The following is a 112,449-nucleotide window of genomic DNA, read 5'->3' as shown; positions in this document are numbered from 1 at the left end:
ATTTGATGACCGTTTTTACATCGATATCCAGCCTTCTGGCCACCTGGGCTTTTTTTAGCCCCATGTCTTTTAATTGATGAATCTCGGCGTACATTTTCCACCTCGTCAATTTTTATTCCACCCCCTGTCAACCAGTAATTATACCTGCTGGCTGAGAGGAGATGGTAAAAATCATCCGTTTTTATTGACCGAAATTCATCCGTTTTATTATACCGCTTACAACAAGTGGATCTTACTTTTGGGAGCAGCGTTCTACCTAGCAGTAGGCGTTTTTCTTTCTGTTTCCGGCTGGAACAGGTTTGCGATGCCCTTGCTTTTGGCCGGCATTGCAGTCCATGCTGTTCTGCTGAGTTACGGCTATCTTGTCACCGGCGGGCTGTGTCCGGTCTGTATGGGATTCGCGGCAGTTACGTGCCTGCTTCTGGCGGGAAGTCTCTGGCTGGAAAGGCGGCGTCGGCTCAGCGTTTCGGCGGCGGCAATCGCGATGACCATCCTGGTATTGGCCGGAATGACCGCATTGAATCCCGCTGTATTGAACGAACCCCGCCAACCGGTTTCGGCCGACCCACCCGCTTACGCGGCGGTACAGGAAACTGTACCAGCATCCGAACTGGTGCATTTTAACGAAAAGCCTGTCCAGGTAGCCGCTAAAACCTATGTTGATCGGAACGAAGAAAGGACCATGCGAGCAAAAGATCTCAAACCGGGAAATAATGAGCACGCGCATGCGCAAATTTCAGGCACCTCAAATGGGCAGACAAGATCGGTAGGGAAGTCAGCAGAAGCGAAGCCAATCACCCTGACCGTCCAGGATGTTCACGGGAATCCAGTTGTCCTGGACATCACCCAACGCCCGGCCCTGTTATTTGCGCCCCGGTGCCCGGAATGTCACAAGGTGCTGGCCTGGCTGTCACGCCGGAAGGAATTGCCCTACCTGGTGGGTACGTGGTATTTGCCCGGTAAACAGGACGAAATAGCAACCGTACTGGCTCAAGAAGGGTTGCCCGGCGCGGAGTATTTCGTCATGCCGGACCCGCCGGTAAATGCCGTGCCTGCGTTGATCTTCAACGATGGCGGGCAGGTAAAAACGGTGAGCGGGGATGTCAAAGTGGAAAATTTGCTCAGGGAGCTGATGCAGCCTTGAAAAAAGTTCTCTTAGCCGTAGAGCAAAACCTGGCAGAAGAAATCCTGGCGAACATCCAAAAGATCGAACCTTTCAACGACGGCAGGGAATGGAAATTCGAGACCTGCCCAAACGCGGAGCAACTGCTCAAAGAACCAGTACCGGACGTGCTCGTGCTTTCCAGGAATCTCCCCGGCATAGAATCATTCAAACTACTGGAAAAGGTGAAAAAGAGGTTTAATAAAGCGCGCATCGTCCTGCTCGTCGGGAATGTCAACGAACGTTCCCGGGCGTACATGAAGAAAGCTGAAAGCCTGGGCCTGCGTAACTTCGTCAAAGGTGAACTGCCCGGCGAACGCCCGTATATATTCACCATTGCGCTCCAAAAAGATTACGAGGAAGTGGCCGGTATGGAACCGACAGATATGGCGAGCAAGCAAGGGGATCCATACCGGTCGGAAGACGCCGGGATGCCCGTTCCAGGTGATGGACAGAAGAAGATCATAATAGCGCTCACCTGCGGTGGCGCGTGGCAATCGGGAAAAATCAGCTTAATCAAATGCAGGAACCTGGCTGAAATAAAGAAGAGAGCTAAAACGGCGGATATGATTCTCGTGTCTTCCCGGGCGAAGGACGCGGAACGGTTCGTGAAGGCCCTGCGTGCGGCGGGGGTGGTTGTTCCCGTGGTGGCGGTCGGACCTTACCGGATGGAGTTAATTAACGCCGGGGCTACGGGGTGTGTGGAAGAAGTGGACGATGCGCTTAAATTTCTCTGACATCCTCTTGTCAACTACCCCCTACTGAAGTAGGGGGCATGCGGTGAAGAGCCGTATGAGCCGGTGTTGCCTTCGGGTGACAATCCGGCGGTGTTGACACGCTCCCGATGAAGCCTGGGAGGCGCGGATGACCTACAAGGATGGTGTTAGTCCCAGCCGGTTCGCGGTTTCCGCGCCCGTGCTTCCGAACGCAGTCTATATACAGCTGGAAGCTGTCCGTTTCCGGGTGGAGGTGCACGGGGCAGGCGGTATTACCGCCGGTAACCTGCCGTGAGGCAGAGTAATCCCTATGATAGGGGTATTTTACCATGATGGTTCTGGTTCAGAACAAGGACGGTACACTATTATCGTCCTGCCATCCGGCCCGGGCCAGGATACTGCTCAAGAAGGGCATGGCGAAGGTAGTTGCCACGTATCCTTTCACGATCAAGTTAACGTACCGGGTGAAAAATCCCGTTTTTCTTCCCACCAGGGTCATACTGGACGATGGGAAGACCTGCGGCCTGGGTGTGGTGCAGGAGAACAGGACTCACAACCTGGTTCTCTGCAAGGCCGAGATGAAGACCCGCGGGGAGGAGATCAGCGACAATTTGAAGGACCGCAGGACCTGCCGTGCGCAGAGGCGCAACCGCCGCAACAAAAAGCGCGGCCGCGAGGATGAAATCAAGATCCGGTACCGCAAGAAGAAGCAGGAGTACCCGGCCAGCATCAGGGCCGACGTGGAAGCCAAAATCAACGCAGTAAAGCGTCTGATGAAGATGTACCCGGTGACCGAAATTGTTCTGGAGCCGGTCAAGCTGGACATTGTCAAAGTAATCAATCCAACCGTCAAAGGCAAGGACTATCAGCGGGGCCTGTCCTATGGTATCGAGGCGGACTCCCGGAACCGGAAGCGTCGCCTGGCAATACTCAAGAGGGACGGATACCGGTGCCTTTACTGCGGTTCTCCTGTGACAGGAGAAAACGCCCACGTTCACCACTTTGTGCAACGCAAGCACGGCGGCAGCAAGCGGTACGACATCCAGGGAACATTATGCGAGAAATGCCACACTTCGGTAATCACCGGCGAGCTGGCTTTGGCTTTCGACCTGGAGAAGTACCCAAGTGTGAGGGCCGCAGGTCGGGCTATGCACGGGCGCTATCTTTTGGAGAGGGAACTCAAGAAGCTGGGCGTTCCCGTGGCCATCAGATACGGTTACGAGACGAAGGAACTCCGGGAAAGGTTCGGCCTTCCTAAATCCCACGGGGATGACGCTGTGGTATTAGGGTGTAACCCGGAGAAGAAGTTAGTTGACCGTTCGACTGTCTATAAGATTAAGCTACACGCCCGGCATGGTGGGAGGAAGCTTTTCGACGCCAATCCTGGCGTAGCGGCTTACCGAGGTCAGGCTGACCGGCAACCGCACGTGGACCGGTCGCACATGGCAGTGGACGACCACGATCACGAGACCAACAGGAGGAACCGCAGTTACCGGCGGCACGTGCGGAACAAGTACTACAAGAAGCTGAAAGCGGAAGGCAAATTCAACTACGAATTACTTCCCGGTAAAACGCGCCTCAACGAAATTTTCACTGTGAACCGGGCCATTCTTCTGACCGAATCCGGTCCTGTTCTGGTAAAGAACCAGCGCATCAGGAAATGGAGGTACCCATACCCCTGGCCGGAGCGGGGCAGGGTAATTGAACGCTACGACCTGGTGAAGACGCAAAAAGGCGACATAGGGATCGTCACCTCACTCATGAGCGACTGCACCGTGAGGGTCGATTTCGTCAGGAAGCGCGAAGGCTACAAGACGAACTTCAGTTTTTATAAACCCGAAATGCTGACGATTATTCAGAAAGGTAGCAGTCAGACGTGGGTAATACAATAATTTCCGCCTTTCATCCCCCGATTGAAATCGGGGGAATTCCCGGCGGAGATCTTAAAAGGCCTGTAAAATGGGCTTTTTGAGCAACGAAAAAAAGGGGTGGTTGTCTTTGAAAATTTACACCGACAGACCGGAAATGCTGCCTCCGGGCCACATACCGGTCGACAGCCCGGCGGAAGCCGATGTGGTGGTGGCCTTCGCACCGGAACTGTTGCGGAACGGCCTAACGGTCCGCGACAAGCCGGTATTGTTGGTGGCCAAGAGAACGCCATTGTCGCTGGCAGGAATGGATATGGAAGTCAAGCTTTCTAACCTGTCAGACTTGTCAGACGTTTTATCAGACAGTTTTCAATCAAGCAGAACGACATCGGGACCAGCTGTTTCAAACAGGCAGGAACCAGCCGTTATCAAAGAATTCGTCCGGGCGACGGGGGAAATTCCGGCAGAAGAACCCGTTATCCCGGAACCGAACCGGATAACCCCCCGGCAATTTCACAACGAGCCGGAGGAAGTTATCCCGGATCGCGTTAAAAAACGGGAAGCCTTTGCCGGCCCGGCCAGAGTTGCGACATTCTGTGCACCCCCGGAAAAAATCGAAAACCTGTACGTTTCGTATTCTCCCGGCACCAACGTAGGCAAGACGTTCGTGGCGTCGAACATGGCCGCCTGGCTGGCGGATCAGGGGATATCAACGGTCCTGGTCGATATGGACTCGGTGAACTCCGGAACGTGGGAAATGCTGCACATGAGGGAAATGTTCGGCCCTCCGAAGCGGACCATAGCCGACTGGGACGGTACGGAGGAAGACATATGGGTTATGGCGGAAGAACATGCCCACCCGGGCGTGAAAAACCTGCATATTTTGATTCGCGGCGACACCCGGGACCCGGAAAAGCTGACGGCGGCACTGTACGCGCTGTCGAAAAGGTACCAGGTAGTGGTAGACACGTCTAACGACATAGAACTACTGCACATCGCGTCGGCGCTTTCCCATGCCGAAAAGGTGTTTTTCATCGGCACGCTGACACTGAAAGTGCAGTCGAGGTTTTCGCAGATGTACAGCAACGCCCGGCGGCTGGCGGCAGGCAGCCGCCTTATTTTGGCTGTCAACCGGGTGGGATTAAATGACAATGAAAAAAATCTGAAACCGGTTGACCTGGCCCGTCAATTCGGGTTCAGGGATTACCACGTCGTGCACGAAGACCGGAAAGCCCGGCTTTTGGCCGAAAAGAAAAAGACACTGCCGCTGTTCGTGAACTCGAAGGTATCCGCCGAATTGAAATCCATGTTCGCTAAAGAATTCGGCTTCGCCGGAGCGCAGGAAAAAAGCAAATCCGGGCTGTTCAGCCTGTTCAAAAGGAGAGGTGCTTAATGTACATTTTCAGCACACTGGGCAATAAAGAGATCGAAAGCCGCATTCTGTCCGCGCTGCCCGACGGCATTGAATTCGTCGACGAACTGACGGAGGATTGCGAGGCGGCGTTCCTGGCCGCCCGTTCCTTATCCGCCGGGGCGGGCGTGAAAAACGTGCGGGAGTGGTTGGACAAAGTCGTTGAAAAGGGTATTCCTTGCTTGCTCATAGCCCGTGACGAGGCGTTGATTGATCTTGCAAAAGAAAGGGGTATTCCCGAAGAAAACATAATCAACGGGGCCAGGATCAGCATCAGAGAGATCGTGCAAAAATTGCGGGACGTGGTTTGCGCGGACGATTACGAAATTATTTTTGACGACGATGATTATTCGATTGACCTTAATGAAGCGTCCGACGAAGGACGGGTACAGGAACGGTTGGAACCGCAACGGCGGGAATACGGGTTTTACGAAAACGAGTCTCACGAAGGAGAAGGACGGGAAAGTAGTTGGCCCGGCGGTTTTGCGTACATCGAACCGGTTTCCGTCGAACAAGTTTTGCCCAGCGACATTAATGAAACTGGAAGAGCCGGGGGGAAGGGTTACGTTCCCGTGCCCGGCGCGAACACTCCGGATACCGCCGGTCTTGTGTCGCCGGTCGCTTTCGTCGGTGTGAAAGGCGGCGTGGGCACATCCACCGTTGCGGCGATGGCTTGCGATACGCTGGACGGCGGCCTGCATCTGGAAATCGCGGGTGCGGGCAGGCTTCCCTCAGCTTATTGCTACTATGGTCGCGACCCGGAATCCACGCGCGAAAACTACGTTTTCTGGGACCTGTCAAAAGGACGTCCGCCGCTCGGAGATCACCGGGTGGTCATTCTGGACATATCATCCTCCGTGCCGGTGGAAGCCGCCGACGTGCTGATTGACGCCGTCGGTTGTCTGGTATTGGTCACCGACCGCTCGGAAATAGCCTTCGAATTGACCGGGAGAATGCTCCGGGCGGGATTTAAACCGGACATCCTGGTAGTCAACGCCGCCATATCCGGTGTGGGCAACGGCATGGAAGTATACCTGGGCGAATACGAAGATTTGCTGCAGGGCGTGCAGGTTCTGGAGCTTTCCGGCGGTCTGGACGAAGAAAAAGCCATCGCCCGGGCGCAAAGAAACGGCGAGTCTCCCTGCGGCGGCGGCAGGAGCGTGTCGCTGGACACTTTCGCCGGGGAATTGACCAGCGCCATAAGAGGCGTACTGGGGATTTAAGGGGATGATCGTATGATAATCCTTTGTGGAAACAGGGAATTCACCGCCGCGGCCCGCGCCGCCTTCGAGGGCGCGGGCGTGCCCGTGGCCGGTATAGCCGCGACGGTGAACGACCTGATCACTTTGTTGGAGAGCACCGGAGCGGCCGGCGTGTTGATGCCGGGTACCGCCGAATGGACGGAGAACGCGGCTCGCCTGGTTTCGGTCAGAAAAAACGCGCACTTTTTCGTCAGCGGACGGGTAAGGAAAAGCGTGTGGGACGACCTCACGGAAGCAGGGGTGGTGATCTTGTCACCGGACCTGCAGAAAGCGGCCCGGGACGTGGGAATGGCCCTGGAGCGGATCTCCCCCACCGGCTTCCGCTACGCGGAGGGCGGGGACAAGCTGACCGTGGTGCATAACCGGGTGGACATACTCACCAAAGCGGTGCCCGTCGTTTTCAGTTTCAAGGGCGGCGTAGGCAAAACCACCACCGTGGCGAACCTGGCCGCCGCCACGGGAATCTGGGCGCGGAAAACGGAAGAGGAAACCGGTCAGGAATTGCGCGTCGCCGTGATCGACAATAATTCCATCGGCAACATCAAGTACAAGTTCGGCTTCCAACCGCTGGACCCGGGCAAAGTCCCACGCAGCCTGGCCGGGTTTGCGCATTTGCACCCGAACTCTTCCCTCGGGGCGGTGCTGGAGGCCATGAATTATCACGAACCGACCAACGTCTATTTCGTGGTGTCTCCGGAAACGGCATACGAAAAGGTCCGGTACAATGCGGATATTTTCAAGTTGTGCCTCGACCTTTTGCAGCGGCATTTCCATTTCGTGTTTATCGATATGGGCATAGATCTGGAAGATGAAACGGCGGTGATAGCCGTCAGCGCGGCCACGGACATTTTAGTAATCACCGACCGCGACCAGTCCACCGTCGGGCTTTTAAAGGACCGGCGCGGCGAAATGGGCCAGGTGTTCGGCGGTTTCGACCGGGTGCAACTGGTGATCAACAACCATAAAAAGGAAAACGCCGACATCGGCACAAGCGCCATTCTCCGCGAACTCAACCTGCCGTTGGCAGCGGAACTGCCGTACTGCCACCTGGCGCAGAAAGCGGTCAGGAAGGGCATGCCGGCGGTGGCGCTCGACCCGCAGGACAAATATTCCGTCGCCATATCTAACCTGGCTCAGACGCTCATCAACGTGACCGGAGGCGGGGGACTCCCGGCATTTCGTCCCGGTGGGCTGTCCGGTTTTCTCGCCCGGTTGTTCAGGAAAAACTAAGTATTTCGTAAAAGGGCGTTCTCTTTGCGGGAACGCTTTTTTTGTGGGCAAAATGCGCTTGCAAAACACGGGCGGAAAGGGGGTGAGCATGGATCCATGCGAGCGGTTTGGCTGTGAATACGATTCAAAAGGAGTGTTGCCGAAATGTTTTGTGAATTGACAAGAAGCTTAAAGAAGAGTTTGCGGAACCAGAAAGGTTTCACCCTGGTGGAGCTGATCGTAGTAGTGATCATCCTGGCCATCCTGGCGGCGATCATGGTACCTAAGCTCCTGCCCTACACCCAGCAGGCCAGGGTGAGCCGGGCGCTGGGCGATATGGCGACGATGAAAACAATCATCGAAGCCTATGCTGCCGAATACGGGCAGGGATACTACCCGGCTGCCGGAGGCAGCCAAAGCGATCCTACCAAGCCTGGGGCGAGTATTGCCAATGTGCTTCAGGCCGCCGGCGTACAGTGGGGCAGCTTATCTGATCCGTGGGGCAACGCATATCAGTATACCGCATATACAAGTGGCAGTAACATCGTAGGCTGGAGCATTACCTCGGCCGGCCCGGATAAAGCTCAAAATACTTCAGACGACATATATGTTTCCGATATATATTCGCCGCAACAGGGTTCAGTACCGAGTCCACTGACCGGTTCCGGGGGAACAGGGGGAACCCCTGTACCTTCTAAGTAGCCCTATTGACAAACAAAAAAGGGAGATGATTTAGAGCGCATGGTAAAACGGTTAAAAAGAGTTTTGCGGAACCAGAAAGGTTTCACCCTGGTAGAGCTGATCGTAGTAGTGATCATCCTGGCCATTCTGGCGGCGATCATGGTGCCCAAGCTCCTGCCCTATACCCAGCAGGCCAGGGTGAGCCAAACGGAAGGCAATCTGGCCACCATGAAATCAATTATCGAAGCGTATTGCGTATCGAACGGCCAGGGGCATTATCCGATCGCTGGTAACCCAACCAATGCCGGTGCTGGTGCTCCGTCCAACCCGACATCCATAACCCAACTCGGCCCCGGGGCGGACATCGCGATGGTGCTCCAGACCGGGGGCGTGCAGTGGAAACCGGGCGGCGGCATAACCGACCCGTGGGGGATGCCTTATGTCTACACAACCTACTGGGACAGTGCCAACAATGTTATCGGCTACAGTATAGTTTCAGCCGGGCCGAATAAAACACCCGGGGATACGGATGATGTTTTCATGTCCAGCAACTATTCCCCGCAACAAGGAAAAGTGCCAACTAATGTTGCTGACGGTACGGCCGGTGCGACGGAAAATTCCAATTAACCGACTGTTAAGGCCCTTCCCAAATGGAGGGCCTTAATTTTTTTAAGATCCCCGCCGGGAATTCCTTCGATTTCAAAGGAAGGTGTTGTCCATTGCTTTATACCGTTACCGGGTATATCGACTCTGAGACGCGGGAAATCACCGTAGAGGCACATAGTAAAATCGAGGCCGTTATTCAGGTTAAGCAAAAATTCGGCGAGGACCGGATTACGGTCCTGCGTGTCAGGCCGGCGACCAATGCCGCGTTATCTGGATTCCTGCCGTTCCGATCGAAAGTCGGCAGCCGCGAATTGGAATTCTTCTGCCGCCAGATGCACGCGCTTCTGGCCGCCGGGGTAACCATATTGGAAGCCCTCAACGCCATTGCGGAACAAACGGATAAGAAAAATTTTAAAAGCGCCCTTTTGGACATAGTGAACGATGTTCGCGACGGCTTATCGCTGTCCAGCGCGTTTCAGAAACACCCCGGCATTTTTCCGCCGGTGTTCTGTAACATGGTGGCGGCGGCCGAAGAGACGGGCGCTCTGGACGACGCGATGAACGACCTGGCCGAACACTTCGCTGGGGAAGCGCGATTCTGGGGACGCATACGCCAGGCGGCGGCATACCCGGCGATAGTGGCGGGCCTGTCGGTGCTGGAAGTGCTGGTGCTCTTCACCTTTGTTGTGCCCAAATTTGCCGACCTTTTGACCAGCGTCAACGTTCCCCTGCCCGCAAGTACCCGTTTTCTGCTTTTTCTGTCGGCACGGTTTAACCTCATTCTGCCGGCGGCAATCGCTTGTTCCTTTATTGCTGTATTTATCTTCAGGAAAATGTGGCTGGACGAAAAGATCAGGTACTATATGGAACAAGTTTTCGCGCGCATACCGGTAATTGGCCGGCTGATGACCCGCGCCGCCGCCGCCCGCGTCTGCCGCACTTTGGGCCTGATGATCCGTGTTGGCGTGCCGGTTACCCAGGCGCTTGCCGTTACCGCCAGAGTATCGGGGTTCACGTCTTTTAAAAGGGAAATCCTGGCGGCCCAGGATGGCGTCAGGGAAGGCCAGCGTCTTTGCGATGCGTTGAAAAAGTCCAGGTGGCTGCCGCCAATAAGCCTAAAGATGATTGCTGTAGGCGAAAGTTCCGGGAGGCTGGACGAAATGCTCAGCCACGCCGCCGACCTATTTGAAGTGGAAGTGGAAATGATGATGCAGAAGATACCCACTATAGCCGAAGCATCTTTGATCATTATTGTCGGCGGCATAGTCCTGTTCATTTTGATTGCCGTATACACGCCAATATTTTCTATTTATAAAACGATTCACTGAAAGGAGCGGTTTTTGATATGGCCGTTTACAAACAGATGGCCCGGCTGGGCGAATTGCTGGTCAAAAAGGGACTGGTTAAAAGAGAAGACATCGCGAAAGCGCTGGAAGAGCAGAAGAAAACCGGCGAAAAATTGGGCGCCGTCCTGGTGAAGAACGGCGTCATTTCGGCCGACGACCTGGCGGCGGCGCTGGCTGCGCAGTTCAATATCGGCAAATGCCGTCCCGGTTTTTGGAACGACCCGCCGGCCGTAGACGTGCCGGTGGAAATAATCAAAAAGCACCGGGTTTTTCCTGTTCGGGTGGAGGGCAACAGGGTATACTTGGCCATGTCCGACCCGTTTAATATCGCCGTTACCGATGAGGTGCGTTTTGTTTTAAACAAGGAAGCCGTGCCCGAAATAGCGCCGGCGGAAGACATCGAGCGGGCGATCCATAAGTGGTACGGCGATGAAATCTTCAATGACGGTACCGCTGATGATGAAGTTGCGGAAGAAATCGACGACGCCGAAGGGCCGGCCGCCCGGGCGGTGCAGGAATTAATCGATCGGGCGCTTCTGGACGATGCCACCGACATACACATTGAACCGCGCAAGAACAATTGTTCCGTCAGGTACAGGATCGACGGCATTCTGCACGACGTGACGGTGATTCCTAAAAGCATGTACCCGCAGGTGGTGACCAGGATAAAGGTGATGGCCGGGTTGGATATAGCGGAAAGGAGGCTCCCGCAGGACGGTCAGATAAGGCTAAAAACGCCTCGCGAGGTGGAATTGAGAGTGGCGACCCTGGCGACCATTTACGGCGAAAAGATCACGCTACGCATACTCGACAAAACGAAAGTCGTGCCGAAGCTGGAAAACCTGGGCTACGGCGGGCGGAACCTGGCGCTTTTTAAAAAAATGCTACACGCCCCCGGCAGGGGCGGCATGATCATTATGACCGGTCCCACCGGCAGCGGCAAAACCACCACACTTTACGCCGCCATTATGGAAATTTACAGCCGGGACATAAACATAGTCACTGTGGAGGACCCGCCGGAATACGAAATAGACGGCATTTCCCAGACGCCCATCAACCGCAAGGCGGGACTGGACTTTGCGCCAGTTCTGCGGGCTATTTTGCGGCACGACCCGGACGTGATCATGCTTGGAGAAATCCGGGACGAGGAAACGGCACAACTAGCCATCAGGGCGGCGATGACCGGCCACCTGGTGCTTTCCACGCTGCATACCAACGACGCGGCTTCCGCTCCGGCGCGATTGATTGAAATGGGAGTAAAGCCTTACCTTGTGGCTTCGACGCTGCGCTGCGTGATCGCGCAGCGACTGATAAGGGTGAATTGTCCGAAATGTTCCGTCCCGTATGCTTTGCCGGCGGACCACCCGGCACTGGACATTCTGGCGGGCGCGAAAACGATTGTGCGCGGCAAAGGCTGCCTGCGGTGCAACAAAGGATACAAGGGCCGGACGGCGGTGATGGAATTGATGCCCGTAACGCAACAGGTTCGGAAGTTGATATGCGATAACGCCCCGGTAGACATGATTCGCAAGGTAGCTGTAAGAGAAGGCATGGTCCCGCTTCTGGAAGACGTGAAAGCGAAGGTTCTCGCGGGAGTGACCACCCCGGAGGAGATGATGCGCATTGTGGCGCTTGCGGAAGATTGACGATCGCGGGTATACGCTGATCACAGTGATCGCTGCCATGTTTATTTTCGGCGCCGCTTCTTTTTTATTGAGCGCCGTGATGGCCCGCTCGATCCAGGCCGCTCGTGCCGCCGACGCCGGGGCTGTAGCCGGTTATCTGGCCTTTCAGGAAGAACAATTGATTATGGGCCTGCCGTTTAATAACGTGGTTTCGCAACCGCCCGCGCCGGTGGATGCGGTCAAGTATCCCGGTTTTACCCGTGCCGTGGACGTATCCACCCAATCCGGTGGTTACGTGAAGAAAATAACTGTTACAGTGACTTACCCGGTTCCTGGTTCGCTAAGCCGGAATAAGAAATTAACTTTTTACCGGGCAGTTGACCAGCCGGCCAATTAAAAAGGCGGGTGTGCGTAATCGTGAATCAAAAAGGCATGACCTTGATAGAAGTCATAATTGCGATGTTTATAGGCACGATCATCGTAATCGGCGGGTTCGAGATTTTCCGGTACGCCGGGATGGCGTACAGAGAAAGCGCCTCCAGTTATCAAAATTACAGCGCGTTGCAAAACGCCGCATCTTGGATTATCCGGGACGCGAGGGAACAAAACGCGCAGAACATTGCCGTCAACAACGGCGGGCAATCAGTGACTGTCGGCAATGACGTATTTTCTTTTGCCGGAAACAACCTGGTCAAAACCACCGGCGGCGCGTCAACCGTGATAGCGCAAAACGTGACCGGAAACTTCAACGTCCAGCCGGGCGTCAACAATTCGATCATCCTGACCGTAAACATAGGCACGGTTGACGGGCGGAAAAACCTGCAGGCAAACGTGACGGTTTACCCGCTGGTGGCAGGGCCTTAAAAGGGGGTTGGTTTTGGGTTGCAAAACGAAAAGGGCCAGGCGTTGCTCATCGTGACTGTGATATTGATGTGCGTAACAACGATAAGCATGGCAGCGGCAGGTCTCGCCGCCCAGTCGGCTGCAAACGAGTTGCGCGCCTGGCGGTTCATCCAGGCCCGGTGCGCAGCTGACAGCGGCATGGAACTGGCGAAGGAAAAACTGGTTACATATCCCATGTGGAGGAACGGGGCAGACATTGAAGGTCCGCTGGACCCGAGCGAACCGGGCGTGGTGATCAAGACCGTCACTGTCACGCAGCTTGGTTCCACACCTAATCCGGACGGTTCAACCACGGAAACTGTAAAAGTGGATGTTATAGGGGCCTGTGGAAATGTAACCAGGGAAGTACAGGCAACGTTCAGCATTGTATATTACCCGCAGCATTGGCAATAGCAGGGAAAGGGGGGTGCTGGGTGAAAGTAAAAAGTTGCGCCGGAATAGATTATGAGCTGAACGATTTTGTAATCATTGAATTGCGCGGCGGCGAGCCGGAAATCGTCTTCCAGGAAAGACTGGCTTTCATGGATACGGTTAAAAGGGTAGCCGACCGGTTCAAAATGCCGAGGAATCTTCTTCCCGTAACCGCTTTACCGGGCCGGGAAACAATGCTCAAATCGCTTCGGTTGCCGGAAAAACTCCGGGAAAAAGATATTCCGGAAAGCGTTCAGTGGCAATTCAAAGATATTGAGGAAGACATGTCCGTACGACATTGCGTAACCGGGAGAAACGTTTTCGGGAGCTGGCTGGTGATTGCGGCGGCGGTCCCGCAAAAACAAGTCAGCATCTTGGCGAACAAAGTATTTCGGTTTGGGTTGAATGAAAAGCCGGTAATAGATTTGCGGGTGCTGGCGCTGTGGCGGGGAGCGAAACATTTTCGCCCGGGAAATACGGATACGGCAATAATTGTGTTGGAAGAAACGCCTTTTGGGGCGCGAATCGTCGCCGGGAGAGACTGCCTTGAATTTGCCCGGGAAATAGCCGGAGACAATATAGAATTCGAAATCAGGCGCACCATTACCCATTACAAGCAGGAGTTCACCGATAAGGCGGATATCCTGGTCGTAGGTGATGACTTGCCCGAAAACGCGGCCGCCGTCGGGATGGCCCTGTACCCGTTTACAAAGCCGGGCGTGGACTTTTCTCCCGGCGGCAAAAGGAAGATCACTTTGAGCAAGACGCCGGTTTTGCCGGCGAAAAAGAATATGTTGATAACCGCCGGCGCGGCGCTGGTTTGGCTTGGTCTCGTTACCGGACCGTGGGCGGCCGGCAACTGGTGGTCCGTGCGGGCAACAACCATGGAAAAGGAGATGATCGGCCTTCGTCCGGCGCTGGCGCAATCCGACGCTATTACGAATCAGACGCAAACTATACAGCAATGGAACGCCGTACTGGAATCTTTCACGCCGCTCCCCACGACCTTTGAATTGGACGATTTGCGTTACGCCATACCCAAAGAGTGCTGGCTCACCGCTTTAGAAACGATGGGACAACAGGTTCAAGCGCAGGCCGCGCCGGTTCAGCAAGGGCAGTCCGCGCAGCAATCGCCGCCCGGGCAAAATAATACGCAGCAAAATGCCGCTACATTGCCGCCCGCCCCGGCAGGTTTCAAAATCGAGGGATACTCCACCAGCGTGAGCGCAATCGCGGCCTTTCGGGATAATTTGAGCAAGTTGCCCTGGGCAACAAATCCGAAAATTGTGACTGTAGTTACTGATAATAATTTGGACGCATACAAGTTTACCTTAAGCGTTGGCGTGAAAGGGGGAACCGTTTTAAGTGCAGTTAACCAGGATACAGGTAATCCAGTTAACTAATGCATTGAAAAATCTCCTGGAAGACCGGACAAAGCTGTATAAAGCAATCGGTGCAGCGATTCTATTAATTTTGACCGTTTATTTCGCTGTGCCCGGCATCCGCGCGGCGGAAGACGCATATCGAAAATACTTGACCGCCAAAACAAGTTACGCCGCTCAAAGAGCCAAAGCAGATGACATTCCGATGCAAAAAGCGGCATTGAAGGATGCTCAGGACAGGTTTAGGCGTTTATCCAGCAAGTTTGCTCTTAATATGGATACCGGCCAAACATTAAACACAATAGCGGATTGCTGTAAGAGAAACGGCGTGGAGCTAAATTCCGTTCAGCCTGGCAACCCGGTGGAAAAGGTTTACCAGGGGCATCTGATGGCCGTGCCGGTCAAGCTGGAAGTTACGGGAGCCTTTCCGAATGTGATTAAAGCGATGAACGACATCGAAAATGCCAGCAATCCTGCAGAGTTGCGGGAAGTTAAGATTTCAGCGGCCAAAGAAGGAGTTTCCGGCGATGTCACTGCCGATTTGACTGTCGTATTTTACTCGTTGAGCAAACCAGAAATAACGCAATATGTGACTGCGCCTTCAGGCAATTACAACCCGTTTTTCGCTCTGAAGCAGCCACCGCAAAATATTCAACCGGCACAAGGTTCCGTCCAGCAAAGCCAGCCGGGCGCGGGACAGCAGTTGCCCCTTGTGAATCAGGTGTTGCCGGACAGCAATACGCAGGCGCAACCCGTTCCGCGGCAAACGGCAACACAACCGCCCGGTTCGGGGCAAACAGTCGCGCAAACGTCTGCTTCGGGACAACAAACAACAAAAGAGTAATGATGATAACAACCAGCTTTGGGCTGGTTTTTTTGTGCGACAAGATCTTGCAGGAGCTCCGGTAAATCTATCAACTTCTAATATCTTCTATTAGAATTGACAGTGTTTATCGCCCGAGAAACCTGGTTTATTTGCCAGCATGTTAAATTTTAGTAGAAGTTGATAGAAAAATGAAAGGAGGGGTGCCCCTTGAAAATCTATACCGATAAGCCGGAAATGCTGCCTGCAGGCCATTTTCCGGTGAACGAACCATACAGAGCGGACGTAATACTGGCTTTTTCGCCCGGTTTTTTAAGGGAAGTGGATCTTTACGGCAAGCCCGTTCTCCTGGCGGCGAAAAGAGCGCCGCTGTCATTGGTGAACTCGGGACTTGACGTGAAAATTGTGAACCCGGCCGATCTATCCGATGTTTTGACCTGTTGGGCCATCAGGAAATCCGTGAGAAAGGAGAAGGGGAAAAAGGTTAAAACAAACAGGTTCAGGTCTAATGTTCTTCGGAAGAAGCGAGCATGCGCCCTATTGGCCGCATCTTTTACGGCCGGATTGGTGCCTGGGGTATCAGTTGCCGCTAACAAACCGGTTTCGCTCCAACCGGAGCCAAAGCCGGCGGTGGTCAAAAACGGCAACGCGCACGCTTCTGCATTCGTCCCGGACAAGAACGAGAAACCGGTCTGGCCCACGGCTCAGGAAAAAGTAATCGGTCAATACGGATTTGACAGCGAGTGTAATTACCACGCCGCCGCAACGCTGGCAGCAAGTGCCGGTGAACCGGTCAAAGCGGTTTTCGGAGGCGTAGTCGTGGCGGTTTACGGCGATTCCGTCACCGTGGACAGCAACGGCGTGGAATTGACCTACGGCAATTTAACACCGACGGTCGCTTTGAACACTACGGTTCACGGCGGCGGTACCCTGGCCTTAGCAAGAAGCGACATTACGCTGGCCGCTAAGAAAGGCGGCATGCTCTTTGACCCGGTGGCTTCTTTCTGGCCGGATCTCTCGCGGTTCGCCGCGCAGAAAAAAGAGCAGGAAGAAGTGGCAGTGCAGATGAAGGCCGTCAAAGAAAATGCGGCGCAAAAACGGGCGAAACACATGAAAATCGGAATGCGCCCGCCTGACGGTATGGAGCAAATCTTTAAGAACGCCGCCCGGGTATACGGCGTGGACGTTGACCTGCTTAAAGCCGTTGCCATTGAGGAATCCGGCTTTGACCCAACGTGTACATCCTCGAAGGGGGCGATGGGCGTCATGCAGTTACTGCCCGGCACGGCGGCTGACCAGGGCGTTACCGCTCCCTATGACGTTGCACAAAACATATACGGCGGGGCGCGGTACTTGAAGGAACAGTTGCTGAGGTTCAACGGCGACCTGGCGTGTGCCCTGGCGGCTTATAACGCCGGGCCGGAAGCCGTCGTCAAATATAAAGGCGTGCCGCCGTATGCGGAAAATTACGTCCGGGTGGTCATCGCCCAATACAATGCGCTAAAGGGGGAATCACGGTGAGGAATTACGATTTGACGGACATCAAAAACGTAAATCCAGACCCGCAGGATGCGCCTAGAAGGCGTGTTACCGCGGCGGTGCACGATTACCGGGGGAAAAGTGATCTGGACATGCTCCTGACTTTTGCCGTGAACATCGGGGCTTCCGACGTTCACCTTACCGCCGGCGTCCCTCCGGTGGTGCGACTGAACGGCAGGTTGTGGAAATTGACCGTGCTGGCGCAAAGCGGGCCGCCGGACGTTCGCGCTGAGGCGGATCGGCTTTTTCAAGCGAACCCATCCCTTAAAGAGCCGCTGTTCCCGGAAAGGATAGCCAGTCTGTGTCAGCCTTTATTGAAAGGGAAACATCATGAAAGTGATAAGAAAAGCATTGACATGGCTTACGCCATATCGGGTGTATCGCGTTTCCGCGTCAACCTGTTCAAACAGCGCGGCGCGTGGGCGGCGGCGTGCCGCGTACTGTCTGTCACCGTCAAGGACATACGTGATCTCTTCCCGTACTCCCGGAAGGTTATAGACCGGCTGGCCGCTTTCGCGGCCATGCCCAGGGGACTCGTACTGGTCACCGGCCCGACCGGTTCCGGGAAATCAACCACCTTGGCTGCGATGATCAACTACGTCAACCAGACAACCGAACGTCACATTATCACCCTGGAGGACCCGATTGAATACATGCACCCGCACGGAAAGTCTATCGTCAATCAGCGAGAACTTGGCAGCGACGTGGACAGCTTTGCCGAAGGGTTGAGAGCAGCGCTCCGTGAGGACCCGGACATCATCATGGTCGGCGAGATGCGCGACCTGGAAACCATATCCACGGCGATGACGGCGGCGGAGACCGGGCACCTGGTGCTGTCCACCCTGCACACGAACACGGCGGCGGAAACCGTGGCGCGGATCATCGACGTGTTTCCTCCGCACCAGCAGCAGCAGATTCGGGTGCAGTTGGCATCTGTGTTGAAAGGCGTGATTTCGCAGCAGTTGCTGCCGCGTGCCGACGGCAAAGGTCGGGTGTGCGCGGTGGAAATCATGGCGGTCAACAGCGCCATACGGTCACTGATCCAGGAAAACAAGATTGTCCAGATACCGGCCAAGATACAGACCGGTGCTGCCGATGGTATGGTTCTGATGGACCAGTTTCTGGCCAGTCTTGTTTCAATGGAATTGATTACTGAAAAGGAGGCGATGGCGAAAGCGGTTGACGTGAATCTTTTACGGCAATACTTCGGCGGCCAAGCCTGAGCCGGGCGATGACCAACTGAGGGGCAGACCTACGCCACGGTGAAGGTGTGCTACAACCAGCCGAGCATAGTACCGGGTGTGGGGGCGCTTCTCGGAAGGCACATGTTGGGGAATACGATTCCGGTGTCAAGCGTCAGCATATTCAAAATTGAACAGTAGTGAAAAGAATTAATCGATCGTCTCTATTAAAAATTTAAAAATGGAGGTGAGTGCGGTTACAGGGTTTGGTAACCGCAAACATTAATGTATAATATAGCACGTAAAATAAAAAATATAGTGCTTATTCTGGCTGTTATGGGTTCCACTTTTTTCTCAGCGATTAATCTGCCAGTAGCTTACGCCGATTATTACCAGGCATATACGGGAAGTGGAGCGACCTATCTTTCAATTAACTTTACCGGTCAAGGTTATAGTGTTACTGCTCGCTATAGCCCTAACCCTTATAATAACCCAATTTATGTGCCGGGTAATATGGGAGCTGGGTTGGTGAAAGTAAAACTACACGTAACGAATAGTCAACATAACACTTACTGGAGTAGTTATACCACTGCCACCATACCAGTATATGGCATAGATAATAATGGAAACCAAATATTATGTACAAATTTAAATTTTAATCCTAATACCGCTCCAAATTCAGATATAGATTTTGGTGAGTTTTTTTTGGGTCAAAACTATCGTGGATTCAAACTAGGCCAGCCGTCAGCTTCAACAAACGGAGACTATAATACTGGTTACGCTCATATTGAAGGTGATTTAGCTTTTGAATTTAACGCTATAATTTTCGCCTCGACCGAATCACAATTTACCACTCTATCTAATAATGCAAGTGCAGCTGCAACCAATGCAGCGAATGCTTACAACGCTGCAAACAGCGCCAAAACCAGCGCAGATGCAGCCAAAACCAGCGCAGACACTGCGGCGAGCCGGGTGTGGGACTCCGCCGAAGGCAAGTCCGCCGCTACGCTGGCGAAAGAAGCCAGAGATAAGGCCAATGAAGCTCTAACTGCCGTAAACAACATGCAAACCATCATAACAAACATTAATAATACAATTGCCACCGATAACGTGTCGCCTTCGGTTGAAGTGAAAACCCTTTCAGGGGCTACGGCGACAAGCGGTAGTTCCATACGCCTGGTTATAGCCGCGAGCGATAACAAAAGTGCAAGCCTGAATTATAATGTCAACGGTGGAACATATTCCCCTCTTCCTGCCGATGGTAAGGTTAGCGTACCATTAACGAGTCCCGGCCCGAATACAATTGTAATTGGAGTCAAAGACGAGGCCGGGAATGTTGCAACAAAGGCAATTACCATCTGGAAACTTTAATGGTTTCGCCCCGGGGTAAAACCGGGGCTTCTTTTTTTGCGAAGGGAGTGGTTTCATGAAACGGGGCATTGCAATCGGTGTTATCTGCTTGTTATTTCCTCTGGCCCTATCCGGGTGCGGCGGCAAAGCGCCGCCAACCGACACGGAAGAAGTGGTCAAAAACTACATCGCGGCTGCAAGCTCACAAAACTGGCAGCAGGCGGCGGGGTATCTCACCGGCGAGGCATTGGCCGCCGAGGGACAGAACGCTAAACACGTAAATGACAAACCGGTAACAGTTACTGATGAAAAGCTAAACACTATCTCACAGGCCGAAAACTTTGCCCTGGTGGACGCGGACATCACCGAAATGCCCGGGCACGACCGCCGGAATTATCGCTTTTACCTGGAACGAAAAGCTGGAAAGTGGCTTATCTACAAGATGGAAATGGCCGGTCCCAGTTTGCCGGCCCGGCTAAAAGAAGGCGAAATCCCGGACGCCCTGTCAGAGACACTAAGAGCTTACGTGACATCAGCCGTGCAGGGGGACTGGGCCAAAGCCAGGCAGTACCTCACCGGGCATGCCCTTATCCAGGTCCAGCGGCAGGACGTTAAAAACGTCAGGCTCCGGGGTAGCATATCCGGCTTCCAGTTGACCCCTGTGGGCACGGGAGACGGATATTTTCTCGTCCGGGGCAGTTATACCGTGGTGTATCCCAACCAAAAGCCCCTGAAGGTAGACGTAATGTTCACCGCCGCCGATGCCGCCGGGGTATGGAAAATAGTCCAGGTGGACCGGATTTAGGGAGTGAGAGGCAATGCTCAAAAAGACCGGGTTACTCATTTTTCTGGCCGCGCTGGTCCTGGCCCTTTATCACCCGCACCCGGCCGGCGCCGGCCAGGTGATCCTGGACGACAAGTTCCAGAACACCGACTACGTTGACACGGGTAAAACCACGGCCTATGTGGACACCGCCGGCGGCTACGTCTGCCTGCCGCAACAGCCCATGCCCGACGCCATAGCCATGAAACAGTTCGGCTACGAATACGCCATAGCCACAGCCGGCGGGATTAACGTCTACAGCTACGATGACGCCACGGGCAAGATGGCCCTGAACCCGGCCCTGTCCGTGCCATCCGTTACCAACGCCATCGGTGTGGCCGTAAGGCAGGATACACCGGACATCTGGGCGCTGACCAGTAATTCGCTGACCCTGTATAAATTCAACGGCTCCCAGATGGCCACGAATCCCAACCTGCAGGTGACCGGCCTGAATAACGTGCTCTCGGTCAGCTCATGGTCCAACGCTGACAAAGCGGCCGTGCTCTCCAAATCGGGCACGGTTACCGTTTATGATGCCTCCGGGGGAAGCCTGGCTCCAAGCGTAACTTTCAGCACCGGTCTGACCAACCCGGTAGCCGTGTCCGTGATGCCAGGCACACCGGACATGGTGGTTGCGACCGCAAACGCTTTTTACTATTACGTCTACAACGACGCCACGGGCAATTACGTGCAGGACAGCACCAGGACGGTGACCGGCCTCACCGGGACCTTATCAGTGAGCGGCCAGCAGACCGGGACGGCGGTGCTGAATAACTCCGGGGTTAATTATTACCTGCAAAATGACGCAGGCGGGTATAAAAGCGTAGCCGCATTGTCCGCTTCGCCTATCTCCAGCCCGGTGGCCCTTTCCATTAAGCTGGGGAGTTACGATTACGCCGTGCTTACTCGATCCGGCGTAAAATACTACACGTATGATGACGCCGCGGGAATGGTTGTGGAAAACCCGGCTTTGGAAGTTTCCGGATTGAATCTGGTTTCTTTGGGCTATTTACATCCCAAGGATTATTATTCAGTAGTTGTTAATACCGAAAGCAATTACGACAATGTGTTGCTGACGGTAAATCAAACTTTGCCACCCGGTACTTCTGTAGATTGGTATATTAGTTCTGATGGCGGATTAAACTGGGCTGCTGTGACACCTGGTAGTTGGGCCACAATTGAGTCCGGAAATCAGTTTGTTGTGCATGCAGTATTGGATACCAGTGATTCCAACGTTACTCCTAAAATCTTTGAAGTTAAGCTGGAAGTTAAGGCACTTACTGGCATAACATTATCGCCAACATCTCTTAGCGTAATTGGCGTGAACAAATTCATAGGTTCTCTGGCAGTAACGGCCAATTATTCCGACGGGAGCACGCAAGATGTGACCAATTTGGTGGCCTGGAATGTTGCGCAATATCCCACCCTTGTTCAAAGTGGAGCGGTAGTGGCTTACGTGAGCGGACCGGGGCAGGTATTCAGCGGGCCGTATGTCGGCACGGCCATAATCACGGCGGTTTATTCCATATCAAACGGTCAGAGTTTTACTTCAAATCCTTGTACCGTTACGGTGAATCCGGATATACCGCCATCCGGTATATCGAATTTTGTTCAAAACTATCGAAGGGAAGTGTGAGGTAGGGCTGATGGAATCGGACGGCGCTGTTCTGCAAAAACTCGCTTCCTGGGCGTTCTCTGAAAACCCGAAGATGCGCTGGCACGCGGTGCGCCACCCGGGGTGTCCGGGGGATCTGGCGCTCTTTTTGGTGAACGACCCCGACCCCCAGGTACGGCTGGGAGCGCTGTGCCGGCTGGTTCTATGCGGGGAAGTGGACCGCAGGACGGCCGGGAGGATGGCGGGGCGGGGCGTGCAGTTCGATGCATTGCTGGGGTTGTTCGGGCCGGTAGGCAGGTAGTTTTCTGCGGGCCGGGCACCTTTTTCGGGGGTGTTCGGCTTTTTATTTTGAAGCCACATCGAAAAGGGGGAGAACAGACATGCGCAAAGCCGTAGCGTTGCTGGTGCTGGCCGCCTTTACGGTGGTGGCCCTGGCGGTGCCGGCGTTTGCCGGGCCAATTGGCATCCAGCCGCCCAGGCTTCCGAAGAAGCCGGGATTTGTGGTGCCAAAGCCACCGGAGCCTCCGACTGAGCCGCCGGTCGTGATCGTGTCGTGGCTTAAGCCGACCCCCAAGCAGGTACCGAAAGACCCGGTGGTCAGGTCGGTGGGCAGTAAATCCTCTCCGTAATGGTCACGGCGGTAAAAGTCTTCATGGTGTTTCTGTTTCTGGAGTAACGGCCGCATGTGAGACAATAGGATGTTGCTGATAATTATGGGTAATAATGGAATAGCAATAACTACCTTTACATAGAATTTTCAAGCGTTTATAATATGGAGGGATAAACATGGAAATACTCTTACTTTCACTTTTGGGGTTATTTATATTTATATGTTATTTCTTGTCAATTTATAACGCTAATCGTAAAGATTTACAAAGGTTAAAAAAAAGAACTTATATAGATAAAATATTGAAACGCAGATAGTATGGTGTAGTATGGTGGTTCCAATGTCAGAAATAGTTTCTATAATTTTACTGCTTCTGTTGCTTGGGTTCTATGTATATATTATTTCTATTGCCATTAGAAGGGATATGGTAAGAATAGTACATAGAACCTTTTTTAAAGCGGTTAATAGTATCTTTTCCACCCTTGCAAATGAAGATGAGTATATAAAACAAATTAGCATGAATTACAAAAAATTATCAGAAAAGAATCCAAACTTATCCAATGAAACAAAAAGTTTCATTGATTTGTTGGAAGAAATGGTTTTCCAAATAGATACATTAGATTCTAAGAAATTTAAGAAAATATATAAAATAGAACCAAGTAATGATATTAGAACCAAAGCTTTAAAAATTATTGATGATGCGCGAGAAAAAAATCCATTTGTATCTCTTTCAAGTAAAGAAGCCAATTTATTAATAAGTTTGAGGAATGCTATCGAGTCTAATAACATAGATTTGGGAAGGTTAATGTTAAAACAGTTGGCTGATGAACTCGAAATATTAGAATCTAATATCAAACAGCGGTTGACCTGGCCGCTACTAACGAGATGCAGATGCTGATGAACTCGAAATATTAGAATCTAATATCAAACTGCAAGATAAAAGGAATCGTTATACAAATATAATGGCGATCGTTGGAATGGTTTTAACTATTGTGTTTGGTATCATCTCTTTAATTAAATAGAAACAGGACTCATTTTGTTCTTTACTATTTTAAGGATGGCCATAATTGTGCCGTTACTACTGCCGAAGGAGCCAGTGAGCAGGCCGGTGGGCAGGTAGTTTACCAAAGGCCGGGTATCCTTTTCTGGGGGTGCCCGGTTTTTGTTTTTTTGAGTCTGCACTGAAAGGGGGAAATGAACAGAGTGAAAAATGTTATGTTTTTCGGGGGAACGGACAGTGGCATGAGACTACATGCCTCCGGGTAATGTGCTCCAGAATGGATAACAGTGAAAGGATTGTAGTACCGGAAAATGCCAGCGAGTTGTCGTTAGCAAATGAACCAGATCGGGCTATTGTCGGTGAAATTCGCGGGGAAGTAGAATATGAAAAGTTATTTAAAAAGAGAAAGGGGTTACTCACATGAAGAAAAAGCATTTCATTTTCGTCATTTTAGCAATTATGTTGTTGGCGGTTAGCTGCAACCAGACTAATCAAGCAGCCGATCAAATGACTATTGAACAAATGGCCCTGCAGAATTTTAAGCCACTATTAGAATTAAATCCGGTTGTAGCGGATAATTTTGTAGACAAGGAGAAGGTGCAAGCAGCTATTAATGCAAAACAAAAATATTATCGTGATAATGGTATTTCCAATGTAGCAGTGAGCAATGTTTCGGTGGTTAAATCGAACATACAGGGCAACGAGGGGATTGTTGATTTAAAGTACGACATAGCTTATATGAAAAATGGCAAAAATTTTTCCTTAAAAGATAAAGCATTTACACTTAATTTCGTTAAACGAAGTAATAAGTGGTTAATGGAAGACTTCTTGGAATAAGTTGTTTGTGCGTTTAATCTTAATTTCAATTCGGGTATTTGATAAATCTGGAGGTGCTTTAAAAAACGACCAAATATCACCCCCTATCTTTTCTTGTGCAGTTTCTTTGGGTCCGAGAACTAGTGACGGGAAAGTTTTGGAATAAAGAACTTTTCCCCTAGAATTAACAAATTCAATTTCTGGCACGAACGAATGTATTTTTGAATCATTATTTGTAATATCAACTATAATTGAATTCAGGGGAAAGGCAATGGACTTGATTCTCCTGGTTCTACTTGCACCGATATGAAGCTTTGAATTTTACTTGAAACATAATAATTTATTGCAGCATATAGTCCGTAGACAACAAGAAAAATTGCAACAATAATAGCAACGAATTTAACCGTATAGTTATTGATATCCAGCTCCATAAACAATTCCACCCTTTCGCGTAAATGCTCAATTAAAGATAATTTGATGCATAATTTGTTAATCCTTCTTTGTATGACGTTAAAATTTGCGACAAACCATGTCTTTTCTCGACATACCCAGACACCGCACCTGGTTCTTCTTTAAGTGAGCTGGAGTGAGAATTGATGGCCAGCACCCGGTTATCGGCTCCCAGCTGGTGGAGCGGTTCAACGAGGAACTGGGTCTCGGCGAAGAATTGCCCCTGGTAGTGGAGGCCGTGCGGCACCACCACGAGCGGTGGGACGGCACGGGATACCTGGACGGGTTGAAAGGGGAAGAGATACCCTTTCTGGCCAGGGTGCTGGCGGTGGCGGACGCCTACGACGCCGTGACGGCCTGGCGGCCCTATAAGGGCGCGATTCCAGAGGAAGAATCCCTGCGGGAAATAGCTCGATGCGCCGGGAGCCAGTTCGACCATGAGCTTGCGATGACTTTTGTTGTTGTGGTCGGTGGCTGGAAGCTTGGGTTAACAAAAAATTAACATTTCTTTTGTGAGCATCACCCAGGAAAAACGGGTCGATTTTCGTATAAAAACACAAAAACTGTAAAGGAGAGTGGTAGATTTGCGCAAGCTGTTGTCTCTTGTTGTTGTGGTCACCCTGTTCCTCTTCCCGCTGGCCGCTTTCGCCGACCAGGGGACTCCTCCGGACAACGCGGCGGGGACGTCCACTTTATCTGACCAGAGTGTATCCGGAAGCGTTTATGAAGATAATCAGATCGATGAAGATGATCAAATCGATGAAGATGATCAGATCGATGAAGATGATCAGAGTGTATCCGGATCTGTTTATGGGGAAGATCAGATTACAAAGCTCAAAGAGGAGTTTACTCAAGCCGTCCAGAACAACAAGTGGGGCGAGGCCGCGCGTATTCTGCAGAAGCTCCGCGGGCTGGAAAAGAAAGATAAGGTACAGACCGAACTCAACCAGCTGAAAGAGCAACTGATCGCCCAGGTGAACCAGGGCGACTACGAGGCAGCACTGCAAACAATGAAAAAGATTCTCAAAATAGAGCACAAAGGGTGGGCCTACAAGCAGCTGGGCCAGCTTTACAGAACCCTGGGCAGGGATGACCATCCCCGCGTTTTCGCCAACGGGGCGGAGGTTCAATCGGATGTTGCTCCAATAATTAAAGACGGCCGCACTTTGATCCCGCTGCGGGCGGTGGCCAACGCTCTGGGCATCGGCAACGAAGCGATCTCCTGGAACCAGCAGGATAACTCGGTCACGATCAACAACGATAACACGGTCATCAACCTGCCGGTAAACAGCCCGACAGTGACAGTCAACGGGAAGGCGCAGAAAATAGACGTTCCCGCCGTGATGCACGGCAACCGGGTGATGGTCCCTCTGAGGTTCATCAGCCAGGTCTTCGGCAAACCCGTCCAGTGGTACCCGGATGGGCGGATAGCGGCCATCGGGGCGCAATAGTGCGCAGCAAACGGCCAGGTAGTGGCAATAGACTAACGGTTCGATTAGCTACAAAAAAAGAAACAGAGCCGGGTGTACCTTTCCGGGGTGCCCGGCTTTTTATTTTTGTGACAAATTACTGGCTAAGAAAGGTGGTTTTGCAAGTGCGCGCGCTCATCCTTCGCCGCCCGGGCCTGCCCGGGTGGCTGTCCGAGATGTTGAGGTATCAGGGGCCAAACAGGCTGGCCATCCAAATGCTGGCCTGGCACGAGACGCTATATTACCACGCCATCGCCACGGCGGTGTACGCTGAAGCGGTAGGCCGGGCGCTGGGGTATACAGGGGAAGAATTGGAGCAATTGACTCAGGCTGCTTTCTTCCACGACTGCGGTAAAATCACGTGGCCTTCGGCACTGGTAAGTAAAGCCCGTTTGAACAACGACGACCGTAAGCTGGTTAACGCCCACCCCATAGCGGGAGAGTATTACCTGCGGGAGTACTGGCCTGACGTGCCGGACACTGTATGCCGGATAGTCCGGGAACACCATGAACGTGCTGATGGAGACGGGTATCCGAACGGCCTGAAAGATGGGCAAATACACCCGCTGTCTGTCATCGTCGCGGCGGTGGAAGTATTCACGGCGTTGACGGAGCACCGGCCCTACCGGGACCGGAGCTTCACCCGGGCGGAGGCCCTGGCGGAACTGGAGAGGCAGGGTTTCCCGGGGAAGGTGGTCCGGGTGCTGGCCGGCATAAAGGAAATGGCGGTAGGGAGGGTGGTGGGAAAATAGTTAACACTAGTGTTTTGAACGGTTCTTAGTCCCGGTCCTATGACAATTATAAAAATAAAAAAACAGACCCCAGGAAGAAGGAACCCACGCCAAAGACGCTGCCGCCACTGAGGCGACCTTCTATTAACCCCGCGCTAGTCTGTTTACTAGTATTATATCATAATGCGCTGCATTGTAAACGCCTAATATTGTCGAAATTTCCCGATTATACAAGTTCTTTTAGCCAAGGATATCTTTCCTGGAGAATTCGACTGTCTCCTGAATATGGAAATAATTTTAAACCATAGCTGAATAAGTTCCCATTTCTAATATATAGAAAATCTTTCAGCTCCATTATATAGGATGTTTCGATGTTTCCATAATCATCAGGTTCCAGAGCAGCGTATACGGAACTTACCAAACTGTCAGCAATCTGAAGGTTTTTACTTTGACTTTTATTTAGAACCTGCAAAGACATTATCATGTCCTTTCTTATTTGACACATAGGATCTTTCAATAACTGTTGAACATAATTATTTAAGTGGTCATAAGATGTATTACTTCGGTTTTCAAATATAAGGCGAACTTTTCTTTTATAGTCATCTGCCAACCAAGTTACTCTTTCAAGTAAATACCGAGTAATGTAGTTATACAAAAACTGTTTCTCGTTTTTTAAAACCCCGTTCTTAATCAAATCCGGTTTATAAACACCAGTTATTATCAGTCTAAAGTGCCCCTTTTCCTTTATTTCTTGAATCGCAACCTTCTTCTTTCTATGGCTTAATTTGCAGAAGTGTAATGGCTTTAATTTATTTCCATATTTGATCCTATCCTTAATTTTATTTATAACAGAAGCCATTTCGCGATCAAATTCTGCCGGTACTACAAGAGCTCCGATTACAAACCAACGGCTGCTCAGCCACTTATCAGCAATAACTTTAAAACCTTCGTCGCCAGCCTCGTCAATATAAACATTAAATGCTTTTCCCATAATCCCCCTCCTATTTTTAAAGTTTAGCATCAAGATTGTTTAATGGCTACAATTTTTTTTCGACAAAGTTTTTAAGGGTAATCGGAAAACGATGGTATTCTGGCTTTTCAGGGTCTTGCACTGGCGCCGGGGAAGGTACAACCTGTTGGAATCTTCGAGTTCTCGTGCAGGAAAGCCCTGTCGATCCGACACCGTTCGACAGGTTTTTTTCTTGACGCATTTCCCTGAAAGTGGTTTCATTGAATTTGGTGCAAATTGGCGTAAGGAGGAAATTATTGTTGGAACTCGGCAAGGTGATTCTGCGGCTGGAGAAGGCCAGGAGGGAACTGCTGAATACCGACCCCGGCGACAAAGAAAAGCTCCTGGCAGTCAGCCGGAAGATGGACAGGTTGATCGTAGAGTATTACCGGGCGAAGCACGGCCCTGAAACAACGAGGCCGGCAGCAGGAAGATAATTATTTCCATTCCAAAGCAGGAACCCGCTCCGGAAAGTAGAAAAAATCAGGTAAATACCTTTGGTGCGGGGGTGTTGTAAGATGCGCAAAACAGCCGTTCTAAGAACGGTGCAGAGGGTTTCCCTTCGTTTTGATTAAGCCTAAGGAAGGTCGTTTTGTTTTTTGCGGGTATTTTGCGTGTACAGGAAAGTGACCGTATGAGAAAAATACAAATTGATCTGCCCGGTTCCGGTCTGGTCCTGGAAGCTTTCCTGGACCTGCCGGCTGTTCCTGGTCCCTTTCCCGGAGTAGTGCTATGTCACCCCCATCCCCTCTACGGTGGCAATATGAATAACAACGTCATCCTCGCCGTTAGCCAGGCTTTGACCAGTAATGGAATAGCCAGCCTGCGTTTCAACTTTCGCGGTGTGGGGCAGCCAGGGTTGCTTTGCTAACGGAATCGGGGAACAGGAAGAAGCGCAGGCGGCCCTTTTATTGCTCGTAAACCAGGAAGAAATCGACCCGTCCCGGATCGGCATCATGGGTTATTCCTTAGGGGGAATGGTGGCCCTGGCAGTTGGTAACATCAATGATGTAGTTCGGGCCATCGCGGCCGTTTCCCCGGTTATCCCTGCCAACGTGCTCAAGGAATGCACCAAACCAAAGTTGATTGTTACTGGGGCGGAAGATAATATAATTCCCCCTTCCTCGGTCTTAAAGGAAACTGCTGGTATGGCCGAACCAAAGATTGTTGAGCTGATTCCCGGGGTTGATCACTTCTGGTGGGGATACGAGGCTAAGGTTGGGGAGATGGTGGCTGACTTTTTCACCCGGGTATTAGCAAATAGTCGATAAAGGGTAGTACTACTTTTTTTGAAATCTGCTTTTGTTTCTTCATTCAGGCAAATGCGTAATTGTCAGCACTGTCATTTCCCGAATCCATGCTAATACTATGATACGATAAAAATGAATACTGATGATAGGCAAACATTAGAAATTAATTCGCACGAGGAATCAAAAACTGTAGATGAGATCATAAAAGAAAAGAGTATTGCTACCTTCTATTCAGTATACTTGCGTCATCGAACCCCTGTGGTCATGGGGAGGTTAGATAGCGTATGTTGCCACCTGGGATTAGGCAAGGTGAGCAGCCTCCGTACCATCGACTGGATGAGTACCTCTTTCAAGATATGTGCTGTGACCTTTTTCAAAAAGAGCCGGAAATCAAAGCATGTAGTCCATATGGGACTCGAGGACAGAAGCAAAAAGGTATAGATCTGCTTGCCATCCGCCGTGATGGGAGTATCGAGGTGGGTCAATGCAAGAAATACGAACGGTTTTCTGCGAAGGACATTGTGGAAGTTTCGGATGAGTTCTTTAGCTATTGGGATCACTGGAAAACTGAGGACGTGAAGAGGTTTATTCTATTTGTATCTTGTCCGTTAGACAGGGTGGAGCAAGTAGATGAAATCTTGTGCCAAAGAGAGCGTTTCAAAGAATTTGGTATCGAGTACGAAGTTTGGCATAGCCGAGTCCTAACTACGAAGTTGGCGCTTCATCCAGACATCGTATGCAGGTATTTTCCTCCTGCGGAATATTGGGTGTCTTATATCTGTGGTCCTACTGCTGTGCCGTTAGTTACTCAGAGTCGGGCATCCGTAGTCATTTCTGAGATTCTCTCGAACCAGCTAACGCAATTATCGGACCGTTTGGCCAGTGAAATTCAATCTCAACTCGAACGGATGAGAGCATTGTGGCGACAAGGTAGGCGTACTGAGGCCCTGCAATGGGTAAGAGATGTCAAAGAAGACACCCATGTTTGGGTGGCACTTCCTGCGGATTTGTGGGCGCGGTTGTTACGTTTCGAAGCCAGCATAGAACTGGAGCAAAGGGCTGACCTCTCCCATGTGAAACAACTAGCGCTGGAAGCAGATGCCCTGTGTGCTTCTATTGAAGGATTGAGGCTAAAAGCTTTAATAACCTATAGAGAGAAAGGCACTGCGGCGGCGGTCCAAACCTTAAAAGGGCAAGAAGATGTGGACACTTTGAATTTAATGGCGGCTCTTCTCCTGGAGATGAACGAGTATGATAAGTGCTCCCAGGTTATAGAGCACATCATGAGTCGGTTTGTCCCAAATGCAGAAACCTACCGAATGCGATCCCTTTTGAACCTCTGTCTTGGAAACCTCGCCCAGGCCAGGTTGGACGCCCAAGAGGCTCTTAACAGGGAGCCATACTGGCGCTCTATTCAGATGGCGGCGGCCATGGTTTACTATTACAGCGCGATGTCTGCTTCGGCGATGCCGCGTGGTATCCTATTGTGGCCTGAACCTGTAGCTTGGCAGCTTATTCGTCGCGACAACGAGAGCCTACAATATCTCGAGAGTGCCTCCCAGCTTTTTGCCTCACTTTTGGGAGCTGCGGAATTGGATGTGGAAGAGCGGCGCCGCCTCCAGGCCTGGAGGTTAGCCTCACTGGCAAACCATCCCCGGCTTCAGAAGGAGACGCAGGATTACTGCCGGTCCGTGCTAGAAGATGACCCATCTAATGCCTACGTTGTCGCTTGGGCCATTAACCGCAATATGGCAGTTGATTTGACAGCTAGTTTGACAGCGTTTGAGGACCTCATTAGGGAAGGACGGGCCAGTCTCCTTCACATTATCATCGTTGTGAGCTTTTACCTTTCAAATGGTATGGGGTCGAAGGCCTTGGAGTTGCTTGGTACCACCAGAAGTATCTTCGAGCAGAATGATGCGGAAGACCTTTGGGTCATTTGGAAGTGCCGTTCTTTGGTTGTTGACGGTAATCTAGATGAAGCATTAAAAATGGTGGATTTACTGAAGGGTCCCCACTACGCACGCATTGCCAATATTACTGCTCTTCGAGCGCGGGCATCGGAAAAAGGTGACTGGCAGTCACTTATTGATTACCTTGAGCGTTGTTTTTCTGTTACCGGGGACGGTGTTTTTCTGCTGGATTGTTGCGAGATAAAGGCCCACCTGGGAGATTGGACCTACGTGGCGGATCGCTCAGCCAAGTTGGTTAACCATGTTAGCACTGCAGACACCGTTGAACTGGCAGCCCAAGCCATGTTCAAAGCCGGCCGCTACGCGGAATGTCTCACCCTACTTGATGGGTTCAAGCATTATTTCACAGATTCAAAATTACCGACCAATTTGAGACGGATTAGGGTGGAATGTCAGCGGCTGCTCGGTATTTTACCTCGTGCAGTAAGCGAAGCAGAGGAGTTAGCGTGGAGCGATCCCGCTATTCCTAACCTCCTCGCCCTGGCTCAGGTTTACTTTACTTTAGGTGATTTGAAGGGTGTCGCATTAGTAGCTCGGCAGATCGAGTCGCGCTCCGATTCCGCTCCGGAACACTGCTTGCGCTTAGCGCGTCTCGTTCAGTGGGACGATCAAAATTTGGCCGTGTCATTTTGGAGAAAGGCAGCCAACTCTCCCTGTCTTCCGGATGAGCTGGTTGGGGAAACTGTTGCTTTGGGGTATCAACTGGGTTTGGATGCAGAGATGGGTCATCTTGTCAAAAGAATGGTTGCCCTTGGGGAACAGGCTAAGGGAGGTGTCCAGAAGAAGTCGATCGAGGACTTGGTGGCCTTTATTGACCAGCAACGGGAGAACCTGAGCAGAGTGAATGATTTGTACCGAAACGGAAAGATTCCAGTTCATCTAGCGGCAGAAGCACTTAACATACCCCTGGTCAGAATATATCATATAATGTTACGCGAGAATGAACAGCGTCTTTGCGCTTATGAATGTCAGCCGTTGTTCTGTCACCATGGGGGTAGAACCATCGGCTTGGAAACCGACAACCCAATGCCTCAATGGCGTCTGCATATGGATGTTACCGCCGTCCTTCTTGCGGTTCACCTTGAAGTCCTAGAGAAAGTTGAAGATGTATTTAGACCGATTAAAATTCCTGCCTCGCTCGTTCCATCACTTGTTGCCATGAGAGATAAAGTCACGCCGCATCAGCCCTCTCGCGCTGCGGCCTACCGCCGTATCCTTGACCTCATTCGTGAATCTAAGATAAGAACCATTGACCCTCCTAAGATATCTGAAGCCGACTCGATTTTGGTTCAAGAGTTAGGCTCTGAATGGGTAGCCTTGTGGGAATATGCTCGAAAAAATGATGGCTATTTAGTGGACTTCCTTCCGCTTAGAAAACGAGACCTTTCTGGGCATCCAACGGCGCTACCCGAAGATGCAGGGATGACATTGATTAATTGTAGAGCAGTGGTGGAGTCGCTCAGGCAGTTCGGGCCGCTTTCTGAAGATGAGTATTTCAGGGCGTTAGACGCCCTTGGAACGGAGGGGCTTGGTGCGGATGTCAAGGTCGTGCCCGCTCAACATAAAACGTTGGTCCTAGATATCGCAATTCCCGAGACCTTAGCAGAAGCTGGATTGATTGAACTAGTTTGCGACCGCTTTGACGTTGTCATTAAAGAAGAAGAAGCGAGGCGCATTGAGGCTGCCTTACAAGAATATGAGACGGTGCAGGAGGTATCGAATTGGTTGGGAGGCATTATCGGGAGAATAAATCGTGGACTTAGAAACGGGGTGTACGAAGTCATTCCGACTGTTGGACCTGAAGAACCCAGAGATAAGGAGATTCAAATGACGTTAGAGCTAGACAGTCTCTATTCATTACTTCGGTTTGAGCCCCAACCAGGGGATGTCATTTGGGCGGATGACCGGGCCTTGACCAGCTACCGGCACCGCGACGGCGGAGTACCAATTATCGGAATTATAGAAGTGTTAGATGCCCTGCTCGGTGCAGGCAGGCTTGATAAGAAGGAATACTTTGGTTTGCTCACAAGGCTGCGTGCGGCTAATGTGCGCTTTATACCCTTGCGTGCCTCTGAAATTTTGCATCATTTGATGCAAGCTCAGGTCCAGGATGGAAAGGTAGTGGAGACTCGGCAACTCGCCATTCTTCGGCGCTACGTAGCTAATTGTCTGGCGAATGGGGCTGCGCTACAACGCCCAGTCGGAGGCCCGGCCAACCCCGGAGAAATCCCGTTTGTCTTGAACCTTGGCCGGGAAGTCACAGATGCGATAATATCACTATGGGAAACGGCCGATGCTGACCTCGAAGCATACCAAGCGCGGGCAGACTGGATTATGGAATCCCTCTATCTAGATTATTTGGCTCGTGCCTCACTAATTGGACTAACCCTCCCGAACGAAGATATATACATAGCAGCCTTGGGAATAGCTGACTTGTTGTTGGCAGGTTTATCTTTGGGGGCTAGAGATAGGAGTGAGCGATATAGTGCCCGCCGCCAGTATTTCGCGTGGTTGGAAACTCGTGTACTCCGAAGCCGCTTTACAGCCGAGCCGCGTCTTATAGCGGCAGTTGCGGAAGTGCTCAAGAAAATGCTTAACCGTTTAGACGAGCCGCTGGACGACGATATGGAATTCGCCCGGAAATATGTCGTTCAACGCTTTTACGAGGACCTTCCGGAGCTTCTGAGGGAGGAGTTGAATCGTGACCAGGAGTTTATTGCCAGCATAGGAATTAGAGTTTTCCCGGTAGTGGAAATCGGCCGGGTGAAATTCGAAATTAACGAATTCGTTCGAGCCGTAAGTGAAGCGATCAATGGCCGCCCTGGCACTGCCAAAACACTAGACCCATCCGAGGCAGAGGTGGTATTTGAGCCGGATACCGATAGTCCATTCTCCTGTATTGTTATTCATCCTCGGAACCGTCAACCGGTTCCGGTCAGGGATGAGATATTCGAGCTGCTAAGTGAAAACCCGGCAGAAAGAGAGGCAGTACTTCGACGAAACCGCCAATGGTTTGACTGTTCATTTGAGGAATTTAACAAAGTGGTGGCAGAAATCGCCACATTGCGAGCCCCTCAACGGCGGCTCGAGGAAGCAGAGAGGTGGCGGAAGACTTCTATTAGTGTTTACTATCAACGCCTGCAGGAGACTTTGTTTAAGCGTCGGGGGTTAGCCAGAAGTGACTTAAATCTGCCCCCTGCAGACCGGTTCTGCTGGTATTTCAGACTTCCTCCGAATACCGGGAACGGTGAAGAGTTTCAAAAGTCGTTGTACCAGGCTGCCGAGGAGTTGCTTAAAGAGAGTGAACTGATCAATGCGCTTGAAAGGTTCTGCGCTTTGCCGGTGCCTTTGCCCTTGACTCTCGTAGAGAAGGTCCAGCGTCTCGACCCCTCGGAACGCCATCAACTTGTGAAAACACTCCTGAAGTCGACCGGCTCGCCTTTGTCGAGGATACATTTGCTGAGGATTCTATCAGTTTGTAGTGAGAAGCGGTATTTACGGCTGGCACGCCGCATTATGGTTCGTATGTTGGGAGACACTGGCGCAGCTGAGTTCAACGCCTTCCAGGCTGTTTTGGACTGGGTCGAAGCCGAAACCAGTGCGTGGTCGGCTGGTGGTCTGTCCAACCATATCCGGTTAGCTATGGTTTGGGCACATGCACATTTCCTATATATCGTGGTTGTCGGTGCAGGAGCACCTACCTCATGGGTTACCGAAGTATTCAGGAACTTGTCCGGCACTTCATCTCTCGAATTATTCCGTCGTGAGCCGAGTTACTGGTTTGACGTCAGTCACCCGCGTCAAGTGAACCGCACATCGTTCCTCCTTTCCGGTTTTGCTTACGCCCTTGGAGATTTGGCTGACCGCCTAATGAGTTCTCAAATTCGAGAGCGCTTAGTTGCTATGGCTTGTGTTCTCACCGAAGAGGTACAATTGCCGTCACCTTTCATGTTGCGAGATTCAACTCGGTGTCGGGATGCTCTAGGTTCTTTCCTAGGTGGCGACAGGGGGCAGACACTGAGATTCCTGCTTGGTCAGGAGAAGGCTGAGTTGTTGTCGAGTAAATCAATTCGCTCCACCCTAAACCTCGCTTTGAAAACCCTTGGTGCTGAACCAACGAGCACTGTTGCGTGGGCGATAGTCCTCAATATACTTAAGTGGGGTGCGCTTTATGAGGATGTGGTCCCCCGTCTGGTGGAACTTTTTAAGGGTACCGATTACACTGACCTTTATAAACGTGATGCAAAGTGCGGTCTTATTGCCTTGCGAGCAGCTACATTTCAGATGGTCTCAATTCGGAACGAGGAGTTGAGAACCCACCTAATTCAACAGATCCGAGAAGTAGCCGCATGGTGCAGCAAGTCCAAGAGGCAAGCACCGAAAGCACCGAAGATTGCTGACGCTGTGTCAACTCGTGAGGTTGGACTCAGCCTTTTGGAGTGTGCTTTAAACGTGTGTCTCGGACAGGAAACAGATGAGCAGGTCATCACTTCTTTTGTGGAAGTAACGTCAATGATAATGCACGCATGGCCGCTGTTGCGCAGGGAGTATAAGGACATTCTAGAATTGCTCTGTCAACGGTTGCCAGTGTCGGCCTGTAAGCCCATTTGGAGGTTGATTAACCTGGCTCGCACTTTCTAGCGTAGAGTTTCGGTAAATTGGTTAACTTTGTGGTAATGATGAACCGAGGCCTGTAAGCTAGAAAGAGGCTGAACAAGCTGGAGGAAGCAATGAGGTTATGTGCGGTGCCATATAAGGCAATCGGGTTCCTCGCTAGATCGTGTGGGCGTACAAATGTACCCAAACTAAAAAAGGAAATAATATTAGGAATTGGCATGGTATTTATGGCATAAACTGTCATTCATTAGTTTTTGCAGGAAGAGCTTCTTGCCATAACGAATCTTGACTTAAAATCCTTATTGGGAGGCTCTTCCGATGATGATGGTGATGGATTATAGATCTCTATTCGCTGCCGCCTTAGGTTTAACACCCCCCTGGCAGGTACTTGACTCTCAAGCCCCCTAACTGTATTGGACAGTTTGACTTAAATCTGTTACATTATGCAGTAGGGGGCTTGAGAGCCAGGGACGTATACGACAGAGAAGTGGTTTTGAAAACGCTCCTGGAGTTGGCCGAGCAGGTCGGTTACCGCCTGCGCAGGAAAGGGCTTAAAGGCCGGACGGTCACGGTAAAGATACACTTCAGCGATTTCAGCACCATCACTAGGTCCCGGACGTTACCGGATTACGTGGACGGCGATGGGACTATATACCGGGTAGCCTGGGAATTGTTCCTGGCCAACTGCGGCCGGCCGCCGTGGAGGTTGGTTGGGATACAAGTGTCAAACCTGGCTGACGGGGCATGTGAACAGCTGTCTCTGTTTACGGAACCGGACAGGGACGGGCGGGTGTGCCGCGTGGTGGATGAGTTGCGGGAGAAGTACGGCAGGGATGTGTTGAAGAGGGCGACGTTAATTGAACGGAAATAGAATATCTCCATCTCCGAGCGCGGATAATGGCCGCGCTTTTTTTGTGTCCAAAATTAACTGCTGGAGGTGCAACCAAAAATGCGGGATGTACCGGAAATCCTTACAGTAACGGAAGTAGCCGAGTGGCTGAAGCTCAGGAGATCGACCGCGTACAAAATGGTGCGAGCGGGAATAATTCCGTGTTTCAAGATCGGGCGGCAGGTACGGGTGATGCGTGACGACGTGTTAAAAATCATCAGACAACAAACTATCTCAAAGGAAAATCAGCCTGGCGGGGAGAATATTATCACGTCCGCCCGGCCCGGGAGGGACGCTCGATGATCAAACGCAAGGACAACGGCAAATTCCAGGTGGTGGTGCATTTAGGCTTTGACAGTCAGGGACGGCGGATACAAAAGACCGTCACCGTCAACACGAAAGAAGAAGCCAAAAAAGTGGAGGCCCGCCTGAAACTGGAAGCTGAAAAAATAATCGCGGAAGCTGAAGCCAAACGAGCGGCGAAAAAGGCGAAAACTATCAAAAAACCGGACGAAATGACTGTTGGCGATTTCGTCCAACAGTGGTACGAAGCCACGGAAGAAAATATAAGACCCAATACCCGAAAATATTATAAGCTCCTGATCAGTTACTTCAAGAACACCGGGATAATGGAAATCCCTCTGACCAACATCACGCCACCGCTCGTACAGAAGTCCGTTATGCAACTGCCTCTTCACCTAAAGAGTTCCGTTAGGAAAAGTGCATGTGAACTGCTCCGACGTATTTTCAACCAAGCGGTGGAATGGGACATGCTGGTAAAAAATCCTTTTCGGGGCGTCAAGTTGCCCAAAGTAGAGCGAGAAGAAGCGAAGTTCTGGACAGAAAAGGAAGCCGCTACATTTTTGATGTCTATAAAGGGTAATAGATATTACGTTTTCTTCGCTCTAGCTTTGGCGACAGGACTTCGAATCGGTGAGTTGATGGGTTTACAGTGGGCTGACGTAGATTTTACAAAGGGGTGTCTAAATGTTAATAAAACTTGCGAACAAATAAATAAAGGAGGCGTACCGCAATTTGGTCCGACAAAGACACCGAGTTCAATGCGGACAGTTTACATCGACCCGAACACGGTAAACCTGCTTAAAGAACACAGGAAGGCGCAGCTTGAAGCCAGGTTAAAGGCGAAGGAATGGCATGACTTTGATCTGGTATTCTGCAACAATAATGGCGGCGCGAAAAGTTACAGCAGATATCGGGAATTCATGAAAAATACGTGTAAAAGAATCGGAGTAACAGAAATTCCACCACATGGTATACGGCACACCCACGCTACGATTCTTTTGACACATGGAGTACCGATGGAGGTCATCGCGGACAGGTTAGGCCATTCACGCGGGAATTCTGCAGGAGCGTTTTCTATGACAGCATTTTCCATGACAGCCAGGTATGCTCATGTCACGAATAAAAGCAGAAAGGAAGCCGCGTTGGTTTACGCCAGAGCAATGAAAGAAGCTTTATTGGACTGTTCTAGAAAAGATGTACAGGATAGACGATAAAAGCCCATGTAAGCGTTTCATGATGCTTACATAAAATTACCGATAGAAATTCAGCAAAATCAAGGGTTATAACTGTTTCTGCTTATTATGTTAAAAAATAAGGTGATTACTATTGACTCTCCTAAGCAATATTAAAAAAGAAATAACTGCCCGGGGGCCATTGACCTTTGCCACATTCATGGAAATGGCCCTGTATCATCCGGAATATGGTTACTATAACAGTGAAAGGGAAAAAATTGGACCCCGGGGTGATTTTTATACCAGTTCCGACGTCCACCCCCTTTTTGGTACCATGCTGGCCAGGCAGTGCGCCCAGATGTGGGAGTTGCTGGATTACCCGTCAAACTGGTCACTGGTGGAATACGGGGCGGGAAAGGGCCTGCTGGCCCGGGATGTTTTGGCGGCGTTGCGGGACAACCACCCCGCGGCCTGGGCAGGAGCAAGGTATCATATTATTGAAATCAGCCCCGCCATGATCCGGCGCCAGGGGGAAGTCCTGCAGGAAAGGGGCCTGCCGGCCGAAAAAATCCACTGGGCCGGCCGCCTTTCTGATATTGGGGGGGCGGGAGGTATTACGGGAGTGATCCTGGCCAACGAGGTGGTGGATGCCTTTCCCGTTCACCTGGTAAAACAGACCCCGGCGGGCTTAAAGGAGATTTATGTTAACTGGCATGGCAACGGCCCGGTGGAAGAGGAAGGGAACCCCTCCACACCCCTTTTGGCCCGGTACTTTAAGGACCTGAATGTCTCCCTGGCTCCCGGGCAAAGGGCGGAGGTCAATCTGGCCGCGCGGCAGTGGTTGCGGGAACTGGCCGCGGGCCTGTCCCGGGGGTTTGTATTGATTATTGACTATGGCGGGGAATCCCCGGAGCTGTACCATCCCTCCCGGGTTGATGGAACGCTGCGCTGTTTCCGCCGGCACCAGCTGGGTGGCAACCCCCTGATCCATGTGGGGGAACAGGACATAACCGCGTCGGTTAATTTTTCCGCCCTCATGCATTGGGCGCGGGAAGCGGGCCTGCAGGTGGCCGGGTATGCCACCCAGATGGATTTTTTACTGAACCTGGGCATAATGGAAGCCATACCCCGGCCGGCCACCGCCTTCGCCTACGACGAAAGGACCATGCGCGCAACCATGGCCGTGAAAAAGCTAATTCTCCCGGAAGGAATGGGTAGTGTTTTCAAGGTACTCGCCCTGTACAAGGGCCTGCCGCAGACGTCCCTGATCGGGTTTAAAAAATTAAGGGAAGACGAAAAAGAACAGGAAAGGGCGGGGAGCGATCATAAACAGGCAGATTACCCATACCGCCGGTGAGGGAAAGCACCGGGTGCAACTGCAGGCCACCTTTACGGAAGAAGGGATTATCCTAACCATTCTGGGTGGAGAAAAACCCCACATAGGGGCCATGGTGCTGGCCGAACCCCGCCCCAGCCTGGCCGATCCGGCCCTGACCAGCTGCACCACTACTGTTGTACCCAGGCTGGGACACAAGGATGACGAAATAGCCAGGCCCCTGGCTGAAGAACTGGCCCGGCGCAGCGGCCAGCCGGTGGTGGCGGTGGCCGGATTGCACGTGGAAAAGGCGCAGAAGGAAGACATAGATCTGCTGGTGAAACACGCCCGGGAAGCCATGGCGGAGCTGCTGCGTAATAGCTTAATAAAACTGCTGCCATAAGCCGGATGCCGCATCGCATTGTTCGAAGGGAACTACCGGCATTGCTGTTTATTCGAGGGAAATACCTCTTTAAGTGCCGGGCGGTACTAAAGCGGGTATCACTGAACATATACGCTGCTACCGCAGGCTTCAGCACGGGCAAATGAGAGGACTGGTCTGCCCTTTGCTTCCATGGGCCGTACTTTTAACCATTTTTTGGTCCAGTTATTTTCGTCCCTTCGGGGTAACACTATATCCAGGAGGTGACGATACTTCATGACCAGCGATGAAAAAACCCGTCGCAGGACCGCACCCAAAGAGGACACGGCCGCGGGGTGCCCGGCTGCCGGAGCCGCAGGCGGATGCGCCGCCGATACCGATCTTACTGCCGATGCCTGTGCGGAATGCCCGGCAGATGATGACCTGTAGAAAATACTGGCAAATAAACGGGGGAATTACAAACCCCGTTTATTTTTTTGCCCCAAATCCAACAAAAAATCTTGACAGGTGACGGCAAAGAACTTAGAATATGCCTAGAGTGAGAATCGTTCTCATCCAGGTTCTTTAAACAAATATTTCCAGCATATCAATCCGATCAGAGAATGATAATGATTTTCATAGCCATTCAAGCAGGCTTTTGCGTTGCCGCCCATGAAACGTTAGTTCCGGGGAGGGATGCCACCATGACACTGGATCGCATGAAAAGGGGACAGCGCTGCCGCATTTTATCCATCCCCTCGGAAGCGGTGCGGGCACAGGCACTGCGTTTCGGCATTGCCGAAGGGGAGATGGTCACCTGTTGTGAAGTAATACCGGCCGGACCGGTGGTGATCAGCAAAAACCGGCAGGAAATTGCCATCGGCCGGCGCCTGGCCCGCCAGATTGAAGTGGAAGGGGGTTTCTAACCATGGCCCATTGCCATTGCCCCGGTTTAAAAATGGACATACCGGAGGGATCCCGCCGCATTGTGCTGGCCGGCAACCCCAATACGGGAAAATCTGTATTCTTCAATCAGCTGACCGGTATCTATGTGGATGTGTCCAACTACCCCGGGACGACCCTGGACATCTCATACGGACGTTATGGTTCCGATGTGGTAATCGATACGCCCGGGGTCTACGGCATTTCCTCCTTCAACGACGAAGAGCGCATTGCCCGGGACATTATCCTGTCGGCGGACCTGGTGGTGAATATTGTATCGGCCACCCATCTGGAAAGGGATCTCTTCCTCACCCAGCAGATAATTGACACCGGTGTACCGGTGATTGTCGCTCTGAACATGATGGACGACGCCAGAAGGCTGGGCATCGCAGTGGACGTGGACCGCTTGAGCCAGTTGCTGGGAGTGCCGGTCATACCCACGGTGGCCGTGAAAAGGGATGGCCTGGACCGTTTAAAGGCGGAACTGTTCACCGCCCGGCCCGGCAATCCCACGCCGGGACTGGAAGGGGAGATCCATCACTTGCTTAACCGGGTGGGCAGCCGGGGGGAAGCACTGCTGGTACTGGAAGGGGACCCGGTCATCGCCGGGCGCCACGGGTGCCAGCCGGGCACCCGCAGGGAAGAAATTTACCGCCGCAGGCGGGAAAGGGTCAATGAAATATACGCCCGGGTGGTGCGGGAGACCTCCCGGGGAGCGAGTTTCGGCACCATCCTGGGGCGCTGGATGCTCAAGCCCGTCACTGGCATACCCATCCTGCTGCTGGCCCTGTGGGTCATGTATAAGGCCATCGGTGTCTTTATCGCCGGCACCGTGGTGGGCATTACCGAGGAAACCATCATGCAGGGCATCTATGAACCGGCGGTGCGCCACCTGGTTGAACAAATTATTTCCCCGTCTTCCGTGCCGGGTATCATTTTAACCGGCGACTTCGGACTGTTGACCATGACGGTGACCTATCTATTAGGACTGTTGATGCCCCTGGTGGTGGGATTCTATTTCTTCCTGTCCCTGTTTGAAGATTCCGGGTACCTGCCCCGCATCGCCACCCTGGTGGACCGCGTGCTCAATGCCATTGGTTTAAACGGGCGGGGGGTCATCCCCCTTATCCTGGGGTTCGGCTGTGTCACCATGGCCACCATTACCACCCGGCTCCTGTCTTCGGACCGGGAAAGGAAAATAGCCATCTTCCTGCTGGGATTGACCATCCCCTGCTCGGCCCAGCTGGGAGTGATCGCCGGCATGCTGGCCGGCCTGGGACCGCAGTACGTGACCCTGTATATTCTGGTGATCTTCAGTGTGCTGGTCATGGCCGGTACATTGTTGTCCACGCTCCTGCCCGGAAAGTCGGCGGACCTGCTCATTGACCTGCCACCCCTGCGGCTGCCGCGGCTGGATAACGTTTTAAAGAAAACCGGTACCAGGTCCTACCACTTTTTAAAAGAAGCGGCACCGCTTTTTGCCCTGGGAGCGTTGCTGATCAGCATCTTTCAGGTTACGGGAATCCTGGAGTTTTTGCAGAACATCCTGGCGCCCCTTACGGTGGGCTGGTTGAATCTCCCCCGGGAGACGGCCACCGCCTTTATCATGGGTATTGTGCGGCGTGATTTCGGCGCCGCCGGGCTGACCGCCCTGGAGTTAAACCCGCTGCAAACAGTGGTGGCCCTGATCACCATTACCCTGTTTGTGCCGTGCATTGCCTCCATACTGGTTATATTTAAAGAACGGACCAAAAAGGAGGCGGCGTTCATCTGGGGGAGCAGCTGGGTGGCCGCCTTCCTGGTGGGCGGCCTGGTGGCTCAAATGGCCCGCCTTTTCAGCCCGGCCGCTGCCGGCCACGGGGTAATACCGGTCATGCTGGCCTTCCTGGTGCTTACCCTGGCCGTCGTGCTGCTGTGCCTGTTCTTCCGCCGTTCCAGGCCCACCACCGACATTCAGGGGTGATGAAGCATGAAAGAAGTTAAACACACCTGCCCCTGTTGCGGCTATACCGTAACCGGTACAAATGCCAACCGCTGCCCCCGCTGCAACCATATTTTATGGATGCCCCGGGGCTGTAACGGCGATTGCAGGAAGTGCGCTAAAACATGCAGTAAATAGGCTTTCAGGGCCGGCTCTGCGCCGGCCCTTTTATAATATTTACTAACCACCGGCGACCGGAGACCAACGGCAAACAACCAGGCAGGGATTTGCTCATAAGCTGTCGAACAGGGCATATAACTAGTAAAAAATAAGCGAGGTGAAGGAAAATGGCCCTGGCCGGAATTATCGTCGCCTGTCTTTTTTTTGCGGCCGGACTGGCCGGAACGGTGGTACCCGCCCTCCCCGGGGTACCGCTCATCTGGCTGGGCATGCTGGTATACGGCCTGTTCACCGGCTTTTCCGGATTGGGCTGGGGATTTTACCTGGGTCAGGCCGTGGCCATGATCCTGGTGCTGGTACTGGATTACCTGGCCGGAGCCTGGGCCGTGCGCCGCTACGGCGGTTCGGCTTACGCCATCTGGGGCAGCATGGCCGGCATGGTGGTGGGAATCCTTATCCTGGGACCCATGGGCATTATCTTCGGTCCCCTGGCCGGCGCCATAATCGGGGAACTTCTGGCCAGGAAACCCCTGCCCCAGGCCATACTGGCCGGCTGGGGCTCCCTGGTGGGGCTGGTGGGCGGAACGGCAGTAAAACTAATCCTGGAAACCGGCATGATTATCTGGTTTTTTGCCGCCATCTGGCAGCCTTAAATCCTAGCCGGAGTAGCCCTCATCCACGGGGAGGGAGTCCCCCTGGCTGGCCTGAACCGCCAGTTGATCACAGCGGTTGTTATAGGGGTTGTCGGCGTGTCCCTTCACCCAAACCCAGGTAATCCGGTGCCTTTCGGCCAGGGAGAGGATTTGCCGCCAGAGATCGGCATTTTTGGCCGGCTCCCCGTTATCCCGCCGCCACCCGTTGGTCTGCCAGCGTTTCACCCAACCCCTGGTCATGGCATCCACAATGTAGCGGCTGTCACTGTACAGGGTCACCCGGCAGGGTCGCTTCAACGCCTGCAACCCCTTGATTACGGCCGTCAATTCCATGCGATTGTTGGTAGTCCGGGCAAAGCCACCGGACAATTCCTTCATATGCTTGCCGTAACGCAGAATAACCCCGTACCCGCCGGGACCGGGGTTGCCGCTGCAGGCGCCGTCGGTATAAATATCCACTTCCGGTAAATCCGCCATCCATAATTCTCCTCCGTAAGCATCCAATTACCCATCTATTGTAACACCAACCATTTCCCAAGCACCAGTGCTGTTGTTAATCTATTGTCACCGAAAAAAGAGCGGCCAAACTTTTAAACAGGGTAGAAAGGACGATTAAATTTTTCAAAAGGGTTGACAGGATTTGCGTCAATAAGGTAATATAAATGTGATAAATTGTGAATGTGATAACTATCTTAAAGGAGGGGTGTACATGTACTGCAAAATACTTGTTCCGGTGGATGGTTCCCACCGGTCGGCCATGGCCGCCGAACATGCGGCAAAACTGGCCGTATTATGCAAAGCCCACCTGACCGTTTTGCACGTGGTGCCACCACTACCACCCTATGTTAACCGGTATGAAGACCGCCTGGGGGAAGTGTACAGGAAGGTACAGGAACAGATGGAGGAAAATGGGGCCGAAATTTTAAACCGGACCAGGGAAGAACTGGCCAAATATAATGTTGATCTGGAAACAAAAGCCATCTGGGGAAATCCGGCCGATGAAATTTGCCGGGAAGCCCGGGAAGGGCGATATGACCCGATTGTTATGGGTAGCCGGGGATTGGGCGAAATCCGTGGTTACTTGATGGGCAGCGTGAGTAATCGGGTGGTGCGCCACGCCTCCTGCCCGGTACTTATTGTACGGTAAAGACAGGCGGAACAGTAAATGCCCGCATCACAAACGCACCTCCTGCCCGGTACTTATTTTAACGTAAAGGAGAAAAGATAAAGGCCCCTATCTTGTTTTTTCGGCGCAATTATACTAAAATCTTGAATGGAGATACTGCTCCCGGCGGACGGCCGCCGGGAACTTTGTTTTCCCCGAGTTCATTAATGGAAGGTGGCAGCATGGCCGTCATTGAAGTCAGGGTTACCAACCGCCCCTTTCTACCCGATCCCCCGGGGGAGGAAATTTTATATGAAATACGACATGCCCTGGGTATCAACACCATAGAAAGGGTACGCACAGCCAGGGTTTTCCGTTTTGAAGGCATTGATGCGGACACCGCCAGAGTGCTGGCGGAAAAACTGCTGGCCGAGGATGTTTTCCAGATTTATACCATTGACGCACCCATCATCAGGGATGCCCGGGTGGTGGTGGAGGTGGCCTATAAACCAGGAGTGATGAACCCGGAAGCCGCCTCTTTGATTAAAGCCGCCCGGGATCTGGGCATCACCGGTCTGGTGGCCGCCGATTCCAGCCGGGAATTCGGCTTTTACGGACCGGAAATAAGCGACCGGGATGTGGAAATGATCCTGGACCGGCTCCTGGTCAACGATACCGTGGAAAGGGTGATCCGGGAAAAACCGGCCACCCTGCTCATTTCCGGCTTGAAAGGACACACGGCGGTTATCCCCCTTACACAGATGAAAGACGAAGAACTGATGGACCTGAGCCGGGACAGCCTGTTCTTGAATCTGGAAGAAATGCGGGCCATCCAGGACTACTTCCGGCTCACCGGCCGGGAACCCACCGACTGTGAAGTGGAAACCCTGGCCCAAACCTGGTCGGAACACTGCGGGCATAAAACTTTCAAAGCCAGACTGGTGGTAAACGGGAAGGAAAAGAAACCCCTCTTAAAACGCCTGCAGGAGGCCACTGCCGCCGCCAACCACCCCCTGGTGCTGTCGGCCTTTGTGGATAACTCCGGGGTAATGGCCTTTTACGACGGTTGGGCCATCTGCGGAAAGGTGGAAACCCACAACTCCCCCTCGGCCATTGAACCATACGGCGGCGCCGCCACCGGCAGCGGGGGGGTTTTCCGGGACATCATGGGCACGGGACAGGGAGCGCGGGTCATTGCCTCCACCGATATGTTCTGCTTTGCCCCGCCGGATACTCCCCGGGAAGAAATTCCCCCCGGCTGTCTTTCCCCCCATTATCTTTTACGGCGGGTGGTGGCCGGGGTAAGGGATTACGGCAACCGCATGGGCATCCCCACCAACAATGGCTCGGTCCATTTCCACCGTGATTTCCGGGCCAAGCCCACGGTTATTGTGGGTGCCTATGGTATCCTGCCGGTGGAACGCTGTCAAAAGGGGCGGCCCAGGCCGGGGGACCTGGCGGTGGTCATCGGCGGCCGGACCGGCCGGGACGGCATCCACGGAGCCACCTTTTCCAGCGGGGAAATGACCCACCGGACCACCGAAGTGAACGCCAGCGCGGTGCAAATCGGCCACCCCATAGAGGAAAAGCGTATGGCCGACGCCATAGTGGCGGCCAGTGAAGCCGGGCTGATCCGGGCCATCACCGATTGCGGTGCCGGCGGATTTGCCTCGGCCCTGGGGGAAATGGGGGAAGAAACCGGCGTCCGGGTGTGGCTGGAAAGGGCACCGTTAAAATACCAGGGGTTAAAGCCCTGGGAAATATGGCTTTCGGAAAGTCAGGAGCGCATGGTTTTGGCCGTGGCGCCGGAAAACAGGGACCGGTTGCTGGAAATCTGCCGGAGGCTGAATGTGGAGGCCACCGTACTGGGGGAGTTTACCGGCGACCGGCGCCTGCTGGTCACTTACGGGGAAGAAACCGTTTGTGATCTGGACATGCAGTTCCTGCACCACGGCCTGCCCCAGAGGGTGCTTTCCGCCCGCTGGCAGCCGCCGGAGCTGGAAGACCCCCGGTTACCCCTGCCGGAAAACTGGGAGGAAACCTGCTGCCGGATCCTGGGCCACCTGAATGTATGCTCCAAAGAGCCCATTGTTCGTATGTATGACCACGGGGTACAGGGTTCCTGCGGATTACCCCCCTTTGGAGGGGTAAATGGAAACGGTCCCAATGATGCCGTGGTGCTCACCCCCCTGCCCGGCAATCCTGCGGCGGTAATCATTGCCCACGGGTTAAACCCGGTATTGAACCGGATCGATCCCTATCACGGCAGCCTGTGGGCGGCTGCGGAAGCGGTATCCAATGCGGTGGCGGCCGGTGCCGACCCGGCGGAACTGGTTCTGATTGACAATTTCATCTGGCCCTTTCCCGATGAAGAATCCCTGGGCGCCCTGGACCGGGCCGTGGACGCCTGTGTGGACTTTGTACGGGCCACCGGTATGCCCTTTATTTCCGGGAAGGACAGTCTTTCCAGCACCTACCGGGGGACCGGCGGCCTGGTAATTAAAATCCCCCCGGTGCTCTGTGTCTCCGTATTTGGCCGCCTGCCCGACGTTGCCCGGACCGTTTCGGCCGATTTCAAGGGCCCGGACCATACCCTTGTCCTGGTAGGTAAACGTCACCTTCCGGAAATGGCCGGTTCAGTTTACTACGACCTGGCAGGTTATCTGGGCAAAAATATGCCCCGCATCGATTTGCAAACTGTCCCGGTGGTCTGGAAAATTCTACACCGGGCCATCCAGGAGGACAAAATCCTCTCCTGTCATGATATCAGCCACGGGGGGCTGGCGGCCGCCCTGGCGGAAATGTGCTTCGGCGGCCAGGTAGGCGCCCACATAGCCATCCCAGCTGATGTGCGACCGGACTATTTCCTGTTCAATGAAACCGCCGGCTGCTTTCTGGTGGAAATGGCCCCCGGAGTGGACCCGGCCATGGCCTTTGCCGGCATACCCCATCTGGTTCTGGGCAAAACGGCACTTTCCACGGAAATTGCCGTGGAACGGGGGGGACAACCTTTGTTCCGCATTTCCCTGGCTTTGCTGAAACAGGCCTGGCAGAGACCGATGAACGAAGTCTTCGGAACGGTAGAGAACAGGGGGTAATGATGTGCAAAAACCGCGAGTGATGGTTCTGCGCACCGACGGCACCAATTGCGACCGGGAAACCTTTCACGCCTTTGCCCTGGCCGGGGGGGAACCCCGGATGGTTCATATCAACCAGCTACGGGCCGGGGAGGAAAAGCTGGCTGACTATCATATCCTGGTGATACCCGGGGGCTTCTCTTACGGGGACGATGTACATTCCGGCAAAATCCTGGCGGTTGAACTGACCTCTTTCCTGCAGGAACAGCTGCAGGAATTTGTGGATGCGGGCAAACCGGTGCTGGGCATCTGTAACGGTTTTCAGGTACTGGTACGCACGGGCCTCCTGCCCGCGGCCAGAATGGGCGAAATCCGGGCTGCTCTAATCGCCAATGACAGCGGGCGTTTTGAATGCCGGTGGGTAAACCTGCGGGTGGAGGATACGCGGTGTGTTTTCACCCGGGGGCTGGCTGGCCGGGTGTTAAACCTGCCGGTAGCCCACGGTGAAGGTAAATTTTATACCGGCGAAGATACCCTGCAGGAGATTGAGCAGGCCGGACAGGTGGTTTTTCGCTACGCCGGCCCCGGCGGGGAACCCACAGGGGATTACCCGCAGAACCCCAACGGCTCCTTAAACGCCATTGCCGGCATCTGTGACCCGGCCGGCCGGGTGCTGGGGTTAATGCCCCATCCGGAACGGTTTGTGGAACGGACACAGCACCCCAACTGGCGGCGGCATATATTCAGCGAGCCCCTCGGTCTGGCCATTTTTAAAAACGGGGTGGATTACGCCCGGCAAATATAGGGAGAAGAAAAGATGATCATTCGCAAGGCCCGGATTGCCGATATGGAAGCGGTACACGGTTTAATAAACTATTATGCGGAACAGGGTCTGATGCTGGCCCGGCCCCGCTCGGTTCTTTACGAGGCGCTGCGGGAATTCACCGTGGCGGAAGAAAACGGACAGGTGGTGGGAGCCGGTTCCCTGCACATTATCTGGGATGATCTGGCGGAAATCCGGGCTCTGGCGGTGGACCCCCGCTACACCCGCCGGGGCATCGGCCGCCGCCTGGTGAAATCCTTTTTGCAGGAAGCCCGGGAACTGGGGCTGCCCCGGGTCTTCGCCCTGACCTACCAGGCCGGTTTCTTTCTAAAGTGCGGTTTCCAGCTAATCCCAAAGGAAAAGCTGCCCCAGAAAGTTTGGAAGGAATGCATCAATTGCCCCAAATTCCCCAACTGCGAAGAAGAAGCGGTAATCATCCATCCGGATTAAACAGATAAATTAATGATAAAAATTACCGGATCTAATAATCTACAGGTAGGAAAAAGGGTGAAGGGGAAGAAATATACCCAAGGAAGGAGGTGCAACGCCTGGTTTCAGCCACCGGTATTCGCGGGACAACACTGCGCGATTTTAACGGGTGCACTGAACATTTACCATAAAAACAACAGGAACCGGGCGTAAGTCAATGAAGGCACTTTTTCACATCAACGAACCGGACCGCTGGCCCCGGGTGCTGCTGAACATTAACAACTTCATCAAGGACGTGGGACCCGGAGGCACCAGCATAGTGGTGGTAGCCAACGGTACGGGGGTGCTGGCATACAGCCAGGGAAAGAAAGAATTGATCCGCCAGATGGAGGACCTGCATGGGCAGGGTGTGGTTTTTGCCGCCTGCCGCAACGCCCTGAATATGAACAATATCCGGGAAGACAGCCTGCCCCCCTTTATAACCGTGGTTCCGGCAGGGATCACGGAAATAGTGAAAAGACAGGGGGAAGGCTACGCTTACATCAAGCCGTAGGCCGTATACCGGCCGGATTTACAGGGGTGAACCATGAAGGATCTGCGTATTGGCCTGGTGCAGATGCAGGTCACCATTGGAGACGTAAAAACGAACCGGCAGAAAATGGCCGCTTTTGTGGAGGAGGCCGCCGGCAAAGGGGTGGAAGCCATATGCTTTCCGGAGCTTTGCCTGCAGGGTTATAACCGGGAAAAGGCCGGGGATTACGCGGAGCCCGTTCCCGGGGAGAGTACCCTTTTTTTCAGCCGGCTGGCCCGTTCCCATAATATGATTATTCTGGCCGGGATGGCCGAAACCTCCGGCAGGGGAAACCCCTATATAACTCAGGTGGTCGCCTACCCGGACGGGCGCATCGACCGGTATCGCAAAACTCACCTGGGCAGGAGTGAACGGCCCTACTTTACCCCCGGTGACAGCCTGCCGGTTTTTGAAACGGAAAGGGTTCGTTTTGGTGTGGAAATTTGCTGGGACCTGCACTTCCCGGAAGTAACCACCGTACTGTCGCTAAAGGGGGCGGAAGTGATTTTTGCCCCCCACGCATCTCCCACCATCGTGGGTGACCGGCGGGATATCTGGTTGAAGTATCTTTCCGCCCGGGCTTATGATAATACCGTTTTCGTGGCCGCCTGCAACCTGGTGGGAGCGGCCGGGGAAAATCAGCAGTTTTGCGGCGGAGCGCTGGTTATAGACCCCAAGGGCAATGTAATCGCCGAAGATTTTCTCGGCCGGGAAGGACTGCTGGTGGTGGACCTGAAGGCAGAACTGCTCAACACTATTCGCCAGGGCCGGGCCAGAACCATGCGCCACAGCTTTTACCTGCTCTCCCGCCGTCCGGAACTTTACCGCCCGCTGGTAGAACAGGAAACGGCGGAAAAGAAAGGGGGAAAAGGATCCCCCGGTTTATATGCGGGAAATAACTTTGTCACCCGTGACTGCCCTTCAGCGGGGGATTCTAAAGCCTGAAGTATAAGACCCACTGGTTTCGATAAATGACCGGCCGCACGGGATTGTGTACTTGTTCCTGCGCCGTAACTGTCCACGGAACACCGGCAGCCAGCCATTTTATTTTTAAAAAGGACCGGTTATATAACCGGTCCTTTTACTCTGGAAATTACTGCGGCCTGTTGGCCGCTTCCTGCTCTTTTTGTTTTGCCAGCAAAACCTCCTGATTGAACTTCATGGAATCGCCGATAACCAGACCGAAGCGCATCCACCGGAAGCCCAGCTGCATCAGGGCCAGATCGTCGGTTTTTATTTGTTCCACCACTTCCGGCTCCACCTCGAATATTTTCAGAAACCGGGTTTCAAAGACAAAGCGTTTAAAACGATCCAGATCGTAACAGGCCATATAAAACATATCGGCTATTTGCGGATCGGTCACCTTAATCTCGGACAGACGCGGATTATAGGATATGTGATTGAATATTTCCTCCACATAATCGTAGGTCAAAAGACCTTGCTCTTTTATATATTCTTCCACCATCAATTCCCTGTCTTCTTCCAAACCACGGCACCGGGAAGGAACGGCCACCACATTATACCGGTCATCCCCTTCGGCCTTATCCAGGGGGAACATGCGGCAGGCCCAGGGACGCTCCTGGTAAATCCCGCACCCCTGGGGTGTGACAAAGGGGCACTTTTTATCCTGCTCATTCATTTTCAGTAAAACCAGAGGCAATCCGGTTTTGTTTCCAATTAACTTAATAGTATAGCGCTCCAGAAATTCTCCCGAGGAAAGGTCCAGTTTTTTACGCATGCGCAGCACATCATAGGGCGTTAAAAAGATATTCACATCCCGGCAGCATTCGGTAAAACAGGATAGCCCCGGGTGACAGGAGAAGCGAAATTTGCTGTCGCCCGTCAGGGTTTTGGCCTGATTCATCATATCCCCTCTTCCCAAAATATTAAACTTCAGGTCAGTTAGCTAATAAAACCCTTCTGCAACGCCACAGGCCCCATTTCCGCCCGTACCTGAAGGTCAAACTGGTCTTATTATAACCTTTTCTAAAACAAATAGCAATATTCCCGGGTACCACGGGAGAAAAAGGCAGGTGTTTTTTCCGGAGTCCTTTGAGATAGGACCCACCATACCGTGTATGCGTGCTTTTTCCCGGAGACGACAGCAGCCGGGAGTTTTCCACAGTACCCTCAAGCGGTGTAAATGGCTTCCCGGGGACAACTGGCGAGACAGGCGCCGCACTTCAGGCACTTCTGGCGGTCAATGAAGTAGGGCCGCCCCTTCTTTTCCCCGCTGATGGCATGGGCCACACATTGCCGGGCACATAAACCGCAGGCAATGCACTTTTCCTCATCCACCACGTAGTCCACCAGCGCCCGGCAAACACCGGCCGGACAGTGTTTGTCCCGGATATGGGCCACATATTCGTCCCGGAAATAGCGCAACGTGGAAAGAACCGGGTTGGGCGCCGTCTGGCCCAGACCACAAAGTGATGCGTCCATCACTTCCCGGGACAGATCCGCCAGTTCGTCCAGGTCTTCCATCCGGCCCTTACCCTGGGTAATCCGCTCCAGAATTTCCAGCATGCGTTTGGTACCCACCCGGCAGGGAGTACACTGACCGCAGGATTCATCCTGGCTGAACTGCAGGTAAAATTTAGCTATATCCACCATGCAGTCAGTTTCATCCAAAACAATCATGCCACCGGAACCCATCATGGAACCCAGCTTCTTTAAGGATTCATAATCAATGGGCGTATCAAGATAGCGCTCCGGGATGCATCCGCCGGAAGGACCGCCGGTTTGAACCGCTTTGAACCGCCTTCCTCCGGGAATGCCGCCACCGATGTCGAAGATTACCGTGCGCAGGGTGGTACCCATGGGCACTTCAATCAAACCGGTGTTCATGATCTTGCCGGCCAGGGAGAAGACTTTGGTCCCCTTGCTGTTTTCCGTGCCCATGGAGGCAAACCATTGGGCACCATTGCGGATGATTACCGGTATATTGGCATATGTTTCCACATTATTGACCAACGTGGGTTTACCCCACAAACCGCAGGTGGCAGGGTAGGGGGGGCGGGGATGGGGTTCTCCCCGGTGCCCCTCGGCTGAACGCAAAAGGGCAGTCTCTTCCCCGCAGACAAAGGCCCCGGCCCCCAAACGCAGGTCGATGTCAAAGTCGAAACCGGTATTTAAAATGCGACGCCCCAGCAATCCCACCTCCCTGGCCTGGGCGATGGCCCGCTCCAGCCGGTCCACGGCAATGGGGTATTCCGCCCGGACATAGATATAACCCTCCCGGGCGCCAATGGCGTAACCGGCAATGGTCATGGCCTCCAGCACACTGTAGGGATCCCCCTCCAGAATGCTGCGGTCCATAAAGGCGCCGGGATCACCCTCGTCGGCGTTGCACACCACATACTTTACCGGACCGGATGCGGCGGCGGCCAGTTCCCATTTCTTTCCGGTGGGAAATCCGGCTCCACCCCGTCCCCGCAAACCGGACTGTTTGATCACTTCCACCACCCGGGAGGGGTCCCAGTGCAGCAGGACACCGGCCAGGGCAAAATAACCGTCACAGGCTATGTATTCGTTAATATCCTCAGGGTCGATCAAACCGCAATTGCGCAGGGCCACCCGGTGCTGAGCGCGGAAAAAGTGAATATCCGACAGGCATTTTTTACGTTCCCCGGTATCCGGTTCGGCAAAAAGCAGGCGCTCCACAATCTTACCTTTCCCCAGGTGGCTTTGCACTATTTCCGGAACATCTTCTTTCTTTACCAGGCAATACAGGGTTTGGCCCGGGTGGACCACCACCAGGGGACCCATCTTGCAAAAGCCGAAACAGCCCGTTTTAACCACCCGGGCCTGGATGCCGGCTTCCCCTATATGACGGGCCAGTTCTTCCCGCACCACATGGCTGGCGGAAGAAGTACACCCGGTACCGGAACACACCAGCACCTGCCATTCCGGAGCAGCCCCGGGTTCCCCCCGGCGGGCCTTAATGTCCGGGAGGCGCCTGCGCCGGATATCCTCCAGGTCGCTCAACAGGTTGATCATCATCTCTCACCTCCGGGGCACGCCGGTATTTGCGCAACAACTTGCTCACATCCTGACGTTTTACTTTGCCGAAAACCTTGTCGTTTATCGTGATCACCGGTGAAAGGCCACAGGCCCCCAGACAACGGGTGCTTTTAACGGTAAACAAACCGTCGGCGCTGGTATCCCCGTCCTGCAATCCCAGTTGCCGCCGGAATTCCTCCAGAATAGACGGTGCACCCTGTACATAGCAGGCCGTTCCCAGGCAGACATTGATACCATACTTTCCCCGGGGCCCGGTATGAAAAAGGGTGTAAAAGGTAACCACCCCGTTTACTTCGCTTACCGGAATATCCAGCCTGCCGGCAATATAGGTCTGTACCTCTTCAGGCAGATAGCCAAATATCTCCTGGGCTTCTTTCAAAATCCGGATCAGCTGCCCTTCCTGCTGTCCATAGCGTCCAATCACTTCATCCAGCCGCCGGTATTTGTCATCCAGATCCCTCTCCGTACCGGACACGACCACCACCTCCCATCCTTAGTTTGCCGTGGGAGGGTTGAATAAATTCACCGGCCGCAAGAATTAATGGGCCAGAAAATGGCAATTTTATATATATACCGGTGAATGCTGCATACTTAACCCGACGACTGACGTCTGACGACCGGTGACTGTTTGGAAGGAGTTACCCATGGGAACATTCGTTCCCTCCGTAATCAATAAAAATCTATTTTCGAGGGAGTTGAAACAAGTACCATGTCCATTTTAAAGCTTTCCCGGCAAACCCTGGGACGGGCCCGCCGGAACTGGGAAAAGCGCCGCCGGCGCAGGGAATTGTTACGTTTTCATATCAAGCCCCCCGGAGATGAGCGCAACCCCATTGCCCGCTGGCTGGATTTTTACGGTACACTCATGATATTCTGGCTGGTTTGCCTGGTTTTCCTGGCCTCCCTCTGGCCACCTCCGGAAGCCCTGACCGTTTCCCTGGCCATCAGCGCCGGCCTGGGATTGCTGGGCAGAAAAGCATACCGGGAAAGACTAAAACGGGAAAAACTCTACCGCCAGTTACGCGAGACGGGGGAGCGCTACCGGGAAGAATTGCAAAAACCGCAAACCGGAGCCGAACTGGCCGCACTACTGCTGCCCGTGTTCAAAAAGTTACCCGGTTTTGAACTTAAACAAAAACGCCAGGAAAAGAAAGGTGCCGGCGGGGGGCCGGAAGCCGTGGTTCTGGCCGTTTATCACGGAAAACCGGTCATGATTTTATTCATTCCGGCCGGCCGGAGCCCGGCAGGCAAAGACGTGATTACAGCCATGGCGCAAACCATGGATGAAAGGGGTTTTGACCATGCCCTGCTAATCACCCCCGGGGAGTTTACCCCGGAAGCGGTACACCTGGCCGCCGCATTAAAAAAGAAGGGCCGGCGCCTGGCTCTGATCCCGGGCAGGGAATTGATATACCTGGCGGCACAGGCGCAAAGGGGAAAGCCCCCCGGGACCGGGGAGCAACGGCATATAACTCTGCGACAACCCCTGCAAAGGTTAAAAATGGTCTCCCTGGACCGCCGTAAAGTCCGGCCTTATCTGGCCGCAGGGTCATTCCTGTTGATTGCCCGCTTTTTCCTGGGGGTAAACCATCCCCTGGCCGGACTTTACCTCGTCCTGGGAGCGGCCAACCTGGTCCTGGCCGTGTGCAGCCTGCTCTTCACCGAAAGGGAGCCGGAACCTCCCCACTGGCATGATTTTCTGCCCCAACCGGAATATTAAAATCTCCAGTACCATTCTAAATAAAATAAAAAACGGAACAAACCGGCCCCGGGCATGACCGCAGACAATGCCCGGGGCTTCGTTATAAAAGGAACAACGATAATACATAGAACCGGTGTAAACGCTTTACAATAAACCCGTAACCATCCCTTTGAGGTGCGGGTATGCATGAGCGGGGGAAAATTTCCGGTTTGCAAATTGTTTTCCTGTTGATCAATCTGGTGGGAGCCACCGCCATGGTATATCTGCCCGGTATTACGGCCACCGAAGCGGGAAGGGATTCCTGGATGGTGGCCTTGCTGGCCACCCTGCCGGGTATTTACGTAATTCTGGTTGTTACAGCCCTGGGCAAACGTTTCCCCAACCAGACAATGATTCAATATATGGAAACCCTGCTGGGCCCCCTGGCGGGGAAATTGCTCGCCCTTATTTATATCCTGTTTTTTTTACATATCAACGGCGTGATTGTCCGGGAGTTTGGTGAACTGGTGGCCACGGCCATCATGCCCACCACCCCCCAGGTGGCCTTTGCCGTGGTGCTGGTGATGGTATGTACCTATGGCGTATACCAGGGGTTGGAAGTAATTGCCCGGGTAATGGAACTGATTTACCCCACCATTTTAATTCTCTTCGGGCTGGTGCTGCTCCTGGTATCAGGACATATGGACCCGGGCAACCTTTTGCCAGTAATGGAAAACGGCATAAAGCCGGTACTGCGGGGTAGCCTGGACCCCATTGCCTGGCGGGGGGAAGTGTTCACCCTGGCCATGCTCATGCCTTACCTGGCTCGACCGGAAATAGCCCGGCGCAACGGAATTATCGCCATAATCGCCATCGGGTTCATCCTGGTCGTAGATGCCATGACCAGCACGGCCGTTTTTGGCGTGTCCACCGGGCGGTTGAACTACGCCACCTTTGAAATTGTCCGCCTGGCGGGTTTTGGACAATTTCTAACCCGGCTGGATGCCATCTGGATTGCCATCTGGGTGCTGAGCATTTTCGGCAAGGTGGGTTTGTTTCATTTCGCCACAGTCATCGGCACCGCCCAGCTACTCAGACTAAAAGACCACCGGGTAGTGCTCATCCCTTCAAGTATCCTGCTCATAACCATGTCCTTGAGCCAGTTTGACAACGTCACCGAGATGGTCGAGTTTATCGTTGGAGCATTTATTCCGTACGCCTATGTAATTGAAATAATCATTCCCACTTTTTTATTAATCCTGGCCTGGCTCAAGGGGAAAACCCGTGCCAGATGGTAAACCGGTCGGACAAAGGGAAATCTTACCGGATAGGAAATAAAAGGCGGCCGGAAAGAAAAGCCGACCGCCAGTGGACACCGGGAATTGGCGGGAGTGTGTGAGAATCGAACTCACCCGGGACGGGACTACCGCCCCACGACTGGTTTTGAAGACCAGGAGGGCCACCAGGCCCCATCCACTCCCGTTAAGAACAATACATATTATAACATGAATCCTTCGGACAGGCAATTGCCAGCCGGCATAAGGGCCTGTTAACAGCCATTGATTTTCAATCCAAAATATTATAACCTATGACAGGGAATTTGCCCGGGCAAACCTGTCGTTTTTCCGTCCGGGGAGGATTTCGCCCTTTTCTGTGGAATACTCTTTTTTTAAGCTGGCCGGGGTTTTTATTTGCATACAGGCAGGTGCTGGAAATAATGCTACAATTCTTTCAGGAAATAAAGGATGAACTGGCCGTGGTGGAACGGGAATTACAAAACGCCCTGCAGACCCCGGATCCTTTGCTTACAGAGACGGCCACCCACCTGCTTAAAGCCGGCGGGAAAAGATTGAGGCCGGCTTTCAGCCTGCTGGGAGGAAAATGCTTTAATTTCAACCTGGAGCGGATTCTGCCCCTGGCTGTGGCTCTGGAGTTAATTCATATGGCCACTTTAATCCATGACGACGTGGTGGACGACGCCCAAACACGCCGGGGCAAACCCACCATCAGGGCCTGCTGGGGGAACCGCATTTCCACCCATGTTGGAGACTATTTATTTGCCCGGTCCCTGATTATAATCGCCCGTTATGATAATCCCCTGATTCCCCGGGTGCTGGCCGATACCAGTGTGAAGATGTGCGAAGGGGAGATCCAGCAGATTTCCGGTTCCTTTACCGAGGATCAAAGTGTCAGGGATTATTTTTACCGCATAAACCGCAAAACCGCCCTTTTAATTGCCGCCAGTTGCCAGCTGGGGGCCGTGGCCTGTGGCGCACCGGCGGATATTCACCTGGCACTGCGCCGTTACGGGCACTATCTGGGCATGGCCTTCCAGATCACCGATGATATACTGGATCTGGTGGCCAGGCAGGGACAACTGGGTAAACCGGTGGGTAGCGACCTGCGTCAGGGGATCATCACCCTGCCGGTCATCTATGCCCTGGAACAGAGTCCCCGGCGGGAATACCTGAAAACATTGATTTTATCCCGGGAAAAGGATGAAAAACAAATCCAGGAAGCAATCAACCTGATCCTGGATTGCGGTGCCATCGAACATTCGGCGGCCATAGTGCGGAAGTATGTGTTCAAGGCCAAAGAAGCCCTGGGTGTCCTGCCGGAAAAACCGGCGAAGAATATTCTGGGTGCCATTGCCGACTTTATAGGTGTTAGAAAATTCTAGTATGAAAAAGGGGATACCGGTTGGATTCGCCCGAACAGTGGCAGTTTCACCCCAGGGTTGTCAGTTCAGGTCTCAGGTAGTATAATGATGCGTAAAGCCTTTTGTTTTCCCGAAAGACCCTTGCCGGTTCGTTTTCCTGAACGGTATCAGAAGATTCTAATGGATATCCGTAAATATCGACGGTAGCAGGGAATGGTGGTACTTGGCCAGGTGCTATCCCATTTCGCTGGTGCTGGCCGGTCGCCCCTGCCTGGTGGTTGGCGGCGGCCGGGTCGCCGAGCGTAAAATCCTGTCCCTTCTGGCCTGCGAAGCGCGGGTGAGGGTAGTCAGTCCCATCCTCACCCGGGGTTTACAGGCAATGGCCGAAAAGGGCCAGATTGAATACCGGCAAGGGGAATACCGGCCCGCCGACCTGGAAGGCATTTTTCTGGTGGTTGCCGCCACCAACCGGGATGAGGTTAACCACCGGGTGGCCCGGGAGGCCATGGAGAGAAACTTGCTGGTCAATGTGGTGGACGACCCCCCCTACGGTAACTTTTACGTTCCAGCGGTGGTCAGGCGGGGAGCCCTGCAAATAGCCATTTCCACCGACGGCAAAAGTCCCCTGCTGGCCCGCCGGATCAAAGAGGAACTGGAAAAACGTTACGGTCCGGAATACGGCCTGCTGGCCGACCTGCTGGGGGAAATCCGCGCAGACCTGCTGGAGCAGACCGTCGATCCCGTAAGACGGCGTAACGTATTGACTGCACTGGTTGATGATCAGGTGCTGCGACTGCTGGCCGCGGGAGAACTGGAACAGGCAAAGGAGAGAGTGATTAATGCTTATCATCGTGGTCGGAGTGAACCATAGAACAGCACCGGTGGAGGTGAGGGAAAGGCTGTCTTTCCCGGAGCATTCTTTGGGCAACTTCCTGGACCGGTTAAATAACTACCCGGCCATTGAAGGGTGCGTCATAATCTCCACCTGCAACCGGACGGAAATCTACGCCGCCACCCGCAAGCTGGATGAAGGTTTAAACGCCATCTGGGATTTTTTGTCCCAGAAATCGGGGGTGGACATTTCGGAGATTAAAAATTACTCCTATACCCACACCCTTTATGACACCATCCGCCACCTCTTCCGGGTAGCGGCCGGTCTCGATTCCATGATTCTGGGCGAAACCCAGATCCTGGGGCAGGTAAGGCAGGCCTACCAGATGGCCTGCCAGCACGGGTCCACCAACCGGGTGCTGAACACCCTTTTTCAACAGGCCATCACTGTGGGCAAACGGGTACGCTCGGAAACCGGTATTGACCAGAATGCCGTATCCATCAGCTATGCGGCTGTGGAACTGGCCAAACAAAAATTTAAAGATCTTAGCGGCCGTTCGGTACTGGTCATTGGGGCCGGGAAAATGAGCGAACTGACGGCCCGCCACCTGGTGGCCAACGGCGTTTCCGGCGTAATTGTTTCCAACCGTTCTTATCAGCGGGCGCTGAAGCTGGCCGTCCAGTTCAACGGCCGGGCGGTAAAGTTCGACCAGCTGTATCATTACCTGGCCGAGGCAGATATCGTGATCAGTTGCACCGCCGCCTCCCACTATGTGGTGCGCCTGAAGGATGTGGCCGGGGTTATTGCTGCCCGTCAGGGCAGGCCAATCATGATGATCGACATTGCGGTACCCCGGGATATAGACCCGGCGGCAGGCAAACTTCCCGGCGTAACCCTTTACGATATCGATGACCTGCAACAGGTGGTGGATCAGAATCTGGCCCAGCGCAAAAAGGCCGCTGTGGTGGCGGAAAGTATCATTGAAGAAGAGCTGGAGCAATTCATGCAGTGGTTGAGCATGCAATTTGTGGTGCCCACCATTGCCGCCTTGAAACAGCGGGGGGAAGAAATCAAGAAAAAGGAACTGCACCGGGCGTTAAACCGCCTGGGAGACATCTCCGAGCATGATCGGAAGGTGGTGTCCTCCCTGGCCAATTCCATTGTCAACCAGTTGCTGCATGTGCCGGTGACCCAGTTGAAAGCCTACGCCCTGACACCCGAAGGGCATCTGTATATGAAGGTACTGCAAAACCTTTTTCAACTAAGCATTCCCGGTGAAGAACCAAAGTCCTTTGAAAATGCTCCGGGGCAGGGAAACGTGGCCACCGGCCTTTAGGGTAAACACCGGAGAATTTACTGGAAGCCGGGAACTTGTCCCAAAGAAGAGCGAACAAGAGGACCATCGACCATCATTATTATCCATACCCGAACGAACCCGGACAGGATAGCTAAAAACCAACGGTCCGGCATATCCCCGTGTTTAACGGAAAGAATAAAACCAGGCCCGTCGGCGGCCCTTTTGTTATGTTGGAGGCTTTAAGGAATGCCCAAAGAGATTGTCATCGGCACCCGGGACAGCCAGCTGGCCATGTGGCAGGCTCGCTGGGTGCTTAATCAGCTGGAGCGGCGTTATCCCGGGCAACCCTTTGTACTGCGGGGGATGAAAACGAAGGGCGACCATGTTCTGGATGTGGCCCTGGCCAAAATTGGCGACAAGGGCCTCTTTACCAAAGAACTGGAAATAGCCCTGGACCGAGGGGAAATCGACCTGGCGGTACACAGTATGAAGGACCTGCCCACCCGCCTGCCGGAAGGTCTGGCCATTGGCGCCTTTTGCCGGCGGGAATATCCGGGAGACGTGCTTATATCCCGCCGCGGGCTGACTCTGGAACAGCTGCCGTCCGGGGCACGGGTAGGCACCAGCAGTCTGCGCCGCACTGCCCAGCTGTTACACTTCCGGCCCGATTTGCACATGTTCGCCATCCGGGGAAATCTGACCACCCGGCTTAAAAAACTGGAAGAATTAAACCTGGACGCCCTGGTGCTGGCCTATGCCGGTGTGCACCGCCTGGGAATGGACCACCGCATCACCCAGCGGATCCCCCTTTCCACCTGCCTGCCGGCCGTGGGCCAGGGGTCCATCGGCATCGAAATCCGGGCCGGCGATGAATATATCCAACGGATGCTGGCCCCCCTGGATGATCCCGCCTCCCGGGCCGCCATTACCGCCGAACGGGCCATGATGAAAAAATTGGAGGGCGGATGCCAGGTGCCCATTGGTGCCCTGGGACGGGTGGAAAACGGACGGTTGTTTCTGGAAGGGGTGGTGGCCAGCCTGGACGGCCGGCAATTGATCCGGGAAAGGATCTGCGCTTCACCCCACCGGGCGGAAGAAGCGGGCGCAATGCTGGCCGAAAGGCTTTTAGTCCTGGGGGCCGGGGAGATTCTAAAAACCGCCAGACAGGAGTTCGGTATTCATGAATAAAGGGATGGTTTATCTGGTGGGAGCCGGTCCCGGAGATCCGGGGCTGCTCACTGTCAAGGGCCTGGCCTGTATACAAAGGGCCGCCGTTATTGTTTACGACCGTCTGACCGGCCCCCACCTGCTCACCCATGCCGCACCGGAAGCGGAGTTGATTTATGTGGGCAAGAGCCCTGCCGGACACGCCATGACCCAGGAGGAAATCAACGCCCTCCTGGTGGAAAGGGCCTCCCGGGGGCAGGTGGTGGTCCGCCTGAAGGGAGGCGATCCCTTCCTTTTCGGCCGGGGCGGGGAAGAGGCGGAAGCCCTGGCCCGGGCAGGCATTCCCTTTGAAGTGGTGCCCGGCATTACCTCGGCCATCGCCGTGCCGGCCTATGCCGGCATTCCGGTCACCCACCGGGATCTTACCTCCACCCTGGCCATTATTACCGGCAATGAAGATCCCCGCAAAGAGGATTCCAGCATCCAGTGGGACAAACTGGCTACCGGGGCGGGCACCCTCGTTTTTTTAATGGGCATGGCCAATCTGGACCGGATTACCGAACAGCTGATAAAACACGGCCGGGATCCTAAAACACCGGTGGCTCTGATCCGCTGGGGCACCCGGGTTGAACAGCAGACCGTAACCGGCACCCTGGAAAACATCGCCTTCCGGGCCAGGGAAACCGGTCTGACCAACCCGGCGGTAATCGTGGTGGGGGAAGTGGTGGCCCTCAGGGAAAGGCTGGCCTGGTTTGAGAAAAAACCCCTTTTCGGCAAAAGGGTGCTGGTCACCCGCTCCCGGGAACAGGCCAGCGAACTGTCGCGGATCATTGAAGATCTGGGCGGGGAAGCCCTGGAGTTTCCCACCATTGCCATAATGGAACCGGAAAGTTATGCGCCCCTGGATGCGGCCATCGAACGGCTTGGTTCCTACCGGTGGGTTATTTTCACCAGTGTCAACGGTGTACATTTCTTTTTCCGGCGACTGAGGCAAAGGGGCCGGGATGTGCGGGATCTCCACGGCGCAAACCTTTGTGCCATCGGCCCTCAAACAAGGCAGGCCCTGGAAAGGTTCGCCCTGCAGGTTACCCATATGCCCGACGAGTACCGGGCGGAAAGGATTGTTGCCGGCCTTGGGGAACAGATCAACCCCGGGGACCGGGTACTTTTACCCCGGGCCGACATAGCCCGCAAGGCGCTGGCCGAAGCGCTACGGGATCTGGGCGCCGTGGTGGAGGAGGTGGTGGCCTACCGCACCGTCCCGGCCGGGGGAAATGCCCGGTTGATCCGGGAACTGCTGGCGGAAGGGAGAATCCATGTGGTCACCTTCACCAGTTCTTCCACCGTACGCAATTTTGTGCAGCTTCTCCAGGAGCCCCATCTGCCCCGGCTGTTGGAGAAAACCATGGTGGCCTGCATCGGCCCCATCACCGCCCGCACCGCCCGGGAAATGGGCCTGCCCGTGCATGTACAGGCCCGGGAATACACCATCGCCGGACTGGTTCAGGCCATACTGGAAGCGGCAGTTAACGCCCAATAACCACCTCCAGAAGGGATGTATAGGGGTTATGATCAGCATAAGCAAATTACTCTGCGGCAGTGAAAATTTTGGCGACATCCTGCGCTACAGCCCCTCCTCCGGCAAACAAATCCACGGCGCCGCGGCCGGGCACGGCCCGGTGGTGGTCTGGAATATGACCCGTAGCTGCAACCTGCGCTGCATCCATTGTTATGCCAGTGCCGGCAGCGAAAGACATCCCGGCGAACTGAGCACAGGCGAAGCCAGGAAGTTTATTGACGGCCTGGCCGAGTTTAAGGTGCCCGTGCTCCTATTCTCCGGCGGCGAACCCCTGATGCGTCCGGACTTTTTTGAGCTGGCCGAATATGCCGCCGGACGAAACATCCGGCCCACCGTGTCCACCAATGGCACGCTGGTTACCCTTGAGGTGGCCCGGCGCTTGAAGGAAATTGGCGTGGGGTACGTGGGCATCAGCCTGGATGGTACCGGGGAAGGCAACGACCGGTTCCGGGGCAAGAAAGGCGCCTTTGAAGCCGCCCTGGGGGGCATCCGCCACTGCCTGGAGGTGGGGCAGCGGGTGGGCCTGCGTTTTACCATCAACCGGCACAACTACCACCAGCTGGCCGACATATTTGATCTAATTGAAAAGGAAAAAATTCCGCGGGTATGTTTTTATCATCTGGTGTACAGCGGCCGGGGCCGGGAAATGGTTGACGAAGACATTACCCACGCCCAATCCCGGGCCGCCCTGGACCTGATTATGGAAAAAACGGTCTATTTCCACCGGCGGGGCATGCCCGTGGAGATCCTTACGGTAGACAACCACGCCGACGGGGTATATATTTATTTAAAACTGCTGCGGGAAGACCCGGCCCGGGCGGAACAGGTCTACCGGTTGCTCAAACAAAACGGCGGCAACCGCACGGGCATAGCCATCGCCGCCGTGGACTGGGAGGGATACGTCCACCCGGACCAGTTCACCATGCATCACACCTTCGGCAATGTGCGGAAGAAGAGTTTCGGGGAAATCTGGACCGATTTATCCCAACCCATCCTGGCCGGGTTGAAAAACCGGCGGCCTCTTTTGAAGGGACGCTGCGCCCGCTGCCGCTGGCTGGACCTTTGCAACGGAAACTTCCGCAGCCGGGCCGAAGCCGTGTACAACGATTTCTGGGCGCCCGATCCGGCGTGTTATTTAACAGACGAAGAGATCGGTGCGGCCTGAAAAAGGAGATGACTTTCCTCATGCCCTTTCCTATAGTTCGACCGCGGCGTCTGCGGGCGAATGAAACCATACGCCGTCTGGTGCGGGAAACCAGCCTTTCGGTGGACGATCTGATCTATCCTGTTTTTGTCACCCACGGGCGGGGTGTAAAAAAAGCAGTGGAAGCCATGCCGGGGGTTTACAACTTCTCGGTCGATACCCTGCTGGAGGAACTGGCCGCAGTGGATGAACTGGGCATCCCCGGAATCATCCTTTTCGGCATCCCCCGGCAAAAGGACGAACGGGCTAGCGAAGCCTACGACGACCAGGGTATAGTACAGCAGGCAATCCGGGCCGTCAAGGAGAAATTCCCGGCCATGCTGGTGATTACCGACGTCTGCCTGTGTGAATACACCAGCCACGGCCACTGCGGTATTGTGGAGAACGGTTGCATTTTAAACGACCCCACCCTGGAGCTTTTGGCCCATACGGCCCTTTCCCACGCCCGGGCCGGAGCAGATATGGTGGCCCCCTCGGATATGATGGACGGCCGGGTGGGTGCCATCCGCCGGGAACTGGACCGGGCCGGTTACCAGGACGTATCCATCATGGCCTATGCGGCCAAATACGCTTCGGCCTATTACGGTCCCTTCCGGGAAGCCGCCGGCTCGGCACCCCAGTTCGGCGACCGCCGCTCCTACCAGATGGACCCGCCCAACGCCCGGGAAGCCCTGCGGGAAATCATCCTGGACATCCAGGAAGGGGCGGACATCATCATGGTCAAACCCGCCCTGGCCTACCTGGATATTGTCCGGCAGGTACGGGACCGCTTCGACCACCCGGTGGCCGTATACAACGTCAGCGGTGAATACGCCATGGTCAAGGCGGCCGCCGCCCGGGGGTGGATTGACGAACGGCGGGTCGTCCTGGAAACCCTCACCGGCATGAAACGGGCCGGGGCCGATATTATTCTCACCTACCACGCCATAGACGTGGCCCGCTGGCTGCAGGAAGGTGCAGGAAGGTAAGAATTAGACTTCCGGGCGATTCTAACCCACCTGTTGCATCGTCCGGCCTTAAAGTTAAGGGTTTTAATACCGGCTGGAGAGGATGATAACCCTTGCTGGTATCCTGGAACACCACCAACGCCTGTAATCTGGCCTGCGCCCACTGCTACCGGGACGCCGGCGCCCGGGCGGAGGATGAGCTCTCCTCTGTCGAGGCAGCGGCGTTGATTGATGAAATTGCCCGGGCGGGCTTTAAGATTATGATCTTCAGCGGGGGGGAACCCCTGTTGAGACCCGATATTTACGAACTGGTGCGCTACGCCGCAGGCAGGGGACTGCGCCCGGTTTTCGGCACCAACGGCACCCTGATCACCGGAGAAGTGGCCGAAAAATTAAAAAGGGCCGGTGCCCTGGCCATGGGCATCAGCCTGGACAGCACCGATCCCGGGCAACACGACCGCTTCCGCGGCCGGGCAGGATCCTGGCAGGCGGCGGTGGAGGGCATGCAGGCCTGCCACCGGGCGGGTTTACCATTCCAGATTCATACCACCGTGGTGGAGTGGAACTACCACCAGGTGGAGGCACTGACCGATCTGGCGGTGCAGCTGGGGGCGGTGGCCCACCACGTCTTTTTCCTGGTCCCCACCGGACGGGCGGTGAACATTGAAGAAGAATCCCTGCGGGCCGAACAGTATGAACGCCTGCTGCACCGGTTGATGAAAAAGCAAAGGGAAGTGCCCGTTGAAGTAAAACCCACCTGCGCCCCCCAGTTCATGCGCATCGCCGCCCGGATGGGCCTGAAATTGCGCTTTCAAAAGGGGTGCCTGGCCGGCACGGGTTACTGCATCATCAACCCGGTGGGAGACGTGCAGCCCTGCGCCTACTTAAACATTCCGGCGGGGAACATACGGGAAACCCCCTTTCAACGCATCTGGGAGAAAAGCCCGGTTTTTTTGAGACTGCGTACGGAAGAATACGGCGGCGGCTGCGGCTCCTGCCGGTACCGCACCGTCTGCGGCGGCTGCCGGGCCCGGGCATATTTCTACCACGGGGATTACATGGCTGAGGAACCCTGGTGCCTGTACCGCAAAGGCAGGGAAGCCATGCGGAGGGAGTCATCGTGACCATGGATAACCTGGACAAACAGCTGCTCAACTTAATCCAGACCAACCTGCCCGTAACACCGGAACCATACCGGGAACTGGCCGAAACCCTGGGAACCAGCGAGGAAGACGTACTGGCCCGGCTGGAGCGTCTGATTGCCCGGGGGGTCATCCGGCGGCTGGGAGCCATTTTCGACTCCCGTAAAGTGGGCTATAGCGGCACCCTCTGTGCCATGAAGGTACCACCCCCGCAGATTGAGCGGGTGGCGGCGGTGGTCAACAGTTTCCCGGGAGTCACCCATAATTACCTGCGGGAGCACGAGTATAACATGTGGTTCACCCTGCTGGTGGATTCCCCCGCCCGGGTGGAAGCCATTCTGGAGGAAATCAAAAGGAAGACGGGGATCAGTGATATCCTGAACCTGCCGTCCACCAGACTTTTTAAAATCCGGGTAAACTTTGACCTGGGGGAGGCGTGAGCATGCTCAGCGAACAGGACAAAGCCATTATCCGGGCATTACAGGAGGGCCTCCCCCTGGTCAGCCGCCCCTACCGGGCACTGGCAGAAAAACTGGGCATGGACGAGGAAGAGCTCCTGGCCAGGGTGAAGGATTTTATCCACCGGGGGGTAATCCGGCGATTTGGCGCGGCAGTGCGCCACCAGGATCTGGGTTACGTGGCCAACGCCATGGTGGTCTGGGAAGTGCCGGAGGAGCGGGTGGAAGAAGTGGGCCGTTTGATGGCCAGCTTTAGAGAGGTTTCCCACTGCTACCAGCGGCCGGCCCACCCTCCCCGGTGGCCTTACAACCTGTTCACCGTGGTGCACGGGCAAACTGCCGAGGACTGCCGGAACATAGCTTTAAAGCTTTCCCGGATCAGTGGCATTGATAATTACCGCTTGCTTTTCAGTGTAGCCGAGCTAAAAAAGAGCAGCATGAAGTACTTCACCGAGGGGAAATAACACAGGTGGTGAGAATAGTTGATCCTACGCTTTGAACAATCAAAAAGAATGTTTACCGAAGCCTGCCGGTACATGCCCGGCGGGGTGAACAGCCCGGTGCGGGCCTTTAAGGCTGTAGGAGGTCAGCCCGTGTTCATCAGCCGGGGCAACGGGGCCACGCTCTATGACGTGGACGGCAACCAGTACATAGATTACGTCCTTTCCTGGGGACCGCTGATCCTGGGTCACCGGCACCCGGCGGTGATGGCGGCGCTTCAGGAGTGCCTGGAAACCGGCACCAGCTTCGGCGCCCCTACGGAACTGGAAACGGAACTGGCCAGGACCATTGTGGCAGCCGTCCCTTCCGTGGAGATGGTGCGTCTGGTCAACTCGGGTACCGAGGCCACCATGAGTGCCCTGCGCCTGGCCCGGGGCTATACGGGGCGGAATAAAATCGTTAAATTCGAGGGGTGCTACCACGGCCACGCCGACTTTTTGTTGATCAAAGCCGGCTCGGGGGCGCTGACCCTGGGGGTGCCCAGCAGCCCCGGCGTGCCCCCGGCCACGGCGGCCACCACCATCACCGCCCCCTATAACGACCTGGATACCCTGGAGCAGATCTTTGCCCGGGAGGGGGAAGATATCGCCGCGGTAATTGTGGAGCCGGTAGCCGGCAATATGGGCGTGGTGCCTCCCCGAAAGGGCTTCCTGGCGGGACTCCGGGAAATCACCCGCCGCTATGGGGCTTTGCTGATCTTTGACGAAGTAATGACCGGCTTCCGGGTGGCCTACGGCGGGGCCCAGGAACTGTATAACATTGATCCGGATTTAACCTGCCTGGGCAAAATCATCGGCGGCGGGCTGCCGGTGGGTGCCTATGGCGGCAAGGGTGTAATAATGGAAAGGGTGGCCCCGGCGGGGCCGGTTTACCAGGCCGGCACCCTCTCGGGCAATCCCCTGGCCGTTTCCGCAGGCCTGGCCACCCTGCAGGTACTCAAGCAACCGGGCACCTATGCCGAACTGGAGCGCAAATCCGCCCTGCTGGAGCGGGGGCTGCGGGAGACGGCCCGGGAGGCGGGGGTGCCCGTAACCTTTAACCGGGTGGGCTCCATGCTCTGCGCTTTCTTTACGGACCGGCCGGTGGAGGATTACGCCTCGGCCTGCACCTCGGACACCACCCGCTTTGCCGCCTTTTTCCGTTCCATGCTGGAGCAGGGCATTTACCTGGCCCCGTCCCAGTTTGAAGCTGCCTTCCTCAGCCTGGCCCATACGGACGAACATATTGCGAGGACGGTAGAGGCCGCCCGAAAGGCCTTTGCCGTGGCTGGAAGTTGACTTCCTCCAGGCAATTGAACCAGCCCATAGAACTTAATCCGGATAAGAGCCCAAAAACGGGCGGTTCCGGCGGCTAAAATGTCTTGTCAATTTAATCCTTAAAGGGTATAATGAAAACGGAATCAATTCCTGACGGTCCGGGGGCGGTCAGTCCCAGCCGGAGGGAAGGGTAAAACCGCATACAAGGCCCTGCGCAAAGGGGAAGCGCCTGTCTGCTAGGGGTGGAAAGGAATAAGCCAGGTGGAAGGGCTTCTTTTGCGTATGGTAAAAGAGGCCCTTATATTTTTTTACCAGGGGGAAAATCAGTGGAAAGGCGCATCGGGGTAATAGGCATTGTGGTGGAGGACCGGGAACAGGCCGCCGCCCGTTTAAACCAGATCCTGAGCGAACATGCGGACATTATCGTGGGGCGCATGGGTATCCCCTACCGGGAAAAAAACCTGGCCGTCATTTCCCTGATTATCGACGGCACCACCGATGAAATCGGGGCTTTGACGGGCAAAATAGGCAACCTAAAAGGGGTTAAGGTGAAAAGCGCCCTGGTGACCAGGGGATGAAACAAGCTTTTTTGCAGTAAGAAAAGGCAGCGGCCCCTGCAAAGGGAAGGATGACCGCCGCTGCCTGGTTATAAAGCGAAGGTGGGGAGAAGATGTCCTACCGCGTGGAAAGGGATATGCTGGGGGAAATGCCCGTACCGGCCGGTGCCTACTACGGCATTCATACGTTAAGGGCCCGGGAAAATTTTCCCGTTTCCGGTTTCCCCGTCCATCCCCGGCTGATCCGGGCTCTGGCCCTGGTGAAGGGCGCCGCCGCCGCCGCCAATGTGAAAGCCGGCCTGCTGGACGAAAAAACCGGCGCGGCCATCCAGCAGGCGGCCGCCGAGGTGGCCCGGGGCCATTTTTACGACCAGTTTATTGTGGACGCCCTGCAGGGAGGGGCGGGCACTTCCACCAACATGAACATGAACGAAGTGCTGGCCAACCGGGCCTGCGAACTCCTGGGGGGACAAAAGGGGGATTACCACCTGGTGCACCCCCTGCATCACGTAAACCTGTCCCAGTCCACCAACGACGTTTATCCCACCGCCTTAAGGGTTGCCGCCGTGCAGATGGTGCTGGAGTTAAGCGGGGAAATGGCCCGGCTGCAGGGGGCGCTGCAGGAAAAGGAGGCGGCATTCGCCGGCATATTAAAACTGGGGCGCACGGAAATGCAGGATGCGGTGCCCATCACCCTGGGACAGGAATTCGGCGCCTGGGCCGAGGCCATCGCCCGGGACCGCTGGCGGCTGTACAAGATGGAGGAAAGGCTGCGCCAGGTCAATCTGGGCGGCACGGCGGTGGGTACCGGCCTGAACGCCCGCCGGCAGTACATCTACCAGGTGATCGAGGAACTGCAGGCGCTGACCGGACTGGGTCTGGCCCGGGCGGAAAATACGGTGGACGGCACCCAGAACGCCGATGTTTTCGTGGAGGTTTCCGGCCTGGTAAAGGCGGCGGCGGTAAACCTGGCCAAGATGGCCGGGGACCTGCGCCTTTTATCCTCCGGCCCCGGGGGCGGGCTGGCGGAAATCAATCTCCCCCGGCTGCAGGCCGGCTCTTCCATCATGCCGGGCAAGGTGAACCCGGTGATACCGGAAATGGTCACCCAGGTGAGTTACCAGGTAATCTGCGGCGACCAGGCCATTGCCCTGGCCGCCGCCTCAGGCCGGCTGGAGTTAAACGCCTTTTTGCCCCTGATTGCCTTCAACCTGCTCCACGGCCTGGAGATGCTCACCAACGCCGCCGTCCTCTTGCGCACCCGTTGCATCGAAGGAATTACGGCCAACGAGAAACGCTGCCGCTTCTGGCTGGAGGAAAGCCGGGGGGAAGCAACCGCCCTGGTGCCCTACATCGGTTATGAAGAGGCCTGCCGTCTGGTGGAAAAAGCCATGGCCGACGGTAAAACCATCCGGGAAACGGCACGGGAAAGCGGCTTTTTCACAGCGGAAGAACTGGACATTATCTTTGCGCCGGGAGAACTGACCCGGCCGGGCATTGCCGGCTCCCGTAAACTAAAACACAAACTACCCACCCAAAACAATCATTTTGATTAAACCACACTCCCAGCTGAAACATTTTCAGCGAAGAATTACAAATAAGACAGAAGATGGAGAATACATCCGCAGAAGGAAAGAAACCCGCTGGCAGCCATAAGGAAGTACATGTTTTAAGTGAGACTAAAACGGCACCTAATTTTACAGAAAGGGCTGGTGTCATGGCCATCAGTTTTAACTCCACCCGTGAACCGGAAACCGCTTCCCTGAACACCACCCCCCGGGGAAGCAGGCTGCACATAGCCATCTTCGGCCGGCGCAACGCCGGTAAATCCAGCCTGATCAACGCTTTGACCAACCAGAGGATCGCCATCGTCTCCGATGTGCCGGGCACCACCACCGACCCGGTTTACAAATCCATGGAAATCCTGCCCCTGGGGCCGGTGGTAATCATTGACACCGCCGGCATCGACGACGTGGGGGAACTGGGCTCCCTGCGGGTGGAAAAGGCCATGGGCGTCCTGGCCAAAACCGATATTGTCCTGCTGGTGGTGGATCCGGAAAAGGGGGTGGGGGCATATGAGCGGGACCTGATCCGCAGGGCGGAAGGGGTACCGGTGCTGGGGGTGGTGAATAAAATCGACCGTTACCCCGATGCGGCCAATGAAAACTGGAGCGAAAGGTTGGGCATACCGGTGGTGGCTGTCAGCGCCCTGACGGGACAGGGTATTGAAAAATTAAAACAGGAGCTCATTGCCCGGGCGCCCCGGGACTGGACCGCCCCCACCATTGTGGGGGATCTCATCTCCCCCGGGGATACGGTGGTGCTGGTGGTACCCATCGACCTGGCCGCCCCCAAAGGCCGCCTGATCCTCCCCCAGGTGCAGACCATCCGAGACATCCTGGATCACGACGCCATGGCCCTGGTGGTAAAGGAAAGGGAGCTGAAAAAAGCGCTGGCCGGCTTAAAGCAGCCGCCCCGGCTGGTGATCACCGACTCCCAGGCCTTTTTGAAGGTGGCTGCCGATACGCCGCCCCACGTGCCCCTGACCTCCTTTTCCATTCTCTTTGCCCGCTACAAGGGGGATCTGCCCGCCCTGGCGGCCGGGGCATTGGCGGTGGACGACTTGAAACCGGGGGACAGGGTGCTCATTGCCGAAGCCTGCACCCATCACCGGGTGGAAGACGACATCGGCACGGTAAAAATACCCCGCTGGCTGCGGCAGAGGGTGGGCGGAGCGCTGGAATTCAAATGGGTCAGCGGCATGGAACTGCCCGCCGACCTTGCGGATTATAAACTGGTAATCCACTGCGGCGCCTGCATGATTAATCGCCGGGAAATGCTCCACCGGCTGATGCAGGCCAGGAGTGCCGGTGTGCCCGTGGTGAACTACGGTGTGCTCATAGCCCACATCCACGGCATCTTGAAACGGGCACTGGAACCCTTCCCCGCCGCCAGACAAATTATTGAGGAAGGGGAGGGACTATGAGCCCCGCCGGAGGAAATGGCCATACCACCACCCAACCGTCCGGAGGAAGGGGGTCTACCGCCAGCAGCGGCATCGTCACCATCCTGGCCAGAGCCCTCAGGGAAGAAACCCTTTCCCCTGGAGAGATTGGGGCCCTGCTGGCCGCCGGCCCCCGGGACCGGCCGGCCCTCTTTGCCGCCGCGGATGAAATGCGCCGGCGCCATGTGGGGGATGATGTCCACCTGCGGGGCATCATTGAATTCTCCAATTACTGCCGGAACAACTGCCTGTACTGCGGCCTGCGCCGGGAAAACCGGCGGGTTAAACGCTACCGCATGGAACCGGTGGAAATAACGGACGCCGCCCGACAGGCCGTCAATATGGGTTTTAAAACCATCGTCCTGCAGTCGGGGGAAGATCCTTACTATAATGGAGATGTGCTGGCCCGCATCGTCAGTGAGATCAAGGAACTGGACGCAGCCGTCACCCTTTCGGTGGGAGACCGGAGGCGGGAAGAGTATGAGCTGTGGCGCCGGGCGGGGGCCGACCGCTACCTCTTGAAGCACGAAACGGCCGACCCGGAACTGTTTGCCCGGCTGCGCCCCGGCACCACCCTTTCCCAGCGGCTGAAACGGTTATACTGGCTGCGGGAACTGGGTTACCAGGTGGGTTCGGGAAATATGGTCGGCCTGCCCGGGCAGACAACGGAAATCCTGGCTGCCGACCTGCTGCTTTTAAAGGAACTGGATGTGGAAATGGCCGGCATCGGCCCCTTTATCCCCCACCCGGAAACGCCCCTGGGAAAATGTCCCCCCGGGGACTGGCAGTTAAGCTTAAAGGTGCTGGCCGTGGCCAGGCTGCTGCTGCCCAAAGCGCACCTGCCGGCCACCACCGCCCTGGGCACCGTCCACCCCCGGGGCCGGGAGATGGGGCTTAAGTGCGGCGCCAATGTGGTTATGCCCGATGCAACACCCCTGCAATACCGCGCCCATTACCAGATCTACCCGGGTAAGGCCGGCCTGGAAGCGGACACGAGACGGATACTGGCGGAACTGCACAAAATGATCCATTCCCTGGGCAGGCGGGTGGCCGCAGATTACGGTCACACCCCGAAATGGGAAAATATTATATCGGGGAGGAATTATTATGCGCCAATGGGAACCGGCCACCTTTATTGATGAAAACAAAATCAACTCCTTGCTGGAAGAGGCCAGAACGGCCCCCCGGGAAATGGCCCGGGAAATCATCACCAAAGGGGCGGAGGCCAAAGGGCTATCCCCTTATGAAGCGGCAGTATTGCTTCACGTCGAGGACCCGGATACCCTGGAATTGATGTATGATACGGCCTACCGGGTGAAGGAGGGCATTTACGGCCGGCGGCTGGTCCTGTTCGCCCCCCTGTATATCAGCAATTACTGCATAAACAACTGCCGTTACTGCGGCTACCGCCGGGACAACGGGGAACTGAACCGCCGCCGGCTGACCATGGACGAAATCCGGGAGGAGGTCGTCGCCCTGGAGGCCATGGGCCACAAGCGCCTGGCGGTGGAAGCGGGGGAGCACCCCCGGGAATGTCCCATTGATTATGTGCTGGAAGCCATACGCACCATTTACGAGGTGAAAGACAAAAACGGCAGCATCCGGCGGGTAAACGTGAACATTGCCGCCACCACCGTGGAAGAGTACCGCCTGCTCAAAGAAGCCGGCATCGGCACCTACATACTCTTTCAGGAAACCTACCACCGCCCCACCTACCGGGCCATGCACCCGGCGGGACCCAAGCGGGATTACGACTGGCACACCACGGCCATGGACCGGGCCATGGAGGGCGGCATCGACGATGTGGGCATCGGGGTGCTCTTCGGCCTGTACGACTACAAATTCGAGGTACTGGGCCTCCTTTTCCACGCCCTGCACCTGGAAGAGTGCTTTGGCGTGGGACCCCATACCATTTCTGTACCCCGTCTGCGGCCGGCTTTGAACATTACCCTGGACAACTTCCCCCATTTGGTGCCGGATAACGAATTCAAAAAGCTGGTGGCCGTGCTGCGCCTGTCCGTCCCCTATACCGGCATGATCCTTTCCACCCGGGAGGCGCCGGAATTTCGGGATGAACTGATTTCCGTGGGTATCTCCCAGATCAGCGCCGGTTCCTGCACCGGCGTGGGGGGATATAAAAAGGAAATGGATCAGGGCTGCCGGGAGGAGGACGGTACGGCCCAGTTCCAGGTGGAAGACCGGCGCAGCCCGGACGAAGTATTGCGCAGCATATGTCAGTCGGGGTATATTCCCAGCTATTGCACCGCCTGCTACCGCAAGGGCCGCACCGGAGACCGGTTCATGGCCCTGGCCAAGACCGGCCAGATCCAGAACGTCTGCCAGCCCAATGCCATCCTCACCTTCAAGGAATACCTGATGGATTACGCATCCCCGGAAACCCGGCGCATCGGGGAAGAAACCATTGCCCGCCACCTGAACTACATTGAAAACCCGGTGGTACGCCGGGAAACCATGGCCCGGCTGGAGATGATTGCCGCGGGCGCACGGGATCTCTACTTTTAAATAATGGCCGCCCACCATTCCCCGGGGAGAAACTTCTCCTCGGGGCTTTTCTTTGTCGACCGGGAAAAAGTTATTTGACAGACCGGCAATATAAGTGATATAACATATTTAATATGTGAATTTTATAACTAGACGGGTCTTTCATCAGGGCATTAAACGGCCTTTTGCGGTAATAGATGAAGACCACACATAGGGAGGCGATTTCATGAAAACCTTGCGAGTACCAGAGGCCACCGTAACCAGGCTCTCGGTATATTCCCGTTTTCTAGAACGCCTGGACCGCAATGGCATCACCACCGTTTCCTCCGGTGAAATTGCCGAAGGGGTGGGGGTGAGCCCGGCCCAGGTACGCAAGGACCTGGCCTATTTCGGTGAGTTCGGCACCCGTGGGGTAGGCTACAATGTAAAGGACCTGATGAGATATACCAAAAAGATTTTAGGCCTGGACCAGAACTGGCCGCTGATCCTGGTTGGGGCCGGCAATCTGGGCTACGCCCTTTGCACATACAAGGGATTTAACAGCCGGGGCTTCCAGATCGTGGGCGTATTTGACAATGACCTGACTAAAATCGGCAAGAAGATTGCCGAGCTGGAAGTGCTGCCCATGGAAAAGATGCCGGAAGTAATTGAAAAACACGGGGCGCGCATCGGCATCGTGGCCGTGCCGCCCCGGGCGGCCCAGGAAGTGGTGGACTATATGGTTAAAAACGGCCTGGAGGCCATATTGAATTTCGCCCCGGTGGCCCTGAACCTGCCGGAAGGAATCGAAATACGCAATGTGGACCTGTCCGTAAAACTGGAGATCCTCACCTTCAACCTGGGCTTCAAATCGGCCCAGCACCTGTAATTAAAACGGCCCGGCCATTGGTGAGGGGTTGGGGCTCGAATAAATATGAAAGAAATGACGTACATTGGTGTGATTGGCGGTGCCCGCTGCACTTCAGTCGAGAAAAAGCTGGCTGAAGAAGTGGGGCGGGAAATTGCCGGACAAAAGGCTGTATTAATCTGCGGCGGCCGCGGGGGTGTTATGGAGGCCGCCGCCCGGGGCGCCCGCCGGGCCGGTGGGCTGGTCATCGGCATTCTGCCCGGTCATGACCGCCGGGAGGGCAACCCCTATCTTTCCGTATCCCTGGCCACCGGACTGGGAGATGCCCGTAACGCCATAATTGCCTGTGCCTGCGATGTGCTCATTGCCATTGGCGGCGGCTACGGCACCCTTTCGGAGATCGGCCTGGCCCTGAAGATGGGAAAACCGGTGGTTGGTCTTCATACCTGGAACCTTGACCGGCCGGGTCATGGGGACGACATCCACAGAGCCGCCGGCGCCCGGGAGGCGGTAATGCTGGCCGTGAAGTTGGCCCGTTTACCGATAGGAAACGCACCGTAAAACTGCCACGAAGGATATCCCCACGGAATAAAATCCCCCGGCAATCACCGCTCCCTTACAAATGGCGCCACCGGACAGGTAAATCCCTGTGGAAAGGAGATGGAATCCGGTCTGCAAAGGGAGCACCCGGCACAAACACCGGGTTTTACGGACCGGAACAGAGGATGATCCATACATTTAACGTCCAATCCACCCAACGATGCCAGCTGCTGGACATCACACCCCAGATCCGCCGGATCATTGAGGCAGAAAAGGTAGAGGAAGGCGTCTGTCATATTTATGTGCCCCATACCACCGCCGGGTTAACCATCAATGAACATGCCGACCCCTCGGTGGTCCGGGATATTCTGGCCCATCTGGAAAAAGCCGTGCCCCGGAACGGAGACTACCGCCACCTGGAGGGAAATTCCGACGCCCATATTAAAGCCAGCCTGACCGGCTCTTCCCAAACCGTCCTGGTGAGCAACGGCCGTTTGTTGCTGGGCACCTGGCAGGGAATTTTCTTCTGTGAGTTCGACGGCCCCCGGCAGCGCAAGGTGCTGGTGAAAGTGATTCCCTGCTAGCCGGATATTTTTCAGCAGCTACCATGGGAACGCTCGTTTTTCCCATTGTTTTCGAGGAAACCTGGGTGCACATTATACACTGAACACAGGAGTGAGCGGGAAAACATCATGCCCGCAACAGGTCGACAGAATTGGCACACTTTAAAAGTTAAACCGGGAAAGATCCACCGGCTCCTGATCCCCTTCTTCCTCATCCGCAGTTATGGAAAGGGAAGGAAGCCCAATTTCACCAGGGGACGTTGCCTGCTCCTTTGACCCAACCTCCGGCAGCAAACCATCCAGCTGTTCCCGGACCCTTTCCACATCCTCCCGGTGCTTGAGGAGGACATTCAGGCTACCGGCCACCACATCCGCATCCAGCTGGCCGGCTTCCAGTACCAGCAGGGTGCGGGCCCAGTCCAGGGTTTCGGCAATACTGGGGCTTTTTTTCAGGGGCAGGCGGCGCAGGGTCTGGACGAATTCCACTATTTGTCCGGACAGTTGCCTGTTCAGTCCGGGGGCCTTCAGGGCAATAATGGCCCGCTCCTGTTCCGGGTCGGGATAAGGAAGATAAAGGTACAGGCAGCGTCTCTTCAGGGCGTCGCTTAATTCCCGGGTGTTGTTGCTGGTGAGCAGGGTAAAGGGAATGTGCTTCGCCCGGACGGTTCCCAGTTCCGGAATGGTTACCTGAAACTCGGACAGGGCCTCCAGGAAAAAGCTTTCCAGTTCCTCGTCGCTTTTATCCACTTCGTCCACCAGCAAAACCACCTGTTCATCGGCCAGAAAAGCCTCCAGCAGGGGCCTGGCCAGCAAAAAGTCCGGTGTGTAAATATCCTGCCGCAGTTCTTCCCAGCCCCGTTCCTTTCCCATGACAGCCTGGATGTATAATAACTGCTTTTGATAGTTCCACTGGTAAAGGGCCTTTGCCTCATCCAGACCGGGGTAACACTGCAACCGGATCAAACGGGTTTGCAACGCTCCGGCCAGGGCGGTGGCCAAAGACGTTTTGCCCGCCCCGGCCGGGCCTTCCACCAGCAGCGGCTTGCCCAAACGGGCGGCCAGGAAAATGGTCGTGGCCGCCTGACGGTTACACAGGTATTGTTGTTGCAGGAGACCGTCAGCCACACTGCGCACACTGCGAAAAAGAGACATGGTTTATCAATCCTGGTTACCTGCTGATCATTCTCAGGGGGCCTCGCCGCAACCAGGACTGCGCTCCTTTCGTATCATATTTGCCCGCCCTTAAAAGCTGCTTCGCGATAGGAAACCCCAACCGCTCCAACTCCCATTTTTACCGGTTTTATGCTTTGCACAATGGTAGCCATAACAGAAGTTAATCAAAAACACCTCGTAGCAGGGAGTACCGGGCAGCCGGGCGAAAAATCCTGAAATGGTAAGTTGGTGGCCCGTATTCCCTTGACGTAAGAAAATAAAGTTGCAAAATATAAAGAAGGAGACTCGCAGGTTGCCGGGGGAAGAAAAACGTGCGCATAGAAATTCTGACCCGCAATATGGATTTAAAGCCGGCCGTGCTGACCTTCCTGGCCGGACAGCCGGGCCTGTGCACCAGCGGAAATACGCTCCGGGTGAACGGGCTGCACATGACTGATGGACGGAACTACCTCTATTTTAGCACCGGCAAGTGGGAATGGGCGGAAAAACTGGTCCCCCGCCTTTTTACCATTATTCCCCACGCATACGGGCCCTCCTATTTTGAACCGGCCACCGACCAGAAAATCCTGGTTACGGCCACGGCCCGGCCGCCGGCGGAAATTATGGAAAGGCTCTCCTTGCTGGAGCACCTGGACCTGGAGGCCGGTGAACTGGCCGGTAACTTTGAACTTTCCTGGCAGTCCAGGGATGTGCGGGTAACCTGCCCGGTGTCCCTGATGGTCCAGGGTGGCGTGGCCACAGCTAAAATCAAGTTTATCACCCATTTCCGGGATGCGGAACATCATTGCCGCCAGGTTATTAATAAAATCTCCCTGGTGGAAGTGCTCCAGGTATTCACCCCGGAAGCAACGGGGCCCCGGTTCCAGCCGGTGGCCGGGGCACTGGCAGCGGTGGCCAAAACGGATATATCCCCGGAAAACCGCGCCCGCTTTTTGAACCACTTCGCCGGGCAAATCTCTTACCTGGAAGGGGAAGAAGCCTACCGGGCCTTTTTCGACCGGCAAAACCACCTGACCTTTCGCCAGGGCAACCGGGAGGGAACAGTGGAACTGTACCTGGAAAGGGTGGACCTGCTGACCCCGGCACTAATCAAAGAACTGGTCGATCCGCTGGGAATAAAAGAAATTTCCCTGCAGCAGGAAATTGAACAGGTAACCCTGGAACCGGGGGAACTGATCCGTAACCTGGGGTTAAACAAAGACCGCCAGTTTCACCTCTTCACCCGCCGGGAACCTTTCCAGGCCTGTTATGACATTAAACAACGCAGGATGGAAATCAAGGCTGCGGTAAACCTGCTGGATCCTGCTGCCGCTGATAAACTAAAACAATTATATCATGACATTAAACAGTTTACCGCACGAGTTACGGCCAGTGCCATTTAAATTGCTCACCATTGTTAGTTTAGGAAGGGATGGAGCTTGGTTGACCTTCTTATTGCCTTTTGCCGGTACCTGCGCCTGGCCGGCATACCGGTATCCACCGGGGAAGTACTGGACCTGATGCACGCCCTGACTCTGCTGGAACCCTCCCGGGAAAATTTCCTGCTGGCGGTAAAGACCACCCTGGCCAAGGGAAGGGTAAACGAAAGGGAACTGGAAAAGTTATTCCACTTTTACCTGCGCACTGCGGCCAAAGGGCCGGCTCCCATCCCCACACCACAAAAACCGGCCATCCCCAACCCCGCTCCCCGCTTAACCCCACAGGAATTTTCCACCCGCCTGGCACAGATGAAGGACTGGCTGCGGCAGGAAATGGCCCGTGCCCGGGAAGGGGAGGAAGGCAACTCTGGCCGGGGTGGTGGACCGGGCGGGCAGGCCACCGGAAGGGAAACCGGTGTTGCCGTGGCAAGGGGATGGCAAAGGGACCGGACAACCGCTTTCAAGCAGGTGCCCCTCTACAACCGCCTTTTTATGGTCCTGGAAAGGGGCGGGGAAGAGGAACTGGCCACCCTGGCCGCGGAGGCACTGTCCGCCCTTACGGAAGCCAACAACGGGGCAGGGGAAAGTGTGCAGGAAACGCTGACCGGGCTGAAGGCCCTGCTGGACTGGAACACCGTGCGGGAACATCTGGAACAACCTTCCATGAGAGAAGCCCAAAAACTTATCTGGCGTGAAAAGCTCCGCAAACTGGAAAATATATTGCGCACAGGTATAGAAGAAAAACGCTGGCGGCAGCAGCCCGAAAGGGAACTGGAAAATATGGCCCGGCGGGCAAACCTGGCGGAACGATCCTTTGCCCATCTCAATCCGGAGGAACTGGCCGAAGTAAAACGCCAGGTGGTACGGCTGGGGCGGCAACTGGCCACCCGCCCTGGCTACCGCCACAAACCGTCCCCCCACGGCATGGTGGATATAGCCCGCACCGTGCGCCTGGCCGCCACCACCGGCGGCGTGCCCCTGCAGCTCTGCCACATGCGCCGCGAACCCGGCCGGCCCGATGTGGTGCTCCTGTGTGACCTGTCCGGCTCCGTCGCCCCCTATAGCCGGTTCATGCTCCTCCTGGTCCATACCATGCAGAACAAATTCCAGCTGGCCCGTTCCTTTGCCTTTGTGGACGCAGTGGCCGAGATCACCGGGCTGGTTAAAAACCAGGACCTGGAGCGGACGCTGGTCCACATCCAGCGCCAGACGGGCATCTGGCAGACCGGTTTTTCCGATTACGGATCCGTCTGGAAGCAGTTCCGCCGGGAGTACCTGACGGTTTTAAACAATAAAACCACCCTGATTATCCTGGGTGATGCCCGGAACAACTACAAGCCGCCCGAAGTGGACCATTTCCAGGAGATCTGCCGCCGCGCCCGGCAGGTGATCTGGCTGAACCCGGCCCCCCGGGAACACTGGGAAGGGGAGGACAGCATCATGGGCCTGTATGCCCCTTACTGCCGAAGAGTACTTGAATGCCGCAACCTGGCTCAGTTGACCCGGATCGCCCGGGAGATTTTTTAAACGACCATTTCACCAGCGGGTGAACCACTCCAACCGCCCGGCCTGCGCTCCGTGAGATTTTAAAGGGATACACATTTCGCGACAAAAAACACCTTGACATTCCCTTAACAATTTTGTAGACTAATAATCGCCGGAAAGAAAGGGTGTTGTAAGCCTCCTGAAATTACCCCTTGTCAAAATACTCCCTGGTATGATAGAATAACAGTTGTCAATGAAAATGCGGCAGTGGCGGAATTGGCAGACGCGCAAGATTCAGGTTCTTGTGGGCGGAAAGCCCGTGGGGGTTCAAGTCCCTTCTGCCGCACCAACCCAGTAAAATCAAGGCCTCCGGGGATCGAAAACCGGGGGTTTTTAATTTTTCTGCATACAATACCCCGAAAAAGGTCTTGCACTTAGTGGGGGGAACCCCTGCCGGTAAATACTATAAACCAGCGTAAGGTAAAAAGGATTGTTTTTGCTCTTTTGTCAGTGTAAAATGGAGGTGATGAAGGCAGGTGATGGCCATGCCGGAAGAAGCGATCAAGGAGATGGCGGCCACCAGCGAACAACCGCCCGGCAATGAACCGCCGCGTCATCTGGTGTCCCAGGAATTCTTTTTCCTGCTTCAGCGGATCGACCGCCTGGACGAGAAATTTACAGAGCGGATTGACCGGGTGGAAAGCAAGCTGACTAGCCGGATTGATCATGTGGAAGAAAAGCTAGGCGAGCGGATTGACAATCTCCGTTTTTGGGCCATAGGCGCAGTAATTGCCATTATTGCCGGATTTGCCGGAACCATTGTAACGCTGGCGCTACGTTAAACTAGCCAAATGATATACAAAAAGAGGAGTACCGGGATACCGGTGCTTTTCTTTTTATGAGAAAAATACGAAGACTTTTTCATTCTGAAATTAGCCGTGCGCAACAGGTTCATGCTGTTCTTTGGATGATGAATGGGTGGTGGGATGGATTTTCCCCTGTTCGAGGGTGGTGTCTGTTTTTTCCGCTTTCCCCGTTTCACTGGTGGTTCCTACCTTTTCCGTTTTTGCCGGCGTGGTATTACCCTTTAAGCTGCTGGTAGCCGATAAAAATTTTATTCAGGCCACAAGAGGCAGACAACAAAAATGGCAATCCGATCTTCCGACCATTTGCTGAACTGTCACGGACTCAGGTTAGATGTAACTTTTCCAGCAGAGGTATGACGAAGAGGACAGCTGTTAGCACGATTAGAATAATTATGGTCATCCACCCAATTATATTGGAAAGCGGGCTGTTGGTATATTCTCCCATAATATCCCTGTTGTTTACCATCCGGATCATGGAAACGAGGACAACCGGTAAAAGGATTCCATTCAGTATTTGGGTCCAGATGGTGATGGCAATAAGGGGTGCCCCGGGTATTAAAATAATTGCCACGGCGATGATAATGATGACTGTAAACAGAGTATAGAATACGGGTGCGCTTTTCCACGTTTTATCCACACCGGCTTCAAAACCAAATGCCTCACAAATATAAAACGCGGTGGCCAACGGTAAAATAGTGGCAGAGAAAACAGAAGCAATGAACAGGCCAAAAGCAAATAGAACGGATGCCATTCTGCCAGCAAGAGGCTGCAGGGAAGCTGCAGCGTCCCTGGCCTCTTCGATTTTAATTCCCGCCTTGTAAAGGGTGGAAGCACAGGCCACAATGATAAAGAAAGCCACCACCACCGTAGCAATACCACCCAGGATTACGTCCCATTTGGCATACTTATAGTCTTCTACCGTCAGTCCCTTTTCGATCACTGCCGATTGCATGTAGAATTGCATCCAGGGAGCTATGGTGGTGCCGATCATCCCTATTACCAGACTTAAATATTCCGTATTCTGGTGAAACGGGGGGTGCATTATTGACCGGTAGATTTGGCCCCACTCCGGTTTGGTCATTATTGCAGAAACTATATAGAGCAGCAAAAATGCACTAAAAAGAAGAAAGATTTTTTCCGCTGTCCTGTAGTTGCCCTTGACCACCAGTAACCATACTAGAAGGGCAGCAAGAGGAACCACCAAATATTTACTGAGGCCAAGAATTTCCATACTGCCGGCCACCCCGGCAAACTCGGCGGTAGTATTGCCAATATCCGCGATAAAAAGGCAAACGAAGATAAAAAATGTGGTTTTTACACCAAAACATTCCCGGATAAGATCGGCCAGTCCCTTGCCGGTAATAATGCCCATACGGGCGTTCATTTCTTGAATAACTACCAGAGCAATGAAAGAGGGTACGAGAGTCCAGAGAAGATCGTACCCATAGTGTGCTCCAGCTACAGAATAAGTGGTTATGCCGCCTGCATCGTTGTCTACGCTGCCGGTGATGATGCCCGGCCCAACCACAGCCAGGAAGGTAAAAAAGTAACGCATCAGATTACTCTTTTTTAACCCGCTCATGCTTTCCACCCCCGGCCGGGCTTGCGCCGGATCATGAAGTGGGAGAAGCCGTCCAGGCCGCTGCGATTCGGCACCAGTGTTTCCAGCACGTCATCCACCGTTATAATGCCCAGCATCACGCCCCGGTCATTCACCACCGGCACGGCCAGCAGGTTGTATTTTGTTACCGCGTCCAGCACTTTTCGGTGATCGTCGTGGTGATTGACACTCACCACCCGGGTACGCATGAACTCGCCAAGAGCGGCCTGCGGCGGAGAGATGATCAGGTCGCGCAGGGAAATTACCCCCTGCAAGACCCCCTGCTCATTCACCACGTACAGGTAGTAAATGGTCTCCGCCGAAGGCGCCAGTTCCCGCAGACGGTTGATCGCCCCCTCGGCGGTCATGCCGGCCGGAAAGCCAATGTATTCGGTGGTCATCAGGGCGCCGGCCGTATCCTCGGGGTAGCCCATCAATTCCCGGACGTCCTCGGCTTCTTCCGGTTCCATCAGGTTGAGCAGTTCCCGGGACTTTTCCTCCGGCAATTCGCCCAGGATGTCGGCGGCTTCGTCGGGGGGCATCTCCTCCAGAATATCCGAGGCCCGCTCACTGTCCATGCGCTCAATGATTTCCACCTGGGTGTTCAGATCCGCTTCCGCCAGCGCCTCGGCGGCCGTTTCGTTGTCCAGGTGATTAATGAAGCCGGCACGCTCCCGGTGGTCCAGTTCCTCGATGATGTCGGCGATATCCGCCGGGTGCAGCTGGCTGATCTGGTCCTGTTCCTGGCGCAGGCGCAAGTTGGCCGTCAAATTTTCCAGCGGCTTGATATACTGCCAGCCCACCAGGTGCTGCTCCATCTTTTTGACCAGGAACTCCACCCCGAGGCGCCGGAACAGGCCCCGCAGGCCGATGTCCACGGCCAGCAAAATGACATCGTATGTCTCCCCGTGGCGCACCCAGGAAAGTTTGATATCGTTTACCCGCACCACTTTTGACCCTTTCAGGTCGATGATCTGTTTATCCAGCAGCCACTTACCGGCGTAAATTTCGTCTTCCTTCAAAGTGGAGAGATCGTTTTCCGACAACTCGCCCCTGAGTCTTAAACCCTGCTCATCCCAACGGTCAATCTGGCCAATCCCGATATGCTTCTGTACTCCCCGGGCGTATTTTATACCGGTTACCCGCGGGCAAATACCGTCCCAGCGGACGGCCATATCCCGCAATTGACCCACTTTCCGGCCCTTTTCGTCATAAATCGGCTTACCCTGCACCTGACTGTAGAAGAACTCACCCAACACCCTTACTTGTTCCACCGGCAATCCCTCCTTAAATATTTCCGGATTGCCGGCCCCCTTTGAAAGAGGCGGCCGGACAACCGGAGCGATTTTCCGTATCCAACTGCCACTACTATCACCGGGCCCGGCGTCCATAAAACCACCTCCTGCTGGAGTATAATCTTTTTCCACAAAAAATAAACTTCCCCGTCAAGCGAGGAAGTTCATTTCTCCATGGCAAAAACATCGATCATCTTCCTCACTCGTTCGAGCTTTGGCACATACATAGCTAGAGACTGAATAAAGCCTCAGTCACATTAGGTAAAGCCTTAATCCGGCCATACCTGTTAACCCATTGGTGTCTTTCGACATTTCCGGGCAGTGACGTGTGCTCTATGCAGAAGCCTCACCTAACGAGGAAGTCTATTCAGTTTTTATCAGTTCCAGGTGATTTTAACCAAAACCATTTTAAAATAACGGGTACGGGTTTGTCAACGGCTACGATGTACTGCGTGTACAATCCGGGTTAGCCTTTGTCCCAATGGTAAAATTCTCAAATGAATATTTTCTGTTTGATTCCTATTTTCAGGAATTGCCTGTTTTTGCACCCAGCCAACCCCATAATCTATTGAAAATGTCTGGTCACCTGGAGAGGATTTCTGCTGTTGAAGGCGAAAAATATTAAGAAGGTCACCCATTATTAAGTATTCAGGTGGAACAAGTTGCGCAAAATAACGGCGGGAACACTTGGCGTAGTATTAATCGCCATTCTTCTCCTGGTTTTCGCCAGATATAAAATGAACAATCTTCTCTGGGCACCGTACACGGACGAAGCGGTCGTGCTGGTCTATCACCATATCGACCCGGCACCTGATAGGCCTTTTGCAATTACCCCCCGGTTGTTCCAGGAACACCTCGACGCCCTTTTGCATCACGACTACCACGTAATTTCCACCGGGGAACTGGCCGGTTTTTTGGAAGGGAAGGCCCTTTTGCCGGAAAAGGCGGTGGTGATCACGTTTGACGACGGCTACCGTTCGTTTTACCGTTATGCCTACCCGGAATTGAAAAGCCGGGAAATGCCTGCTACCTGCTTTATGATTACTGCCTGGGCAGGCAAGAAAGTAGGCGGCCTGGAATACCTCACCTGGCCGGAGATGCGGGAAATGCAGGCAAACGGAATCAGTTTTTTCGTTCATACGGACCACAGCCATTACTGCGCGCCGACTACTCCGGAGGGTAATCCCAAACCCGTCCTGACTAACCGGATCTGGCTCCCCGGAAAAAATCGCCTGGAAACGGAGTATGAGTACCGACAAAGGGTAATCAACGACCTGGCCACCGCCCGGGACCGGTTGGAGAAGGAGTTGCACCAGCCGGTGGAGCAAATTGCCTGGCCATACGGGGCTTATAACCAACCGCTGGTCGAAATAGCGCAGTCGCTCGGTTACCGGTTTTGCTACACCACCCAGCCTGGCATGGTAACGGCAAAAACCGACCCCTTCGCCATTCCGCGCCTGGACGTGGGGAACCCCGACGTTACCGCGCAAGATCTGCTCTGGAGGATTCAATATACCGCTTTCAAAGAAAAACTGTTTGCCAGGCCCGGGCTGCGCTATTGTGATAATTTTTACCACCGGTTCAAGAGGATGCGGCTGTCCGTATTTGACCCGAATGTTCCAGCCCATTAAGCCGGTGCGGGTACCCATCTACAGTGCGCAGTTATCGTAATTTACCTACGAACCGTATGCTGGAAGAAAAATGCCAATTTCGCATCCGCCGCCCGACCGGTTGCCGGCGGTTATTTTTCCACCGTGTTTTTCCACCAGGAGCATGTCACTGGGAGTGAGATTTGTTGCCCGGAAAAATAAAACTGATATCCAGAAAATGGATGTTTCTGGTCGTGGCCCTGGTTTCGCTTCTTCTGATCACAGGTCTGTTCTTTTATTTTTTTTACCCCCAATGGTTCGGAGTCAATATTCGTTCAGGTAATATATCCGTATATAGAGTGCTGGTGGTAGCCCCACACCCGGATGACGAAACCCTGGGGTCCGGCGGTATAATCGCCCGGGCAGTAAAACAGGGTACCCCGGTTAAGGTGATAATTGTTACTTACGGCGACGGATTTACCAAGGCAGCCCGGGCCTTTACGGGTAAACATGATGTTACCGCCGGCGATTATAAAAAGCTGGGTGAAACCCGGCGACTGGAAACCATACGGGCCATGGAAACACTTGGACTGCCGGAGGATGACGTCATTTTCCTGGGTTTCCCCGATGGCGGGATGCGCCACCTTTGGGATAATTACTGGGATCATGATTGCCCTTTTACCGGCATAAACGGCAGCAGCCAGGTGCCCTACACCAATGCCTGGCAGCCCGGCGTTCCCTATTGCGGCGAAAGGGTGGTTGAAACCCTGACGAAAATCATCACTGAATTTAAACCTACGGACATCTATGTACCCGATCCGGGGGATGAGCACCCTGATCACTGGGCCGTAAACGCCTTTGTCCTTTACACTCTAACTAAAATGAATTATCAGGCAAAGCTGTACACTTATCTGGTACACCGCGGCTACTGGCCGGAACCGCTCAGGCCCGAGACCGGTAAACCTCTTCGACCACCAAAAGAAATGGTCGGCATAGGTACTAACTGGATGGAAGTCCCCTTATCGCCAGAAGAAATAAATTTAAAATCCAGTGCGATAAATTGCTATGACACCCAGAAGAAGGTTATGGGATCATTTTTACGCGCCTTTATCAGAAGCACCGAATTATTCGGCACAAGTAAGATACCGGTGGTACCGGACTATAACGAATCGCTGGCCATTTCCAAACAGACGGATTCTATTTCCCTGGTACGGGACGCCAGGGCCAACAGCAGCTTTTACCGCTTTTTTTACCGGCTGGAAAGGAACCCCGACCTGTCGGCCGTGGGCATGCTGCGCCAACAGGACCGCCTGTGGTTGGTTCTGCAAACCGTACAGCCATTTTCATCCCGGGTGAGCTACCGGTTGGACATGCGCTTTTTCTTCCCCGATGGTACAGTTAAACGCCTGGATTACAGGATTACCGGCCGGCAAGTACAGGTGCTGATGCCCGCCCGGAACAGCCTTAATCTGCCGCCAGTTCAGATAGAAGGCGATACAAACCGCCTTCTAATAGCTGTTCCTGCCGGGGACTTAGAGGGAGCTCGTTCCGTATTAATGGACGGTGAAGCCTATCATGGCAGTGTCCTGTTTGATAAAACAGATTACCGGTTGTTTAACTTTTGAAAAAAAGACAACCGCAACCTTCTACATTAACGGGAATATTTATTAAGATTTTAATCTAAAAATAATTTACAATCAAAATTTTTAAAGGTATAATAAACCTTGGAAAGGCGAGTGTTTTTAATGAACGCGGAGGAGAATGTTATAATGAAAGAATCGCCGGCGCCCTTTGGCAGATCTGGCGCGGCTGGCGTTTGTTATACCACCCGGTGAGACGGGTTGTTCAAAGAAAAATGAAAGGGAAATTTGGGGGAGGTATATTTGTTTAAAAGATTACTTGTCAGGAAAAAAATAATTATTTCAGGAGCGGTGGTATTGGTACTGGTATTTGCAATTTCGGCGGCTGCCATTCATGGCCGCAAACCCTCTTCCACCGCCATCCGGGGACAGGGAATGCAGACCGTGCCAGTGCAGACAGTACCGGTGCAGTTAGGCGATTTGTCCAGCGTGAATACGCTGACGGGAACGGTTTCCGCCAACCTGCAGACCGCTGTGGGAACAAAGGTGGCGGCCAGGGTGCAGGCGGTGTACGTGGATATAGGACAAGCCGTACATACCGGACAGGTGCTGGCTCAACTTGACCCCAGTGACTTGCAAAGACAACTGGCCCAGATTGAGGCACAGATCCAGGTGGACGAAGCGCAGTTGCAAAGCGCGCTGGACGGAACTGCCAATTCATTGGCCCAGGCCAAAGCGGATTTGAACCAGGCCAGGGCCAATTATGAACAGTCCCGGACGGATTATCAACGTTACGAAGGGTTATATAACAGCGGTGCCATCACCAAACAGCAATTGGAACAGGCCCGCCTGAAAATGGAAAACGACCAGTCACAATTAGAGGCAAAGGAAAAAGCTTTAAAACTGGCTGAAAGTGGAGACAACGTTGCGGTGGCCCGTGCTACACTGAATAAAGATCAAACGGCGGCGGCCATTATCCGGGAACAGTTGAGCGAGTTGACCATTACCTCTCCGGTAGATGGAGTGGTGGCCAGTAAAAACATTGAAGTGGGCGAGATGGTTTCACCCCAGACGACATTGTTCAACATTGCCCAGATTGATCCCCTGCAGGTAACGGTAAATGTATCCGACCAGATTATTGCCGACATCCATCCCGGTACGGAGGCGCAGATCACCGTGCCGGCCCTGGGTGCAAAAATCTTTCCGGGTAAAGTGACCAAAGTGAGCCCGGTGTCGGATCAGGTAAGCCACGCCTATCCGGTAAAGATCCAGATCGCCAACCCCGACCGGAGCATGTTGCCGGGCATGACGGCGTCGGTGGTATTTACCGGTTTAAAAACCCAGCCGGGTATTGTCATTCCCGTACAGGCGGTGGTGGAAACTCCCCAGGGAAGTGAAGTCTTTACCGTGGAAAATGGCGTGGCTCACATGCACATGGTGCAACTGGGAGCTGTATCCAGCGATAAGGCAGTGGTATTAAGCGGGTTAAAGCCGGGGGAGCAACTGGTGATCAACGGTCAGAACCTGCTTTCCGACGGCAGCAGGGTGACGGTGGTGCAAAGCGCCGATCAGGCCGGGGCCACTGGGATGATCAACCAGATCAAACAGGGGGCAAAACAATGAAAATAGCCGATCTCTCCGTTGACCGCCCCGTGCTCATCTCTATGTGCATGGTGGCTCTGATCCTCCTGGGTTTGGTGGCGCTGCCGCTTTTGCCGGTGGATCTTTACCCCAACATAGACATCCCGGTAGCCATGGTTTCCACCTCCTGGAGCGGCGCCACGCCGTCAGTGGTGGAGGAACAGGTGACCAAACCGGTGGAAGCGGTCATGAGCACCGTATCCAACGTCAATGAAGTGGATTCCATTTCCCGCAACGGGCAGTCACTGGTCATCGTTCGCTTTAATTACGGTACCAACATGGATCAGGCCGTGGCAGATATGCGGGATAAGATTAACCAGGTATCGGGCAGGCTGCCCTCTGATGCCGGGGCGCCCATGATCATGCGCATAGACCCGAACAGCATGCCCATCATGACCCTGGCCCTGTCCGGGGAAAACACCGGTGTGGAGCAATTAAAGCAACTGGCCGATGATGTGGTTACACCGCGCCTGCAGCAGGTCAGTGGTGTTTCGGCAGTCAATGTAAACGGCGGCAGAACACGGCAAATCCAGGTGGTGGTGGATCCGGCCAGGCTGCAGAGCTACGGACTGTCCATCACCCAGGTTATCCAGGCATTACAAAGCGATAACATACAGGGAGATGCCGGCCTGGTCAACAAGGGCAACCAGGAAATCGACCTGCATGTAAACGGTAAGTTTATCACTCCTGGAGACGTACTTAACGTACCGGTGCGCCTGCCCTCCGGGGGTACGATCAAAATTATCGACCTGGCGCAGGTCAAGGATACATACGCCGATGTGACGGAACTGGCCCGGGTGAACGGCCTGCCCTGTGTAAGCCTGGATATAATGAAGATATCCGGCGGCAACACGGTGCAGGTTTCCAGCAACGTGCAGAAAATCATCCCGGCCATCAACCGGGTTCTGCCGTCGGGCGTGAAACTGACCGTGATCAACGACCAGGCCAAATATATCCGTCAGTCCATTAATACAGTGATTATCCACACCCTGTTAGGCGGCCTGTTTGCCCTGGTGGTACTCTGGTTGTTCCTGCGGCGGGTGCGTACCACCGCGGTAATCGCCATTGTGATTCCTATTGCCATGATTTCCACCTTTGCCGCCCTGTACTTCGCCGGTCAGACCATCAATACCATTTCCCTGGGCGGCCTGGCCCTGGGCATGGGTTCCCTGGTGGATTTTGCCGTGGTGGTTATCGAGAGCATTTTCCGTTACCGCGAGGCTGGCTGCGGGGCGGTGGAGGCAGCCAAGCAGGGTACGGCCGAGGTGGGCACAGCAGTCATGGCCAGCGCCCTGTCCCAAATCAGCGTTTTTGCTCCCGTTGTTTTCATACAGGGGTTTGCTTCCCAGATCTTCATGCCCATGGCCCTGGCAGTGGTCTTTTCCCACCTGGCTGCACTGGTAGGGGCGCTTACCCTGGTACCCATGCTGGCGTCCAAATTGATGCGGGGCAAGTCCTTCACCATAAACATGACGGAGGGAAGCCGCTGGAACCCATCTGTAATTTTTACCCGTAAAGTGGAAGAATTAAAATCCCACTACGAAAATTTTTTGCGCTGGGCCTTAAGCCACCGGAAGACCGTGCTGGCGGCCACTGCTTTAATGCTGGCGGCCAGCCTGGCCATGTTGCCGGTGGTCGGGTTCGAACTGATGCCCAACCAGGATCAAGGGCAGTATTCGGTCAGAATCACTCTCGATCAGGGTACCAGGTTAGCCGCGACCGACCAGCTGGTCGGACAAATTGAACAGCTTATCCGTAATATGCCGGAAACGGATATGGTTTACACCGTGGTGGGCAGTCCGGGGGGAAACTTCATTTCTTCCCAGGCGGCCACCAATACGGCCAGTATCAATGTTACCCTCAAACCCCTATCTCAGCGCAAACGCAGTGTTTTTCAGGTGATAGAGGAATTACGCAAGAAAGTTGCTTTGATCCCGGGCGCGCAGATCAACATCCAGGCGGCCCAGCAAGGTTTTGGGCGTTCGGGCATGCCCATCCAGGTGGTTATCCAGGGCAGTGATTTGAATGTTTTGCGAGAACTGGGAGACCTGGTGGCGGGCCAGATCGGACAGGTGCCGGGCACCCGCAGCGTTTTGAACACGATGGATCGGACCAATCCCGAGTATGATGTGAACATCGACCGGGAGCGGGCCGCCCAGTACGGCATTACGGCACAGCAGATTTTAAACACCCTCCATGCGGACTATAACGGAACAAAGGCCACCAGTTACAACGCCGGTTCCACTTCGGTGGACGTGGTGGTCAGGTTGCCGGAAGACTACACCCGCAACTACAGCCATCTTAACGATATTACCGTGGTCAGCCCCACGGGATTGCAGGTGCCCCTTACTGCATTAGCCACAGTTGAGCCGGCGGCCGGTCCGGCGGTAATCAGGCGGCAAAACCAGATGCGCCAGGTAACCGTGCAGGCCGATGTATTCGGGCGCAGTGTAGGCCAGGTACAACGGGACATCCAGGAACGGTTGGACCAACTCCATTTACCTGCTGGATATAGCTGGCAGTTCGGCGGCCAGGCCAGAGACATGGCCTCGTCCTTTAAATCTCTGGGGTTGGCCATGCCACTGGCTATCATACTGATGTACATGGTCATGGCCGGGCAGTTCGAATCTCTGTTCAGCCCCTTCATCATCATGTTTTCGCTACCGCCTACCTTCGTGGGCATAATGCTGGGGCTTTTGCTCATGCGCCACGCCGTCAGTGTGAACGCCCTGATCGGGGTAATCATGCTCATCGGCATCGTGGTGAACAACGCCATTGTGCTGGTGGACTATACCAACCAGTTGCGCAGGAAGGGGCTTTCCACCGGGGAAGCTCTCTGCCAGGCCGGACCCGTACGCTTGCGGCCGATTTTGATGACCACCTGCACCACGGTGCTGGCCATGTTACCCCTGATGATGGGCCATGGGGAAGGGGCAGAGGCTCAGGCTCCCATGGCCACGGTGGTGGTATTCGGCCTCACCGTTTCCACCCTGGTTACCCTGGTACTGGTGCCGGTGATGTATACGGTGATCGGCGACCTGGGGGCGCGCTGGCACAATCTCTGGCAGAAAAGACGGCAGGGGGAAGAAACGAAACCGGCAACCGGTCTGTCACAATAATCCCTCCGCTCCCGGCGAAAATAAGTTGTTGCCGAACTGTGTTGCTGCATCGCCAGCCAGTCTAACTGCGGGTTGGTAGAGGTTTTTTGCAGCTTCCTGCAGAATAATTAAGCTGGTTTCCGTATTGGTAAAACACAGGAAAAACAGTCGTAAGAAAAGGAGGTGAAGCCGGTTGTCGTCCTGGCAACCGGCGGGATATGAAAATCGTGGCCCTTTGTGGTAGTCCCAGGAAAAACAACAGCCGAACCGGACAGTTACTTAAAGAAGTGCTGGCCGGCGCCCAATCGGTCGGGGCGGATACCGAGTATATTGATCTAACGGGTTTAAAATTAAACTATTGCCTCGGTTGTGATCGCTGTCACCACCTGGGGGAATGCGTCCAGAAGGACGATTTTAATTCGCTATTTGATAAGATACTATCTGTCGACGGGCTGGTGCTGGGCAGCCCGGTCTACATTTATCATGTCACAGCTCAATTCAAGACCTGGGCTGACCGTTTGGGTAATGCCATTCACTGCCAGCGCCTGCTGGGTAAATACGGGGCGGTGGTGAGTACGGCCGGGGGCTCCGGCCAGGACGAAACGGCCGACTATCTGGAGTTGCTGTTGAAGCGGCTGGGGGCGCAGAGCGTGGGGCGGGTGGCCTGCGTCCTGGACGACGGGCCCATACCGGCGGATGCGGAACCGCTGGGGCAGGCGAGGGCCCTGGGGGTCACCCTGGCCCGGGCAATTGAAGAAAAAAAAGAATTCCCGGAGCAACTCCGGGAGCAGGAGGGGTTACGCAAATATTTCCGGAACGTAATCATTAAACGCAGGGACAGGTGGGACTGGGAATACCGCTACTGGCTGGAAAAAGGCTGGTTGTAGAAGTTAACAGATTATACTCAGCAATGGCAAAAACAACCGGATCATACCCTGTGCCGCTTTTTTCAGGCCGCCCGGAAGGGCTTCACTTTCAATAATTTGTGCTGAAACTTCCGGGTGACCGGGAGGCACCACCCATTGGGCATAACCCGGGCCGGGGTATTGTCGTGCCGCTGTAAAATTTTGCATTCATTCCTTTGGAGGGGTATCAATTTGGAAGGGTGTCAATTATGGACAAGTCTCAGGAATACGCCAGGAGATGGTATATCCTGGCCGCGGTCCTTCTGGGAGGCATTATGGGCCCCATCGATGCCAGTATCGTTTACATTGCCATGCCGGCCATAGGGGGATTCTTTGGCGCAGATCCGGCTACGGTGGGCTGGATATCCATGTCCTATTTGCTGGTACTGGGCAGCTTCTTGCTTTCCTTCGGCCGCATGGGGGATATCTGGGGCTTCAAACGGCTCTTCCTGGTTGGCTTGCTGGTTTTTGTGGCCACCTCGGCCCTGTGCGGATTAGCCCCCGGTCTTGGCTGGCTGGTATTTTTACGGGCGTTGCAGGCCACGGGGGCCGGCATGACCATGGCCATGTCCCCGGCCATTATCACCGCCTCTTTTCCACCCAATGAGCGGGGCAGGGCGCTGGGCATGAACGGCATGGCCGTTGCCCTGGGGCTGGCTTTAGGCCCCACCCTGGGTGGCCTGCTGGTGGACACCCTGGGGTGGCGGGCCATTTTCTACGTAAACATCCCCATCGGCATGGCCGCATATTTCTGGTGCCGGCAAATCCTGCCCGATGTACAGAGCCGCCAGCGCCAGGCATTCGACTGGCCCGGGTCCCTGCTGGCCTTTTTCGGACTGGGCGCTTTGCTTTTGTTCGCCAGCCGGGGGCAGGCCCTCAACTGGTCATGGCCCATTTTGCTTCTGGGCCTGGCCGCAGTGGTTTTGCTTGTCTGGTTTATCCGGCTGGAAAAACGTATCGATGAACCGATGCTGGATTTAAAGCTCTTTCAAAACAGGACATTTTCCGCCGGCAACGGGGCCGCCCTGTTAAATTTCATGACCCAATATATAATAGTGTTTTTAACTCCCTTTTTACTGCAGCAGTTAATGGGTTATTCCGCCGGCCGGGCGGGTGCCACCATGACCGCCTTCCCCCTCACCGTGCTGGTGGTCGCCCCCCTGGCCGGTGCTCTGTCCGATAAAATTGGCCAGCGGGGGCTGGCCTTCCTGGGTTCGTTAATCTGTACTCTGGCCGCCGCGGCCCTGTCCGACCTGGGCCAGCCGGCCGGACCGGCGGATGTGGCCTGGCGCTTAAGCCTGTTTGGTCTGGGCACCGGCCTGTTCCAGTCTCCCAACAACAGCGCTGTGATGGGTGCGGTACCCAGGCACCGTCTGGGCATTGCGGGTGGTGTCCTGTCCACCACCCGCAATGTGGGTATGGTTCTGGGTATTGCCCTGGGCGGCGCGGTACTGTCCGCCCGCCAGGTTTTCCATACGGGAGGGTTAAACCCGTTTTTATCCGCACTGCAGGATGCCTACCTGGTGGCCATGTTATTGTCCCTGGTGGCCACACTGGTATGCTTGCTGACCAAAACACAGCAGGCCCGGCAAGCCCAGAATGGCGGGAAGGGCGCTTAGATCCGGGACAGTACGACATGTGGGACCATAGTCTTTATTTCCGTTACCTGCTCCTCTCCAAAACCTTCAGCCACGTTTCCTTCTGCAGGAAGCTGCCTTCCACATTGGCTTCCATTTGCCGGAACATCTTATAGGGCACGGCAAAGGAAAGCAGGTCCTTATCTATGTGCTTGCGCACGGAAATGTCGGTCAGGCCGATAACGGCCCGGGGTTGTTCAGACCTGGCCTCGTTATAGGGAATGATAAACAGGGTGTGGCATCCGGCGCCAAAGGGTACGATCACGCTCTGTCCGGCCCCCCGGTCGTAATTGGCCAGTACCGCCAGGGCGGAAAGTTGATCCGCATTGGCCAGGAAGACAATAATTTCGGGCTTTTCTTCCTCACCCATCTGATCCAGAGGTTTAAAGACCACATATTCGGTGGGTACGTCGGTCATAGGCAGGGCATCCACAAATTTTTTGGCAATTTCCGGTGATTTGAAGTAACCCTCGCCTTCTTCCAGGGCGGCCGAGGTGCGCATGTGGCTGCTGCAGGTCTTAAAAAACTCCTTATTGCCCGTGGAAATAAAATATTCAATACCTCCCGGAAAATGCACGTACTGGTTGCCAAACCCCAGGCCAACACCGCCGCCCAGGCAGCCAAAGGTTTTCCGGTCAAATACCGCCGTGCGTCCCCTGGCCGCGGCCATAAACATGGCCCCCACGCAACCCCAGCGCCCTTCCTTGAACTGTAACGCCCCTTCCGGCCTGTCATTGGTCAGAATGATGGCCACCGGAGGATAACGTAAGCCAGTGGCTTCCGCAATTTTACTTTTCATGGCAATACCTCCCTGGTCTGATTGGTTAAAAATATCCCGGCCCGGTTTGTAAGATGATACTTCAACGGGCTAATCAATTCTCCTGCCGGTAATGTGGAGAAAAGTGAATGCTGCTGAAGCCAAAAAGAAAAAGCCTCCTCAGGAACGAAGGCTTTAGCGAGCACCGGTTCCTTCCCATTTGCATCCGCTCGCTTTGTTAAATGGGAAGGCAACCTGAAACACACCCGGCCCGATGCGGTGTTTTGTTCGACCTGAAACAACCCATTTATTACCGGGTAAATCAGTTCCCCCTGCATCCATCCAGTACGGCCGGGCCGGCTACACCCACCTGAATTATCCAGGCGGGTCCAGTTCCTTCTGCACCTGCTGCAACAGGTCGCCCACCCGGGCGTTTAACTGCTGCAGCTGGCTGAACTGCCGGGCCAGGGCCGGCTGGGAGGCGGCCAGCTGGCTGAGCATTACTCCCATCTGGTAGGCCGCATCCTGAGCCTGGCGCACATGAAAGGACATCTGCTGTCTTTGCATGCCGGGATTGGGCCGATCCTCCAATGCATCCAGCCAGGTCATTAGTTCCTTCCCCCTTTGCATCACCAGGATGTTTGTGAATACACTTGTCGCCCTGACGGGCGACGCCCCGCCCGATCCCCGGGACAGGCGCCCCTGGGTTTTCAGGGGCAGATTCCCATAAATGCCTGCCGGTCCATTCCGGCAATCATACCCACCGGGCCCGGGCGGGCAGAGAACCGGGAAACAGGATCGTTGCCTGAAATAAGTATGTGCATTTAGAACAATTTTATGGGGTTCGGGCACAAAAGGGATATATGTGGTTGCGCAGCCCGGTAAATGGTATAATATAACATATTCCGTGGACATGGCCCGCGGGAACTGCTGTTTTCTGCCGGAATGGGCGAACAACTGGCGGTTAAACGAGTTTAATCTGCCCAGAACTCACCGGCATTTAGCTATTGTTTGGTCAAAATGCACAGGATTAAAGCCTCGGAAATTTATAGCTTCCCGGTACCCGTGAGCGCCGGGTTGCTAAACCCGGCGACTGATGTCCGACGATGGAGGGCTGTTTTCAGTAATTATTCAGTATAACCGCCACCATCGGCACCATAGCGTGGTCACTGAACATTTACTATAAAAGAGGTGACGGCAGTGAGAGAAATTAACACCGAAAAATTACCCATCAAAGTCTGGGCCCGGCTGGTGGAAGAGGAAGCCATGGAGCAGGCCCGCCACCTGGCCAATCACCCCCATGCCCGTTTTCACATAGCCCTGATGCCCGACGTTCACCAGGGATACGGTATGCCCATCGGCGGAGTGCTGGCCACCGAAGGGGTGATCATTCCCAACGCCGTGGGCGTGGATGTGGGCTGCGGCGTAAGGGCTGTTAAAACCAACCAGACGGTGGAGGATGTACGGTCAAAGTTAAGGAACATTTTAAACCAGGTGCAGCGGTCCATTCCCACCGGGTTCAATCACCACAAGAAGCCCCAGCACAGCCCTCTGTTTGACCGCGCCCCCGATGTACCGGTGATCCGGGAGGAACTGAAAAACGCCCGCTATCAGCTGGGCACCCTGGGCGGGGGCAATCACTTTATTGAAATCCAGCGGGATGACCGGGATTTCATATGGATCATGCTCCATTCGGGCTCCCGGAACTTTGGCAAAAAGGTGGCCGATTATTACAACCGGCTGGCCGTCCAGCTAAATGAAAGGTCCGGCTCCCCCATCCCCCGGGAGTGGCAGCTGGCCTGCCTGCCCGTGGATAGCAAAGAAGGGCAGAACTATCTGGCCGCCATGGAATATTGCCTGGAGTTTGCCCGGGAAAACCGCAGGCACATGATGAACGTGGTCCTGGACATCTGCCGCTCCATACTGCCCGGGTTTGCCTGCGGGAAACAGCTGGATGTGCATCACAACTACGCAGCCATGGAAAAACACTTCGGCCGGCAGGTGATGGTTCACCGCAAGGGGGCGGTGCGGGCCGTGGGCGAGGTCATCGTTCCCGGCTCCATGGGCAGCCCCTCCTACATCTGCCGGGGCCTGGCCCACCCGGAAAGCTTCTCCAGCTGCTCCCACGGCGCCGGAAGGGTCATGGGCCGCAATGAGGCCAGGCGCCGCATTGCCGTGGAATCGGTGATTAAAGACATGCAGTCCCTGGGAATTGAACTGTTCAAGGCCAGAAAGGGGGACGTGGCCGAGGAGTGCCGGCAGGCTTACAAGAACATCGATCAGGTCATGGAGGATCAGAAGGACCTGGTGGAAATGAAAGTTCGCCTGCAGCCCCTGGGAGTGGTCAAGGGTTGAAGGTCGGGCATTCCAACAACACGAGATCCCCCGGCGAAAAAGCCTTTTGGGTTTTTCCCCGGGATGATCAACGTCAGAATCAAATCTTTTGCCCTCGCCGTTCCGGCGATTTTTTTAACCCATTGGGGACAAAAAATGTCACTACCGACAATAAGGAAGAATTTCAAGGCTTGATTATTTTAAAGAGAATTTCCCCGATTAAATTTTTTCGTACGCAAGCGAATAACCGCATAAGAGCGTGTAATATCCACCAAATGTTGATATTTTAATCATTGCCGGACTTGTATCGCTGTTCTGAAAACGTGTATTATTCATTTAATAAAATTATCTAATTAATTTCAATAATCATTTATTATAATACATATCCATTCACTCTAAAATTTATTTATGGCAGGTGGGCAGCCATCAGGCTCAAAAAGATTCGTGAACTGCTGGGGGCGGATGTGCTCTGGGGCAAAGACCGTCTGGAACTGGAGGTAACCGGCGGCTTCGGCTGTGATCTGATCAGCGATTCACTGTGTTTTGCCCGGCCCGACTGCCTGTTGCTCACCGGATTAACCAATATTCAAATTATACGCATCGCGGAAATGATCGAAGCACGGGCCATTGTTTTTGTCCGGGGCAAGGTGCCGGGGGAAGAGATAATCGCCCAGGCCCGGGAGAAGGGAATCCCCCTCCTGAAGACCCCCATGTTTATGTTTGAGGCGTGCGGTATCCTCTATCAGGCCGGCCTGCGCAGTTCCTGAAAATATCCGGTAAAGTTGGTGAGAAACTGGTGCAAAAATACTTCCACTCCGTCAGGCTCGATGAGGAAAAATGCAAGGGTTGCACCAACTGCATCAAACATTGCCCCACGGAAGCCATCCGGGTGCGCAAAGGTAAAGCCCGTATCATAGAGGAACGCTGCATAGACTGCGGGGAATGCATTCGTGTTTGCCCCAACCAGGCCAAGCTGGCCATTACCGACGGCCTGGAAAAACTGGGGGATTATAAATATACCATTGCCCTGCCGGCCCCTTCCTTTTATGGTCAGTTCAAGCCGGAAATCCCTCCGGAAGTGGTTTTGGGCGGCCTTTTAACCCTGGGCTTTGATGCCGTCTTTGAAGTGCCGGTGGCGGCAGAGGCCGTTTCCTGGGCCATCCGGGAGTACTTAAAGGGGGTCCACCCCCGGCCGTTGATTTCCTCCGCCTGCCCGGCCGTGATCCGGCTGATGCAGGTGCGCTTTCACAGCCTGCTGGAGCATATTATCCCCATTGAATCCCCCATGGAAATTGCCGGGAGGCTGGCCCGGCAGAAGGCCTGCCGGGAACATGGCCTTTCTCCCGGGGAAGTGGGCATCTTTTTCATCACTCCCTGTCCGGCCAAGGTAACGGCGGTAAAACAACCCTTCAGCGGAAAATCCAATGTGGACGGGGCCATTTCCATGTCCCTGATCTACGGCGAGATCCTGCGGCGGCTGGAAACACCATCATCCCCCCGGCTGAATCCCCTGGCCTCGGGCCTGGGCATCGGCTGGGGGCGGACGGGAGGGGAAAATGAGGCCATAAAAACAGGATCCCTTTTAGCCGTGGACGGGATACACAGCGTAATCAGTGTTCTGGAGGAAATAGAACGGGGGGGTCTCACGGATATAGATTACCTGGAAGCCCAGGCCTGCACCGGCGGTTGCATCGGCGGCCCCCTGGTGCCGCAAAACCCCTTCGTAGCCCGGGTGAGAATGCGTAACCTGGTTAAGGCATACAGCCACCCGGAAGAAACCGTAACCTTTCCCCGGGACACCGCCTATTACCGGCTGGATGCCCCCATTTTACCCCGGCCCGCCCTCAAGCTGGCCGGCGACGTACAGCTGGCCCTGACCAGGCTGGAGGAAGCGGAGAAAATCCACCGGGAACTCCCCGGACTGGACTGTGGATCCTGCGGATCACCCAGTTGCCGCGCCCTGGCCGAAGACATCGTCCAGGGCTATGCCCAGCGCAGTTACTGTATCTTTGAACTGCGGGAACGGCTGCAGTTGCTGGCGGCGGAAATGGTGGAGCTGGCCCAAAAACAACCCCCGGCCATGGGCAGGGAGTGGAAACAGGGCAAGGAAGGGAATGGGGAAAGCTGAACACATGGGAAGAAATTATCAAGACCCTGCATTTAACCCCCTACACACCCATGGACGGCAACCGGGAAATAACCGGGGCCTACTGTGGTGATCTGCTCAGTGACGTGCTGGCCAGAGCACAGCCGGGGAACCTGTGGATCACCATTCAAAGGCATCGCAATGTGGTGGCGGTGGCCTCCCTGACCGGGCTGGCCGGAGTGATTATTTCCGGAGGACGGGTTCCCAACCCCGATACCATTGAGGCCGCTATGAAGGAACAGCTGCTCCTATTTTCCACCCCTCTGGACAACTTTACGGCCGCCGGAAAGCTGTACTGGCTTTTGCAAAAACCATGCCATGGTCACCGGGAAAGGGGGTGATGGATGAAATATTCGCAAATAAAAGAATAGTGGCAGTATTTAATGACAGGAAAACCGATGACTATTTTGAGGAGGATAAAAATGGGAACGGCATGTACATGTGGTGGTGAATTGACCCGAAAGCTGGAAGAGTTACTGCAAAGGCACCGGGGGCAGCCCGGCGCCCTGATCCAGGTTTTACACCAGGCCCAGAATATCTACGGTTATTTACCTAAGGAAGTGCTCAAAAAAGTTTCCCTGACCCTGAATGTTCCATTGAGCCGGGTTTATGGAGTGGTTTCTTTTTACTCTTTCTTTACCACCAAACCCAAGGGTAAACACCAGATCAGCGTTTGTAAGGGCACGGCCTGTTATGTCCGGGGTGCCGGCCAACTGCTCAACCAGTTGCAGGAAGAAATGGGTTTAAAACCGGGGGATACCACCGATGACGGAGAGTTCTCCCTGGAAGTGGTCCGCTGTCTGGGGGCCTGTGGGCTCGGGCCGGTAATCACGGTGGACCAGGATGTTCATGCCCGGCTGGTTCCCGCCCGCTTGAAAGAGGTCCTGGACAATTACCGTCAGGCGTCCTCAAACAAATAAACCCTGCCGGTTTCAAGCGGTATTCCATCAACGACCATTTCAAGGAGGGGGATGTATGGAAGAGCTGGCCTATCACATCCTGGATATAGCCAGAAATTCCCTGGAAGCCGGGGCAACCGCTATCAACATCACCGTGGAAGAGGACACGGAGCAGAATATATGCCGTTTCACCGTGGCTGACAATGGCTGGGGAATGTCTCCCCAGGTGTTGCGCCGGCTGGAGGACCCCTTTTTTACCACCAAAAGCGGTAAAAAAGTGGGCCTGGGATTCCCGTTGTTGCGGGCGGCCGTGGAACAATGCGGCGGCGAGATGCTCATTGAAAGCAAACCCGGGGAGGGAACCAGGGTCTGTGCCGCTTTCCCCTACAATCATGTGGACCGGGCGCCCCTGGGGGATATGGCCCAAACCATCTGCACCTTGCTGGCCGGTAACAGTCATGTGGATTTCAAGTACACCTACATCTTTAACGGGCGGCAGGTGAAGCTGGAGACCCAGGAAATCCGGAAAAGGCTGAAAAGCGTCCCCCTTGATCATCCCACCATATTACTCTGGCTGCGCCAGTATCTTACGGAAACTACCCAGGCTTTACATGGAGGTGACGATTATGAAATCGCTCGAAGAGCTGGATAAGCTCCGGGAACAATTGCAGAAAGAAATGCAGATCCGGGAAGGGGAGCAGGAGGTAAAGGTGGTGGTCACCATGGGCACCTGTGGTATTGCGGCCGGCGCCCGGGAGGTAATCACCGCCCTCCTGGAAGAAATCAACAAACGGGGGCTCAAAGGGGTCACCGTCGCCCAGACGGGCTGTGCCGGACTGTGTCATTATGAACCCCTGGTGGAAGTGGAACGGCCCGGGCGGGACAAGGTGACTTACGTCCACGTGGACAGCCAGAAGGCCCGGGAGATTGTCCTGGAACACCTGGTGCATGGACAGATCATCAAGGAGTGGACCATTCTTTCCAAGTAGGAGGGCTAAAGGGAAATGCAACTGTACAGATCACACGTGCTGGTCTGCGCCGGTGCCGGGTGCATCTCCTCGGACTGCAAGTCGGTGGAGCAAGCACTGGTGGAAAGCATCGCCAGACTGGGACTGGAAAGGGAAGTTAAAGTGGTGGAAACCGGTTGCATGGGCCCCTGTGACCTGGGACCGGTGATAGTGGTCTATCCGGAAGGAGTTTTCTACCGGCAATTAAAACCGGCCGACGCGGTGGAAATTGCCGAAGAGCATTTGTTAAAGGGTCGCGTGGTCCAGCGGTTGGTCTACCAGGCACCGGATACCGGGGAGAAAGCCATTACTTCCGATCAAATCGATTTCTTTAAGAAACAGACCCGCATTGCCCTGCGCAACACCGGGATCATCAACCCCGAATCGGTGGAAGAGTACATCGCCCGGGACGGCTACCGGGCATTAGGAAAGGTCCTTTCTACCATGACACCCCAGGAAGTGATTGAATGTATTAAAAGATCCGGTCTGCGGGGACGGGGTGGTGCCGGTTTTCCCACCGGGCTTAAATGGGAATTTTCAGCAAAGGCTGCAGGCAGCCCCAAATATGTGGTCTGCAACGCCGATGAGGGAGACCCGGGGGCATTTATGGACCGCAGCATACTGGAGGGAGATCCCCACAGCGTTCTGGAAGCCATGGCCATCTGCGGCTATGCCATCGGCTCCCGTCAGGGCTATGTTTATGTGCGGGCGGAATACCCCCTGGCGGTGCAGAGGCTGGATCTGGCCATCCGGCAGGCCCGGGAGTATGGTCTGCTGGGGGAAAACATTTTTGGTACGGGATTTGATTTTGATGTGGAAATCCGGGTGGGCGCCGGTGCCTTTGTCTGCGGGGAGGAAACGGCCCTGCTGGCTTCCATTGAAGGACAGCGGGGAGAACCAAGGCCCAAGCCACCCTTCCCGGCCCAGGGAGGTCTCTGGGGTAAACCGACAGTAATTAACAATGTGGAAACATGGGCCAACATACCACCCATTATTCTCAATGGACCGGAATGGTTTGCCTCCATCGGCACGGAAAAAAGCAAGGGCACCAAGGTATTTGCCCTGGCCGGCAAGGTCAATAACACCGGCCTGGTGGAAGTACCCATGGGCACTACACTAAGGGAAATCATTTTTGACATCGGTGGGGGCATTCCCGGGGGCAAGCAGTTTAAAGCCGCCCAAACGGGAGGACCGTCGGGGGGCTGTATCCCGGCCCAGTATCTTGATACGCCCGTGGATTACGAGTCCCTGACCCAACTGGGAGCCATCATGGGTTCCGGCGGGATGATCATCATGGATGAGGATACCTGCATGGTGGACCTGGCCCGTTTCTTTGTGGAATTTGTGCAGGACGAATCCTGCGGCAAATGTTCTCCCTGCCGGGTGGGCACCAAGAGAATGCTGGAAATACTGGAGCGCATCACCTGCGGGCAGGGCCGGGACGGGGATATTGAGTTGCTGGAAGAACTGGGCCGGGGGATCAAGGCCTCGGCACTGTGCGGCCTGGGGCAAACGGCGCCCAACCCGGTGCTGAGCACTATCCGCCATTTCCGGGAGGAATATGAGGCCCACATTTATGAAAAACGTTGTCCGGCCCATGTCTGTCGGGCACTGACCGTATATGCCATCGATACAGAGAAATGCAACGGCTGCGGGCGCTGCGCCCTGGTCTGCCCCGCCGGCGCCGTTTCCGGAGAAAAAAAGAAACCGCACCGGATAGATGTGGAGAAATGTTTGCGGTGCGGCACCTGCATGGAAAAATGTAAATTCAAAGCCATTTATACCCTGTAGCGAGGGTTTGGAGGGAAGGATATGCTCACTTTAACCATTGACGGGCAGCCGGTACAGGTGGAAGCAGGCTCCACCATCCTGACCGCCGCCCAGAAAGCAGGGATCAGGATCCCCACCCTTTGTTACCTGGAAGAGTTAAATATCATCGGTGCCTGCCGCCTGTGCCTGGTGGAAGTGGAGGGAGCCCGGGCACTGCAGCCGGCCTGCGTGGCCCAGGTGGTCGACGGGATGGTCGTGCATACCAATACCCCGGCGGTCAGACAGGCCCGCCGTTTAAATCTGGAACTGCTCCTGTCCAATCATCCCCAGGAGTGCCTGACCTGTCCCCGGAATACCAACTGCGAACTGCAGCAACTGGCCGCCGAGCTGGGGGTGGAGGAAATCCGCTTTGCCGGGGAAATTACTCCTTACGATACCGACGACTCCAGCCCGGCCATTATCCGCGAACCCCGCAAATGCGTCCTCTGCCGGCGCTGCGTGGCCGTTTGTGAAAAGGTGCAGGGGGTCAGCGCCATCTCTGTACAGGAAAGGGGCTTTGATACGGTGGTGGCCCCGGCCTTCCTGGCCCCCCTGGGGGATGTATCCTGTGTAAACTGCGGCCAGTGTTCCCTGGTCTGTCCCACGGCGGCCATTCACGAACGGGACCAGACGGCGGAAGTATGGGCCGCTCTGGCCGACCCGGGAAAACATGTGGTGGTGCAAACTGCCCCGGCCGTAAGGGTTAGTATTGGCGAAATGTTCGGCCTGGAGCCGGGCAGCGTGGTCACCGGTAAACTGGTGGCCGCTTTAAGGCGGCTGGGATTCGACCGGGTCTTTGATACTGATTTTACCGCAGATCTGACCATTATGGAAGAGGGTAGCGAATTAATTCACCGGTTGCAAAACGAAGGGCGACTGCCGCTGATCACTTCCTGCAGCCCGGGCTGGATTAAATTCATTGAACATTTTTACCCCCAGTTGCTGCCCAACCTCTCCACCTGCAAGTCACCCCAGCAGATGTTCGGCGCCCTGGCCAAAACCTACTACGCTCAAAAGGCGGGCATTGACCCGGCCAGTATCTTTGTGGTCTCCATCATGCCCTGCACGGCCAAAAAATACGAGGCGCAGCGGCCGGAGATGAACAGCAGCGGTTACCGGGATGTGGACGTGGCCCTGACCACCCGGGAATTGGGCAAGATGCTCAAGCAGGCGGGTATTGATTTTGACAGTCTGCCGGAAGAAGAGTATGACGACCCCCTGGGCATCTCCACCGGAGCCGGGGTTATTTTCGGGGCCACCGGCGGCGTCATGGAAGCGGCCCTGCGTACGGCCTACGAACTGGTCACCGGCCAGAGCCTGTCCTCCCTGGACTTTGAAGAAGTGCGCGGCCTGGAGGGGGTCAAGGAAGCGGCAGTCAGTTTAAACGGCACCACACTAAAGGTGGCCGTGGCCCACGGCCTGGGCAACGCCCGCCGGGTACTGGACGCGGTAACCAGCGGGGAAAAGGATTATCACTTTATTGAAATCATGTGCTGTCCGGGAGGATGCATCGGCGGCGGCGGCCAGCCCATTCCCACCAACCGGGAAATCAGGGCCAAACGCATTGCCGGCATCTACCATGCGGACCGGGAAATGCCCCTGCGCAAATCCCATGAAAACCCGGCCGTGCAGGTGCTTTACCGGGAATTTCTGGGAAAACCCCTGGGTCACAAATCCCACGAGCTGCTGCATACCCGTTACACCACCCGGGGGCAGTTCTAAGAAGCGCGTACAGGCACGTCGCCGGCAGATTTACAGGGGTCTCTGCTTAAAGAGACCCCTCTCTTTTTAACAGGCGGGAACATGTATCCCGGTCCAGAATAAAATGGCGAAAAGTATTGGCGGTCAGACCGTTCGCAGTTTTCCGCGGCCAGGCCAGGTAAAAGTAGTGCCTGATTTCCAACCCGCTAACGGTAATCGCTTTAATTTTCCCGGCCTGGAGAAACTCCTCCGCCGCCCGCAGGGAAACCGCCCCCACCCCCAGACCGGAACGCACGGCCCGGATAATGGACTGGCTGCTGCCCAGTTCCAGAACAGCCGGGAAATCGTGCATTACCAGATTATATTGTGCCAGTTTATTTTCCAGAGCCTGACGGGCACCCGATCCATCTTCACGAATAATAAAGGGCTCGCGGGTCAGTTCCTCCAGGGGTATTTCCTGCCCGGCCCGGGGATGCCAGGGGGGGACAATAAAAGCCAGCTGATCTTCCAGCCAGGGATGGAATTGTATCCCCTCCAGTTCAGCGGCCAGGCCCAAAACGCCCAGATCAATCTCCCGTTCCTGTAACCAGCGGGAAACGGCGGCACTGTTGCCCACCCGCAGGGTAATGCGCACACCGGGATAATGCTCCCGGAAACCGCCGATCAAAGCGGGCAACAGACATTCTCCCGGCACATCGGTGGCCCCGAGAACCAGATGGCCGGCCTTCAATCCACGCAACTCCTCGGTCACCGCCCGGATCTTGCGGTAATGACGCAACATTTGTTTTACTTCCGGATAAAGCAGGCGCCCGGCCTCGCTGAGAATGACCTTCTTTTCATTGCGTTCCAGCAAAGTTACTTGCAAGTCTTCTTCCAGCGCCTTGATTTGAAAGCTTACCGCCGGCTGGGTCGTCCCCAGCAAACCGGCCGCCCGGGTAAAATTGCGCAGTTCGGCCACCAGAAGGAAGGCCTCCAGTTGTCTGATGTTCATAATCTCACCACCACAAAAACAAAGCTCCAGACCACAGAGCCTGAAGCTTTCCAGGTACTATTCCCTACCACGTACTATTCCCTATAATAAAAAAACTAAAAGTATGACAGCTCACCCCGCCCCGGTGGTGGTCGTCTGTTCACCTCGGCCGGGTAACTTACCCCTTAAGGATTATTCACCCTGCTGATGGCTCCGGACGGACAGGCACGAAAACAACGGCCGCAACGGGTACAATTGTCCAGGTTGATATTATAATGTACCGTGTCGTCGATATAAATGCCACCGTCCCGGCACTCCAGTTCGCAGGCCGCACACGACATGCATAATTCGGGATTAATGACATAATTAAATTTAAACTTTTTGGGTGCTGCCGCCGCCAAGAAAACCTCCCCCTTTTATTGAACATGGTCTATTAATCTTTCTACGATGGTGGAAAAATTCCTGCAAGAGTTTTCAAAATAAATTTTTTTGGGTAAGGCAAAATATTTATAGACAAAAGGGAGAAGAGGAGGGGGGGAAACACTTTGGACAAGAAACGCGTACAGGGTGTCGTCCGGCATTACCGCATACCCGGTAGCACCGGCCGGGGTTATCGCCCGGTGTGGGATGCGGGCCTGGCAGGCAACGTAAAAAAACGCACCAGAATCAGGGGGATTAACCGTCCAAGCATATAAACCAGGCTGACGGCTTAAAAGATGTATTGCCCCTAACAGGAAATACATATCCTGTCAGCAACCTTGTCCCAGGCCGGCCGCTTAAATTGTTCCCAGGGATGGCCACAGGTTTCGCTTGATAATGTAAAAATGGGAATCAAAACCAAATACATCATGAATGTTCATGGTTTCCAGAATTACAAAACTGGCTGCATCGGTATAAGATAGATCCTGATCCCGGTATTTTTTGAGAATCACCTGGATCTTATCTTTCGTATCTTTGTCCGGGAGAATTACTTTTAATACTTTGGCTCTCCGACCGGTCAATGATATCAAGAAACCGGGTGGCCAGATGATAACCGGCGTGGTAGCGCAACCAGGTATAGGCTTCTGAGACAACCATCAGGCTGGTAATCACGTTTGTACGCTTGCTTAACGAGGTATAAAAGGCTTGAGACGCCTGGTGCAGGGGATCATGTTCATCAACAAGGGCAATAAATGCACCAGTATCAATGAACAGCTTATAAAGGTCTTTCGCCCCCATACAGATCCTCCTTGTACCTGCGGGAGCCGGTACCCGGCCCCTTGAACATGCCGATTAATTCTGCCAGAGGGTCATCAGGACCACCGCGCAATTCTTCTTTCTCCATTTTAGGAGGGGCGATTCCCAGCCTGCGGAATAGCTCTTCTTTTTGTTTTGGGTTCAGTTTTCTAATTTCTTCAACAAGACGTTCGATTGCCATTGGACTTCACCTCATTTTCAGTATACCATATCCTGTCAGCAGGAGCAATAATCAGCGGCGGGCTTTTAGGCCGACCGCTAAAATGGGTTGTGGTTGAAAATGGTGACCTTCCCGGTGACCGGGCTGTCGTAGTGCAGGCTTTTTGCCAGGCCGTGGAGAGCGTGGGCTACGGCCAGGTAGAGGCAGACGGGCCCATTTTATCCACAGGGATCCCCGGGGTGGATCAGTTTGACAATATCAGAGGGGTCAAAAATGGATCAGTTTTTTTATAGTAGCAGATATACGTATTCGGGCAAAAGAAAAACCCTTCCGCGAAGGAAGGGAAAAAGTAGCGTTTCTCATTGTCGTAAGATTGTCGTAAACCGCCTGCCCCAGAACCCCGAAAGCCTTATCTGGTGGGCCGTGAGGGAATCGAACCCCCAACCTGACGATTAAGAGTCGCCTGCTCTACCAGTTGAGCTAACGGCCCATATACAGAAGGTCATAATCCCCGTAATTTAATTACAGCAGCTGGACTGGAGCCAATACATGGCAGGCCTCAAGGCCGCTACTCACCGTCTGGCTATGACCCAGTACCTGGTGGAGGGGGCAGGATTCGAACCTGCGAAGGCGTCAGCCGGCAGATTTACAGTCTGCTCCCTTTGGCCACTCGGGAACCCCTCCATGCAGATATCCGCAGTCTAACTGGTCGGGATGGAGGGATTTGAACCCCCGGCCTCTTGCTCCCAAGGCAAGCGCGCTAGCCAAACTGCGCCACATCCCGCGGGTGATACAACGTTTATTATACTCTTTTTGTATTAACACGTCAAGAGGGTTTGGATAGCTGTCGCTCAAAAAATATCTCCTGACATTTTCGAAAAACTGTTTATTTCTAAAAAGAAAAAAGTCCAGCTTGCGCTGGACGGGGAGAGATAGAACTCACCAAAGCGGAGTATTCATATTATTTCCGCCGCCTGTACTTAATATACGTTTTAAACATTAAAGTTAAAAAATTTTCTGGGGATCAATATTTTTAGCCAAAAGTGATATACTGGTAACATCATGGAGGTGAACGGACATGTTTAAATTAGCCGAAAAATTTTTCCTGGCAGGACTCGGTGCCCTGGCTGTCACCAGGGAAAAACTGGAACAGATTGTGGATGAGCTGGCCGAAAAGGGACAGGTAAGCAGGGAAGAGGCCCGGAAAATGCTCAACGACCTGGTGGATAAGGGTGAGCGGGAAAAGGACCATATTACAAATACCCTTCGCCGGGAACTGAACGGCCTGCGCGATGATCTGGGACTGGTAACCAGATCGGAAGTGGAGGAATTGCGCAAGAGAATTGCCCATCTGGAGGAACAGCTAAAACAAAGGGAGAACCACTCCACCCCGCCGGAAAGCAGCATGATCTAAATCCAAAGCTTCATCAGTTCAAAATTTTCTCTTTGCCGGCAGGAAAATTAAATGTAACGTCGAAATAGTAACTTCAAAATTTTAAAAATATAAAGGAATAGAGCAGGAATTGCCCCGGGCATTGTAGAAATAAACACCCGGAATAAAGCCCCTTTATACCGGCAAACCGAATATCCTTCCGGTTGTTTATGCATCAAGATAACATTTTAGAGGTGAAAAAAAATGAAGCTGGCTATCTCCGGAAAGGGCGGTGTCGGTAAAACTACTATTGCTGCCGCACTGATTCAGTCCTTTGCCGAAACCCATGAAATGGTTTATGCCATTGATGCGGACCCGGATGCCTGCCTGGCTACGGCCATCGGCATTCCCGAAGAGATTGCCACCCGGTTGAAACCCGTGGTGGAAATGAGGGACCTCATCCGGGCCAAAACAGGGGAAGGTGCTTTTTATACCCTGAATCCCAAAGTAGACGATGCTCTTGATGAATACAGTTACAAATATAAAAACATCCGGTTCATTCGGATGGGAGGCATCAAAAAAGGCGGGTCGGAATGTTATTGCCGGGAAAACACCTTTTTAAGCGCCCTGATTTCTTCCTTGCTTCTGGACAGCAATGAAGTGGTGGTCATGGACATGGGCGCAGGCATTGAACACCTGTCCCGTGGTACGGCCAGGGGAGTGGATCTGATGCTGGTGGTGGTGGAACCCAGCCGCAACAGTGTAAATACCGCTCACCTGGTTAAACAATTGGCCACCGATCTGGGCATAAAAAAGGTGAAGATCATTGGGAACAAGATTCGCTCGTCCCGGGAACAGGAATTTATCAGGCAGAGTTTTCCCCCAGAAGACATTCTGGGTTTTGTTAAGTTCAATGAATATATTTGGGAAAACTCCATGGAACCAAGCCCTGAAAATACAGGGAAAGATTTGCTGGATGGAATGAAGGAGGTTTACGAAAAAATCCGGAGAGAGGAAGGTGATCAATGCATTACAGGTGGGGGAGAGGTGTCCTGTTTGTGAGGATTTAAAGTTCATCATCGCGCCAACCCTAAAAAGAAACGGTGGGCCAGACAGCCATAATATCCAGAATTTAACATGATACTACAGAAGACTCCCACCGGGGAGAACCGGGGGTTGTAGAGAGATTAGAGCAGTGGCCCCCGGCCATGGTTAGTCAGTCAATATTTTAACCAAGGAGGTTAAAGTAATGCCAAGGTTTAGAGATCCCAGCCACACCAGCCGGCCTTCGGATGCGCCCCGGGTTGTCGATCCCAAGGTAATTAAGAGATCCGTAGACCCGGCGGTCCTGGAAATGCTTGATGTGGCCAAAGAAAATGGCATCATCACTGCCTTTGACCGGGCAGTAGCCCAGCAGCCCCAGTGCCAGTTTGGCTACAAAGGTATCTGCTGTCACGTCTGTATGGCCGGACCGTGCCGCATTAAGGCCGATGAAGGGCCGGCCAGTAAGGGTATTTGCGGCGCTTCCGTATGGACCATCGTCGCCCGCCGGGTGGGAGTACAGTTGCTCACCGGTGCCGCTTCCCATAGCGAGCACGCCCATCATATAGCCGAAACCCTGCTGGAATGGGCGGAGGGCCATGCTCCCGACTACCCCATCAAGGATGCCGAAAAGCTGCACCGGATTGCCAGGCGTATTGGCCTGGAAGTGGAAGGGAAGGATGACCGGACTCTGGCCAGGGAAGTAGCCGAAGCTGCCCTGGCGGACTACAGCCGCCTGGCGGGCCAGGGCGAGTCCACCTGGGTGAAGACCACCGTCACCCCCGGCCGGCTGGAAAAATTCCGCACCCATGACATCATGCCCCATGGGGTATATAACAGTATTTCCAACCTGGTTACCGAAGCCCACATTGGCATGGACAACGACCCGGTAAACATTATTTTCAACGCCCTGCGGGTGGCTCTGGCCGACTATGTGGGCATGCACGTGGGCACCGACCTGTCCGACGTGCTCTTTGGCACACCCAAACCGGTGGTCAGTACCGCCAACATGGGTGTACTGGATCCAGCCAAGGTGAATATTGTCCTGCACGGCCATAACCCCGTTCTATCCGATATAATTGTACAGGCCGCCCGGGAAATGGAGGATGAAGCAAAAGCTGCCGGAGCCGCCGGCATCAACCTGGTGGGCATTTGCTGCACCGGCAACGAAGTGTTGATGAGACACGGCGTACCCCTGGTCACCTCCTTTGCCTCCCAGGAGTTGGCCATTACCACCGGGGCCATCGACGCCATGGTGGTGGACGTGCAGTGCATCATGCCTTCCATACGGACGGTGGCCGAATGCTATCACACCCGGATTATTACCACTTCGCCCCTGGCGAAGATCCCCGGTTCCTATCACCTGGACTACCAGGCTGCCAGGGCCATGGAGCAGGCAAAGAATGCCATCCGCCTGGCCATTGACGCTTACAAGCAGCGGGATCCCAATAAAGTGCACATCCCCAACGTAAAGAACACCGTGGTGGCCGGCTGGAGCCTGGAGGCCCTTTATGAGCTGTTCAAGACCGTCAACCCGGACAACCCGGTCAAGGTGCTGACCGATGCCATCCTGGACGGGCAGTTGAAGGGCGTGGCCCTGCTGTGTGGATGCAACAATCTGAAACGCTTCCAGGACGATACCCACGAGAAGATTGCCCGGGAACTGATCAAAAACAACGTCTTTGTCATCGGTACCGGCTGTGCCATGCAGGGTTGTGCCAAACTGGGCCTGCTGGCCCCCGAAGCCATGGAACTGGCCGGTGACGGCCTGAAGGCCTTCCTGGCCCGCATCAGCGAAAAGGCCAACCTGAGCACATCGCTACCGCCTATCTTCCACATGGGTTCCTGTGTGGACAATACCCGTTGCTCCGACCTGCTCATGGATATGGCCAACGCCATGGGCGTAGATACACCGAAGGTACCCTTCATCGCCTCGGCTCCAGAAGCCATGAGCGGCAAGGCCGTTTCCATCGGTTCCTGGTTTGTGGCCATGGGGGCACCGGTCCATGTGGGCGCCATGCCGCCCGTAGAGGGCTCGGACCTGATTTACAGTATTTTGACCCAGATCGCCAGCGACGTTTACGGCGGCTATTTTATCTTTGAAATGGATCCCATGGTGGCCGCCCAGAAGATGCTCAGCGCCCTGGAATACCGCACCTGGAAGCTGGGCGTGCACCGTCAGGTGGCTGAAGACTTCGAAACCGCCCTTTGCCAGAATTACTAATTGCCGGGACGAAAGGAGGAGACCAGATGTCCGAGCAAATTAACTTCGACCAGATCTTTGAAGGGGTAATAGAACCGGGTAAAGAACCAAAGAGGCTATTTAAAGAGGCCTACGAAGGAGCCATTACAGCGGTCAGCTATGCGGAAATTCTGTTAAACCAGGCCATTCGGA

At 54.4% G+C, this 112,449-nt stretch carries 107 protein-coding genes, 5 tRNA genes and 1 riboswitch; of the genes, 91 read left to right on the top strand and 21 right to left on the bottom strand.

Annotated features, from left to right (window positions below):
- Window positions 1-238 precede the first annotated feature (238 nt).
- From GFC01_RS02110 to pilO, 16 genes are all read left to right on the top strand, one after another.
- A complete protein-coding gene (locus GFC01_RS02110) occupies window positions 239-1,144 on the top strand; it encodes a vitamin K epoxide reductase family protein (protein ID WP_152944983.1) in 906 nt (301 codons plus the stop codon).
- Window positions 1,141-1,899, top strand: coding sequence for a response regulator (locus GFC01_RS02105; RefSeq protein ID WP_152944982.1), 759 nt, complete (start codon window positions 1,141-1,143; stop codon window positions 1,897-1,899). Before GFC01_RS02110 ends, GFC01_RS02105 begins: the two co-directional genes overlap by 4 nt.
- A gap of 127 nt (window positions 1,900-2,026) precedes the next feature.
- Entirely contained in the window at window positions 2,027-2,173 is a 147-nt protein-coding gene (locus tag GFC01_RS02100; RefSeq protein WP_152944981.1) for a hypothetical protein, read from the top strand.
- A gap of 34 nt (window positions 2,174-2,207) precedes the next feature.
- Entirely contained in the window at window positions 2,208-3,770 is a 1,563-nt protein-coding gene (gene iscB, locus GFC01_RS02095) for an RNA-guided endonuclease IscB (protein ID WP_152944980.1), read from the top strand.
- Window positions 3,771-3,951: 181 nt separating this feature from the next.
- Window positions 3,952-5,139 carry a nucleotide-binding protein gene (locus GFC01_RS19190; RefSeq protein ID WP_194174749.1) on the top strand — a complete coding sequence of 396 codons (1,188 nt, stop codon included), beginning with the start codon at window positions 3,952-3,954 and terminating at the stop codon, window positions 5,137-5,139.
- A complete protein-coding gene (locus tag GFC01_RS02085; RefSeq protein ID WP_152944978.1) occupies window positions 5,139-6,380 on the top strand; it encodes a hypothetical protein in 1,242 nt (413 codons plus the stop codon). The genes GFC01_RS19190 and GFC01_RS02085 overlap by 1 nt, the downstream gene beginning before the upstream one ends.
- Before the next feature lie 12 nt (window positions 6,381-6,392).
- Window positions 6,393-7,649, top strand: a complete 1,257-nt coding sequence (locus GFC01_RS02080) for a nucleotide-binding protein (protein WP_152944977.1) — start codon at window positions 6,393-6,395, stop codon at window positions 7,647-7,649.
- Window positions 7,650-7,793: 144 nt separating this feature from the next.
- On the top strand, window positions 7,794-8,330 hold the full coding sequence (locus GFC01_RS02075) for a prepilin-type N-terminal cleavage/methylation domain-containing protein (protein WP_152944976.1): 537 nt from the start codon (window positions 7,794-7,796) through the stop codon (window positions 8,328-8,330).
- A 39-nt stretch (window positions 8,331-8,369) separates the two neighbouring features.
- Entirely contained in the window at window positions 8,370-8,936 is a 567-nt protein-coding gene (locus tag GFC01_RS19915; protein WP_152944975.1) for a type II secretion system protein, read from the top strand.
- A 92-nt stretch (window positions 8,937-9,028) separates the two neighbouring features.
- A complete protein-coding gene (locus GFC01_RS02065; RefSeq protein ID WP_194174748.1) occupies window positions 9,029-10,243 on the top strand; it encodes a type II secretion system F family protein in 1,215 nt (404 codons plus the stop codon).
- 17 nt (window positions 10,244-10,260) lie between these two features.
- On the top strand, window positions 10,261-11,907 hold the full coding sequence (locus GFC01_RS02060) for a GspE/PulE family protein (protein WP_152944973.1): 1,647 nt from the start codon (window positions 10,261-10,263) through the stop codon (window positions 11,905-11,907).
- The gene (locus GFC01_RS02055; RefSeq protein ID WP_152944972.1) at window positions 11,885-12,283 is read left to right on the top strand and encodes a hypothetical protein; all 399 of its coding nucleotides are present in this window, start codon (window positions 11,885-11,887) and stop codon (window positions 12,281-12,283) included. Before GFC01_RS02060 ends, GFC01_RS02055 begins: the two co-directional genes overlap by 23 nt.
- Before the next feature lie 20 nt (window positions 12,284-12,303).
- Window positions 12,304-12,750: a prepilin-type N-terminal cleavage/methylation domain-containing protein gene (locus GFC01_RS02050; protein WP_152944971.1), complete on the top strand. Its 447-nt coding sequence runs from the start codon at window positions 12,304-12,306 to the stop codon at window positions 12,748-12,750.
- A gap of 18 nt (window positions 12,751-12,768) precedes the next feature.
- Window positions 12,769-13,182, top strand: coding sequence for a hypothetical protein (locus tag GFC01_RS02045; RefSeq protein WP_152944970.1), 414 nt, complete (start codon window positions 12,769-12,771; stop codon window positions 13,180-13,182).
- 20 nt (window positions 13,183-13,202) lie between these two features.
- Window positions 13,203-14,603, top strand: a complete 1,401-nt coding sequence (locus GFC01_RS19910) for a PilN domain-containing protein (protein ID WP_152944969.1) — start codon at window positions 13,203-13,205, stop codon at window positions 14,601-14,603.
- Window positions 14,566-15,426, top strand: coding sequence for a type 4a pilus biogenesis protein PilO (gene pilO / locus GFC01_RS02035; protein WP_152944968.1), 861 nt, complete (start codon window positions 14,566-14,568; stop codon window positions 15,424-15,426). The genes GFC01_RS19910 and pilO overlap by 38 nt, the downstream gene beginning before the upstream one ends.
- Window positions 15,427-15,734: 308 nt before the next feature.
- Here the strand turns inward: pilO and GFC01_RS02030 are convergent, their stop codons facing one another.
- Window positions 15,735-16,052 carry a hypothetical protein gene (locus tag GFC01_RS02030; protein WP_152944967.1) on the bottom strand — a complete coding sequence of 106 codons (318 nt, stop codon included), beginning with the start codon at window positions 16,050-16,052 and terminating at the stop codon, window positions 15,735-15,737.
- On the opposite strand from GFC01_RS02030, the gene GFC01_RS02025 reads away from it, so the two are divergent.
- From GFC01_RS02025 to GFC01_RS01985, 9 genes are all read left to right on the top strand, one after another.
- Entirely contained in the window at window positions 16,036-16,926 is an 891-nt protein-coding gene (locus tag GFC01_RS02025) for a lytic transglycosylase domain-containing protein (protein ID WP_341473706.1), read from the top strand. The genes GFC01_RS02030 and GFC01_RS02025 overlap by 17 nt on opposite strands.
- Window positions 16,923-18,167, top strand: a complete 1,245-nt coding sequence (locus tag GFC01_RS02020) for a type IV pilus twitching motility protein PilT (protein WP_341473705.1) — start codon at window positions 16,923-16,925, stop codon at window positions 18,165-18,167. The genes GFC01_RS02025 and GFC01_RS02020 overlap by 4 nt, the downstream gene beginning before the upstream one ends.
- Before the next feature lie 243 nt (window positions 18,168-18,410).
- Window positions 18,411-19,496, top strand: coding sequence for a hypothetical protein (locus GFC01_RS02015; RefSeq protein WP_152944966.1), 1,086 nt, complete (start codon window positions 18,411-18,413; stop codon window positions 19,494-19,496).
- A gap of 55 nt (window positions 19,497-19,551) precedes the next feature.
- Window positions 19,552-20,280, top strand: a complete 729-nt coding sequence (locus GFC01_RS02010; protein ID WP_152944965.1) for a hypothetical protein — start codon at window positions 19,552-19,554, stop codon at window positions 20,278-20,280.
- A gap of 13 nt (window positions 20,281-20,293) precedes the next feature.
- The gene (locus tag GFC01_RS02005; RefSeq protein ID WP_152944964.1) at window positions 20,294-21,934 is read left to right on the top strand and encodes a hypothetical protein; all 1,641 of its coding nucleotides are present in this window, start codon (window positions 20,294-20,296) and stop codon (window positions 21,932-21,934) included.
- Between the two features lie 10 nt (window positions 21,935-21,944).
- Window positions 21,945-22,214, top strand: coding sequence for a hypothetical protein (locus GFC01_RS02000; protein ID WP_152944963.1), 270 nt, complete (start codon window positions 21,945-21,947; stop codon window positions 22,212-22,214).
- 79 nt (window positions 22,215-22,293) lie between these two features.
- Window positions 22,294-22,542 (top strand): hypothetical protein, encoded by a 249-nt coding sequence (locus GFC01_RS01995; protein WP_152944962.1) that lies wholly within the window; start codon window positions 22,294-22,296, stop codon window positions 22,540-22,542.
- Window positions 22,543-22,860: 318 nt separating this feature from the next.
- Window positions 22,861-23,418, top strand: a complete 558-nt coding sequence (locus GFC01_RS01990) for a hypothetical protein (RefSeq protein WP_152944961.1) — start codon at window positions 22,861-22,863, stop codon at window positions 23,416-23,418.
- Window positions 23,419-23,940: 522 nt separating this feature from the next.
- Window positions 23,941-24,357 carry a hypothetical protein gene (locus GFC01_RS01985; RefSeq protein ID WP_152944960.1) on the top strand — a complete coding sequence of 139 codons (417 nt, stop codon included), beginning with the start codon at window positions 23,941-23,943 and terminating at the stop codon, window positions 24,355-24,357.
- Window positions 24,358-24,593: 236 nt separating this feature from the next.
- Here GFC01_RS01985 and GFC01_RS01980 read toward each other — a convergent pair whose 3' ends face one another.
- Entirely contained in the window at window positions 24,594-24,767 is a 174-nt protein-coding gene (locus tag GFC01_RS01980) for a hypothetical protein (RefSeq protein WP_152944959.1), read from the bottom strand.
- 155 nt (window positions 24,768-24,922) lie between these two features.
- On the opposite strand from GFC01_RS01980, the gene GFC01_RS01975 reads away from it, so the two are divergent.
- The 3 genes from GFC01_RS01975 to GFC01_RS01965 all read left to right on the top strand — a co-directional run bounded on the left by GFC01_RS01975 (window position 24,923) and on the right by GFC01_RS01965 (window position 27,007).
- The gene (locus tag GFC01_RS01975) at window positions 24,923-25,288 is read left to right on the top strand and encodes an HD-GYP domain-containing protein (RefSeq protein WP_341473704.1); all 366 of its coding nucleotides are present in this window, start codon (window positions 24,923-24,925) and stop codon (window positions 25,286-25,288) included.
- An 82-nt stretch (window positions 25,289-25,370) separates the two neighbouring features.
- Window positions 25,371-26,237, top strand: coding sequence for a copper amine oxidase N-terminal domain-containing protein (locus GFC01_RS01970; RefSeq protein ID WP_152944958.1), 867 nt, complete (start codon window positions 25,371-25,373; stop codon window positions 26,235-26,237).
- A gap of 143 nt (window positions 26,238-26,380) precedes the next feature.
- Window positions 26,381-27,007, top strand: a complete 627-nt coding sequence (locus GFC01_RS01965; protein WP_341473703.1) for an HD-GYP domain-containing protein — start codon at window positions 26,381-26,383, stop codon at window positions 27,005-27,007.
- A gap of 205 nt (window positions 27,008-27,212) precedes the next feature.
- Here GFC01_RS01965 and GFC01_RS01960 read toward each other — a convergent pair whose 3' ends face one another.
- Window positions 27,213-27,977 carry a DUF3800 domain-containing protein gene (locus tag GFC01_RS01960; RefSeq protein WP_194174747.1) on the bottom strand — a complete coding sequence of 255 codons (765 nt, stop codon included), beginning with the start codon at window positions 27,975-27,977 and terminating at the stop codon, window positions 27,213-27,215.
- Between the two features lie 278 nt (window positions 27,978-28,255).
- Between GFC01_RS01960 and GFC01_RS01955 the strand changes: the two genes are divergently transcribed.
- The 13 genes from GFC01_RS01955 to GFC01_RS01895 all read left to right on the top strand — a co-directional run bounded on the left by GFC01_RS01955 (window position 28,256) and on the right by GFC01_RS01895 (window position 43,571).
- A complete protein-coding gene (locus GFC01_RS01955; protein ID WP_243137147.1) occupies window positions 28,256-28,432 on the top strand; it encodes an aspartyl-phosphate phosphatase Spo0E family protein in 177 nt (58 codons plus the stop codon).
- Between the two features lie 197 nt (window positions 28,433-28,629).
- The gene (locus tag GFC01_RS01950; RefSeq protein WP_152944955.1) at window positions 28,630-28,866 is read left to right on the top strand and encodes an alpha/beta hydrolase; all 237 of its coding nucleotides are present in this window, start codon (window positions 28,630-28,632) and stop codon (window positions 28,864-28,866) included.
- The gene (locus GFC01_RS01945) at window positions 28,838-29,266 is read left to right on the top strand and encodes a prolyl oligopeptidase family serine peptidase (RefSeq protein ID WP_152944954.1); all 429 of its coding nucleotides are present in this window, start codon (window positions 28,838-28,840) and stop codon (window positions 29,264-29,266) included. Before GFC01_RS01950 ends, GFC01_RS01945 begins: the two co-directional genes overlap by 29 nt.
- 263 nt (window positions 29,267-29,529) lie before the next feature.
- Window positions 29,530-35,859 (top strand): HTH domain-containing protein, encoded by a 6,330-nt coding sequence (locus tag GFC01_RS01940; RefSeq protein WP_152944953.1) that lies wholly within the window; start codon window positions 29,530-29,532, stop codon window positions 35,857-35,859.
- Window positions 35,860-36,292: 433 nt separating this feature from the next.
- Window positions 36,293-36,706 (top strand): DinB/UmuC family translesion DNA polymerase, encoded by a 414-nt coding sequence (locus tag GFC01_RS01935; RefSeq protein ID WP_194174746.1) that lies wholly within the window; start codon window positions 36,293-36,295, stop codon window positions 36,704-36,706.
- Between the two features lie 78 nt (window positions 36,707-36,784).
- Window positions 36,785-37,027, top strand: coding sequence for a helix-turn-helix domain-containing protein (locus tag GFC01_RS20115; RefSeq protein WP_152944951.1), 243 nt, complete (start codon window positions 36,785-36,787; stop codon window positions 37,025-37,027).
- On the top strand, window positions 37,024-38,241 hold the full coding sequence (locus GFC01_RS01925; RefSeq protein ID WP_152944950.1) for a tyrosine-type recombinase/integrase: 1,218 nt from the start codon (window positions 37,024-37,026) through the stop codon (window positions 38,239-38,241). The genes GFC01_RS20115 and GFC01_RS01925 overlap by 4 nt, the downstream gene beginning before the upstream one ends.
- A 112-nt stretch (window positions 38,242-38,353) precedes the next feature.
- A complete protein-coding gene (locus GFC01_RS01920; RefSeq protein WP_152944949.1) occupies window positions 38,354-39,556 on the top strand; it encodes a class I SAM-dependent methyltransferase in 1,203 nt (400 codons plus the stop codon).
- On the top strand, window positions 39,522-39,917 hold the full coding sequence (gene lpdD / locus GFC01_RS01915) for a prenylated flavin chaperone LpdD (protein ID WP_341473707.1): 396 nt from the start codon (window positions 39,522-39,524) through the stop codon (window positions 39,915-39,917). The genes GFC01_RS01920 and lpdD overlap by 35 nt, the downstream gene beginning before the upstream one ends.
- Window positions 39,918-40,172: 255 nt before the next feature.
- A complete protein-coding gene (locus tag GFC01_RS01910) occupies window positions 40,173-40,325 on the top strand; it encodes a hypothetical protein (protein WP_152944948.1) in 153 nt (50 codons plus the stop codon).
- A 254-nt stretch (window positions 40,326-40,579) separates the two neighbouring features.
- Window positions 40,580-40,801: a FeoA family protein gene (locus GFC01_RS01905; protein ID WP_152944947.1), complete on the top strand. Its 222-nt coding sequence runs from the start codon at window positions 40,580-40,582 to the stop codon at window positions 40,799-40,801.
- A 2-nt stretch (window positions 40,802-40,803) separates the two neighbouring features.
- Window positions 40,804-42,780 carry a ferrous iron transport protein B gene (gene feoB, locus GFC01_RS01900; protein WP_152944946.1) on the top strand — a complete coding sequence of 659 codons (1,977 nt, stop codon included), beginning with the start codon at window positions 40,804-40,806 and terminating at the stop codon, window positions 42,778-42,780.
- Between the two features lie 305 nt (window positions 42,781-43,085).
- Window positions 43,086-43,571, top strand: coding sequence for a DUF456 domain-containing protein (locus GFC01_RS01895; protein ID WP_152944945.1), 486 nt, complete (start codon window positions 43,086-43,088; stop codon window positions 43,569-43,571).
- Window positions 43,572-43,574: 3 nt separating this feature from the next.
- On the opposite strand, the gene rnhA is transcribed toward GFC01_RS01895, so the two are convergent.
- Window positions 43,575-44,048, bottom strand: coding sequence for a ribonuclease HI (gene rnhA, locus GFC01_RS01890; protein WP_152944944.1), 474 nt, complete (start codon window positions 44,046-44,048; stop codon window positions 43,575-43,577).
- A gap of 232 nt (window positions 44,049-44,280) precedes the next feature.
- On the opposite strand from rnhA, the gene GFC01_RS01885 reads away from it, so the two are divergent.
- From GFC01_RS01885 to GFC01_RS01860, 6 genes are all read left to right on the top strand, one after another.
- Window positions 44,281-44,718 carry a universal stress protein gene (locus GFC01_RS01885; RefSeq protein ID WP_152944943.1) on the top strand — a complete coding sequence of 146 codons (438 nt, stop codon included), beginning with the start codon at window positions 44,281-44,283 and terminating at the stop codon, window positions 44,716-44,718.
- Between the two features lie 200 nt (window positions 44,719-44,918).
- On the top strand, window positions 44,919-47,774 hold the full coding sequence (gene purL, locus GFC01_RS01880; RefSeq protein WP_152944942.1) for a phosphoribosylformylglycinamidine synthase subunit PurL: 2,856 nt from the start codon (window positions 44,919-44,921) through the stop codon (window positions 47,772-47,774).
- Between the two features lie 4 nt (window positions 47,775-47,778).
- Window positions 47,779-48,558: a phosphoribosylformylglycinamidine synthase I gene (purQ, locus tag GFC01_RS01875; protein ID WP_341473702.1), complete on the top strand. Its 780-nt coding sequence runs from the start codon at window positions 47,779-47,781 to the stop codon at window positions 48,556-48,558.
- Window positions 48,559-48,570: 12 nt separating this feature from the next.
- The gene (locus GFC01_RS01870) at window positions 48,571-49,026 is read left to right on the top strand and encodes an N-acetyltransferase (RefSeq protein WP_152944941.1); all 456 of its coding nucleotides are present in this window, start codon (window positions 48,571-48,573) and stop codon (window positions 49,024-49,026) included.
- Window positions 49,027-49,222: 196 nt separating this feature from the next.
- Window positions 49,223-49,558: a DsrE family protein gene (locus GFC01_RS01865; RefSeq protein WP_152944940.1), complete on the top strand. Its 336-nt coding sequence runs from the start codon at window positions 49,223-49,225 to the stop codon at window positions 49,556-49,558.
- A 33-nt stretch (window positions 49,559-49,591) separates the two neighbouring features.
- Window positions 49,592-50,521, top strand: a complete 930-nt coding sequence (locus tag GFC01_RS01860; RefSeq protein WP_152944939.1) for a nitrilase family protein — start codon at window positions 49,592-49,594, stop codon at window positions 50,519-50,521.
- A 148-nt stretch (window positions 50,522-50,669) separates the two neighbouring features.
- Here the strand turns inward: GFC01_RS01860 and GFC01_RS01855 are convergent, their stop codons facing one another.
- The 3 genes from GFC01_RS01855 to GFC01_RS01845 form a co-directional block, all read right to left on the bottom strand.
- Window positions 50,670-51,440, bottom strand: coding sequence for a YkgJ family cysteine cluster protein (locus tag GFC01_RS01855; protein WP_152944993.1), 771 nt, complete (start codon window positions 51,438-51,440; stop codon window positions 50,670-50,672).
- A gap of 266 nt (window positions 51,441-51,706) precedes the next feature.
- Window positions 51,707-53,578, bottom strand: coding sequence for an NADH-quinone oxidoreductase subunit NuoF (locus tag GFC01_RS01850; protein ID WP_152944938.1), 1,872 nt, complete (start codon window positions 53,576-53,578; stop codon window positions 51,707-51,709).
- Window positions 53,517-54,074 carry an NADH-quinone oxidoreductase subunit NuoE family protein gene (locus GFC01_RS01845; RefSeq protein ID WP_341473701.1) on the bottom strand — a complete coding sequence of 186 codons (558 nt, stop codon included), beginning with the start codon at window positions 54,072-54,074 and terminating at the stop codon, window positions 53,517-53,519. The genes GFC01_RS01850 and GFC01_RS01845 overlap by 62 nt, the downstream gene beginning before the upstream one ends.
- A 234-nt stretch (window positions 54,075-54,308) precedes the next feature.
- On the opposite strand from GFC01_RS01845, the gene GFC01_RS01840 reads away from it, so the two are divergent.
- Window positions 54,309-55,319: a restriction endonuclease gene (locus GFC01_RS01840; RefSeq protein WP_152944937.1), complete on the top strand. Its 1,011-nt coding sequence runs from the start codon at window positions 54,309-54,311 to the stop codon at window positions 55,317-55,319.
- Between the two features lie 164 nt (window positions 55,320-55,483).
- Entirely contained in the window at window positions 55,484-56,578 is a 1,095-nt protein-coding gene (locus GFC01_RS01835) for a GerAB/ArcD/ProY family transporter (protein ID WP_152944936.1), read from the top strand.
- Window positions 56,579-56,663: 85 nt separating this feature from the next.
- Here GFC01_RS01835 and GFC01_RS01830 read toward each other — a convergent pair.
- Window positions 56,664-56,761: transfer RNA gene (locus GFC01_RS01830), tRNA-Sec, on the bottom strand.
- A 236-nt stretch (window positions 56,762-56,997) separates the two neighbouring features.
- Here GFC01_RS01830 and GFC01_RS01825 point away from each other — a divergent pair.
- The 19 genes from GFC01_RS01825 (at window position 56,998) to GFC01_RS01735 (ending at window position 76,356) form a co-directional block, all read left to right on the top strand.
- Entirely contained in the window at window positions 56,998-57,960 is a 963-nt protein-coding gene (locus GFC01_RS01825) for a polyprenyl synthetase family protein (protein ID WP_152944935.1), read from the top strand.
- 202 nt (window positions 57,961-58,162) lie between these two features.
- A complete protein-coding gene (locus GFC01_RS01820) occupies window positions 58,163-58,810 on the top strand; it encodes a precorrin-2 dehydrogenase/sirohydrochlorin ferrochelatase family protein (RefSeq protein WP_152944934.1) in 648 nt (215 codons plus the stop codon).
- Entirely contained in the window at window positions 58,779-60,107 is a 1,329-nt protein-coding gene (hemA, locus tag GFC01_RS01815) for a glutamyl-tRNA reductase (RefSeq protein WP_152944933.1), read from the top strand. The genes GFC01_RS01820 and hemA overlap by 32 nt, the downstream gene beginning before the upstream one ends.
- 207 nt (window positions 60,108-60,314) lie before the next feature.
- Window positions 60,315-61,256, top strand: coding sequence for a hydroxymethylbilane synthase (gene hemC, locus GFC01_RS01810; RefSeq protein ID WP_152944932.1), 942 nt, complete (start codon window positions 60,315-60,317; stop codon window positions 61,254-61,256).
- A complete protein-coding gene (cobA, locus tag GFC01_RS01805; protein WP_152944931.1) occupies window positions 61,249-62,775 on the top strand; it encodes a uroporphyrinogen-III C-methyltransferase in 1,527 nt (508 codons plus the stop codon). Before hemC ends, cobA begins: the two co-directional genes overlap by 8 nt.
- A 28-nt stretch (window positions 62,776-62,803) precedes the next feature.
- The gene (nirJ1, locus tag GFC01_RS01800; RefSeq protein ID WP_152944930.1) at window positions 62,804-63,979 is read left to right on the top strand and encodes a putative heme d1 biosynthesis radical SAM protein NirJ1; all 1,176 of its coding nucleotides are present in this window, start codon (window positions 62,804-62,806) and stop codon (window positions 63,977-63,979) included.
- A gap of 20 nt (window positions 63,980-63,999) precedes the next feature.
- Window positions 64,000-64,986: a porphobilinogen synthase gene (hemB, locus tag GFC01_RS01795; protein ID WP_152944929.1), complete on the top strand. Its 987-nt coding sequence runs from the start codon at window positions 64,000-64,002 to the stop codon at window positions 64,984-64,986.
- A gap of 92 nt (window positions 64,987-65,078) precedes the next feature.
- The gene (nirJ2, locus tag GFC01_RS01790; protein WP_152944928.1) at window positions 65,079-66,089 is read left to right on the top strand and encodes a putative heme d1 biosynthesis radical SAM protein NirJ2; all 1,011 of its coding nucleotides are present in this window, start codon (window positions 65,079-65,081) and stop codon (window positions 66,087-66,089) included.
- 2 nt (window positions 66,090-66,091) lie between these two features.
- Window positions 66,092-66,547 (top strand): siroheme decarboxylase subunit alpha, encoded by a 456-nt coding sequence (gene ahbA / locus GFC01_RS01785; RefSeq protein WP_152944991.1) that lies wholly within the window; start codon window positions 66,092-66,094, stop codon window positions 66,545-66,547.
- Between the two features lie 2 nt (window positions 66,548-66,549).
- Window positions 66,550-67,029 (top strand): siroheme decarboxylase subunit beta, encoded by a 480-nt coding sequence (gene ahbB, locus GFC01_RS01780; RefSeq protein WP_152944927.1) that lies wholly within the window; start codon window positions 66,550-66,552, stop codon window positions 67,027-67,029.
- 18 nt (window positions 67,030-67,047) lie between these two features.
- A complete protein-coding gene (hemL, locus tag GFC01_RS01775) occupies window positions 67,048-68,343 on the top strand; it encodes a glutamate-1-semialdehyde 2,1-aminomutase (RefSeq protein ID WP_194174745.1) in 1,296 nt (431 codons plus the stop codon).
- Window positions 68,344-68,648: 305 nt separating this feature from the next.
- Window positions 68,649-68,900 carry a TM1266 family iron-only hydrogenase system putative regulator gene (locus tag GFC01_RS01770; RefSeq protein WP_341473699.1) on the top strand — a complete coding sequence of 84 codons (252 nt, stop codon included), beginning with the start codon at window positions 68,649-68,651 and terminating at the stop codon, window positions 68,898-68,900.
- A gap of 92 nt (window positions 68,901-68,992) precedes the next feature.
- Window positions 68,993-70,435, top strand: a complete 1,443-nt coding sequence (locus tag GFC01_RS01765) for an aspartate ammonia-lyase (RefSeq protein ID WP_152944925.1) — start codon at window positions 68,993-68,995, stop codon at window positions 70,433-70,435.
- A gap of 161 nt (window positions 70,436-70,596) precedes the next feature.
- Window positions 70,597-71,865 (top strand): [FeFe] hydrogenase H-cluster maturation GTPase HydF, encoded by a 1,269-nt coding sequence (gene hydF / locus GFC01_RS01760; protein ID WP_152944924.1) that lies wholly within the window; start codon window positions 70,597-70,599, stop codon window positions 71,863-71,865.
- Window positions 71,862-73,022 (top strand): [FeFe] hydrogenase H-cluster radical SAM maturase HydE, encoded by a 1,161-nt coding sequence (hydE, locus tag GFC01_RS01755; protein ID WP_152944923.1) that lies wholly within the window; start codon window positions 71,862-71,864, stop codon window positions 73,020-73,022. Before hydF ends, hydE begins: the two co-directional genes overlap by 4 nt.
- Complete coding sequence (gene hydG, locus GFC01_RS01750; protein WP_152944922.1) at window positions 72,991-74,406, top strand: [FeFe] hydrogenase H-cluster radical SAM maturase HydG; 1,416 nt, start codon at window positions 72,991-72,993, stop codon at window positions 74,404-74,406. The genes hydE and hydG overlap by 32 nt, the downstream gene beginning before the upstream one ends.
- A gap of 205 nt (window positions 74,407-74,611) precedes the next feature.
- Entirely contained in the window at window positions 74,612-75,253 is a 642-nt protein-coding gene (locus GFC01_RS01745) for a redox-sensing transcriptional repressor Rex (RefSeq protein ID WP_152944921.1), read from the top strand.
- A 45-nt stretch (window positions 75,254-75,298) separates the two neighbouring features.
- Window positions 75,299-75,793, top strand: coding sequence for a TIGR00725 family protein (locus tag GFC01_RS01740; protein ID WP_243137146.1), 495 nt, complete (start codon window positions 75,299-75,301; stop codon window positions 75,791-75,793).
- A 164-nt stretch (window positions 75,794-75,957) separates the two neighbouring features.
- On the top strand, window positions 75,958-76,356 hold the full coding sequence (locus GFC01_RS01735; protein ID WP_152944920.1) for a secondary thiamine-phosphate synthase enzyme YjbQ: 399 nt from the start codon (window positions 75,958-75,960) through the stop codon (window positions 76,354-76,356).
- 141 nt (window positions 76,357-76,497) lie between these two features.
- On the opposite strand, the gene GFC01_RS01730 is transcribed toward GFC01_RS01735, so the two are convergent.
- Window positions 76,498-77,487 carry an AAA family ATPase gene (locus GFC01_RS01730; protein WP_152944919.1) on the bottom strand — a complete coding sequence of 330 codons (990 nt, stop codon included), beginning with the start codon at window positions 77,485-77,487 and terminating at the stop codon, window positions 76,498-76,500.
- A 332-nt stretch (window positions 77,488-77,819) separates the two neighbouring features.
- On the opposite strand from GFC01_RS01730, the gene GFC01_RS01725 reads away from it, so the two are divergent.
- From GFC01_RS01725 to GFC01_RS01710, 4 genes are all read left to right on the top strand, one after another.
- Window positions 77,820-78,890, top strand: coding sequence for a hypothetical protein (locus GFC01_RS01725; protein WP_152944918.1), 1,071 nt, complete (start codon window positions 77,820-77,822; stop codon window positions 78,888-78,890).
- A gap of 36 nt (window positions 78,891-78,926) precedes the next feature.
- Window positions 78,927-80,453, top strand: coding sequence for a vWA domain-containing protein (locus GFC01_RS01720; RefSeq protein ID WP_152944917.1), 1,527 nt, complete (start codon window positions 78,927-78,929; stop codon window positions 80,451-80,453).
- 219 nt (window positions 80,454-80,672) lie between these two features.
- Window positions 80,673-80,760: transfer RNA gene (locus tag GFC01_RS01715), tRNA-Leu, on the top strand.
- Window positions 80,761-80,956: 196 nt separating this feature from the next.
- A complete protein-coding gene (locus tag GFC01_RS01710; protein WP_152944916.1) occupies window positions 80,957-81,253 on the top strand; it encodes a hypothetical protein in 297 nt (98 codons plus the stop codon).
- Between the two features lie 346 nt (window positions 81,254-81,599).
- Here the strand turns inward: GFC01_RS01710 and GFC01_RS01705 are convergent, their stop codons facing one another.
- Together GFC01_RS01705 and GFC01_RS01700 are read right to left on the bottom strand one after the other, a co-directional pair.
- Complete coding sequence (locus GFC01_RS01705; RefSeq protein ID WP_152944915.1) at window positions 81,600-82,859, bottom strand: Nramp family divalent metal transporter; 1,260 nt, start codon at window positions 82,857-82,859, stop codon at window positions 81,600-81,602.
- Window positions 82,856-84,151 (bottom strand): magnesium transporter, encoded by a 1,296-nt coding sequence (locus GFC01_RS01700; protein WP_341473698.1) that lies wholly within the window; start codon window positions 84,149-84,151, stop codon window positions 82,856-82,858. Before GFC01_RS01700 ends, GFC01_RS01705 begins: the two co-directional genes overlap by 4 nt.
- Window positions 84,152-84,363: 212 nt before the next feature.
- Window positions 84,364-84,537, bottom strand: a riboswitch (M-box (ykoK) riboswitch).
- Between the two features lie 297 nt (window positions 84,538-84,834).
- Between GFC01_RS01700 and GFC01_RS01695 the strand changes: the two genes are divergently transcribed.
- The 6 genes from GFC01_RS01695 (at window position 84,835) to GFC01_RS01670 (ending at window position 94,604) form a co-directional block, all read left to right on the top strand.
- Entirely contained in the window at window positions 84,835-85,803 is a 969-nt protein-coding gene (locus GFC01_RS01695; protein WP_152944913.1) for a polysaccharide deacetylase family protein, read from the top strand.
- A 164-nt stretch (window positions 85,804-85,967) separates the two neighbouring features.
- Entirely contained in the window at window positions 85,968-87,386 is a 1,419-nt protein-coding gene (locus tag GFC01_RS01690) for a PIG-L deacetylase family protein (RefSeq protein ID WP_152944912.1), read from the top strand.
- A gap of 312 nt (window positions 87,387-87,698) precedes the next feature.
- Window positions 87,699-88,964: an efflux RND transporter periplasmic adaptor subunit gene (locus GFC01_RS01685; protein WP_152944911.1), complete on the top strand. Its 1,266-nt coding sequence runs from the start codon at window positions 87,699-87,701 to the stop codon at window positions 88,962-88,964.
- A complete protein-coding gene (locus GFC01_RS01680) occupies window positions 88,961-92,101 on the top strand; it encodes an efflux RND transporter permease subunit (RefSeq protein ID WP_152944910.1) in 3,141 nt (1,046 codons plus the stop codon). Before GFC01_RS01685 ends, GFC01_RS01680 begins: the two co-directional genes overlap by 4 nt.
- A gap of 197 nt (window positions 92,102-92,298) precedes the next feature.
- Window positions 92,299-92,967: a flavodoxin family protein gene (locus tag GFC01_RS01675; RefSeq protein ID WP_152944909.1), complete on the top strand. Its 669-nt coding sequence runs from the start codon at window positions 92,299-92,301 to the stop codon at window positions 92,965-92,967.
- Window positions 92,968-93,194: 227 nt separating this feature from the next.
- On the top strand, window positions 93,195-94,604 hold the full coding sequence (locus GFC01_RS01670) for an MFS transporter (RefSeq protein ID WP_152944908.1): 1,410 nt from the start codon (window positions 93,195-93,197) through the stop codon (window positions 94,602-94,604).
- 43 nt (window positions 94,605-94,647) lie between these two features.
- Here GFC01_RS01670 and GFC01_RS01665 read toward each other — a convergent pair whose 3' ends face one another.
- Both GFC01_RS01665 and GFC01_RS01660 read right to left on the bottom strand, forming a co-directional pair.
- Window positions 94,648-95,421: a DUF169 domain-containing protein gene (locus GFC01_RS01665; RefSeq protein ID WP_152944907.1), complete on the bottom strand. Its 774-nt coding sequence runs from the start codon at window positions 95,419-95,421 to the stop codon at window positions 94,648-94,650.
- A gap of 333 nt (window positions 95,422-95,754) precedes the next feature.
- The gene (locus tag GFC01_RS01660) at window positions 95,755-95,988 is read right to left on the bottom strand and encodes a hypothetical protein (protein ID WP_152944906.1); all 234 of its coding nucleotides are present in this window, start codon (window positions 95,986-95,988) and stop codon (window positions 95,755-95,757) included.
- A 591-nt stretch (window positions 95,989-96,579) separates the two neighbouring features.
- On the opposite strand from GFC01_RS01660, the gene GFC01_RS01655 reads away from it, so the two are divergent.
- The 9 genes from GFC01_RS01655 (at window position 96,580) to GFC01_RS01615 (ending at window position 105,296) form a co-directional block, all read left to right on the top strand.
- Window positions 96,580-97,734, top strand: a complete 1,155-nt coding sequence (locus GFC01_RS01655; protein ID WP_341473697.1) for an RtcB family protein — start codon at window positions 96,580-96,582, stop codon at window positions 97,732-97,734.
- A gap of 443 nt (window positions 97,735-98,177) precedes the next feature.
- A complete protein-coding gene (locus GFC01_RS01650; RefSeq protein ID WP_341473696.1) occupies window positions 98,178-98,480 on the top strand; it encodes a transcriptional regulator in 303 nt (100 codons plus the stop codon).
- Window positions 98,481-98,509: 29 nt separating this feature from the next.
- A complete protein-coding gene (locus GFC01_RS01645; RefSeq protein WP_341473695.1) occupies window positions 98,510-99,841 on the top strand; it encodes a [Fe-Fe] hydrogenase large subunit C-terminal domain-containing protein in 1,332 nt (443 codons plus the stop codon).
- On the top strand, window positions 99,805-100,200 hold the full coding sequence (locus GFC01_RS01640; RefSeq protein ID WP_341473694.1) for a hypothetical protein: 396 nt from the start codon (window positions 99,805-99,807) through the stop codon (window positions 100,198-100,200). Before GFC01_RS01645 ends, GFC01_RS01640 begins: the two co-directional genes overlap by 37 nt.
- A gap of 81 nt (window positions 100,201-100,281) precedes the next feature.
- Window positions 100,282-100,779, top strand: a complete 498-nt coding sequence (gene nuoE, locus GFC01_RS01635) for an NADH-quinone oxidoreductase subunit NuoE (RefSeq protein ID WP_152944905.1) — start codon at window positions 100,282-100,284, stop codon at window positions 100,777-100,779.
- A gap of 55 nt (window positions 100,780-100,834) precedes the next feature.
- Window positions 100,835-101,410, top strand: coding sequence for an ATP-binding protein (locus GFC01_RS01630; protein ID WP_152944904.1), 576 nt, complete (start codon window positions 100,835-100,837; stop codon window positions 101,408-101,410).
- Window positions 101,385-101,747, top strand: a complete 363-nt coding sequence (locus GFC01_RS01625; protein ID WP_152944903.1) for a (2Fe-2S) ferredoxin domain-containing protein — start codon at window positions 101,385-101,387, stop codon at window positions 101,745-101,747. Before GFC01_RS01630 ends, GFC01_RS01625 begins: the two co-directional genes overlap by 26 nt.
- Window positions 101,748-101,762: 15 nt before the next feature.
- Window positions 101,763-103,556, top strand: coding sequence for an NADH-quinone oxidoreductase subunit NuoF (nuoF, locus tag GFC01_RS01620; RefSeq protein WP_152944902.1), 1,794 nt, complete (start codon window positions 101,763-101,765; stop codon window positions 103,554-103,556).
- Between the two features lie 21 nt (window positions 103,557-103,577).
- Entirely contained in the window at window positions 103,578-105,296 is a 1,719-nt protein-coding gene (locus tag GFC01_RS01615) for an NADH-dependent [FeFe] hydrogenase, group A6 (protein ID WP_152944901.1), read from the top strand.
- Window positions 105,297-105,342: 46 nt separating this feature from the next.
- On the opposite strand, the gene GFC01_RS01610 is transcribed toward GFC01_RS01615, so the two are convergent.
- The gene (locus tag GFC01_RS01610; protein ID WP_152944900.1) at window positions 105,343-106,266 is read right to left on the bottom strand and encodes a selenium metabolism-associated LysR family transcriptional regulator; all 924 of its coding nucleotides are present in this window, start codon (window positions 106,264-106,266) and stop codon (window positions 105,343-105,345) included.
- Between the two features lie 164 nt (window positions 106,267-106,430).
- Entirely contained in the window at window positions 106,431-106,646 is a 216-nt protein-coding gene (locus GFC01_RS01605; RefSeq protein WP_341473693.1) for an ATP-binding protein, read from the bottom strand.
- Between the two features lie 144 nt (window positions 106,647-106,790).
- Between GFC01_RS01605 and GFC01_RS01600 the strand changes: the two genes are divergently transcribed.
- Complete coding sequence (locus GFC01_RS01600; protein ID WP_152944899.1) at window positions 106,791-106,940, top strand: hypothetical protein; 150 nt, start codon at window positions 106,791-106,793, stop codon at window positions 106,938-106,940.
- 81 nt (window positions 106,941-107,021) lie between these two features.
- Here GFC01_RS01600 and GFC01_RS01595 read toward each other — a convergent pair whose 3' ends face one another.
- The 6 genes from GFC01_RS01595 to GFC01_RS01570 form a co-directional block, all read right to left on the bottom strand.
- A complete protein-coding gene (locus GFC01_RS01595; protein ID WP_152944898.1) occupies window positions 107,022-107,177 on the bottom strand; it encodes a hypothetical protein in 156 nt (51 codons plus the stop codon).
- Between the two features lie 7 nt (window positions 107,178-107,184).
- Complete coding sequence (locus GFC01_RS01590; RefSeq protein ID WP_152944897.1) at window positions 107,185-107,463, bottom strand: type II toxin-antitoxin system VapC family toxin; 279 nt, start codon at window positions 107,461-107,463, stop codon at window positions 107,185-107,187.
- A complete protein-coding gene (locus tag GFC01_RS01585; RefSeq protein WP_152944896.1) occupies window positions 107,441-107,662 on the bottom strand; it encodes a hypothetical protein in 222 nt (73 codons plus the stop codon). Before GFC01_RS01585 ends, GFC01_RS01590 begins: the two co-directional genes overlap by 23 nt.
- Window positions 107,663-108,055: 393 nt before the next feature.
- Window positions 108,056-108,131 (bottom strand) — tRNA-Lys (locus GFC01_RS01580).
- 108 nt (window positions 108,132-108,239) lie between these two features.
- Window positions 108,240-108,325 (bottom strand) — tRNA-Tyr (locus tag GFC01_RS01575).
- A 22-nt stretch (window positions 108,326-108,347) separates the two neighbouring features.
- Window positions 108,348-108,425 (bottom strand) — tRNA-Pro (locus tag GFC01_RS01570).
- A 294-nt stretch (window positions 108,426-108,719) separates the two neighbouring features.
- Here GFC01_RS01570 and GFC01_RS01565 point away from each other — a divergent pair.
- The 3 genes from GFC01_RS01565 (at window position 108,720) to cooS (ending at window position 112,278) form a co-directional block, all read left to right on the top strand.
- Complete coding sequence (locus tag GFC01_RS01565; RefSeq protein WP_152944895.1) at window positions 108,720-109,055, top strand: phasin family protein; 336 nt, start codon at window positions 108,720-108,722, stop codon at window positions 109,053-109,055.
- 222 nt (window positions 109,056-109,277) lie between these two features.
- The gene (locus GFC01_RS01560; RefSeq protein WP_152944894.1) at window positions 109,278-110,075 is read left to right on the top strand and encodes an ATP-binding protein; all 798 of its coding nucleotides are present in this window, start codon (window positions 109,278-109,280) and stop codon (window positions 110,073-110,075) included.
- Between the two features lie 187 nt (window positions 110,076-110,262).
- On the top strand, window positions 110,263-112,278 hold the full coding sequence (gene cooS, locus GFC01_RS01555) for an anaerobic carbon-monoxide dehydrogenase catalytic subunit (protein WP_152944893.1): 2,016 nt from the start codon (window positions 110,263-110,265) through the stop codon (window positions 112,276-112,278).
- The last annotated feature ends 171 nt before the right edge of the window (window positions 112,279-112,449 follow it).

Source organism: Desulfofundulus thermobenzoicus (genome assembly GCF_009428905.1).
Classification (GTDB): domain Bacteria; phylum Bacillota; class Desulfotomaculia; order Desulfotomaculales; family Desulfovirgulaceae; genus Desulfofundulus_A; species Desulfofundulus_A thermobenzoicus.
The sequence above is the reverse complement of the archived record's forward strand: the minus strand, read 5'-3'. Positions and strand labels throughout refer to the sequence as shown.

Excerpts from the sequence above, each read along its gene's own strand:
- GFC01_RS01980 (WP_152944959.1), bottom strand. The coding sequence starts at position 24,767 with ATGGAGCTGGATATCAATAACTATACGGTTAAATTCGTTGCTATTATT.
- GFC01_RS02075 (WP_152944976.1), top strand. The coding sequence starts at position 7,794 with ATGTTTTGTGAATTGACAAGAAGCTTAAAGAAGAGTTTGCGGAACCAG.
- GFC01_RS02060 (WP_152944973.1), top strand. The coding sequence starts at position 10,261 with ATGGCCGTTTACAAACAGATGGCCCGGCTGGGCGAATTGCTGGTCAAA.
- cooS (WP_152944893.1), top strand. The coding sequence starts at position 110,263 with ATGCCAAGGTTTAGAGATCCCAGCCACACCAGCCGGCCTTCGGATGCG.
- hydE (WP_152944923.1), top strand. The coding sequence starts at position 71,862 with ATGAGCCCCGCCGGAGGAAATGGCCATACCACCACCCAACCGTCCGGA.
- GFC01_RS01745 (WP_152944921.1), top strand. The coding sequence starts at position 74,612 with ATGAAAACCTTGCGAGTACCAGAGGCCACCGTAACCAGGCTCTCGGTA.
- GFC01_RS01670 (WP_152944908.1), top strand. The coding sequence starts at position 93,195 with ATGGACAAGTCTCAGGAATACGCCAGGAGATGGTATATCCTGGCCGCG.
- GFC01_RS01665 (WP_152944907.1), bottom strand. The coding sequence starts at position 95,421 with ATGAAAAGTAAAATTGCGGAAGCCACTGGCTTACGTTATCCTCCGGTG.
- cobA (WP_152944931.1), top strand. The coding sequence starts at position 61,249 with ATGAATAAAGGGATGGTTTATCTGGTGGGAGCCGGTCCCGGAGATCCG.
- GFC01_RS01990 (WP_152944961.1), top strand. The coding sequence starts at position 22,861 with ATGTCAGAAATAGTTTCTATAATTTTACTGCTTCTGTTGCTTGGGTTC.
- GFC01_RS01610 (WP_152944900.1), bottom strand. The coding sequence starts at position 106,266 with ATGAACATCAGACAACTGGAGGCCTTCCTTCTGGTGGCCGAACTGCGC.
- GFC01_RS01840 (WP_152944937.1), top strand. The coding sequence starts at position 54,309 with ATGTCCATTTTAAAGCTTTCCCGGCAAACCCTGGGACGGGCCCGCCGG.
- GFC01_RS01860 (WP_152944939.1), top strand. The coding sequence starts at position 49,592 with ATGAAGGATCTGCGTATTGGCCTGGTGCAGATGCAGGTCACCATTGGA.
- hemC (WP_152944932.1), top strand. The coding sequence starts at position 60,315 with ATGCCCAAAGAGATTGTCATCGGCACCCGGGACAGCCAGCTGGCCATG.
- hemA (WP_152944933.1), top strand. The coding sequence starts at position 58,779 with ATGCTTATCATCGTGGTCGGAGTGAACCATAGAACAGCACCGGTGGAG.
- GFC01_RS01835 (WP_152944936.1), top strand. The coding sequence starts at position 55,484 with ATGCATGAGCGGGGGAAAATTTCCGGTTTGCAAATTGTTTTCCTGTTG.
- GFC01_RS01895 (WP_152944945.1), top strand. The coding sequence starts at position 43,086 with ATGGCCCTGGCCGGAATTATCGTCGCCTGTCTTTTTTTTGCGGCCGGA.
- GFC01_RS01825 (WP_152944935.1), top strand. The coding sequence starts at position 56,998 with ATGCTACAATTCTTTCAGGAAATAAAGGATGAACTGGCCGTGGTGGAA.
- hydF (WP_152944924.1), top strand. The coding sequence starts at position 70,597 with ATGGCCATCAGTTTTAACTCCACCCGTGAACCGGAAACCGCTTCCCTG.
- GFC01_RS01870 (WP_152944941.1), top strand. The coding sequence starts at position 48,571 with ATGATCATTCGCAAGGCCCGGATTGCCGATATGGAAGCGGTACACGGT.
- GFC01_RS01660 (WP_152944906.1), bottom strand. The coding sequence starts at position 95,988 with ATGACCTGGCTGGATGCATTGGAGGATCGGCCCAATCCCGGCATGCAA.
- GFC01_RS01905 (WP_152944947.1), top strand. The coding sequence starts at position 40,580 with ATGACACTGGATCGCATGAAAAGGGGACAGCGCTGCCGCATTTTATCC.
- GFC01_RS01950 (WP_152944955.1), top strand. The coding sequence starts at position 28,630 with ATGAGAAAAATACAAATTGATCTGCCCGGTTCCGGTCTGGTCCTGGAA.
- GFC01_RS02000 (WP_152944963.1), top strand. The coding sequence starts at position 21,945 with ATGGAATCGGACGGCGCTGTTCTGCAAAAACTCGCTTCCTGGGCGTTC.
- GFC01_RS01865 (WP_152944940.1), top strand. The coding sequence starts at position 49,223 with ATGAAGGCACTTTTTCACATCAACGAACCGGACCGCTGGCCCCGGGTG.
- GFC01_RS01615 (WP_152944901.1), top strand. The coding sequence starts at position 103,578 with ATGCTCACTTTAACCATTGACGGGCAGCCGGTACAGGTGGAAGCAGGC.
- hydG (WP_152944922.1), top strand. The coding sequence starts at position 72,991 with ATGCGCCAATGGGAACCGGCCACCTTTATTGATGAAAACAAAATCAAC.
- GFC01_RS01675 (WP_152944909.1), top strand. The coding sequence starts at position 92,299 with ATGAAAATCGTGGCCCTTTGTGGTAGTCCCAGGAAAAACAACAGCCGA.
- rnhA (WP_152944944.1), bottom strand. The coding sequence starts at position 44,048 with ATGGCGGATTTACCGGAAGTGGATATTTATACCGACGGCGCCTGCAGC.
- GFC01_RS01625 (WP_152944903.1), top strand. The coding sequence starts at position 101,385 with ATGAAATCGCTCGAAGAGCTGGATAAGCTCCGGGAACAATTGCAGAAA.
- GFC01_RS01850 (WP_152944938.1), bottom strand. The coding sequence starts at position 53,578 with ATGATGATCAACCTGTTGAGCGACCTGGAGGATATCCGGCGCAGGCGC.
- nuoF (WP_152944902.1), top strand. The coding sequence starts at position 101,763 with ATGCAACTGTACAGATCACACGTGCTGGTCTGCGCCGGTGCCGGGTGC.
- GFC01_RS01910 (WP_152944948.1), top strand. The coding sequence starts at position 40,173 with ATGACCAGCGATGAAAAAACCCGTCGCAGGACCGCACCCAAAGAGGAC.
- nuoE (WP_152944905.1), top strand. The coding sequence starts at position 100,282 with ATGGGAACGGCATGTACATGTGGTGGTGAATTGACCCGAAAGCTGGAA.
- ahbB (WP_152944927.1), top strand. The coding sequence starts at position 66,550 with ATGCTCAGCGAACAGGACAAAGCCATTATCCGGGCATTACAGGAGGGC.
- GFC01_RS01985 (WP_152944960.1), top strand. The coding sequence starts at position 23,941 with ATGAAGAAAAAGCATTTCATTTTCGTCATTTTAGCAATTATGTTGTTG.
- GFC01_RS02010 (WP_152944965.1), top strand. The coding sequence starts at position 19,552 with ATGAAACGGGGCATTGCAATCGGTGTTATCTGCTTGTTATTTCCTCTG.
- GFC01_RS01925 (WP_152944950.1), top strand. The coding sequence starts at position 37,024 with ATGATCAAACGCAAGGACAACGGCAAATTCCAGGTGGTGGTGCATTTA.
- GFC01_RS01730 (WP_152944919.1), bottom strand. The coding sequence starts at position 77,487 with ATGTCTCTTTTTCGCAGTGTGCGCAGTGTGGCTGACGGTCTCCTGCAA.
- GFC01_RS01735 (WP_152944920.1), top strand. The coding sequence starts at position 75,958 with ATGATCCATACATTTAACGTCCAATCCACCCAACGATGCCAGCTGCTG.
- GFC01_RS02085 (WP_152944978.1), top strand. The coding sequence starts at position 5,139 with ATGTACATTTTCAGCACACTGGGCAATAAAGAGATCGAAAGCCGCATT.
- nirJ1 (WP_152944930.1), top strand. The coding sequence starts at position 62,804 with ATGATCAGCATAAGCAAATTACTCTGCGGCAGTGAAAATTTTGGCGAC.
- GFC01_RS02100 (WP_152944981.1), top strand. The coding sequence starts at position 2,027 with ATGACCTACAAGGATGGTGTTAGTCCCAGCCGGTTCGCGGTTTCCGCG.
- GFC01_RS01585 (WP_152944896.1), bottom strand. The coding sequence starts at position 107,662 with ATGGCAATCGAACGTCTTGTTGAAGAAATTAGAAAACTGAACCCAAAA.
- GFC01_RS01940 (WP_152944953.1), top strand. The coding sequence starts at position 29,530 with ATGTTGCCACCTGGGATTAGGCAAGGTGAGCAGCCTCCGTACCATCGA.
- GFC01_RS01565 (WP_152944895.1), top strand. The coding sequence starts at position 108,720 with ATGTTTAAATTAGCCGAAAAATTTTTCCTGGCAGGACTCGGTGCCCTG.
- GFC01_RS01630 (WP_152944904.1), top strand. The coding sequence starts at position 100,835 with ATGGAAGAGCTGGCCTATCACATCCTGGATATAGCCAGAAATTCCCTG.
- feoB (WP_152944946.1), top strand. The coding sequence starts at position 40,804 with ATGGCCCATTGCCATTGCCCCGGTTTAAAAATGGACATACCGGAGGGA.
- GFC01_RS01590 (WP_152944897.1), bottom strand. The coding sequence starts at position 107,463 with ATGGGGGCGAAAGACCTTTATAAGCTGTTCATTGATACTGGTGCATTT.
- GFC01_RS01740 (WP_243137146.1), top strand. The coding sequence starts at position 75,299 with ATGAAAGAAATGACGTACATTGGTGTGATTGGCGGTGCCCGCTGCACT.
- GFC01_RS02015 (WP_152944966.1), top strand. The coding sequence starts at position 18,411 with ATGTATAATATAGCACGTAAAATAAAAAATATAGTGCTTATTCTGGCT.
- GFC01_RS01710 (WP_152944916.1), top strand. The coding sequence starts at position 80,957 with ATGCCGGAAGAAGCGATCAAGGAGATGGCGGCCACCAGCGAACAACCG.
- GFC01_RS01855 (WP_152944993.1), bottom strand. The coding sequence starts at position 51,440 with ATGAATCAGGCCAAAACCCTGACGGGCGACAGCAAATTTCGCTTCTCC.
- GFC01_RS02005 (WP_152944964.1), top strand. The coding sequence starts at position 20,294 with ATGCTCAAAAAGACCGGGTTACTCATTTTTCTGGCCGCGCTGGTCCTG.
- GFC01_RS01705 (WP_152944915.1), bottom strand. The coding sequence starts at position 82,859 with ATGAGCGGGTTAAAAAAGAGTAATCTGATGCGTTACTTTTTTACCTTC.
- GFC01_RS02080 (WP_152944977.1), top strand. The coding sequence starts at position 6,393 with ATGATAATCCTTTGTGGAAACAGGGAATTCACCGCCGCGGCCCGCGCC.
- GFC01_RS01995 (WP_152944962.1), top strand. The coding sequence starts at position 22,294 with ATGCGCAAAGCCGTAGCGTTGCTGGTGCTGGCCGCCTTTACGGTGGTG.
- GFC01_RS01960 (WP_194174747.1), bottom strand. The coding sequence starts at position 27,977 with ATGGGAAAAGCATTTAATGTTTATATTGACGAGGCTGGCGACGAAGGT.
- iscB (WP_152944980.1), top strand. The coding sequence starts at position 2,208 with ATGATGGTTCTGGTTCAGAACAAGGACGGTACACTATTATCGTCCTGC.
- purL (WP_152944942.1), top strand. The coding sequence starts at position 44,919 with ATGGCCGTCATTGAAGTCAGGGTTACCAACCGCCCCTTTCTACCCGAT.
- GFC01_RS01560 (WP_152944894.1), top strand. The coding sequence starts at position 109,278 with ATGAAGCTGGCTATCTCCGGAAAGGGCGGTGTCGGTAAAACTACTATT.
- GFC01_RS19915 (WP_152944975.1), top strand. The coding sequence starts at position 8,370 with ATGGTAAAACGGTTAAAAAGAGTTTTGCGGAACCAGAAAGGTTTCACC.
- GFC01_RS01885 (WP_152944943.1), top strand. The coding sequence starts at position 44,281 with ATGTACTGCAAAATACTTGTTCCGGTGGATGGTTCCCACCGGTCGGCC.
- GFC01_RS20115 (WP_152944951.1), top strand. The coding sequence starts at position 36,785 with ATGCGGGATGTACCGGAAATCCTTACAGTAACGGAAGTAGCCGAGTGG.
- GFC01_RS01765 (WP_152944925.1), top strand. The coding sequence starts at position 68,993 with ATGTCCTACCGCGTGGAAAGGGATATGCTGGGGGAAATGCCCGTACCG.
- GFC01_RS01680 (WP_152944910.1), top strand. The coding sequence starts at position 88,961 with ATGAAAATAGCCGATCTCTCCGTTGACCGCCCCGTGCTCATCTCTATG.
- ahbA (WP_152944991.1), top strand. The coding sequence starts at position 66,092 with ATGGATAACCTGGACAAACAGCTGCTCAACTTAATCCAGACCAACCTG.
- hemB (WP_152944929.1), top strand. The coding sequence starts at position 64,000 with ATGCCCTTTCCTATAGTTCGACCGCGGCGTCTGCGGGCGAATGAAACC.